General features: G+C 64.1%; 100 protein-coding genes and 2 pseudogenes (1 of these 102 cut by a window edge). 58 read left to right on the forward strand and 44 right to left on the reverse strand.

Going from position 1 to position 113,092, the window contains the following annotated elements; all coding sequences use genetic code 11:
* A pseudogene (locus tag ACIPZB_RS24075) lies at nucleotides 1-113 on the reverse strand (muconate cycloisomerase); the annotation flags it as partial.
* A 134-nt stretch (nucleotides 114-247) separates the two neighbouring features.
* Between ACIPZB_RS24075 and ACIPZB_RS24080 the strand changes: the two are divergent.
* The 3 genes from ACIPZB_RS24080 (at nucleotide 248) to dsdC (ending at nucleotide 3,496) form a co-directional block, all read left to right on the forward strand.
* On the forward strand, nucleotides 248-1,120 hold the full coding sequence (locus ACIPZB_RS24080) for a LysR family transcriptional regulator (protein WP_400643037.1): 873 nt from the start codon (nucleotides 248-250) through the stop codon (nucleotides 1,118-1,120).
* Between the two features lie 125 nt (nucleotides 1,121-1,245).
* Nucleotides 1,246-2,580 carry a D-serine ammonia-lyase gene (locus tag ACIPZB_RS24085; RefSeq protein WP_400643038.1) on the forward strand — a complete coding sequence of 445 codons (1,335 nt, stop codon included), beginning with the start codon at nucleotides 1,246-1,248 and terminating at the stop codon, nucleotides 2,578-2,580.
* 4 nt (nucleotides 2,581-2,584) lie between these two features.
* Nucleotides 2,585-3,496, forward strand: coding sequence for a DNA-binding transcriptional regulator DsdC (dsdC, locus tag ACIPZB_RS24090; RefSeq protein ID WP_400643039.1), 912 nt, complete (start codon nucleotides 2,585-2,587; stop codon nucleotides 3,494-3,496).
* 151 nt (nucleotides 3,497-3,647) lie between these two features.
* Here the strand turns inward: dsdC and ACIPZB_RS24095 are convergent, their stop codons facing one another.
* Entirely contained in the window at nucleotides 3,648-4,127 is a 480-nt protein-coding gene (locus ACIPZB_RS24095; RefSeq protein WP_400643040.1) for a VOC family protein, read from the reverse strand.
* Nucleotides 4,128-4,263: 136 nt separating this feature from the next.
* Between ACIPZB_RS24095 and ACIPZB_RS24100 the strand changes: the two genes are divergently transcribed.
* Nucleotides 4,264-5,655, forward strand: coding sequence for a hypothetical protein (locus tag ACIPZB_RS24100; RefSeq protein WP_400643041.1), 1,392 nt, complete (start codon nucleotides 4,264-4,266; stop codon nucleotides 5,653-5,655).
* A gap of 115 nt (nucleotides 5,656-5,770) precedes the next feature.
* The gene (locus ACIPZB_RS24105; RefSeq protein WP_400643042.1) at nucleotides 5,771-6,421 is read left to right on the forward strand and encodes a TIGR04211 family SH3 domain-containing protein; all 651 of its coding nucleotides are present in this window, start codon (nucleotides 5,771-5,773) and stop codon (nucleotides 6,419-6,421) included.
* A gap of 174 nt (nucleotides 6,422-6,595) precedes the next feature.
* Here ACIPZB_RS24105 and ACIPZB_RS24110 read toward each other — a convergent pair whose 3' ends face one another.
* Both ACIPZB_RS24110 and ACIPZB_RS24115 read right to left on the reverse strand, forming a co-directional pair.
* On the reverse strand, nucleotides 6,596-6,859 hold the full coding sequence (locus ACIPZB_RS24110) for a hypothetical protein (RefSeq protein WP_400643043.1): 264 nt from the start codon (nucleotides 6,857-6,859) through the stop codon (nucleotides 6,596-6,598).
* A 74-nt stretch (nucleotides 6,860-6,933) separates the two neighbouring features.
* Nucleotides 6,934-7,848: a LysR family transcriptional regulator gene (locus tag ACIPZB_RS24115; protein WP_400643044.1), complete on the reverse strand. Its 915-nt coding sequence runs from the start codon at nucleotides 7,846-7,848 to the stop codon at nucleotides 6,934-6,936.
* A gap of 124 nt (nucleotides 7,849-7,972) precedes the next feature.
* Here ACIPZB_RS24115 and ACIPZB_RS24120 point away from each other — a divergent pair, with 124 nt between their 5' ends.
* Both ACIPZB_RS24120 and ACIPZB_RS24125 read left to right on the forward strand, forming a co-directional pair.
* Entirely contained in the window at nucleotides 7,973-8,707 is a 735-nt protein-coding gene (locus ACIPZB_RS24120) for an SDR family NAD(P)-dependent oxidoreductase (RefSeq protein WP_400643045.1), read from the forward strand.
* 17 nt (nucleotides 8,708-8,724) lie between these two features.
* On the forward strand, nucleotides 8,725-8,931 hold the full coding sequence (locus ACIPZB_RS24125) for a 4-oxalocrotonate tautomerase family protein (protein WP_400643046.1): 207 nt from the start codon (nucleotides 8,725-8,727) through the stop codon (nucleotides 8,929-8,931).
* A gap of 153 nt (nucleotides 8,932-9,084) precedes the next feature.
* Here ACIPZB_RS24125 and ACIPZB_RS24130 read toward each other — a convergent pair whose 3' ends face one another.
* Complete coding sequence (locus ACIPZB_RS24130) at nucleotides 9,085-9,966, reverse strand: LysR family transcriptional regulator (RefSeq protein WP_008096002.1); 882 nt, start codon at nucleotides 9,964-9,966, stop codon at nucleotides 9,085-9,087.
* 122 nt (nucleotides 9,967-10,088) lie between these two features.
* Between ACIPZB_RS24130 and argC the strand changes: the two genes are divergently transcribed.
* Nucleotides 10,089-11,030: an N-acetyl-gamma-glutamyl-phosphate reductase gene (argC, locus tag ACIPZB_RS24135; RefSeq protein ID WP_400643047.1), complete on the forward strand. Its 942-nt coding sequence runs from the start codon at nucleotides 10,089-10,091 to the stop codon at nucleotides 11,028-11,030.
* An 80-nt stretch (nucleotides 11,031-11,110) separates the two neighbouring features.
* Nucleotides 11,111-11,797 carry a GNAT family N-acetyltransferase gene (locus tag ACIPZB_RS24140; protein WP_400643048.1) on the forward strand — a complete coding sequence of 229 codons (687 nt, stop codon included), beginning with the start codon at nucleotides 11,111-11,113 and terminating at the stop codon, nucleotides 11,795-11,797.
* Between the two features lie 119 nt (nucleotides 11,798-11,916).
* Here ACIPZB_RS24140 and ACIPZB_RS24145 read toward each other — a convergent pair whose 3' ends face one another.
* The 5 genes from ACIPZB_RS24145 to ACIPZB_RS24165 are packed head-to-tail and all read right to left on the reverse strand — an operon-like array spanning nucleotide 11,917 to nucleotide 16,354.
* On the reverse strand, nucleotides 11,917-12,672 hold the full coding sequence (locus ACIPZB_RS24145; protein WP_400643049.1) for an ABC transporter permease: 756 nt from the start codon (nucleotides 12,670-12,672) through the stop codon (nucleotides 11,917-11,919).
* Entirely contained in the window at nucleotides 12,672-13,877 is a 1,206-nt protein-coding gene (locus tag ACIPZB_RS24150) for an ABC transporter substrate-binding protein (RefSeq protein WP_400643050.1), read from the reverse strand. The genes ACIPZB_RS24145 and ACIPZB_RS24150 overlap by 1 nt, the downstream gene beginning before the upstream one ends.
* A complete protein-coding gene (locus ACIPZB_RS24155) occupies nucleotides 13,864-14,685 on the reverse strand; it encodes an ABC transporter ATP-binding protein (protein ID WP_400643051.1) in 822 nt (273 codons plus the stop codon). Before ACIPZB_RS24155 ends, ACIPZB_RS24150 begins: the two co-directional genes overlap by 14 nt.
* The gene (locus ACIPZB_RS24160; protein ID WP_400643052.1) at nucleotides 14,682-15,746 is read right to left on the reverse strand and encodes an acyl-CoA dehydrogenase family protein; all 1,065 of its coding nucleotides are present in this window, start codon (nucleotides 15,744-15,746) and stop codon (nucleotides 14,682-14,684) included. Before ACIPZB_RS24160 ends, ACIPZB_RS24155 begins: the two co-directional genes overlap by 4 nt.
* A 47-nt stretch (nucleotides 15,747-15,793) precedes the next feature.
* Nucleotides 15,794-16,354: a carboxymuconolactone decarboxylase family protein gene (locus tag ACIPZB_RS24165; RefSeq protein ID WP_400643053.1), complete on the reverse strand. Its 561-nt coding sequence runs from the start codon at nucleotides 16,352-16,354 to the stop codon at nucleotides 15,794-15,796.
* Between the two features lie 102 nt (nucleotides 16,355-16,456).
* Here ACIPZB_RS24165 and ACIPZB_RS24170 point away from each other — a divergent pair, with 102 nt between their 5' ends.
* The gene (locus ACIPZB_RS24170; RefSeq protein ID WP_008095985.1) at nucleotides 16,457-17,368 is read left to right on the forward strand and encodes an AraC family transcriptional regulator; all 912 of its coding nucleotides are present in this window, start codon (nucleotides 16,457-16,459) and stop codon (nucleotides 17,366-17,368) included.
* A gap of 129 nt (nucleotides 17,369-17,497) precedes the next feature.
* Here ACIPZB_RS24170 and ACIPZB_RS24175 read toward each other — a convergent pair whose 3' ends face one another.
* Together ACIPZB_RS24175 and ACIPZB_RS24180 are read right to left on the reverse strand one after the other, a co-directional pair.
* Nucleotides 17,498-18,016 carry an RrF2 family transcriptional regulator gene (locus tag ACIPZB_RS24175; RefSeq protein WP_400643054.1) on the reverse strand — a complete coding sequence of 173 codons (519 nt, stop codon included), beginning with the start codon at nucleotides 18,014-18,016 and terminating at the stop codon, nucleotides 17,498-17,500.
* A gap of 95 nt (nucleotides 18,017-18,111) precedes the next feature.
* Entirely contained in the window at nucleotides 18,112-19,491 is a 1,380-nt protein-coding gene (locus ACIPZB_RS24180; RefSeq protein ID WP_400643055.1) for an NAD(P)-binding domain-containing protein, read from the reverse strand.
* 541 nt (nucleotides 19,492-20,032) lie between these two features.
* Between ACIPZB_RS24180 and ACIPZB_RS24185 the strand changes: the two genes are divergently transcribed.
* The gene (locus ACIPZB_RS24185) at nucleotides 20,033-21,232 is read left to right on the forward strand and encodes an NAD(P)/FAD-dependent oxidoreductase (RefSeq protein WP_400643056.1); all 1,200 of its coding nucleotides are present in this window, start codon (nucleotides 20,033-20,035) and stop codon (nucleotides 21,230-21,232) included.
* Between the two features lie 229 nt (nucleotides 21,233-21,461).
* Nucleotides 21,462-23,072 carry a methyl-accepting chemotaxis protein gene (locus ACIPZB_RS24190; protein ID WP_400643115.1) on the forward strand — a complete coding sequence of 537 codons (1,611 nt, stop codon included), beginning with the start codon at nucleotides 21,462-21,464 and terminating at the stop codon, nucleotides 23,070-23,072.
* 134 nt (nucleotides 23,073-23,206) lie between these two features.
* Here ACIPZB_RS24190 and ACIPZB_RS24195 read toward each other — a convergent pair whose 3' ends face one another.
* Nucleotides 23,207-24,604: a purine-cytosine permease family protein gene (locus ACIPZB_RS24195; RefSeq protein WP_400643057.1), complete on the reverse strand. Its 1,398-nt coding sequence runs from the start codon at nucleotides 24,602-24,604 to the stop codon at nucleotides 23,207-23,209.
* Between the two features lie 318 nt (nucleotides 24,605-24,922).
* On the opposite strand from ACIPZB_RS24195, the gene ACIPZB_RS24200 reads away from it, so the two are divergent.
* From ACIPZB_RS24200 to ACIPZB_RS24245, 10 genes are all read left to right on the forward strand, one after another.
* Nucleotides 24,923-25,408, forward strand: coding sequence for a flavin reductase family protein (locus tag ACIPZB_RS24200; protein WP_012314149.1), 486 nt, complete (start codon nucleotides 24,923-24,925; stop codon nucleotides 25,406-25,408).
* A 66-nt stretch (nucleotides 25,409-25,474) separates the two neighbouring features.
* Entirely contained in the window at nucleotides 25,475-26,518 is a 1,044-nt protein-coding gene (locus tag ACIPZB_RS24205) for an LLM class flavin-dependent oxidoreductase (protein ID WP_400643058.1), read from the forward strand.
* Between the two features lie 317 nt (nucleotides 26,519-26,835).
* Nucleotides 26,836-27,432, forward strand: a complete 597-nt coding sequence (locus ACIPZB_RS24210) for an amino acid synthesis family protein (RefSeq protein ID WP_003256068.1) — start codon at nucleotides 26,836-26,838, stop codon at nucleotides 27,430-27,432.
* A gap of 66 nt (nucleotides 27,433-27,498) precedes the next feature.
* On the forward strand, nucleotides 27,499-28,332 hold the full coding sequence (locus tag ACIPZB_RS24215) for an alpha/beta fold hydrolase (RefSeq protein ID WP_400643059.1): 834 nt from the start codon (nucleotides 27,499-27,501) through the stop codon (nucleotides 28,330-28,332).
* Entirely contained in the window at nucleotides 28,329-29,810 is a 1,482-nt protein-coding gene (locus tag ACIPZB_RS24220) for an aldehyde dehydrogenase (RefSeq protein WP_400643060.1), read from the forward strand. The genes ACIPZB_RS24215 and ACIPZB_RS24220 overlap by 4 nt, the downstream gene beginning before the upstream one ends.
* Nucleotides 29,811-29,822: 12 nt before the next feature.
* A complete protein-coding gene (locus tag ACIPZB_RS24225; protein ID WP_008100861.1) occupies nucleotides 29,823-30,308 on the forward strand; it encodes a flavin reductase family protein in 486 nt (161 codons plus the stop codon).
* Nucleotides 30,309-30,510: 202 nt separating this feature from the next.
* Nucleotides 30,511-30,900: a carboxymuconolactone decarboxylase family protein gene (locus ACIPZB_RS24230; RefSeq protein ID WP_008100863.1), complete on the forward strand. Its 390-nt coding sequence runs from the start codon at nucleotides 30,511-30,513 to the stop codon at nucleotides 30,898-30,900.
* An 89-nt stretch (nucleotides 30,901-30,989) separates the two neighbouring features.
* Nucleotides 30,990-31,754, forward strand: coding sequence for a GntR family transcriptional regulator (locus tag ACIPZB_RS24235; protein ID WP_008100866.1), 765 nt, complete (start codon nucleotides 30,990-30,992; stop codon nucleotides 31,752-31,754).
* A gap of 2 nt (nucleotides 31,755-31,756) precedes the next feature.
* Entirely contained in the window at nucleotides 31,757-32,320 is a 564-nt protein-coding gene (locus tag ACIPZB_RS24240; protein WP_400643061.1) for an NUDIX hydrolase, read from the forward strand.
* 168 nt (nucleotides 32,321-32,488) lie between these two features.
* A complete protein-coding gene (locus tag ACIPZB_RS24245; RefSeq protein ID WP_400643062.1) occupies nucleotides 32,489-34,315 on the forward strand; it encodes an ATP-binding protein in 1,827 nt (608 codons plus the stop codon).
* Here the strand turns inward: ACIPZB_RS24245 and ACIPZB_RS24250 are convergent.
* From ACIPZB_RS24250 to ACIPZB_RS24260, 3 genes are all read right to left on the reverse strand, one after another.
* Complete coding sequence (locus tag ACIPZB_RS24250; RefSeq protein WP_400643063.1) at nucleotides 34,295-36,460, reverse strand: response regulator; 2,166 nt, start codon at nucleotides 36,458-36,460, stop codon at nucleotides 34,295-34,297. The two genes, ACIPZB_RS24245 and ACIPZB_RS24250, sit on opposite strands and share 21 nt — an antisense overlap.
* 88 nt (nucleotides 36,461-36,548) lie before the next feature.
* Nucleotides 36,549-37,181 carry a LysE family translocator gene (locus tag ACIPZB_RS24255; RefSeq protein ID WP_400643064.1) on the reverse strand — a complete coding sequence of 211 codons (633 nt, stop codon included), beginning with the start codon at nucleotides 37,179-37,181 and terminating at the stop codon, nucleotides 36,549-36,551.
* A gap of 146 nt (nucleotides 37,182-37,327) precedes the next feature.
* Entirely contained in the window at nucleotides 37,328-37,942 is a 615-nt protein-coding gene (locus tag ACIPZB_RS24260) for a LysE family translocator (RefSeq protein WP_400643065.1), read from the reverse strand.
* A gap of 110 nt (nucleotides 37,943-38,052) precedes the next feature.
* Here ACIPZB_RS24260 and ACIPZB_RS24265 point away from each other — a divergent pair, with 110 nt between their 5' ends.
* Complete coding sequence (locus ACIPZB_RS24265; protein ID WP_008093867.1) at nucleotides 38,053-38,505, forward strand: Lrp/AsnC family transcriptional regulator; 453 nt, start codon at nucleotides 38,053-38,055, stop codon at nucleotides 38,503-38,505.
* Between the two features lie 398 nt (nucleotides 38,506-38,903).
* Nucleotides 38,904-40,313, forward strand: a complete 1,410-nt coding sequence (locus ACIPZB_RS24270; RefSeq protein WP_400643066.1) for a purine-cytosine permease family protein — start codon at nucleotides 38,904-38,906, stop codon at nucleotides 40,311-40,313.
* 129 nt (nucleotides 40,314-40,442) lie between these two features.
* On the opposite strand, the gene ACIPZB_RS24275 is transcribed toward ACIPZB_RS24270, so the two are convergent.
* Nucleotides 40,443-41,330, reverse strand: coding sequence for a LysR family transcriptional regulator (locus ACIPZB_RS24275; RefSeq protein WP_400643067.1), 888 nt, complete (start codon nucleotides 41,328-41,330; stop codon nucleotides 40,443-40,445).
* A gap of 110 nt (nucleotides 41,331-41,440) precedes the next feature.
* On the opposite strand from ACIPZB_RS24275, the gene ACIPZB_RS24280 reads away from it, so the two are divergent.
* Together ACIPZB_RS24280 and ppnN are read left to right on the forward strand one after the other, a co-directional pair.
* Nucleotides 41,441-42,502, forward strand: coding sequence for a YeiH family protein (locus ACIPZB_RS24280; RefSeq protein ID WP_400643068.1), 1,062 nt, complete (start codon nucleotides 41,441-41,443; stop codon nucleotides 42,500-42,502).
* A gap of 50 nt (nucleotides 42,503-42,552) precedes the next feature.
* Nucleotides 42,553-43,926 carry a nucleotide 5'-monophosphate nucleosidase PpnN gene (gene ppnN, locus ACIPZB_RS24285; protein WP_400643069.1) on the forward strand — a complete coding sequence of 458 codons (1,374 nt, stop codon included), beginning with the start codon at nucleotides 42,553-42,555 and terminating at the stop codon, nucleotides 43,924-43,926.
* Between the two features lie 124 nt (nucleotides 43,927-44,050).
* Here the strand turns inward: ppnN and ACIPZB_RS24290 are convergent, their stop codons facing one another.
* Complete coding sequence (locus tag ACIPZB_RS24290) at nucleotides 44,051-45,217, reverse strand: GGDEF domain-containing protein (RefSeq protein ID WP_400643070.1); 1,167 nt, start codon at nucleotides 45,215-45,217, stop codon at nucleotides 44,051-44,053.
* An 83-nt stretch (nucleotides 45,218-45,300) separates the two neighbouring features.
* Nucleotides 45,301-46,614: a CDP-diacylglycerol--serine O-phosphatidyltransferase gene (gene pssA, locus ACIPZB_RS24295; protein ID WP_400643116.1), complete on the reverse strand. Its 1,314-nt coding sequence runs from the start codon at nucleotides 46,612-46,614 to the stop codon at nucleotides 45,301-45,303.
* A 173-nt stretch (nucleotides 46,615-46,787) separates the two neighbouring features.
* Between pssA and ACIPZB_RS24300 the strand changes: the two genes are divergently transcribed.
* Nucleotides 46,788-47,780, forward strand: a complete 993-nt coding sequence (locus ACIPZB_RS24300; protein ID WP_400643071.1) for a GlxA family transcriptional regulator — start codon at nucleotides 46,788-46,790, stop codon at nucleotides 47,778-47,780.
* 129 nt (nucleotides 47,781-47,909) lie between these two features.
* Here the strand turns inward: ACIPZB_RS24300 and ACIPZB_RS24305 are convergent, their stop codons facing one another.
* The 3 genes from ACIPZB_RS24305 to katG form a co-directional block, all read right to left on the reverse strand.
* Nucleotides 47,910-49,244 carry an MFS transporter gene (locus tag ACIPZB_RS24305; protein ID WP_400643072.1) on the reverse strand — a complete coding sequence of 445 codons (1,335 nt, stop codon included), beginning with the start codon at nucleotides 49,242-49,244 and terminating at the stop codon, nucleotides 47,910-47,912.
* A gap of 128 nt (nucleotides 49,245-49,372) precedes the next feature.
* Nucleotides 49,373-50,584, reverse strand: a complete 1,212-nt coding sequence (locus tag ACIPZB_RS24310; RefSeq protein ID WP_400643073.1) for a M24 family metallopeptidase — start codon at nucleotides 50,582-50,584, stop codon at nucleotides 49,373-49,375.
* A gap of 255 nt (nucleotides 50,585-50,839) precedes the next feature.
* Nucleotides 50,840-53,086: a catalase/peroxidase HPI gene (gene katG, locus ACIPZB_RS24315; RefSeq protein WP_400643074.1), complete on the reverse strand. Its 2,247-nt coding sequence runs from the start codon at nucleotides 53,084-53,086 to the stop codon at nucleotides 50,840-50,842.
* A 315-nt stretch (nucleotides 53,087-53,401) separates the two neighbouring features.
* On the opposite strand from katG, the gene ACIPZB_RS24320 reads away from it, so the two are divergent.
* Nucleotides 53,402-54,184: an NAD(P)-binding domain-containing protein gene (locus ACIPZB_RS24320; RefSeq protein WP_400643075.1), complete on the forward strand. Its 783-nt coding sequence runs from the start codon at nucleotides 53,402-53,404 to the stop codon at nucleotides 54,182-54,184.
* Between the two features lie 68 nt (nucleotides 54,185-54,252).
* Here ACIPZB_RS24320 and ACIPZB_RS24325 read toward each other — a convergent pair whose 3' ends face one another.
* On the reverse strand, nucleotides 54,253-55,317 hold the full coding sequence (locus ACIPZB_RS24325; protein ID WP_400643076.1) for a GlxA family transcriptional regulator: 1,065 nt from the start codon (nucleotides 55,315-55,317) through the stop codon (nucleotides 54,253-54,255).
* A 364-nt stretch (nucleotides 55,318-55,681) separates the two neighbouring features.
* Here ACIPZB_RS24325 and ACIPZB_RS24330 point away from each other — a divergent pair, with 364 nt between their 5' ends.
* The 3 genes from ACIPZB_RS24330 to ACIPZB_RS24340 all read left to right on the forward strand — a co-directional run bounded on the left by ACIPZB_RS24330 (nucleotide 55,682) and on the right by ACIPZB_RS24340 (nucleotide 58,422).
* Complete coding sequence (locus ACIPZB_RS24330; protein WP_400643077.1) at nucleotides 55,682-56,632, forward strand: NAD(P)-dependent oxidoreductase; 951 nt, start codon at nucleotides 55,682-55,684, stop codon at nucleotides 56,630-56,632.
* 104 nt (nucleotides 56,633-56,736) lie between these two features.
* Nucleotides 56,737-57,054: a DUF2388 domain-containing protein gene (locus ACIPZB_RS24335; RefSeq protein WP_400643078.1), complete on the forward strand. Its 318-nt coding sequence runs from the start codon at nucleotides 56,737-56,739 to the stop codon at nucleotides 57,052-57,054.
* Between the two features lie 135 nt (nucleotides 57,055-57,189).
* Nucleotides 57,190-58,422 carry a M20/M25/M40 family metallo-hydrolase gene (locus tag ACIPZB_RS24340; RefSeq protein WP_400643079.1) on the forward strand — a complete coding sequence of 411 codons (1,233 nt, stop codon included), beginning with the start codon at nucleotides 57,190-57,192 and terminating at the stop codon, nucleotides 58,420-58,422.
* A gap of 123 nt (nucleotides 58,423-58,545) precedes the next feature.
* Here the strand turns inward: ACIPZB_RS24340 and glcC are convergent, their stop codons facing one another.
* The gene (gene glcC / locus ACIPZB_RS24345) at nucleotides 58,546-59,310 is read right to left on the reverse strand and encodes a transcriptional regulator GlcC (RefSeq protein ID WP_400643080.1); all 765 of its coding nucleotides are present in this window, start codon (nucleotides 59,308-59,310) and stop codon (nucleotides 58,546-58,548) included.
* A gap of 179 nt (nucleotides 59,311-59,489) precedes the next feature.
* On the opposite strand from glcC, the gene glcD reads away from it, so the two are divergent.
* Genes glcD through ACIPZB_RS24370 form a run of 5 tightly spaced genes read left to right on the forward strand, consistent with a single transcriptional unit; the run spans nucleotide 59,490 to nucleotide 65,893 of the window.
* Complete coding sequence (gene glcD / locus ACIPZB_RS24350) at nucleotides 59,490-60,989, forward strand: glycolate oxidase subunit GlcD (protein WP_400643081.1); 1,500 nt, start codon at nucleotides 59,490-59,492, stop codon at nucleotides 60,987-60,989.
* On the forward strand, nucleotides 60,989-62,041 hold the full coding sequence (glcE, locus tag ACIPZB_RS24355; RefSeq protein WP_400643082.1) for a glycolate oxidase subunit GlcE: 1,053 nt from the start codon (nucleotides 60,989-60,991) through the stop codon (nucleotides 62,039-62,041). The genes glcD and glcE overlap by 1 nt, the downstream gene beginning before the upstream one ends.
* Nucleotides 62,042-62,050: 9 nt before the next feature.
* Complete coding sequence (gene glcF, locus ACIPZB_RS24360; RefSeq protein WP_400643083.1) at nucleotides 62,051-63,286, forward strand: glycolate oxidase subunit GlcF; 1,236 nt, start codon at nucleotides 62,051-62,053, stop codon at nucleotides 63,284-63,286.
* The gene (locus ACIPZB_RS24365) at nucleotides 63,279-63,677 is read left to right on the forward strand and encodes a heme-binding protein (RefSeq protein ID WP_400643084.1); all 399 of its coding nucleotides are present in this window, start codon (nucleotides 63,279-63,281) and stop codon (nucleotides 63,675-63,677) included. The genes glcF and ACIPZB_RS24365 overlap by 8 nt, the downstream gene beginning before the upstream one ends.
* A 32-nt stretch (nucleotides 63,678-63,709) precedes the next feature.
* Nucleotides 63,710-65,893, forward strand: a complete 2,184-nt coding sequence (locus ACIPZB_RS24370; RefSeq protein WP_400643085.1) for a malate synthase G — start codon at nucleotides 63,710-63,712, stop codon at nucleotides 65,891-65,893.
* 128 nt (nucleotides 65,894-66,021) lie between these two features.
* Here ACIPZB_RS24370 and ACIPZB_RS24375 read toward each other — a convergent pair whose 3' ends face one another.
* Nucleotides 66,022-66,603: a flavin reductase family protein gene (locus ACIPZB_RS24375; RefSeq protein ID WP_400643086.1), complete on the reverse strand. Its 582-nt coding sequence runs from the start codon at nucleotides 66,601-66,603 to the stop codon at nucleotides 66,022-66,024.
* Nucleotides 66,604-66,806: 203 nt separating this feature from the next.
* Between ACIPZB_RS24375 and ACIPZB_RS24380 the strand changes: the two genes are divergently transcribed.
* The gene (locus ACIPZB_RS24380) at nucleotides 66,807-67,145 is read left to right on the forward strand and encodes a hypothetical protein (RefSeq protein ID WP_008095875.1); all 339 of its coding nucleotides are present in this window, start codon (nucleotides 66,807-66,809) and stop codon (nucleotides 67,143-67,145) included.
* A gap of 27 nt (nucleotides 67,146-67,172) precedes the next feature.
* Here the strand turns inward: ACIPZB_RS24380 and ACIPZB_RS24385 are convergent, their stop codons facing one another.
* Nucleotides 67,173-68,093 (reverse strand): LysR substrate-binding domain-containing protein, encoded by a 921-nt coding sequence (locus ACIPZB_RS24385; RefSeq protein WP_400643087.1) that lies wholly within the window; start codon nucleotides 68,091-68,093, stop codon nucleotides 67,173-67,175.
* A gap of 161 nt (nucleotides 68,094-68,254) precedes the next feature.
* On the opposite strand from ACIPZB_RS24385, the gene ACIPZB_RS24390 reads away from it, so the two are divergent.
* The 7 genes from ACIPZB_RS24390 (at nucleotide 68,255) to ACIPZB_RS24420 (ending at nucleotide 73,553) form a co-directional block, all read left to right on the forward strand.
* Entirely contained in the window at nucleotides 68,255-69,037 is a 783-nt protein-coding gene (locus ACIPZB_RS24390) for a YqcI/YcgG family protein (RefSeq protein ID WP_400643088.1), read from the forward strand.
* 2 nt (nucleotides 69,038-69,039) lie between these two features.
* Entirely contained in the window at nucleotides 69,040-69,666 is a 627-nt protein-coding gene (locus ACIPZB_RS24395; RefSeq protein WP_008095866.1) for a LysE family translocator, read from the forward strand.
* 27 nt (nucleotides 69,667-69,693) lie between these two features.
* Nucleotides 69,694-70,788, forward strand: a complete 1,095-nt coding sequence (locus ACIPZB_RS24400; protein WP_400643089.1) for a hypothetical protein — start codon at nucleotides 69,694-69,696, stop codon at nucleotides 70,786-70,788.
* Nucleotides 70,789-70,876: 88 nt separating this feature from the next.
* Nucleotides 70,877-71,581, forward strand: a complete 705-nt coding sequence (locus ACIPZB_RS24405) for a sel1 repeat family protein (RefSeq protein ID WP_400643090.1) — start codon at nucleotides 70,877-70,879, stop codon at nucleotides 71,579-71,581.
* Nucleotides 71,582-71,695: 114 nt separating this feature from the next.
* A complete protein-coding gene (locus ACIPZB_RS24410) occupies nucleotides 71,696-72,397 on the forward strand; it encodes an AzlC family ABC transporter permease (RefSeq protein WP_400643091.1) in 702 nt (233 codons plus the stop codon).
* Complete coding sequence (locus tag ACIPZB_RS24415; RefSeq protein WP_008095856.1) at nucleotides 72,394-72,708, forward strand: AzlD domain-containing protein; 315 nt, start codon at nucleotides 72,394-72,396, stop codon at nucleotides 72,706-72,708. The genes ACIPZB_RS24410 and ACIPZB_RS24415 overlap by 4 nt, the downstream gene beginning before the upstream one ends.
* Nucleotides 72,705-73,553 (forward strand): AraC family ligand binding domain-containing protein, encoded by an 849-nt coding sequence (locus ACIPZB_RS24420; protein WP_400643092.1) that lies wholly within the window; start codon nucleotides 72,705-72,707, stop codon nucleotides 73,551-73,553. The genes ACIPZB_RS24415 and ACIPZB_RS24420 overlap by 4 nt, the downstream gene beginning before the upstream one ends.
* 1 nt (nucleotide 73,554) lies before the next feature.
* Here ACIPZB_RS24420 and ACIPZB_RS24425 read toward each other — a convergent pair.
* A pseudogene (locus tag ACIPZB_RS24425) lies at nucleotides 73,555-74,766 on the reverse strand (MFS transporter).
* A gap of 346 nt (nucleotides 74,767-75,112) precedes the next feature.
* Between ACIPZB_RS24425 and ACIPZB_RS24430 the strand changes: the two are divergent.
* Complete coding sequence (locus ACIPZB_RS24430; RefSeq protein WP_016393610.1) at nucleotides 75,113-75,340, forward strand: hypothetical protein; 228 nt, start codon at nucleotides 75,113-75,115, stop codon at nucleotides 75,338-75,340.
* A gap of 145 nt (nucleotides 75,341-75,485) precedes the next feature.
* On the opposite strand, the gene ACIPZB_RS24435 is transcribed toward ACIPZB_RS24430, so the two are convergent.
* The 5 genes from ACIPZB_RS24435 to ACIPZB_RS24455 all read right to left on the reverse strand — a co-directional run bounded on the left by ACIPZB_RS24435 (nucleotide 75,486) and on the right by ACIPZB_RS24455 (nucleotide 80,946).
* A complete protein-coding gene (locus tag ACIPZB_RS24435; protein WP_400643093.1) occupies nucleotides 75,486-75,965 on the reverse strand; it encodes a copper chaperone PCu(A)C in 480 nt (159 codons plus the stop codon).
* Nucleotides 75,966-76,574, reverse strand: coding sequence for an SCO family protein (locus ACIPZB_RS24440; RefSeq protein ID WP_008095847.1), 609 nt, complete (start codon nucleotides 76,572-76,574; stop codon nucleotides 75,966-75,968). It lies immediately after the preceding gene.
* A 198-nt stretch (nucleotides 76,575-76,772) separates the two neighbouring features.
* The gene (nfuA, locus tag ACIPZB_RS24445) at nucleotides 76,773-77,357 is read right to left on the reverse strand and encodes a Fe-S biogenesis protein NfuA (protein ID WP_008095845.1); all 585 of its coding nucleotides are present in this window, start codon (nucleotides 77,355-77,357) and stop codon (nucleotides 76,773-76,775) included.
* A 58-nt stretch (nucleotides 77,358-77,415) separates the two neighbouring features.
* Nucleotides 77,416-78,450 (reverse strand): acyltransferase family protein, encoded by a 1,035-nt coding sequence (locus ACIPZB_RS24450; RefSeq protein ID WP_400643094.1) that lies wholly within the window; start codon nucleotides 78,448-78,450, stop codon nucleotides 77,416-77,418.
* Between the two features lie 195 nt (nucleotides 78,451-78,645).
* A complete protein-coding gene (locus tag ACIPZB_RS24455; protein WP_400643095.1) occupies nucleotides 78,646-80,946 on the reverse strand; it encodes a fatty acid cis/trans isomerase in 2,301 nt (766 codons plus the stop codon).
* 166 nt (nucleotides 80,947-81,112) lie between these two features.
* Here ACIPZB_RS24455 and metH point away from each other — a divergent pair, with 166 nt between their 5' ends.
* Nucleotides 81,113-84,820, forward strand: a complete 3,708-nt coding sequence (metH, locus tag ACIPZB_RS24460) for a methionine synthase (protein WP_400643096.1) — start codon at nucleotides 81,113-81,115, stop codon at nucleotides 84,818-84,820.
* Between the two features lie 161 nt (nucleotides 84,821-84,981).
* Nucleotides 84,982-85,200: a DUF2970 domain-containing protein gene (locus ACIPZB_RS24465; RefSeq protein ID WP_008098865.1), complete on the forward strand. Its 219-nt coding sequence runs from the start codon at nucleotides 84,982-84,984 to the stop codon at nucleotides 85,198-85,200.
* A gap of 269 nt (nucleotides 85,201-85,469) precedes the next feature.
* Here ACIPZB_RS24465 and ACIPZB_RS24470 read toward each other — a convergent pair whose 3' ends face one another.
* Nucleotides 85,470-86,546, reverse strand: coding sequence for an ABC transporter substrate-binding protein (locus ACIPZB_RS24470; RefSeq protein WP_400643097.1), 1,077 nt, complete (start codon nucleotides 86,544-86,546; stop codon nucleotides 85,470-85,472).
* A 203-nt stretch (nucleotides 86,547-86,749) separates the two neighbouring features.
* On the opposite strand from ACIPZB_RS24470, the gene ACIPZB_RS24475 reads away from it, so the two are divergent.
* The 3 genes from ACIPZB_RS24475 to ACIPZB_RS24485 all read left to right on the forward strand — a co-directional run bounded on the left by ACIPZB_RS24475 (nucleotide 86,750) and on the right by ACIPZB_RS24485 (nucleotide 90,577).
* Nucleotides 86,750-88,402 (forward strand): nitrite/sulfite reductase, encoded by a 1,653-nt coding sequence (locus ACIPZB_RS24475; RefSeq protein WP_008098849.1) that lies wholly within the window; start codon nucleotides 86,750-86,752, stop codon nucleotides 88,400-88,402.
* On the forward strand, nucleotides 88,386-88,880 hold the full coding sequence (locus tag ACIPZB_RS24480) for a DUF934 domain-containing protein (RefSeq protein WP_008098847.1): 495 nt from the start codon (nucleotides 88,386-88,388) through the stop codon (nucleotides 88,878-88,880). Before ACIPZB_RS24475 ends, ACIPZB_RS24480 begins: the two co-directional genes overlap by 17 nt.
* 119 nt (nucleotides 88,881-88,999) lie before the next feature.
* Nucleotides 89,000-90,577, forward strand: coding sequence for a hypothetical protein (locus tag ACIPZB_RS24485; RefSeq protein WP_400643098.1), 1,578 nt, complete (start codon nucleotides 89,000-89,002; stop codon nucleotides 90,575-90,577).
* A gap of 42 nt (nucleotides 90,578-90,619) precedes the next feature.
* On the opposite strand, the gene ACIPZB_RS24490 is transcribed toward ACIPZB_RS24485, so the two are convergent.
* Entirely contained in the window at nucleotides 90,620-94,639 is a 4,020-nt protein-coding gene (locus tag ACIPZB_RS24490; RefSeq protein WP_400643099.1) for an NEL-type E3 ubiquitin ligase domain-containing protein, read from the reverse strand.
* Between the two features lie 222 nt (nucleotides 94,640-94,861).
* Between ACIPZB_RS24490 and dkgB the strand changes: the two genes are divergently transcribed.
* From dkgB to ACIPZB_RS24505, 3 genes are all read left to right on the forward strand, one after another.
* Nucleotides 94,862-95,665 (forward strand): 2,5-didehydrogluconate reductase DkgB, encoded by an 804-nt coding sequence (gene dkgB, locus ACIPZB_RS24495; protein WP_400643100.1) that lies wholly within the window; start codon nucleotides 94,862-94,864, stop codon nucleotides 95,663-95,665.
* A gap of 6 nt (nucleotides 95,666-95,671) precedes the next feature.
* Entirely contained in the window at nucleotides 95,672-96,853 is a 1,182-nt protein-coding gene (locus tag ACIPZB_RS24500) for an MFS transporter (protein WP_400643101.1), read from the forward strand.
* A gap of 165 nt (nucleotides 96,854-97,018) precedes the next feature.
* A complete protein-coding gene (locus tag ACIPZB_RS24505) occupies nucleotides 97,019-97,483 on the forward strand; it encodes a DUF1348 family protein (RefSeq protein ID WP_400643102.1) in 465 nt (154 codons plus the stop codon).
* Between the two features lie 6 nt (nucleotides 97,484-97,489).
* On the opposite strand, the gene ACIPZB_RS24510 is transcribed toward ACIPZB_RS24505, so the two are convergent.
* Together ACIPZB_RS24510 and ACIPZB_RS24515 are read right to left on the reverse strand one after the other, a co-directional pair.
* Nucleotides 97,490-98,839, reverse strand: coding sequence for an ATP-binding protein (locus ACIPZB_RS24510; protein ID WP_400643103.1), 1,350 nt, complete (start codon nucleotides 98,837-98,839; stop codon nucleotides 97,490-97,492).
* Nucleotides 98,836-99,546, reverse strand: coding sequence for a response regulator (locus ACIPZB_RS24515; RefSeq protein ID WP_400643104.1), 711 nt, complete (start codon nucleotides 99,544-99,546; stop codon nucleotides 98,836-98,838). The genes ACIPZB_RS24510 and ACIPZB_RS24515 overlap by 4 nt, the downstream gene beginning before the upstream one ends.
* A gap of 169 nt (nucleotides 99,547-99,715) precedes the next feature.
* On the opposite strand from ACIPZB_RS24515, the gene ACIPZB_RS24520 reads away from it, so the two are divergent.
* Complete coding sequence (locus tag ACIPZB_RS24520) at nucleotides 99,716-100,483, forward strand: VacJ family lipoprotein (RefSeq protein ID WP_400643105.1); 768 nt, start codon at nucleotides 99,716-99,718, stop codon at nucleotides 100,481-100,483.
* Nucleotides 100,476-100,712, forward strand: a complete 237-nt coding sequence (locus ACIPZB_RS24525) for a hypothetical protein (protein WP_400643106.1) — start codon at nucleotides 100,476-100,478, stop codon at nucleotides 100,710-100,712. Before ACIPZB_RS24520 ends, ACIPZB_RS24525 begins: the two co-directional genes overlap by 8 nt.
* Before the next feature lie 18 nt (nucleotides 100,713-100,730).
* On the opposite strand, the gene ACIPZB_RS24530 is transcribed toward ACIPZB_RS24525, so the two are convergent.
* Nucleotides 100,731-101,018, reverse strand: a complete 288-nt coding sequence (locus tag ACIPZB_RS24530) for a DUF3303 domain-containing protein (protein WP_008098825.1) — start codon at nucleotides 101,016-101,018, stop codon at nucleotides 100,731-100,733.
* A gap of 366 nt (nucleotides 101,019-101,384) precedes the next feature.
* Here ACIPZB_RS24530 and ACIPZB_RS24535 point away from each other — a divergent pair, with 366 nt between their 5' ends.
* The 3 genes from ACIPZB_RS24535 (at nucleotide 101,385) to ACIPZB_RS24545 (ending at nucleotide 105,482) form a co-directional block, all read left to right on the forward strand.
* Nucleotides 101,385-102,620: an MFS transporter gene (locus ACIPZB_RS24535; protein ID WP_400643107.1), complete on the forward strand. Its 1,236-nt coding sequence runs from the start codon at nucleotides 101,385-101,387 to the stop codon at nucleotides 102,618-102,620.
* A gap of 36 nt (nucleotides 102,621-102,656) precedes the next feature.
* On the forward strand, nucleotides 102,657-103,430 hold the full coding sequence (locus ACIPZB_RS24540) for an AraC family transcriptional regulator (RefSeq protein WP_400643108.1): 774 nt from the start codon (nucleotides 102,657-102,659) through the stop codon (nucleotides 103,428-103,430).
* Nucleotides 103,431-103,568: 138 nt separating this feature from the next.
* Nucleotides 103,569-105,482 (forward strand): tyrosine-protein phosphatase, encoded by a 1,914-nt coding sequence (locus tag ACIPZB_RS24545; protein ID WP_400643109.1) that lies wholly within the window; start codon nucleotides 103,569-103,571, stop codon nucleotides 105,480-105,482.
* A 128-nt stretch (nucleotides 105,483-105,610) separates the two neighbouring features.
* Here ACIPZB_RS24545 and ACIPZB_RS24550 read toward each other — a convergent pair whose 3' ends face one another.
* The 7 genes from ACIPZB_RS24550 to tssA all read right to left on the reverse strand — a co-directional run.
* Nucleotides 105,611-106,537 carry an AraC family transcriptional regulator gene (locus ACIPZB_RS24550; protein ID WP_400643117.1) on the reverse strand — a complete coding sequence of 309 codons (927 nt, stop codon included), beginning with the start codon at nucleotides 106,535-106,537 and terminating at the stop codon, nucleotides 105,611-105,613.
* A 129-nt stretch (nucleotides 106,538-106,666) separates the two neighbouring features.
* Nucleotides 106,667-107,803: an OmpA family protein gene (locus ACIPZB_RS24555; RefSeq protein WP_400643110.1), complete on the reverse strand. Its 1,137-nt coding sequence runs from the start codon at nucleotides 107,801-107,803 to the stop codon at nucleotides 106,667-106,669.
* Between the two features lie 16 nt (nucleotides 107,804-107,819).
* Entirely contained in the window at nucleotides 107,820-108,260 is a 441-nt protein-coding gene (gene tssE / locus ACIPZB_RS24560; protein WP_400643111.1) for a type VI secretion system baseplate subunit TssE, read from the reverse strand.
* Between the two features lie 3 nt (nucleotides 108,261-108,263).
* Nucleotides 108,264-108,800, reverse strand: coding sequence for a type VI secretion system lipoprotein TssJ (gene tssJ / locus ACIPZB_RS24565; protein ID WP_400643112.1), 537 nt, complete (start codon nucleotides 108,798-108,800; stop codon nucleotides 108,264-108,266).
* Nucleotides 108,781-109,878, reverse strand: a complete 1,098-nt coding sequence (gene tssG / locus ACIPZB_RS24570; RefSeq protein WP_400643113.1) for a type VI secretion system baseplate subunit TssG — start codon at nucleotides 109,876-109,878, stop codon at nucleotides 108,781-108,783. The genes tssJ and tssG overlap by 20 nt, the downstream gene beginning before the upstream one ends.
* On the reverse strand, nucleotides 109,842-111,608 hold the full coding sequence (tssF, locus tag ACIPZB_RS24575; RefSeq protein ID WP_400643118.1) for a type VI secretion system baseplate subunit TssF: 1,767 nt from the start codon (nucleotides 111,606-111,608) through the stop codon (nucleotides 109,842-109,844). Before tssF ends, tssG begins: the two co-directional genes overlap by 37 nt.
* 23 nt (nucleotides 111,609-111,631) lie before the next feature.
* Nucleotides 111,632-113,092 carry the 3' portion of a type VI secretion system protein TssA gene (tssA, locus tag ACIPZB_RS24580; protein WP_400643114.1) on the reverse strand. It continues 126 nt past the right edge of the window, so the window shows 1,461 of its 1,587 coding nt (coding positions 127-1,587); its start codon lies off the right edge, out of view — the gene reads right to left on this strand; the stop codon is at nucleotides 111,632-111,634.

A 113,092-nucleotide genomic window follows, 5' to 3' on the forward strand; every position in this document is an offset into this window, starting at 1 on the left:
CGCAGGATCACCAGGGTCTGCTGTTGCATGGTGTGCATCGCCAGCTTGTGCGGGCGGATGGTCGGCAGGTCGACGATGATCGCGTCGATACGCTCGATCAGGGCGTTTGTCATGGTTCCAGGGTCCCGTGAAATCGGGCTGCAGGGCGCAGATCCGATACTACATTTACTTGATTATTCAAGCATTGCGCGAGACCCTGAGGGCCGTCCAATATCAAATGAATCTCCCACCATACCCAGGAGGTCTGATGGAGCTGCGCCACCTTCGCTACTTCAAGGTCCTGGCGGAAACCTTGAACTTCACCCGCGCCGCCGAGCTGCTGCACATCGCCCAGCCACCGCTGAGCCGGCAGATCGGCCAGCTCGAGGAACAGCTCGGGACCTTGCTGGTGGTGCGTGAGCGGCCGCTACGCCTGACCGAAGCCGGGCGCTTCTTCTATGAGCAGACCTGCACCCTGCTGCAGCAGCTGGACAACATCAGCGACAACACCCGGCGTATCGGCCAGGGCCAGCGCCAGTGGCTGGGCATCGGCTTTGCCCCGTCGACCCTGTACACCGTGCTGCCGGAGCTGATCCGCGAGCTGCGCCAGGACAGTGAGCTGGAGCTGAGCCTGAGCGAGATGACCACCTTGCAACAGGTCGAAGCCCTGAAAAGCGGCCGCATCGACATCGCCTTCGGCCGCATCCGCATCGACGACCCGGCCATCGTGCAACAGGTGCTGCGCGAAGACCCGCTGGTGGCCGTACTGCCCAAGGGCCATGCCCTGGCCGGCGCGCCCCTGTCGCTATCGCAGCTGGCGCGGGAGGCCTTCATCCTCTACCCGGCCAACCCGCGGCCCAGCTATGCCGACCACATCCTGGCGCTGTTCGCCCACCACGGCATGAGCATCAAGGTCAGCCAATGGGCCAACGAATTGCAGACCGCCATCGGCCTGGTTGCCGTCGGCCTCGGTGTGACGCTGGTGCCGGACTCGGTACAGCGCCAGCACCGCACCGATATCGAGTACGCCAGGCTGCTCGACAGCAGCGCCGTCAGCCCGATCATCCTCAGCCGACGCAAAGGCGACATGAGCCCGATGGTGCAACGCTGCCTGGCGTTGATCGCGCAGCAGGCCGTTTGACCCTAGCGTTGGATTTCACATGACGTAGCATCATCCATGTCCTGACGAGCGATCGTTTGCCACGCCTCGGTCGCTGTTTTCTAATGCCTGCGAACTACCAGACAGCCCCCCAGGAAGCGCCTGCAATGATTCACGGAAAAACCCCAGCTCAATGGTGCGCCTCACACCCCTTGATCGAGGACCTGATGGCGCTGCGGGAAACCCAATGGTTCAACCCGGCTATCGCGCCTGCGGCCCAGGCCCTGGGCGACGTCGGCCTGACGGCGGCCGACGTGCAGGCCGCCAGTGCCCGACTGCAACGCTTCGCGCCGTACCTGGCGACGGTGTTCCCGGACACGGCGGCCAGTGCCGGGATCATCGAATCGCCGTTGCGGCCACTGCCCAACCTGCAGCGCAGCTTGCTGCAAGAGGCTGGCCTGGCGCCTAGCGGCGCGCTGTGGCTCAAGGCCGACAGCGAACTGCCGATTTCCGGTTCGATCAAGGCCCGTGGCGGTATCCATGAAGTCCTCAAGCATGCCGAGGACCTGGCCCTTGAAGCCGGCCTGATTACCCTGGAAAGCGATTACCGCACGCTGGCCGACGCACCGGCGCGGCAGTTCTTCAGCCAGTACAAGGTGGCGGTCGGTTCCACCGGCAACCTCGGCCTGTCGATCGGCATCATGAGTGCCAAGCTCGGTTTTCAGGCCACCGTGCACATGTCGGCCGATGCCCGACAGTGGAAGAAGGACAAGCTGCGCGCCAACGGCGTGACCGTGGTCGAGCATCAGTCGGACTACAGCGTGGCGGTGGAACAAGGGCGCCAGCAAGCCGCTGGCGACCCGCAGTGCTACTTCGTCGATGACGAGAACTCGCCGCACCTGTTCCTCGGTTACGCCGTGGCCGCCGAGCGGCTGGCACGGCAATTCGAGGACCAGGGTATCGCGGTGGATGCCGAGCACCCACTGTTCGTCTACCTGCCCTGCGGCGTTGGCGGCGGGCCTGGCGGTGTGGCGTTCGGCCTGAAGCTGGTGTTCGGTGACCATGTGCATTGCCTCTTCGCCGAGCCCACCCACTCGCCGTGCATGCTGCTGGGGGTCTACACCGGCCTGCATGATCAAGTGTGCGTCCAGGATTTTGGCATCGACAACGTCACCGCCGCCGACGGGCTGGCGGTGGGCCGCCCGTCCGGCTTCGTCGGCAAGGCCATGCAGCGTCTGCTCGACGGTTATTACACGGTGACCGACGAAGCACTCTACCGCCTGCTGGTGCTGGCCCACGACCAGGAGCAGGCGCGCCTGGAGCCCTCGGCGCTGGCCGGGGTACCGGGCATGGTGCGGGTGTTGCAGGCCGCCCCTTACCTTGACCGCATGGCGCTGTCACCGGCGCGCCTGGCCAATGCCACGCACCTGGTCTGGGGCACCGGCGGCAGCATGGTGCCTGCCGAGGAATACGCGGCCTACCTGGCCAAAGGCCGGAGCTGACGGCATGCGCGAGCTCAGCGGTGCCCACCTGGCCAACCTGCATACCTTCCTGGTCGCGGCGCGGCACCTGAGCTTTGCCCGGGCCGCCGATGAGCTGTGCCTGACCGCCAGTGCGGTCAGCCACCGCATCGCGCGACTGGAGGAGGAGCTGGCGCTGAAACTGTTCCAGCGCCTGCCGCGCAGGGTGGTGCTGACCGAGGACGGCGAGCGCGTCTATCGCACCATGCAGCAGGCCATGGACGCGCTGACCGAAGCGGTGCAGGAACGCTCGGACGAACAGGTGGCCGGGCAACTGACGTTCTATGTGCGCCCGTCGGTGGCACAGTGCTGGCTGGTGCCCAAGCTTGCCGACTTCACTGCCCGCTATCCGGATATCCAACTGGATATCCGCGTGGGCAATGAGCGTATCGACTACCGCACGCGGCAGGTCGACCTGCTGCTGTGCTATTCGGACGGCGAACATCCCGGGTTGGTCAGTACGCGCTTGATGCCCGAACGGATTGCCCCGGTCTGCTCGGCGCAGTACGCGCGGCAGCTGGGCCTTACGGATAGCCCGGATGCCTTGGGTGACAGTACCTTGCTGCACGATGTGGCGGCCTGGGACAACGCCGCCTTCGATGCCGAGTGGCAGTTGTGGATGCGTGCAGCAGGTTGGCACCGGGCGCTGCCGTCGCGCTTTCTGACCTTCGACCGCTCCGACCTGTGCAGCCTGGCGGCCATGCACCATGCGGGTATTGCCATGGGCCGCGAGCAGTTGGTGCGTGAGCGGGTGGCCAGGGGTGAGTTGGTGCTGCCGTTCGGGGATTTCCTGCAGGTGGGCAAGCATGGTTATTACCTGGTTCATCCGGGGCATGAGCCGATGCCACGGCGGTTGCAGGTGCTGATCCAGTGGCTCAAGGGCGTTGCCAGCCTTTGAGGTGGCTTGACTGGCCCTATCGCCGGCAAGCCGGCTCCCACAGGTCCTCCACAGTTCTTGAAGGCTGTGGGGTACCTGTGGGAGCCGGCTTGCCGGCGATAGGGCCACCACTGCCTGCAGTTCTCCTTCGTTTGATCAGGCGGTCGATCATTCAACCGCGCAACGCCGCCTCGATCGCCGCCACATCGATCTTGCCCATGGTCAACATCGCGTCGAAGGCCCGTTTGGCCGCGGCCTTGTCAGGGTTGCCAATCGCTTCGATGAGAATGCGTGGGCAGATCTGCCAGGAAATCCCCCACCTGTCCTTGCACCAGCCACAGACGCTCGCTTCACCGCCGTTGCTGATGATGGCCTCCCACAGGCGGTCGGTTTCCGCCTGGTCCTCGGTACTGACCTGGAACGAAAACGCCTCGCAATGCTTGAATGTCGGGCCGCCGTTGAGCCCAACGCAGGGAATGCCCATGACCGTGAACTCGACGGTAATCACATCGCCGGCCTTGCCCGACGGGTAGTCGCTCGGCGCCGGGTGCACGGCCAGTACACGGCTGTCGGGAATGGTGCTGGCGTAGAAGTTCGCGGCTTCTTCGGCGTCCTGGTCGAACCACAGGCAAATCGTGTTCTTGGCAGTCATGGTCGGACTCCAGGGAGTCAAGAATGAACCATTGAGTCTAGCCCTTGCGCCTGGGCTGGCGATGCCCAGGGCCTGCGTTTCGTCGCACGCGGCCTCTACGATTCACGTTCAGAACAATCCTGCGCATCTTAGTGAAATGCCCTACAAGCCACCCCCTTCACTGGACTGTCTGACAACCCCATCATCCCTGGCGAACCTAACAAGCGACTCTACGCAGGGAGAATCAGGTTTGTCCGACTTCGAAGCGAAGCTGCAGCACCTCACCGCCGAACAGGTCGAGGTGTTGTACAGCGAGTACATCAGCGGTGAAAAAATTGCCCTCTTGATCGAGCGCTACGGCATAGACGTGGCACCAAGCAGCCTGATCAAGGCCTTTCCTCCCGTGCCTTCTGCAACGCTGGCCTGCCCCTATTGCAAAGTCAGCCTGTACGAACGGCGCAAAAGCAGAACGACCCACCGTTGGAACGAGAGCATGGCGTTCTGCAAAACCTGCACACACCGCCATTACTATCCTGGCCGTTCCCGCTGGCGGCGCGACTGCACCTGCCAACCCTGCCTGCGCGCGCGCGAGCAGGCCAAACAGGCACAGGCCGTCGACCAGCGCAGGCGGATCAAGGGGCATTGGTCGCTGGCGAATCGAAAGCCGCTGGCCCTGCACAGGCTTTCGTTCACCCACAAGCTGCAGTTGCTGGCCATGCTCGAAGTGCGCATGGACGCCCAGCACAATTACCTGGCGCCGGCAGAACAGCTGCACCATGACGCCCGTGTCAGCCCTTCCACGGCCATGGATGCCACGATACTGCAGGCGCTGCACGAGGCGTCGATCCTGTTGGTAGACCCCGACTCGCCACTGGATGCCTTCAGCGACGACCTGACCCCCAAGGCATGGCGAGACAAAGTGCGCTGGGTCGCCAATGTCAGCCTGGACGGCCAGCAGCGGGCGGGACTGGCCCCCCTGTACCGGGTACTGTACAAGGAACTGTCCGGCGGCCCGTTGCCCCAATGGGGCGTACAGATCATCGCGATGATCGAGGCGCTGTCGAATGAAGAGGTGTGCGCCTACATCGCCGCCCGGTGCGCCGAACATGGGTTGCCCTTCGAAGCCCGGAAAAAGGCCGCCGAGATAGCCACGCAACTGCTTCAGGACCACCCCGTGCGCCACGTCTGTTCGCTGGCCAACAGCGCCATACGCGGAGCACTGTCGTACATTGCACGCGCCCACGTGACCAAGCTGCATGCCAGCAACACCATTCCCGCCAACATGCTGGCGATGGGCGAGCGGGGTATGACACCCACCCGCCGCGCTCCAGCCTCAACCAACTGCTGTTCGACGTGTTGCTGCAGCAGGATGACCATGGCCTGGAGCGCAAGATCGGCGACTACATTGCCCAGCTTCCCCTTCACCCCTCGTAGCCCTTTCGGGCGGGCAAGCCGGCGTCTGCAGATTTTTTGCGGACGGCTTGCCGGTGGAGGCGCTCTAGCCCGCCACTTGCAACATTCTGCAGACAATTCCTGCATTCAGCAGTGAACCTGCTGACAAAAATGCGGTCTTTGGCTGACGGTCTATTCACCGACCAGTTCGCCGGCCCCTTCCTGATCATGCGTCACCGGGCCTATTTTTCCTGTTGCAGCGAAGACCCCACATGCCTGAATCCCGCCCAGCCACCCTCGCCCTCCCAGCCCTGCGCGGCACCTTGCTCGCCGCCCTGGTGGCCCTCGCCGCCCCCGTGCATGCCGAAGAGCCGGCCAGCGATGCGCGTTGGGTCAGTGACAGTTTGAGCACCTACGTGCGCAGCGGCCCGACCGACGGCCACCGTATCGTCGGCACGCTCAAATCGGGGCAGAAACTCACCTTGATCGGCAGCCAGGGCAACTACAGCCAGGTACGCGGTCAGAGCGGCGACCTGGTGTGGATCCTCACCAGCGACCTGCAGTCGGTGCCGGGCCAGGGCGAGCGCCTGCCGCAGCTGGATGCTCAGGTGGCTGAGCTGTCCGGGCAGTTGAAGACCATCGACGACAGCTGGAAGAACCGGGTGCAGGGCATGCAGGAGACCCTGGATTCGCGCAAGCAATTGGTCGATGAACTGGAAGCGCGCAACAAGTCGCTCAACGAGCAGCTCGACCAGGCCCAGTCGAAGCTGCGCGACACCCAGGCGCAGCTGGGTGACGAGAATAAACAGGTGATGATGCGCTATATGGTCTATGGCGGCAGCATCGCTGGCGCGGGGTTGCTGATGGGGCTGATCCTGCCGGCGTTGACTCGCGGGCGGAAGAAGAACGACCGCTGGTTCTGAGGGGCTCGAAACCCGATAGCTTGCGCGATCCCCTGTGGAAGCGGGCTTGTCCCGCGAACACGGGCGAAGCCCGTGCCAGGCGCCTCCAGCGTCTGTGCCGGCCTTTTCGCCGGGCAAGCCCGCTCCCACAGAAACTTCACGCTCCGCGAAGCGTCTCGCGGGAGGCGCTCTCGCTCACTTGTTACGCGCCTTGTTGTAAATGGTCTTGGCCTGGTCAGCCGAGGCCTGGCACTGGGCCATGTCTCCTGCTTTCTGGGCATCCTTGGCATTTTGCAAATGCACCTTGTAGTCATGGGCCATGCCACCATGCAGTGCCTGACCACTGGTTTTGAAAATGTCTTCCAGCTCCTTGATCTTCGCCTCGCAATTGCTGGCAGGGTCGGCATGGGCCGCGAAACTCAACACAGAAGCAATCACCAGCAGTGTCATGGATTTCATGAAGCATCCTCCTGGGAAATCGGAAAATTCATCGAGATACAGTGGCTCGACGCAGCAAAAAGCATAGCCCCCACTCAGCCCCGATGCCCCTCGGCAACCAGAAAGTCGATGAACGCCCGCACCCGCAACGGCATGTGCCGCGCCTGAGGGTAGATCAGCATGAATGGCCGTGAGGTGCCGCCGTATTCGGCCAACACCTCCACCAGCTCGCCGTTGTCCAGCGCGTCCTGCACCGTAAAGCGGTAAGCCTGCATCAACCCGCCGCCATGGCGCACCAGGGTCGTGGTGGCCAGGAAGTCGCCCAGGCAGGTCAAACCGCCCTGCGTCTGCACCTCCAGCTCACGGCCATCCCGGCGAAAGATCCACGGTGGGCTCCGCCCACTGCTGGCCAGTTCGAACTGGATGCACTCATGCTGGGCGAGGTCTTCCGGCACCTTCGGCACCCCCTTGCGCGCCAGGTAGCTTGGGGTGGCCACCACCACCAGTTCGGCATCCTCCAGGCGCCTGGCCACCAGGCGTGAGTCGGCGGGCTCGCGACCACGAATGGCCAGGTCGAAGTGTTCTTCGGTGAAGTCGACGTTGCGAGTGCTGACATGCACGTCTACCTGCACATGCGGGTAGCGCTCACGAAACCAGGGCAGCAGTGGCAGCAAGCGATGGTGGGCATAGGGCGTCGCCGCACTGATACGCAAGCGGCCACTGGGCAGCACTTGACCCCCGGTCACCTGGCGTTGGGCCTCGACCAGTTGCCCGAGGGCCTGGCGACACTGCTGGTAGTACGCCTGCCCTGCCTCGGAAAGGCGCATCTGCCGCGTAGTGCGCACGAACAAGCGCACCCCCAGGCGTTCTTCCAGGCGCGCCACGCTGCGGCTTACCGCCGCTGGCGTGACACCTGCCTCGATAGCGGCGGCGGTGAAGCTGCCATGGTCGGCGGCCAGGCAGAACAACTCCAGGCTGCCCAGTTGAAGATCGTCGAAGTGGCGCGTCATGCTGGCTCGATTGATTACACGGTGTATCGATTGAAATGCCATCTGGCTTATTTTTCAAGCATGGGTTGCAACCTACAGTGGTCACCTCACCGAGCCACCGGCTCACCTACTGGAGAACGCACACATGACCCAGCCAAGAACCGTCATCATCACCGGAGCCTCCAGCGGCCTCGGTTTTGCCCTCGCCGAAGCCTTCCTCGCCCGTGGCGACAACGTCGTCGGCAATGCCCGCAGCCAGGCACGCCTGGACCAGGCCGCCGCGCGGCTCGGCCAGCCGCAACGCTTCGTCGGCGTGGCCGGCGACATCGCCCTGGCCGAGACGGCCCGGCGCTTGTTCGAAGTGGCCCTGGACACCTTCGGTGCAGTCGACATCCTGATCAACAACGCCGGGATTTTCATCTCCAAACCGATCGCCGACTACACCGAGGAAGACGTCGATACCCTGGTCGGCACCAACCTCAAGGGCTTCTTCTACCCGGCGCAGGCGGCGGCACGGATCATGGCCGAACAGGGTCACGGGCATATCGTGGCCATCACGGCGTCCATCGCGCAGCAGCCAGATACTCGGATACCTGCGCTGTTGCCGGTGCTGGTCAAGGGCGGCTTGAACCAGGCGGTCAAGGGGCTGGCCCTGGAGCTGGCGTCCAGCGGCGTGCAGGTCAATGCGGTGGCCCCCGGGGTCATCGACACACCGCTGCACAGCGGCAATGTCGAAGGCCTCGGTGCATTGTCGCCCAGTGGCCGGACCGGCTCGCCGCAGGATGTGGTGGATGCCGTGCTGTACCTGACCGATGCGCGCTTCGTCAGCGGCGTCATCCTGCCGGTAGACGGCGGCAGCACCGCCGGCACTTGGCACTGAACAGAGGAGTTGAAGCCATGCCTTATGTGCATATTCGCGTGACCGACGAAGGCGTCAGCGCCGACCACAAGCGCCAGTTGATCGAAGGCACGACCCAGTTGCTGCAACAGGTGCTGGGCAAGCCGCCGGCCAGTACCTTCGTGGTGATCGAGGAAGTGCCGACGGATAACTGGGGGGTGGGTGGGGAGACGGTGACCGCGGTGCGGCAGCGAGAGCGGGGTTGAGAACTGGGGCCGCTTTGCGGCCCAATCGCCGGCAAGCCGGCTCCCACAGGGATTGCGCCAGCTTTCAGATTTTGAGCAAAGCGCCCACAGGGAAACGCGGTGCTGTCTCTGTGGGAGCCGGCTTGCCGGCGATTGGGCTGCGCAGCAGCCCCCTTACTGGCGCAACCGCTCCAGGGCCTCCAGCACATAGCCGGTGGCCCTTTCCACCTCCCCTTCCCGGCAGGCAATCCCCAATTGCCGCCACAACCCCGGCCGCAGCGGCCGACGCACAATGCGTCGGTCCAGCTCCGGCGCCTCGCCTTCCTGGGGCAGCAAGGTGGCGCCATAACCGGCCCCCACCAGGCTCTTGATCGCATCGTTGTAGTTCAGCTCGATCCGCGGCTCGGGGTACAACCCGGCGGCGGCGAACCATTCACCGATCACCCGCGACAGCTGGGTGCTGCTGTCATTGAGAATCAACGCGCGCTGCCCCAGCCAGGCTGGGCTGACCCTGGCCGGCGGCTGCCAGTCGGCAGGCACGTAGGCCAGGATCGGGTCGCGCCGCCAAGGGGTGACCTTGACCCCCTTGCCCGCCACCTGCGGCAAGGCCACCAGGCCGATGTCCAGGGCGCCTTCGCGCAGCCGCGCCAGGGACGCCTGGGAGGTCAGCACCTGCACTTGCACGTCGATACCTGGGTGCGCCACCCGCAGGTGCTCCAGTGCCTTGGGCAACAGGTGGGCGATGGCACCGGTCGAAGCGCCCAGGCGCACCCGGCCGGTCAGGCCCTCGACTTGCCGGCGCACTTCGTCCAGCGCCAGGTCGGCGTCGGCCAGCAGGCGCCGGGCGCGGGCCAGCAGGGTGTCGCCGATGGCCGTCGGGCGGACCTGGTTGCGATTACGGGTCAGCAGCGGCGCACCGACCCGCGCCTCCAGCTCGGCGACGTGCAGGCTGATGGTCGGGGGCGCCAGGTTGAGCTGGCGGGCGGCTTCGGCAAACGAGCCGAGGTCGGCGATGACCACCAGGGTGCGCAGGCGGTCGAGGCTGATTTCGCGCATGGGGACGTTCCTGACAAGGCATAGCGTTCAGAAAAAATGAATGACAGCGTCATGATATTCAAATTTCCTTTACCAAGGCGACAGGCGAGCATAGGCCATCTTCTCCACACCGGACCCCGACCATGCGCACCCCTGTTGTCTTCATCGATGGCGACCAAGGCACCACCGGCCTGCAAATCCATGCCCGCCTGCACGGCCGCGACGACCTGCAACTGCTGACCCTGCCCGAAGCCGAGCGTAAAGACCCGCTGCGCCGCAGCGAAGCGATCAACAGCGCCGACATCGCCCTGCTCTGCCTGCCCGACGACGCCGCCCGCGAGGCCGTGGCCACGATCCGCAACCCGGCGGTGCGGGTGATCGATGCCAGCTCGGCGCACCGCACCACCCCAGGTTGGGTCTATGGCCTGCCGGAACTGGACGCGCAGCAGCCCGAGCGAATTGCCCAGGCCACCCGCGTCAGCAACCCCGGCTGCTACCCCACCGGCGCCATCGCCCTGCTGCGTCCGCTGGTCCAGGCCGGCCTGCTGCCGGCTGACTATCCGCTGAGCATCCACGCCATTTCGGGTTACTCCGGGGGTGGCCGGGCGGCGGTCGAGCGCCATGAACAGCAAGGCGATGCGTCGGCGCCTACCCTGCAGATGTATGGCCTGGATCTGGCGCACAAGCATGTGCCGGAAATCCAGCGGCACGCAGGCCTGTCGGCTCGACCGGTGTTCCTGCCGGGGTATGCCGCCTATCGCCAGGGCATCGTCCTGAGCATCCCGCTGCAGCTGCGTCTGCTGCCTGGCCAGGTGAGCGCCGAACAGCTGCAGGCTTGCCTTGAGCGGCACTATCAAGGTGCCCGCCATGTGCAGGTGATGCCCCTGCACCAGCACGGCCCGGCCACCGCGCTCGACCCCGAAGCCCTGAACGACAGCAACGACCTGCGTCTGGCCCTGTACGCAAACCCCGAGCACGGCCAGGTGCTGCTGACGGCGGTGTTCGACAACCTGGGCAAAGGCGCTTCGGGCGCAGCAGTGCAGAACCTCGATCTGATGCTCGCGGCGCTGCAGGCACGAGGCTGAACCGGTAAAAAGGGTTTAGACTGTGCACCCCGTGCCAACCCGGCGCGGGGTGATCCAACAGCCGCCGGAGCCCGTCCCCGATGTTCATCCTGAGCCGCCTCGACAGCGTGCCGCCCGAGTCCTTCCAGAACCAGATCCGCGAACTGGTGATCCACCATGTGGGCGAACTGAGCAGTGTCGCCATTCGTGCCGACAATCCGCTGTACCCGCTGTACCAGTACGGTGTCGGCATGGAGGTGCATCAATACCTGCAGGCCATGGACGGCACCCGCGGCCTGGCCGTGGCGCTGACCCTGGCGCTGGACGCCGAGGCGCCGGACCAGCTGCTTGGCTTCGCCCTGACCCTGCCTGCCCAGGACAACCCGCAGGCCTGTGCCCTGGCCTTTCTTGCCGTGGTGCCCGGGCATCGTCGCCAGGGCGTCGGCCGCGCCTTGCTGGACGATGTACAGAAGCGCTTCGCCAGCGTCGAGCTGAACGCCTTTGCGCACCAGGTGCCGTGGTTCGAGGCCATGGGCATGCAGGTGGTGGCGGCCAGCGGGCCGCAGGTATTGATGAGCAGTACCGGGCAGGCCAGCGGCGCGCTGATCGGGCGGCTGGACATTGCGCCGATCTACCAGACCACCGAGGTGCATCAGATTCATACCTACCTGCTCAATCAGCAGGGTGAGGATGCGATGATCGAGGCTGAACAGCAGCGTGATGAGTGGCTGGATGAGTTGGCCGTGCTGGCGCGTGAGTGTGTGAAGCAGCGCAAGACCGTGCATTGAGTTATTGGGGGCTGCTTTGCAGCCCTTTCGCGACACAAGGCCGCTCCTACAGGGACCGCGTGATTTTTGTAGGAGCGGCCTTGTGTCGCGAAAGGGCCGCAGAGCGGCCCCAGCAATCTTCAGCCATGCACCCAACGCCGATGCAGCCCCCGCGCCAGCGCATCGAGCATGAACCCCAGCACACCAATCAGCAGCACCATCGCCATCAGCTCCGAGTACGCCAGCCGGTCGCGGGTATCGAGAATGAAATACCCAAGCCCCGCACTCACCCCCAGCATCTCGCACGGCACCAGCACGATCCACAGGATGCCGATCGCCAGGCGCACGCCGGTCAGCACATGGCCGATCACCCCGGGGACGATCACCTTGCACAAGGTCTCCCAACGCGTGGCGCTGAGGCTGCGGCTCAATTGCAGCCAACGCGGGTCGAGCTGGCGCACGCCCGCCGCGGTATTGAGCAGGATCGGCCACAAGGCGGCAAAGGCCAGCAGGAAGTAGATCGGCTGGTCGCCCACCCCCATCAGCATCACCACCACCGGCATCCACGACAGCGGCGAGATCATCCGCAGGAACTGGAACGCCGGCGTGGTCGCGGCCTCCAGGTGCCGGTAGCTGCCCACCAGCAGGCCCAGCGGCACGCCGATCAGCAACGCCAGCAACAACCCAACCAGGATCCGTTTGAGGCTGACCCAGACATGCCCATAGACCTCGCCCTGTCCCAGCAGCTCGATCAGGCTGGCCAGGGTCGCCTGGGGCGAGAAGCGCGCCGACAGGCCGTCGGCCTCGCCAAACATCGCGACCCCGGCCCACCACAGCACCAGCAACCCCAGCAAACCCACCAGCCCCAGGCCGGCATGTACGACGTGCTTGCGCATCAGACCACGAACTCCTCGCTGCGCTCGAAGTTGTCGGCGATGCCGAACACCGATGGCCCACCGACGGCCGCGATGGCGTTGCGCACGAAGCGCTCGTCGACCAGGTCGCGGGCCGTCTGGGCCGGGTCCAGGCCGGCGAGGAAGGCGTTGTCGCCTTCGATCAGGGTGTGCTTGAGGCGCTTGACCAGTTCCTCGGTGTAGCTGGGGAACGGGTACGGCTGGAAGTCGATGCGCTTCTCGTCCCATTGCTGGTGGCGGATTGCGCCGCTGGCGATGTAGCCGGCACGGTCTTCGGCGGCCGGGGCCAGTACCTTGGTCAGCACCGCCGGCTCGTGCGGGGTGTACTTGTTGGGGCCGGCCTTGGACAGCAACGCGGCGGCTTCGGCGCGGTGGTCGCGGGTCCAGTGCTGGGCCTTGACGATGGCGTTGACCACCTTCTGCGACCACTCGGGACGGTTGTTCAGGTCATGTTCGTGCATGAACACCACGCAGCACGCGTGGTTGCGCCAGACGTCGCCGGTAAAGCGCTGCACCCGGCCGACCTTGAGGTTCTCGGCCAGGGCGTTGAACGGTTCGGCGACGATGTAGCCGGCAATGCGTTTGCTGGCCAGGGCCGGCGGCATGTCCGAGGGCGGCAGCACCAGCAGGTTGACCTCGTTGGCCGCCAGCGGCGCATTGGCCGGTTTCGACACCGGGGTCAGGCCGTTGTCGTTGAGCATCTGCTGCAGCACCACGTTGTGGATCGAATACCAGAACGGGATAGCCACCGTCTTGCCGCCCAGTTGCTGCATGTCGGTGATGTCGGGCGCCACGGTCAGGCCCGAGCCGCCGACGTGGTTCCACGCCACCACTTTGGCCGGCACCTTGCTGGCGTAACGCGCCCACACGGTCATCGGCGACAGCAGGTGAATGACGTTGACCTGGCCCGAGATGAACGCCTCGATCACCTGGGCCCAGCTGCGCAGCAGCACCGGGCGCTCGGCCTTGATGCCTTCGGCCTCGAACAGACCGTTATTGTGCGCGACCAGCAGTGGCGTGGCGTCGGTGATCGGCAGGTAGCCGATGCGAACCGGCGCATCCGGCTCTGCGGCGGCGCGCGCCTGCAGGCTCGAAAGCAAGGGCACGGCGCCGGCGGCGGTGAGCATGGCACTGAGCTTGAGGAAGTCGCGACGCGAGGTGGAGGAACAGCAGTCATCCATGCACATGGGCAGGCTCCGAAGGCAACGAGGGAGAGGAAGTTTCGTCTGAGCGGCTGGCCCGCCGAAGGGTTTTGAGTATCTCGATGCGCAGCGCGCCCAGCTCCTCAACCCGCTGTGCCCGGGGTTGCGGCAGGTCGATGGACCATTGGCCGAGGATGTGCGCCGGGTGGTTGCCCAGTAGCAGTACCCGGTCGGACAACAGCAGGGCTTCGTCGATATCGTGGGTAATCAGCACCGCGGCGGTGTTGTGGGTGCTGATCAGTTGCAGCAACAGTTTCTGCATGTCGGCGCGGGTGACTTCGTCAAGGGCACCGAAGGGTTCGTCGAGCAGCAGCACTTCGGGCTGGCGTGCCAGGCAGCGCGCCAGGGCGGTGCGCTGGGCCATGCCGCCGGACAGTTGCGCCGGGTACTGGTTGCGCGCATGGGCCAGGCCCACGGCGCAGATCGCATGGTCGATGCGCGCGCGGCGCTCGGCCGCAGCCAACTTGGGCTGGCGGGCGAAATCCAGGCCGAAGGCGACGTTCTTTTCCAGGCTCAGCCAAGGCAGCAGGCTCGGGTCCTGGAAGGCCACCGCCAGGCGTGGATGGGGGCCTTGCAGCGCCTGGCCGTGCAGGGTCACGCTGCCGCCGCGCGGCGGCTGCAAGCCCGCCAGCACCCGCAGCAGGCTGGACTTGCCGACCCCGCTGGGGCCGAGGATGGTCACCACCTCGCCTGGCGCCAGTTGCAGGTCGAAGCGCGCCAGCACCTCCTGCCAACCGCCCTCGCGCGGGTAGCCCAGGCTGATGGCGCGGGCTTCGAGTAACGCGTGGCTCATGCAGTGGCCGCCTGGCGGTGCAGTTCGGCGCGCAGTTGCACAAGGCTCGGGGTAACGATGGGCACGAACGCCGATTCACGCCAACGGCGTGCGAAGCCTGAGCCGAATTCGTCGAGGTAGGCCTTGCCGCCACTGGCCTGCAATTCGAGCTGCACGGCGTCGGCCGCGCTTTCGGCGAGGGTGATGCGCAGCTTGAACAGCGCCGCCGGCTGGCCTTGGAAACGCCCGTCGAGCAGGCCTTGCTTGAGCTCGGTCACGGTGTTCTCCAGGCGCTCCTTGAGGACCTGGCGGTGCTCTTCCAGGAACGACAGGCGACCATGCAGGTGCTCGTGCACTTCGTCCAACGAACGGCGCGCCAGGCCGATGGCCATGCCGCACTGCAGGGCGAGGAACGCCGGGCGCACCTTGGGCAGGAATTCGCGGGCGTTTTCGTGCAGCAGCCAGTCGCGGCCGAGCGCCACCTGGTGGAAGGCCAGGGCCGCCGTGTTGCTCGACTGCAGGCCCATCAGTTGCAGGTCGTCGGAGCGCTCCAGGCCCTGTGCCTGCGAAGGGATCGCCAGTACGAACGGTGCCCCGCCCGCATCGTCGTCGATGGCGGCAGCCACCACGAAGCCGCTCTTGCGCAGGTTGGTTACCCAGTGCAGACGGCCTTCGAGGGTCCAGCCGTCGGCCTCGGGGCGGCCACATACCTGCAGCGCCTCGATGCCGGATAGAAACTTCATGGCATTGGAAAGGCCCGTGGCACCGGCCAGCTCACCGGTCAGCAGGCTCGGCAGCAAGCGCTCGCGCAGTGCCTGGTTGGGGCTTTGCAGCAGGTATTCGATAAAGGCACGCTGGCCCCAGCAGACGAAGGCGGCTGCCAGCGAGCGACTGGCGATCGCGGCAATGGCTTCGATGGCGTCGGTCACCTCACCACCACTGCCCCCCAGCGCCGGGTCGACACCGATGCGCAGCAGTTGCGACTCGGCAATCTGCGCCAGCACCCGCTGCGGGTCGCACTGGCCCTGGTCGATGGCCTCGGCATTGGCATCCAGCCAGTTGGCAAATGCAGCATCAAGCATATCCCTACTCCTTTTGAAAACGCGGGCGCCACGGCGCCCCGCGCGGTTTATGCAGAAGGCTGCCAGCGGTACTTGCCGAGCTCGTCGTTGAGCGGCGTCTGGGCGAACACATTAGCAAAGTTGCACAGGGTTGCGAGGCTGACCCCGAGAATCACTTCCAGGGCATTGCCCTCGGTGAAACCGGCATCGCGCAAGGCCTGGTAGGTGGCCTCGCTGACATTGCCGCGGGTGGCGATGACTTCGCGGGCGAACGCGGCCAGGGTCTCGTAGCGCGCATCCGGCAGTTCGCCACGGGCGCGCAGGGCATCGACCACTTCCTGCGGCAGCTTGGCCTTGTTCAGCGCCACGGCGGTGTGGCCGGCCACGCAGAAGTCGCAGCCATGCTGGGTGGCGGCGATCAGCTGTACCACTTCGCGTTCGGCCAGGGTCAGTTCGGCCTTGCCGTTGAGGGCCGAGACGGTCACGTAGGTTTCCAGGGCCGCCGGGGCATTGGCGAGCACACCCAGCAGGTTGGGGATGAAGCCGGAATTCTTCTGGGCGTTCTCAAGGAACGGGCGGGCCGCTTCCGGGGCGCTCTGCAGAGTGTGTAGAGTAATGCGCGAGGACATGGAGTGGTCTCCTTCGGTGTGTGTCCATACAGTCTGTTGGTTATAAGAATCGCCCTCCATATTCATCAGTCGCCTTTCCTTGCTCCTGAGTCTTTACATTAGATGATTTCATCCAGCCCACTTGTCGATTGGTTATTAGAAGGCCTTGAGCTCGACGCCAGCCTGTTCCACGTCGGCCGCTACTGCGGCGGCTGGCATGCCAGTACCGAGGGCATGGGCCGGGCCAGTTTTCACCTGGTGGTGCAGGGCCATTGCTGGCTGCACATCGATGGCAAGGCCGAAGCCGTGCGCCTGGAAACCGGGGACGCGGTGTTTCTGCTGCGCGACCTGGGTTACCGCTTGTCCAGCGACCAGGACCCGCTGAACGCCTGCGCCCAGCCGCGCCAGGCCATGCAGGCGCTGGATGCCAACGCGGCGGACGGCGTGGGGCTGGTGTGCGGGTTCTTTCACTTTCGCCCTGGCTTGTCGTCACTGATCGTCGAGGGCCTGGCCGAGTGGATCCTGTTGCGTGCCGAGGAACCGAGCGGGCATGCGGCGCGGGCGTTGTTCGGGCTGATCCTGGACGAATGCCAGCGCCTGCCAGCACCCTCGCAGACCCTGCTGGAGCGGCTGACGCACTTGTTGTTCCTGTATGTGCTGCGCCAACAGGTGCATGCCGGGCAGCCACTCGGCGGCCTGGTCGCCCTTGCCCGGCAGCCGGCGTTTGCCGGCTTGCTGCAGCAGCTGATCGAACAGCCCGGGCAGGCCTGGACGCTGGAGAGCATGGCGGGGTGTACGGGGCTGTCGCGGTCGGCGTTCTTCAAGCGGTTCAACGAACTGGCCGGGCAGTCACCGGGGCAGGTGCTGCTGGCGTTGCGCATGCGCCATGCCTGCCAGTTGCTGCAGGCGGGCAATACCGTGGAGCAGGTGGGCGCGCAGGTGGGGTATCAGTCGGTGGCGGCGTTTACCCGGGCGTTTGCCAAGGCGGTGGGAGTGCAGCCTGGGGCGTATCGGCGGCAGCATGAGGGGCGCTGAGATTTTTGGTGTTTGCACGGGCCCTATCGCCGGCAAGCCGGCTCCCACAGGTACTCCACCGGTCTTGGGTTCAGTGGGCTACCTGTGGGAGCCGGCTTGCCGGCGATAGGGCCGGTGCAGGCAAACCCATCAAGCCTGACTCGCCGGGATCCGCCGCTCCCCCATCCACGCATTGACCTGCTGCCCGAACTCCGCCGGGGCCTTGCGCCCGAACCGGCGCGACAGGTCGAGAATGGTCTGCTGGGCCAGCGCCTCTTCCATGCGCTTCTGCGCACTCAGCATCACGGCATGGATCGCGCAGGTGCCTTCAGTCGCCCAGCCAGGTGGCGACCCCTCGAACAGCGTGCAACGTTCGCGAATCTCGCGGCAGTCAAAGATCTTCTTCGGCCCATCGATGGCATTGACGATGTCCAGCACGGTGATTTCGTCCGACGGCCGGGCCAGGCGGAAGCCACCGCGTACCCCTTCCGTGGCGACCACCAGCTTGGCGCGAGCCAGCTTGGTGAAGACCTTGGCCAGGTACTCCTGTGGCACGCCCTGCAGCTCTGCGAGGTCGCGCACGCTGGACTCGCGCGTGTCGCCGCGCTCGTCCACGAGGTATAGCAGGCAATGGATGCCGTATTCGACGCCAGCACTGTAGAGCGACATTTCAATCTCCGACCAACTTTGTCGCAAATCATACGCGGGTAGCGCCAGCACCGCAAAGCGGCTTGCCACTTCAGGTGCTGGCGCCCCTCCAATGCCTACCCGCGCAGCGCCTTCACCTCGCCTTTCTTGCCGTCCGTCTCGCGCAAGTACTCCTGCAGCGAGTCGTCCATCGCCTGCATCCAGCGAGTATGGTGGGGCACCGCCTTGGTGCCGGTGATCACCGAGCGGTACGACTTGTCGCGGTAGCCCATGATGTCGTGCTTCTTGTCCTGCTTCCATTGCAGGAAGATGCGGTTGACTGCATCGATATCGAAGCTCGGGTAATCGGTCTGCCCGATCAGGTGCTTGATGTATCGGCCCTGGAACTCATACATCGAGGCCGTGGTTTCCAGGCCCTCTTCATCCTCGCGCCAACGCTTGCTGTCCGCTTGCATGTCCGCCCGGCACGGCAGCTGGATGCGGCCCATCATGTAGTCGCGGGCAAACCACGCCTGTGCGTCGAAGAGGTTGAAGCTGTACCAGAGGTCCTGCATGCCCAGGTAGAGCAATTGCGGATTCTGCTCCCAGACCACACCCTGGTAGAGCCCCGCAGGCCACAGGCGGTTGTTTGTCTTGAGGGTCAGTTCATCGGGCAGGAACGGGAAGTGATGCTGGTAGCCCGTGCACAGGATGATGGCATCCACGCGCTTGTTCGACCCATCGGCGAAGAACGCCAGGTCGTTTTCGACCCGCACCAGTTGCGGGCGCTCTTCCCAGCCCTTGGGCCATTTGTAGCCCATCGGCTGCGTACGGTAGGCCGTGGTGATCGAGCGCGCGCCGTACTTGAAGCATTGCGAACCGATGTCTTCGGCGGAGTAGCTGCTGCCGACAATGAGCAGGTCCTGGCCGTGGAATTCCATGGCTTCGCGAAAATCGTGGGCGTGCAGGATACGCCCGGTGAAACGCTCGAAGCCTTCGAACTCCGGTACGTGCGGGGTGGAGAAGTGCCCGCTGGCCACCACCACATAATCGAACACCTGCTCGATACCAACCCCTGCACTGTAGTCATGGGCGCTTACGGTGAACGCGCGCGTGTGTTCATCGAAGCTGACGTTCTTGACCACGGTATTGAAGCGAATGTAGTCGCGCACCCCGGCCTTTTTCACGCGGCCTTGAATGTAGTCCCACAGCACCTCGCGCGGCGGGTACGAGGAGATCGGGCGCCCGAAGTGTTCATCGAAGCTGTAGTCGGCGAACTCCAGGCACTCCTTGGGGCCGTTGGACCACAGGTAGCGGTACATGCTGCCGTGCACCGGTTCGCCGTGCTGGTCGAGGCCGGTGCGCCAGGTGTAGTTCCACATACCGCCCCAGTCGGCCTGTTTTTCGAAGCAGACGATTTCCGGCATGGGGGCGCCCTGGGCATGGGCGGACTGGAACGCACGCAGTTGCGCAAGGCCGGACGGGCCGGCACCGATGATAGCTACACGAAGAGTCATAGTGATTCCTGAACAGTTGAACGCTGAAAAAAATGCAAAGGCTCCCCAACCCCGAACGGCAAAAGGCCGGGGGTGGAGCAATTCAGGCGTTACGGTGCAGGTGGAGGGACGGGGCGTTTGCGCATCTGGCGCAGCAGGATGTTGGCGGGCGGGATCGACAACACGTGAAACAGGCTTGAAAGCGGGGAGAGGTTCATGGGAGTGGGCCCGTATCCATCAGCGCAGGGCGCGAAATGGGGGCCTGAGGGGCGCAAGATACGTGTGATCTCGTACATGGGGGCTGCAATGGCCTCTTTTCTTTGTGGGTTTCCTTTTTATCTATAACGGATGGGGGTGGGGATATCAAGGTTTGCGCCCAACCGCCCGCCAGCCGCCTGGGTACAGGCCTTTCTACGCGTCGACCGATGAGCTGGCCCCCTCGTCGCGAAGAAAAAACTTGCAAACCTAAACTCCGACCAATACAGTCGCAGTTATTCGAGAGACACCTACCGTGTTGATCGAAGCCCTCTTCTTCCCTGTATGACCTTTGCGGAGCACCTGCATGAAATCCAACATCCTGATCATCGGTGCCGGTTTCGCCGGCGTATGGAGCGCCCTGAGCGCCGCCCGCCTGCTCGACCAGGCCAAACGCGACGACCTCAGCATCAGCGTGCTCGCACCGCAGCCGGAGCTGCGCATCCGCCCGCGCTTCTACGAAGCCAACGCACATACCTTGAAAGCCCCGGTGGGCGAACTGTTCGAGGCCGTGGGTGTGCGCTTCATCACGGGTAACGCCGAGGCCATCGACGCCGACGCCCGCAACGTCAGCTACACCGACAGCCACGGCCAGCGCCAGCAGATCGGCTACGACCGCCTGATCCTCGCCGCCGGCAGCCAGGTGGCACGCCCGGCTGTCCCAGGCCTGGCCGAACACACCTTCGATGTCGACCAGATCGAATCGGCCATGCACCTGGAGCAGCATCTGCAGCGCCTCGCCGCCCTGCCACCTTCGCCGGCACGCAACACCGTGGTGGTCTGCGGCGGGGGCTTCACCGGCATCGAAACCGCCACTGAAATGCCCGCACGCCTGCGTGCCTTGCTCGGTGACAGCGATGTGCGTGTCGTGCTGGTCGACCGTGGCGCCAGCATTGGCGCGGCACTGGGCGCGGGTATCAAACCGTCGATCGTCGCCGCGTCCGAGCAGGCTGGCGTCGAATGGCTGACCGGTACCACGGTGGTTGCCGTCGATGCCGGCGGCGTCACCCTCGACAATGGCGAATACATCGCCAGCAAGACCGTGATCTGGACCGTCGGCGTCAAGGCCAGCCCGCTGACCGCGCAGGTAGCCGGTGAACGAGACAACTTCGGCCGGCTCAAGGTCGACGACCACCTCAAGGTGATTGGCCAGCCGCATATCTATGCCACGGGCGATACCGCCTGGGCAGCCGTCGACGAAATCGGCAACCACGCCCTGATGACCTGCCAGCACGCCATCCCCATGGGCCGCCACAGTGGCAACAACGCCATGGCCGACCTGCTCGGTGTGCAGCCGGTGGTCTACCGCCAGCCCAAGTACGTCACCTGCCTCGACCTCGGTGAATGGGGCGCGGCGTACAGTGAAGGCTGGGAGCGCGAACTGAAACTGCACGGCCAGGAAGGCAAGGACCTCAAGCGCCAGATCAACTCGGTATGGATCTACCCACCTGCCGCAGACCGCGCCGTGGCACTGGCAGCCGCAGACCCGCAGATCGCAATCGTTTGACCGCATGATCCCGGCAGATCCGTCCAAAAAATGACGGATCTGCCTATGCATGGCACAAGGGTGGATGTCTGGCCAATGGTGGTGGCCATATGGCATCATCGAAATCAAAAAAGTATTCGAGAGGGTGAGGCACACACTTAAATCCGCAGCGCATCAAGATGCCTGGCATCCCCCGCTCTTGACGCTCTGCACGCCACCGTCAAGGAGCATTTCCATGCAGTTACGGAACATGAAGATCGGTATTCGCGCTGCCAGCGTATTCGCCCTGTTGGGCACCCTGGTCCTGTTCATGGGCCTGCTCGCACTCTACGAAACCCGGCAGATGGACAAGGCCACGGACCAGATCCGCGTCACCTGGATGCCTGCCGTGGTCGCCCTCAGTGACATCAGCAGCAACCTCGGCCGCGCCCGCGCGGTCACCCTGCGCGCCGCGCTGTCTGATAGCCCCACCGAACAGGCACGCAACGTCGAACTGCTCAAGAGCATCAATTCCCAGCTCGACGGTGACCTCAAGCACTATGAGAGCACCATCATCGCCGCCGACGACCGCGCCCTGTACAACGCCTTCTATGCCGCTCACCATCAGTACCGCGACCTTCAGGCGCGGGTACTGCAGGACATCCTCGCCGGGCGCATGACCGAAGCCAAGCAGCAGATCAACAGCTCGCTAAGCCAGCATGCGGACGCCATGATGAAGGCCATGGCCGCGCTGATCGTCTATAACGGCAGCGGCGCCGAACAGGCCTCGCAACGCAGCAGCGACGTGGCCGACCAGGCCTTCAACGCCATCATCGGCTCGCTGCTGGTGATCATCCTCGCCCTGACCACCATTGCTACCCTGCTCACCCGCAGCATCGTCGTACCGCTGGCCGATGCAGTGGCCGTGGCCGAACGTGTGGCCACCGGCGATCTGACCCAGGACATCCAGGTCACTGGCCGCGACGAACCCGCCATGCTGCTGCGGGCATTGGGCCGCATGCAGGCCAGCCTGCGTGACACCATCCGCAAGATCGCTGCCTCCTCCGACCAGTTGGCCTCGGCCTCGGAAGAGCTGCACACCGTCACCGAGGACACCAGCCGCGGCCTGCACCAGCAGAGCGCGGAAATCGACCAGGCGGCCACCGCCGTCAACCAGATGACCGTTGCCGTGGAAGAAGTGGCGAGCAACGCGGTGAGTACCGCCGACGCCTCCCAGGGCGCCGACCGCACCACCCGTGACGGGCGCGACCAGGTCAACCAGGCGCTGGCCTCGCTGCAGCACCTGGTGGCAGACGTGACCGGCACCTCTGCCGAGATCGAACAGCTGGCCACCAACGCCAACGAGATCAGCCGCGTGCTCGACGTGATCGGCGCGATTGCCGGGCAGACCAACCTGCTGGCACTCAACGCCGCCATCGAGGCCGCGCGTGCTGGCGAGGCGGGCCGTGGCTTTGCCGTGGTCGCCGACGAGGTGCGCGCCCTCGCCCACCGCACCCAGCAGTCCACGGCGGAGATCGAGCAGATGATCGCCGGGATCCAGAACGGCACCGGGCGTGCAGTGACAGCCATGCAAAGCAGCCAGGGGCGTGCCACCGGGACGCTGGCAGTGGCTGAGGGTGCGGGGCAGGCGCTGGAGGTGATTGCCGAGGCGATTGCCTCGATCAACCAGCGCAACCTGGTGATTGCCAGTGCTTCGGAGGAGCAGGCGCAGGTGGCGCGGGAGGTGGATCGCAACCTGGTGAATATCAGGGATCTGGCGATGCAGACGTCGGCGGGGGCCAATCAGACCAGTGCGGCGGCGCAGGATCTGTCGCGTTTGGCGGTGGATTTGAATGGCATGGTGGCGCAGTTCAAGGTTTGATCTGAAACAGCTGGGGCCGCGTTGCGGCCCATCGCCGGCAAGCCGGCTCCCACAGGTACAGCACAGACTTCAAGCACTGTGGAGTACTTGTGGGAGCCGGCTTGCCGGCGATGGGCTGCAAAGCAGCCCCTTCTTCAGATATTGGTCAGCACAACCTTCTCGGCACCCTTGCCCCGCGTCGCCAGGCAGTAATACAGCGGCACCGTCACGATCAAGCCGAACAGCCACGACAAGTCCGCCCCTTCGACAATGTTCGAATACGGCCCCACATACAGCGCCGTATTGGCAAACGGCAGCTGCACCAGGATCCCGCACGCATAGGCGATGATCGCGTGGTGGTTGAAGCGCCCATAGATGCCGCCATCCGCCTGGAAGATCGAGGCAATGTCGTACTGCCCCTTCTTGATCAGGTAGAAGTCGATCAGGTTGATCGAAGCCCACGGCACCAGCACCAGCAACAGCGCGAGGATCAGGCCGATGAACTGGCCGATGAAGTCCGCCGAAGCATTCAACGCCACCATGCCACAAGCCACCAGGATCACCGAGGCCAGGATCACCCGCACCTTGATGCTGGGCGTCCACTGGGCGACGAAGGTCTGGATCGCGGTGACGATCGACAGCACTGCACCGTACAGGTTGAGGGCGTTGTGGCTGATGATGTTGAGCAGGAACAGCACCATCAGGATCGGCCCCAGCCAGCCAGTGGCCTGCTTGACCGCGTCCATCGCATCGGTGCCTTCCGGTACGCACAGCACCGCTACCGCACCGAAGCTGAAGCACAGGATGGTACCCAGGGTGGCGCCGAAGTAGGTGGCCCAGAACGGCTTGGCGATGCCGACTTCCTTAGGCAGGTAGCGCGAGTAGTCGGAGGTGTACGGCGAGAAGCTGATCTGCCAGATGGTGCCCAGCGACACGGTGGCGATGAAGCCCGACAGGTTGAACGCGCCCCGGCTGAAGAAGTCGGCGGGCAGGTCCTGAACGAACATCATGATGAAGCCGGCCAACAACGCCGAGCCCATCACCCAGGTCCCGATGCGGTTGAGGATATGGATGAAGCGGTAACCGATCACACCAATGGCCGTGGCGCTCAGGGCACCGATGACGATAGCGCCCGGCATCGGCACGCTTGGCGCGATGCCATGGATGGTCTTGCCCGCCAGGACGATGTTGGAAATGAAGAAGCCGACGTAGATCAGCGCCGTGAAGAAAACAATCAGCAACGCGCCATAGCGGCCGAACTGGCCACGGCTCTGGACCATCTGCGGAATGCCCAGCTGCGGTCCCTGCGCAGAGGCCAGGGCGATGACCACGCCCCCCAGAAGATGACCCAGCACGATGGCGATCAGGCCCCACAACAGGTTCAGGTGGAACACCTGCACCACCATGGCGCCGGTGACAATGGGCAGTGGCGCAATGTTGGTACTGAACCAGAGGGTGAACAGGTCGCGCGCCTTCCCATGGCGCTCGGCAGGTGGAACGTAATCGACCGTGTGATTCTCGACAAACTGGTGTTGCAATGACGGTTGGGACATAGGATTCAGCTCGAAAGGTCGTTTTTATCTTTGTAAGGAAACCGCATCAAGGCGGCCTCTCAGCTGCGGACCATATTATGGTATTCCAAGCTTTTGACAACACTGCTGCGGTCTAAAAATCTGTAACTGATCCGGTTCAGCAGTCGGCGCCAAAGCCTTGCGCACTGGTCAAAGCCCCTGCTCATGCGGCTTTGCGCCATTCATCGTGAATCTGCGGCGTTGCGAAATTCCGCTTGCAAATCGAGTATTACGGTATACCATCAGACACATCAACGATAAAAAACCGCGGACCACCGCAGCCCTTTCGAGGTACTCGCCATGATCGACGCAACCGTCTACAAGAACGTCCTGGGTTCCTTCCCGTCGGGCGTCACCGTCATCACTACCCTGGACGACGACGGCTCGATCGTCGGCCTCACTGCCAGCGCCTTTTCCTCCCTGTCGATGGACCCGCCGCTGGTGCTGTTCTGCCCCAACTACAGCTCCGACTCCTACCCGGTGCTGATCAAGAACAAGCGCTTCGCCATCCACCTGCTGTCTGGCGAGCAACAGGCCGAAGCCTATGCCTTCGCGAAAAAAGGCAAGGACAAGGCGGCCGGCATCGAGTGGACCCTGAGCGAACTGGGCAATCCTGTCCTGGCCGGCGCCACTGCCGTGATCGAATGCGAACTGTGGCGCGAGTATGAAGGTGGCGACCACGCCATCATGGTCGGCAAGGTGCACAACCTGATCGTCCCCGAGCAAGCGCCACGGCCGATGGTGTACTGCCGCGGCAAGATGGCCAGCCTGCCCGCCTTCGCCTGAGACGCCTATCGTTATTACTGACGCCTGGCGCGCCAGGCGAGACTTTCAAGCTCCGAGGAAAGCCCCATGAAATTTTCGTTGTTCGTGCACATGGAACGTTGGGATGAACAGGTCAGCCATCGCCAGCTGTTCGAAGACCTGACCGAACTGACCCTGATGGCCGAGAACGGCGGTTTCAGCACCGTGTGGATCGGCGAACACCACGCCATGGAATACACCATTTCGCCAAGCCCGATGCCGCTGCTGGCCTACCTGGCCGCCCGCACCGAGAAGATCCGCCTGGGCGCCGGCACCATCATCGCGCCGTTCTGGAACCCGATCCGCGTGGCCGGCGAATGCGCCCTGCTCGACGTGATCAGCAACGGCCGCATGGAAGTGGGCCTGGCCCGCGGCGCCTACCAGTTCGAGTTCGACCGCATGGCCAATGGCATGCCGGCCACCGACGGCGGCAAGGCCCTGCGCGAGATGGTCCCGGCGGTGCGCGAGCTGTGGCAAGGCGACTACGCCCACGAAGGCGAAGTCTACAAGTTCCCGACCTCCACCAGCGTGCCGAAACCGGTGCAAAAAGGCATGCCACCGATGTGGATCGCCGCCCGTGACCCGGACTCGCACAACTTCGCGGTCAAGAACGGCTGCAACGTCATGGTCACCCCGCTGATGAAGGGTGATGAGGAAGTGCTGGACCTGAAGAACAAGTTCCAGGCTGCCCTGGACAACAACCCCGAGGTGCCACGCCCGCAACTGATGGTGCTGCGCCACACCCACGTGCATAGCCCGGCCGATCCGGAAGGCTGGAAAGTCGGTGCCCAGGCCATCTCGCGTTTCTACCGCACCTTCGACGCCTGGTTCGGCAACAAGACCACGCCGGTCAATGGTTTCCTGGAGCCAAGCCCGGAATCCAAGTTCGCCGAGGTGCCGGCCTTCGCGCTTGAGAACATCCGCAAGAACACCATGATCGGCACCCCCGAAGAGATCATCGCGCGCATCAAGTACTACCAGGAACTGGGCGTCGACGAGTTCAGCTTCTGGTGCGACAACAGCCTGCCCCACGCCGAGAAGAAGAAGTCGCTGGAGCTGTTCATCAAGGAAGTGGTGCCGGCGTTCGCCTGAATTCCCATTGCCTGAAGTAGTTGTGGGATCAGCCCGCTCCCGGGGCCCTTGTGGCCTTCGCGAGCGGGCATTTTTTTGAGAGGTGCTTAGGCAGTACCGGCCCTATCGCCGGCAAGCCGGCTCCCACAGGTACTCCACTGCACTCCTGTGGGAGCCGGCTTGCCGGCGATAGGGCCCGTACAGACAGCCCATGAATCAAGGCATCAGCCCACCTTTCGTCCCCCCCGCCCGAGAAATTTCAAAGCACCTCTTGCACAACAAATATTATGGTATACCATCAGACAACAAGAGCTGATAACCCTCACCAGGAGCCCCCCATGAGTTTCGAAATCCGCAAGATCGTCACCTACTCCGAAGAGACCCGCATCGAAGGCGGCAAGGCCACCGACAAGCCGGTGACCATGGTCGGCCTGGCCGTCGTGATCAAGAACCCATGGGCCGGTCGCGGTTTCGTTGAAGATCTGAAGCCGGAAATCCGTGCCAACTGTTCCGAACTGGGTGCCCTGATGGTCGAGCGCCTGACCGCCGCCATCGGCGGTGCCGACAAGATCGAAGCCTATGGCAAGGCCGCCGTGGTCGGTGCCGACGGTGAGATCGAGCACGCTTCCGCCGTGATCCACACCCTGCGCTTCGGCAACCACTACCGCGAAGCGGTACAAGCCAAGAGCTACCTGAGCTTCACCAACAAGCGCGGCGGCCCAGGCACCTCAATCCAGATCCCGATGATGCAGAAGGACGACGAAGGCCTGCGTTCGCACTACATCACCCTGGAAATGCAGATCGAAGACGCCCCGCGTGCCGACGAGATCGTCGTGGTCCTCGGTGCCGCCGACGGCGGCCGCCTGCACCCGCGCATCGGCAACCGCTACATCGACCTGGAAGAACTGGCTGCCGAAAAAGCCAACGCTCAATAACAACAAACCAGACGGGCCGGGGCGTGGCGTGCATGCGCCACGCCCGACCTTCAAGGAGCGCCCTCCATGATTCAGCCTGTCGCTGAACGTACACCGGCCGGCACCAGTTACCTGGTCCAAGGCCAGGGCCAACCCGTGGTGCTGATCCACGGCGTGGGCCTGAACAAGGAAATGTGGGGCGGGCAGTTCGTGGGCCTGGCCAACGACTACCGCGTCATCGCCTACGACATGCTCGGCCACGGCCAGAGCGCCCTGCCCCCGGCCGAGATCGGCCTGGAAGGCTATGCCGCCCAACTGGCGGAACTGCTCGACCACCTGCAGATCCCCCAGGCCACTGTGATCGGCTTCTCCATGGGGGGCCTGGTCGCCCGCGCCTTTGCCCTGGAATACCCGCAGCGCCTGTCTGCGCTGGTGGTGCTCAACAGCGTGTTCAACCGCACCCCCGAGCAGAGCGCCGGGGTCATCGCCCGCGCCGCCCAGGCCGCGCAACTGGGCCCCGACGCCAACGTCGATGCCGCGCTCGACCGCTGGTTCAGCCGTGAATACAAGGCCGCCAACCCGGCGCAGGTCGCCGCGATTCGCCAGGTGCTGGCGAGCAATGACCCGCAGGGCTATCACACCACCTACTCACTGTTCGCCACCCAGGACATGTACCGCGCAGCCGACCTGGGCAGCATCCAGGTGCCGACGCTGATCGCCACCGGCGAACTCGACGCAGGCTCTACCCCGGCCATGACCCGCCAGCTCGCCACCAGCATTCCAGGCGCGCAAAGCGTGGTCCTCGCCGAGCAACGGCATATGATGCCGGTAGAGGCACCACGGGAAGTCAACAAGATGCTCCTGGACTTCCTCAGCCAAGCCCGCACCCTCACCGAATCCGCCAAGGGGATTGTTGCATGACCCTCGTTCGTTTCCAGATGTGCATCGACGGCCAATGGCGCGATGCCCAGAGCGGCAAGACCTTCGACAGCCTCAACCCGGCCACCGCCCAGGCCTGGGCGCAACTGCCCGACGCCGACGAAGCCGATGTCGAGCTGGCCGTGCAGGCCGCCCAGCGCGCCTTCGACAGCAAAGAATGGCGCAGCATCACCGCCACCGCGCGCGGCAAGCTGCTGCGCCGCCTGGGTGACCTGATCGCCGAGAACAAGGAACACCTGGCCCAGCTGGAAAGCCGCGACAACGGCAAGCTGATCCGCGAAACCCGCGGTCAGGTCGGCTACCTGCCGGAGTTCTTCCACTACACAGCGGGCCTGGCCGACAAGCTCGAAGGCGGCACCCTGCCGCTGGACAAGCCCGACCTGTTCGCCTACACCGTGCACGAGCCGATCGGCGTGGTGGCCGGGATCATCCCGTGGAACAGCCCGCTGTACCTGACCGCGATCAAGCTGGCCCCGGCTTTGGCGGCGGGCAACACCATCGTGCTCAAGCCTTCCGAGCATGCCTCGGCGACCATCCTCGAACTGGCCCGCCTGGCTCATGAAGCCGGCTTCCCGCCGGGCGTGGTCAACGTGGTCACCGGGTATGGCCCAAGCACGGGCGCGGCGCTGACCCGCCACCCGCTGGTGCGCAAGATCGCCTTTACCGGCGGCGCCGCCACTGCCCGCCATGTAGTGCGCAGCAGTGCCGAGAACTTCGCCAAGCTGTCGCTGGAGCTGGGTGGCAAGTCGCCGAACATCATCTTCGCCGACGCCGACCTGGACAGCGCCATCAACGGCGCCGTGGCCGGCATCTATGCCGCCTCCGGCCAGAGCTGCGTGGCCGGTTCGCGGCTGCTGGTGCAGGACGAGATCTTCGACGAATTCGTCGAGCGCCTGATCGCCCGTGCCAAACGCATCCGCATCGGCAGCCCGCAGGATGACGCCAGCGAAATGGGCCCTATGGCCACCGCGCAACAGCTGGCCGTGGTCGAAGGCCTGGTGGCGGCGGCCAAGGCCGAAGGCGCCAAGCTGCACATGGGCGGCAAGCGTGCCGAGGTCGAGGGTGATGGCTGGTTCTACGAGCCGACCCTGTTCGAGTGCGACAGCAACTCGATGACCATCATGCAGGAAGAGGTATTCGGCCCGGTCGCCGCGGTGATCCGCTTCAAGACCGAGGAAGAGGCCCTGGCCATCGCCAACGACTCGCAGTTCGGTCTGGCGGCCGGCATCTGGACCCGCGACCTGGGCCGTGCCCACCGTCTGGCCCGCGACGTGCGTTCGGGGATCATCTGGGTCAACACCTACCGTGCGGTGTCGGCCATGGCGCCGATCGGCGGCTTCAAGAACAGCGGCTACGGCCGTGAAAGTGGCATCGATTCGGTGCTGGCCTATACCGAGCTGAAGACCGTGTGGATCAACCTGTCCACCGCGCCGATGCCCGACCCGTTCGTGATGCGCTAGGAGGAAAACTCGATGATCGAACCCGGCATCTACAAAGACGTGATGGGCTCCTTCCCGTCCGGCGTCACGGTGGTCACCACCCTGGACGCCGACGGCGGCATCGTCGGTATCACTGCCAGCGCGTTCAGCGCGCTGTCGATCGACCCGGCGCTGGTGCTGTTCTGCCCCAACTACGCCTCCGACACCTACCCGATCCTGCGCGACAGCAAGCAGTTCGCCATCCACCTGCTGTCCGCCGACCAGACCGCCGAGGCCTATGCCTTTGCTGGCAAGGGTAAGGACAAGGCCAAGGGCATCGACTGGCACCTGAGCGAGCTGGGTAACCCATTGCTGGCCAAGGCCACGGCGATCATCGAGTGCGAACTGTGGCGCGAGTACGACGGCGGTGACCACGCGATCATCGTTGGCGCGGTGATGAACCTGGTGCTGCCGGAGCAGGCGGTGACGCCGATGGTCTACCACAAGGGCAAACTGGGCGCGTTGCCGCCCTTGGGTTGATGTTGAGAGGGGCTGCTTTGCAGCCCAATCGCCGGCAAGCCGGCTCCCACAGGCGCCCCACATACCTTGGGCCCTGCGCTGTACCTGTGGGAGCCGGCTTGCCGGCGATTGGGCCGCGAAGCGGTCCCGTACACCCCTTTTTAGGGGCCGCGCTATCCCTCACCACTCGGTTGCGGCCCCTGTTTTCATTCGGAGCGAAGCAATGAGCAACGAAAAGTACGAGAAAGGCCTGCAGATCCGCACCCAGGTGCTGGGCGAGGACTATGTCAACCGCTCCATCCAGAACGCCGACGACTTCACCAAGCCCCTGCAGGAGCTGGTCACCGAGTACTGCTGGGGCCACGTCTGGGGCCGCGAAGGCTTGTCGCTCAAAGAGCGCAGCATGATAAACTTGGCCATGATTTCCGCGCTCAACCGGCCCCACGAGCTCAAGCTGCACATACGCGGCGCATTGCGCAATGGCCTGAGCCGTGAACAGATTCGCGAGATCCTGCTCCAAGTCGGCATTTATTGCGGCGTGCCCGCGGCGGTGGACAGTTTCCGCCTGGCCCGCGAAGCGTTCGCCGAAGCCGATGCGGAGTCAACCCGTTAACAACGGGCTGTTCGAACCACTGCAAGGAGTGCCTCGGTTCGGGGTGCTCCGTGATGTTGGCGCAACAGCCTCTTAAAAGAGCGCACCTGATGAAACGCCAGCCACTCGACGACAGCTTCAAGGTCAACCGCAACCCCGTTACCCTGCGTGAAATCGTGCTCGACAAGCTGCGTGGCGCGATCATGAACTTCCACCTGCTCCCGGGCGACCGCCTGGTCGAGCGCGACCTCTGCGACCGCCTCGGGGTCAGCCGCACCTCGGTGCGCGAAGCCCTGCGCCACCTGGAGTCCGAAGGGTTGGTGGAATTCGCCGACGCCAAGGGCCCGCGCGTGGCCATCATCACCCTGGAAGATGCCCGCGACATCTACGAGCTGCGCTGCGTGCTCGAAGGCCTGATCGTGCAGCTGTTCACCCTCAACGCCAAGGCCAAGGACATCCGCGCCCTGGAGCGGGCGCTGGAGGTCAACCGCGAGGCGCTCGAGGAAGGCGAACTGCAACAGGTGCTGGATTCGGTGCAAGGCTTCTACGACGTGCTCCTGGAAGGCTCCGGCAACCAAGTGGCAGCGCAGCAGCTGCGCCAGCTGCAGGCACGCATCAGCTACCTGCGCGCCACCTCCGTGTCACAGGAAAACCGCCGCGGCGCCAGCAACCGTGAAATGGAAAAGATCGTCGAGGCGATCAAGGGCGGCGACCCGCTGGCCGCTCACCAGGCCTCGGTCGATCACGTCCGCGCTGCCGCCAAGGTGGCCCTGGACTACCTGCGACAGAAGCAGGACGACAACACCAAGGTGCGCGACATCGTCGAGCCCCTGGCCCTCAAGGAGCCACGCATACAACCCCGCACAGGCCGCTGACCATGCCCACCGCCCCGCGCTACTGCCCGCACTGCACCACGGAACTGGCCCGGGGCGTTCCCACAGGCGACACCCACGAACGCCTGCACTGCACCAGCTGCGGCTACGTCCACTACATCAACCCGAAGATCATCGCTGGCTGCATCATCGAACGCGATGGCAAGTACCTGTTGTGCCAGCGTGCGATCCCGCCGCGCCCCGGCACCTGGACCTTGCCGGCCGGGTTCATGGAGGCCGGCGAGACCACCGAGCAGGCGGCATTGCGCGAGGTGTGGGAAGAGAGTGGCGTGCGTGGCGAAATCGTCTCGCCGTATTCGATCTTCAGCGTGCCTACAATCTCCGAGGTGTACATCATCTTCCGCGCCATCGCTACCGAAGAGACCGGGCAGTATGGGCCGGAGACGCTGGCCTACAAGTTCTTCGAGCCGGACGAGATTCCCTGGGAAGAGATCTACTACCCGGCCATCCGGCAGATTCTCGAGCGCTACATCCTTGAGCGCCAGGCGGGGGTTTACGGGATCTACATGGGCAATGACGATACCGGCAAGGTGCATTTCATTCGCTGAGCCTGCAGCGGACCCATCGCCGGCAAGCCGGCTCCCACACGGGGCGGTGGTGACTCTGTGGGAGCCGGCTTGCCGGCGATGGGGCCGCTGCAAGCGACACAATACCCTCGCCAACTTGCCATTCTCGGTGCACCCTTATCATCCCAGGCAAATGGAAAGGCAGAGCACATGGCGAAATGGCTAGACGGCGGCGGGCTGATGGCCGAACGCATCCGCCACCACGAATGGACCACCACCTCCCTGGGCCCGATCGACACCTGGCCCGACGTGCTCAAGACCACTGTGGCCCTGTGCCTGGCCTCGCGCTTCCCCCAAGCCGTGCTCTGGGGGCAGGACCTGCTGACCCTGCACAACGACGCCTTCGCGCAAATCCTCGGTAAGAAACCACAAGCCCTGGGCAAACCTTTTCGCGAGGTCTGGCAGGAAGCCTGGGCCGACATCGCGGCCATGGCCGACCGTGCCTTGGCCGGCGAGGCCGTGTACATCGAGGACTTCCCGCTGACCATCGAGCGCAATGGCGGCCCGGAACGCGCCTACTTCACCTTCTGCTACAGCCCCATACGCGACCAGAATGGCGCTGTGCTGGGCATGCTCGACACCGTCACCGAAACCACCAACAGCGTGGTCGCCAACCAGCGCCTGGCGTTCCTCGACAACCTCGGGCGTGCCATGGCCGACGCCACCGACCCGGACCGGGTGCTGGCCATCACCACCGGCATGCTGGTGATGCATCTGCAACTGTCCAGCTGCGCCTATGCCGTGATGGACGCCGACGAAGACGGTTTCACTATCTGTGGCGACTCGGTGGCAGCGGGCTCGCCCCGGCTGGTGGGCCAGTACCGCCTGGCCGACTTTGGCCGCCTGGCGGTCAGCCGCCTACGCAGCGGCCTGCCCCTGGTGATCAACGACAACCTCAGCGAGCTGGCCAGCGAGGAAGCCGCGACCTTCCAGGCCATCGGCATTACCGCGACCATCTGCATGCCGCTGATCAAGAAGGGCCGTCTGACGGCACTGATGGCCATCCACGACAACGCGCCACGGCAGTGGACCGATTACGAACAAGCGCTGATCCGCGAAGTGACCGAGCGCTGCTGGTCCCATATCCAGCGGATCCAGGCCCACGCTGAAGTGAGCGAGGCGATGGCGGCCCTGGAAGCGCTCAACGCAACCCTGGAACAGCGCGTCGAAGAACGCACCCGCCAGCTGCTGCACACCGAAGCCGTATTGCGCCAGACGCAGAAACTCGAAGCTATCGGCCAACTGACCGGTGGCGTGGCCCATGACTTCAACAACCTGCTGACCATCATCCGCTCGTCGCTGCACTTCCTGCAGCGCCCCAACCTCGACGAAAGCCGCCGCGAACGTTACCTGAAGACCATGGCCGACACCGTCGACCGCGGCACCAAGTTGACCGGCCAGCTGCTCGCCTTCGCCCGCAGGCAGGCCTTGAGCCCGCAAGTGTTCGAGGCCGGGCCGCGCCTGCAGGCCATGGCCGATATGCTCGATACCGCCACCGGGGCGAGGATCCAGGTTGAACTGGAGCTGCCACAAATGCCTTGCCATATCCGCGCCGACCTCAGCCAGCTCGAGACTGCGGTGATCAACCTGATGCTCAATGGCCGCGATGCCATGGCCGGCGAAGGCACCTTGCGCCTGCGCCTGCTGGCCGACCAGCGCATGCCTGGCCTGCGCGGCCTGCCTGCGCAAGCCGGGGCGTTCGCGGCCATTTCGGTGGTGGACAACGGTGTTGGCATCGCCGCCGAGCTGCTCGAACGCATCTTCGACCCGTTCTTCACCACCAAGGCGCCCGGTGAGGGGACCGGGCTGGGCCTTTCCCAGGTGTTCGGTTTCGCCAAGCAGTCCGGGGGCGATGTCGAGGTGACCAGCGTCGACGGTCAGGGCACGACCTTTACCTTGTACCTGCCGCAAGCAGCGCCGTCTGCCGAACTCGCCGAGGCCACGAATGAACCGCCGCTAACGCTGGGCGGCCAGTAACCGCGCCACACTCTGCGCCAGCTCGGAGCGCCGGTACGGTTTGCGCAGCACCTCGAAGCCCTTGAGTTCCTTGGGCGTCAGGTTGGCGTAGCCGGTGATGATCAGCACCGGCAGGTCGGCCTGGCGCTCGCGCAGCTGCTGGGCAAAACGCACCCCGGTCATATCGGCCATGACGTGATCGGTCACCAAAACATCGGGCATCCAACCCTGCTCCAGCAGCCGCAACGCTGCCGCAGCGCTGGCGGCTTCGGTCACTTCGTAGCCCAGGTCGTTCAACTGCAAGGCCGTGGCATGTCGCACGATTTCCTCATCGTCCACCAGCAGCACCCGGGCCGCACGGGCAGCCAAAGGCACGTCGATGATCTCACTGTCTCGGCCAACCGCCGCGACATCGCTGATCGGCAGCCATAACGTGGCTACCGTCCCCTCCCCCTGTCGCGAGCGAATTTCGAAGCCCCCACCCGATTGCACCGCCAGCCCCTGGACCATCGGCAGGCCAAGGCCCGTGCCCTTGCCCACGCCCTTGGTGGAATAGAACGGCTCGATGCAACGGCGCAGCTGCTCTTCGCTCATGCCGCTGCCACTGTCGCGGACCTGCAACCAGACCAGCTGTGCGCCAGCCCCCCCCGCAGGCCTCTGCGGGTCATCGGGATCGAGCCCGGCGGCGATGCTGAGGACACCGCCGTCGAGCATGGCGTCGCGGGCATTGACCACCAGGTTGAGCAGGGCCAGCTCCAGCTGATGCGGATCGACCACCACCGCTGGCAGTGTCGGGTCGATCTGCACCTGCACGGCGATGGTCGGCCCCAGCGAGCGGGCCATCAGCTCGCGCATGTCCTCCACCAGCTCGGCCAGCGACACGGCCTGCGGCTTGAGGGTCTGCCGGCGGGCGAAACTGAGCAAGCGTCCGACCAGGTTGCGCGCCCGCTCCGCGGCCTGCAGACCGCCGTCGATCAAGCGCGGAGCCCGCTCGGACTGCGGGTGCCGACGCATCAGCTCGAAGGAGGCGATGATCGGCGTGAGCATGTTGTTGAGGTCATGGGCAATGCCACCGGTCAATTGCCCGATCATTTCCAGCTTGTGCGCTTCGTGCAGCTGCAGCATCGCCGCCTCGCGCTCTGCCAGCACCGCCGCGACGCGCTCTTCCAGGCTTTCGTTGAGCAGGTGCAGGGCACGTTCTGCGCGGGCATGGATAATGGCCGCCCAGGCTTGCTTGGCGGCGTCTTCCACCAGCTGACATTCGTCTTCGAAGCAGTGCCGTGGGTTGCGAAAGTGCACGCCAAGCACCGCCTCCAGGCGACCGCCACGTAGCACCGGGACATGCAGCATGGTGAACTGGCCGCTCAGCGGCGTCGACACGCTGTCATACGCCTGTTGCATCACCCGGCCCGCCACCAGTTGCTCGCGCAACGTTGCGCCGAACGTCGCGTAGCGGTGCTGGCCGACCAACGATGGCACGCCGTCGGCCCAGTCATGGGCGACCTTGAAGCCTGCGCCATCGCCTTTGTCTTCGCCGAAATAGACCTGCGCCGCCCCCAGGTGTTGGCCCAGGCGACTGACGACATAGGCCTCGATACGCTCTGCCTCGCCCAGCCCCGCCAAGCTCCGGCTCAGCTCCAGCAGAAACGCCTGACGCTGCTGGAAGCGCACCCGCTCGGTGGTCTCGGTGACCAGGCACAGCACCCCGCCGACGCTGCCATCGGCCTCGCGCACGGCGGAGTAGGACACGTCGAAGTACACGGTTTCGCCCAGGCCGCGGCGTTCTATATAGAAGGGCCGATCCTTGGCCGAAAAGGTCTGGCCGGTTTCCCGCACCCCGCGCAGCAGGGGTTCGAGGTCATCCCACAGCTCACGCCAGTTTTCTTCACCGGGCCGCCCCAATGCCTGGGGGTGCTTGGTGCCGATGGTCGGTGCATAGGCGTCGTTGTAGAGCGCGGCGTACGACGCACCCCAGAACAGCACGAATTGCGCCTGGGCCGGCAGCAGCGTGGCCATCACTGCCTGCAAGTGCGGTGACCACGTCTCTGGCGGGCCAAGTGGGGAATCGCTCCAGTCCATCGACTGCAGCAGACTGCCGATGCCCCCACCGTTGAGCAGGAAGTGCAGTGGCGGGTTCTGGGTGTCGTGTTGCTGAAGCACTTTCATGTCTCGGAAGTCCCAGGCACATTGCCATCCATCTGATGGATAGGAGATGAGCGCTCGACGGTTCGTTCCCGAGTTTTTTACCGAATGATCAACGGCGCCCTTCGGCCAGCATGCGCAGAGCCAGGCCGGCCAGCACGGTGCCCATCAGCCAGCGCTGAACCTGCTGCCACAGCGGCCGCCCGGCGAGGAACACGGCGATCGAGCCGGCCATGGTCGCGATCAGTGCATTGACCGTGACGCTGATGGCGATCTGCGTCGAACCCAGCACCAGTGACTGGGTCAGTACGCTGCCATGGTCCGGCTGAATGAACTGCGGCATCAGCGACAGGTACATGACCGCAATCTTGGGGTTGAGCAGGCTAGTGGCCAGCCCCATGCCGAAAAGCCGTCGTGGGCTGTCGGCGGGCAGATCGCGGACCTGGAAAGGCGAACGGCCACCGGGGCGCAGTGCCTGCCAGGCCAGGTACAGCAGATACAGCGCGCCACCGATGCGCAGCACGTCGTAGGCAAAGGGCACTGCCATCATCAGCGCGGTGATGCCAAGCGCGGCGCTGCACATGTAGATGACGAAGCCCAGGGCCACGCCGCCGAGGGAAATCAGCCCGGCCTGGCGGCCCTGGCAGATCGAGCGGGAGATCAGGTAGATCATGTTGGGGCCGGGGGTCAGGACCATGCCCAGGCAGATCAGGGCGAAGGTCAGCAACTGCGCGGTGTCGGGCATGGGGGCGTCCTGCTGGGCGATTAGGTGAGGCGAGTGTATCCGAGGGGTTGGCTGGCGTCTGTAGCGGCCCTATCGCCGGCAAGCCGGCTCCCACAGGGACACCACCGTCTGTGGGAGCCGGCTTGCCGGCGATAGGGCCAGTGACTTCAGCCCAGTTGCCCGATGATCAACCCCATGCCCACCAGAATCATCGCCAACCCCGACACCCTGCCCACCCTCTTCGCCGCCTCCGGCCGGGTGCTCAACACCGCCTTGGCGCCATACCCCACCAGCGAATAGATCACCAGCGAACTGCACAGGTGCACCAGCCCCAGCAGCACGATCTGCAGCGGCACCGGCCAACTCGACTGCGGATCGGTGAACTGCGGCAGCAAGGCCAGGATCAGCAGAAACACCTTGGGATTGAGCCCGCTGACACAAAAGCCCTTGAACGCCCAGCGCGAACCGGATTCTTCGGCATCGCCCTGCCCCGCTTCGGGCACCGAAGGTTTGAGCAGCAGATTGCCGCCCAGCCACAGGAGGTAGACGGAGCCGGCCAACGTCAGCAGCGTCAACGCCAACGGGTGACCGGCCAGCAGGCTGCCCACCCCCGCCGCCACCACCAGGGTGGCGAGAAAATGCCCCGACAACATGCCCACCACCGCCGGCATGACCCAGCGCCCGCGCATGCCCGCCGAGATGGCGTAGGCCCAGTCGGCCCCAGGGGTAATCACGAACAACAACGACACGGCCCAGAACGCCGTCAGCACACTGATTGCCACTTTGAGTCTTCCTTCACAGGTTGGCGGTGAAGAAAGCGTAAAGATTTCGTCGGAGGATTTTCTTCCGTATATTTCCCGAATACGCACGATTACTGGAAGATTCTCCCTCCATGGACCGCACAGACCGAAAAATCCTTGCCGAGCTGCAAAAAGACGGTCGCCTCTCGGTGACCGAACTGGCCGACCGCGTGGGCCTCAGCCTGTCGCCCTGCCATCGGCGGCTCAAGGCGCTGGAAGAGAGCGGCGCCATCCTCGGCTACCACGCGCGCCTGGCGCCGAGCGCGTTGGGGCTGAATTTTGCCGCACTGGTGTTCGTCACCCTGCGTGAAGTGACCCGCCAACCGGTGGCAGACTTCGAAGCGGCAGTCAGCGAGATACCGCAGATCGTCGAGGCGCAGCGGCTGTTTGGCGATCCCGATTACTTGCTGCATGTGGTGGCCAAGGACTTGCCGGCGTTTCAGAAGCTGTATGACGAGCAGTTGACCAGCATTCCCAATGTGAAGCGGTTGAGCTCGACGCTGGTGATGAAGGAAGTGATTCAGGATCGGATACTGCCGATGTAGAGGGGTTGTCTGTACCGGCCTCATCGCCGGCAAGCCGGCTCCCACATGGGGGGCGGTGGTGACCCTGTGGGAGCCGGCTTGCCGGCGATAGGGCCGGTAAAGGCGCCCCATTCACCTGCACTGCAAACGAGCACCCCGCACCAACCCGACACACCCGTTTGACCACGCTCCCCCTCCAACACCCCAAGCCCGGGCCCTCCAGCCCGGTGGCCCGCTTGTTGCTACCACTCGTCCCTTAACCTTTTGTCAGCCTTAGGTTTTTTAACGTTTATGGGCACATATTTACTAATTTCTCCTTGCCCCCGCACCCCGCATCATCGCTCCAACAAGAACGCGTCGCCCTTCGCCGGCACGTACCCGGGCAGCCCCCGTTGCCCAACCTTGCCTTGGAGTCAGTCATGACCAGTGCAGCCAACTCGGCACCCCTCATAGAAAAACACACGATCGGCTACGTGCCCCCGCAAGACCGCCATGGAAAGGTAAGGGATCTGTTCACACTGTGGTTCGGCGGCAACATCGCGCCGCTGCCCATCGTCACCGGCGCGCTGGGCGTGCAGCTGTTTCACCTGAACCTGGTATGGGGCATCGTCGCCATCCTGGTCGGACACCTGGTCGGCGGCGTGCTGATGGCACTGCACTCGGCCCAGGGCCCGCAGATGGGCATCCCGCAGATGATCCAGAGCCGCGCCCAGTTCGGCTCGCTCGGCGCATTGCTGGTGGTGGTGATCGCCGGGGTGATGTACATCGGCTTCTTCGCGTCCAACATCGTGCTGGCCGGCAAATCGCTGCATGGCGTGGTCGATACCGTGCCGGTGCCCGTCGGCATCGTCATCGGCGCGCTGGGTTCGGGGATCATCGGCATCATCGGCTACCGCTTCATCCACGTGCTCAACCGCATCGGCACCTGGGTGCTGGGTATCGGCATCGTGGTCGGCTTCGGCTACATCTTCACCCACGTGCAGAGCGATGACTTCCTGACCCGCGGCGGCTTCAACCTGGCCGGCTGGCTGGCCACCGTGTCGCTGGCGGCGCTGTGGCAGATCGCCTTCGCCCCCTATGTGTCGGACTACTCGCGCTACCTGCCGGCCGACGTAAAAGTCTCCTCGACCTTCTGGACCACCTACCTGGGCTCGGCCCTGGGTTCGAGCCTGTCGTTCATCTTCGGCGCGGTGGCGGTGCTGGCGATTCCCGCCGGCATGGACACCATGGATGCGGTCAAGCTGGCCACCGGCACCCTGGGCCCGATCATGCTGGTGCTGTTCCTGCTCAGCGTGATCAGCCACAACGCCCTCAACCTGTATGGCGCCGTGCTGTCGATCATCACCCTGATCCAGACCTTCGCCTACCGCTGGATCCCCACCGCGAAGAGCCGTGCGGTGCTGTCGCTGATCGTGCTGGCGGCCTGCTGCGTGGTGGCGGTGTTCGCTTCGGCGGACTTCATCGGCCACTTCGTCGACATGGTGCTGGTGCTGCTGGTGGTACTGGTGCCGTGGACGGCGATCAACCTGATCGACTTCTATGTGATCCACAAGGGTGACTACGACATCCAGTCGATCTTCAAGGTCGATGGCGGTATCTACGGGCGCTACAACCCGCAGGCGCTGCTTGCCTATGCGGTGGGCATCGTGGTGCAGATCCCGTTCATGAACACGCCGCTGTACGTTGGGCCGATTTCCGAGCACATCAACGGTGCCGACCTGTCGTGGCTGGTGGGGCTGGTCATCACCTCGCCGCTGTACTGGTGGCTGGCGAGCCGTGACAGTGCCTATCGTCGTCGGCAGATGAGTGCCAAGGTAGCTGCTGCTTAAGTAGCTTTGCCTGCACGGGCCCTATCGCCGGCAAGCCGGCTCCCACAGGTACGGCGTGCTGCCTTACATGTGGGAGCCGGCTTGCTCAATTTCTAGAAGCTGCCACAGGGTAAATAGCAGCCTTCAGCGTCAAACCAGGTAGGTCGGCGCCTGGCACAGCTCCAGAAACCGCGCTGCCGCCCGCGATGGCGTGGCAGCATGGGGCAGCAAAATCGAAAAACGCCGTACCAGCGGCTGCGGCGCAATGCGCACCTGCCGCAACACCCCATCCTCATGGCGAATCGACATCGCCGACACGAAGCCGATCCCCATCCCTGCCCGCACGGCCTCCTTCACCCCTTCCACCCCGGCGATCTCGATCGCCACGCGCATCGCCACGCCGCTGCGGGCGAACGCTCGCTCGACCACTTGCCTGACCCCGGAACCGCTCTCACGCAACACCAACGGGTAACGGCCAAGCGCCTCCAGGGCGTGCTGCTCCTCGTCGGCCAACGGGTGGCCGCTGGGCACCACGGCCACGATCTCGTCCTCCCGCCAAGGTGTCACCGCCGTGCCCAAGGGCAGTTCCTGCCCAGGCGGCCCCTCGATCAGGGCGATATCGACGCTGCCCAGGTCGGCGACAATTTCTGCCGTGTTGCCGTGGGAAGTGCTCACCACCACGTCCGGGTAGCGGGCATGGAAATCGGCGATCAGGTAGGGCAGCAGGTAACTGGCCGGCGTCGTACTGGCGCCGATGCGCAAGGTGCCGCGCTCCAGCCCGCGCATGGCCTCGCGCAGTGCCTGAGCCTGGCGGAAGGTACCGCGCAGGCGCTCGGCATGGGCCAGCAACTGTTCGCCTGCAGCGGTAAGGCGCACGCCCCGGCCGGCACGCTGGTACAGCGGCTCGCCGAACGCCTCCTGCAGCAGCTTGAGCTGGCCGGAGACCGCCGGCTGGGAAAGATGCAGGGCCAGGGCCGCATGACTGATGTTGCCGTGCTCGGCAACGGTGGCGAAAGTTATCAGCTGTTCAGGGGTCATGAATCCAAAGTATCAGTGAAACGGATATTTCACATCCTGAATTACGATTTTTTATAAGCTTATAACCAGATTAACGTAAGCCATGTCAAAAAATGTCCCGGAGGACTCACATGGCCACGGCTCCGTCCAACCCCGCTTTTGCGCCCACCCTCTCTACCCGAGGGCAGCTCAATGGCATCCTGTTCGTCGCGTTGTTTGCCGTTGCCGTCACGCAACTGGCGGCAATACCTGCCATCGCTAATCTGGGCATCAGCCCATTGATCGTCGGCATCGTCGCTGGCGCCCTGTACGGTAACGCCTTGCGTGATGGCGTGCCGGCCAGTTGGGCGGCGGGTATCAACTTCTCCGCACGCAAACTGCTGCGCATCGCCGTGGCCTTCTTCGGCCTGCGGGTCAGCCTGCAGGAAATTGCCGAAGTCGGCTGGTCGGGCCTGACGGTGTCGCTGCTGGTAGTGGTCAGCACCCTGCTGATCGGCCTGTGGGTAGGCATGAAGCTGTTCAAGCTGGACCGCGACACCGCGCTGCTGACCGCTGCCGGCAGTGCCATCTGCGGTGCCGCCGCTGTGCTGGCCTTCGAATCGGCGCTGCGCAGTGCACCGCACAAGAGCGCCATGGCGGTGGGCAGCGTGGTGCTGTTCGGTACCCTGTCGATGTTCATCTTCCCACTGGCGATCAATGCCGGCTGGCTGCCGCTGGACACCATGAGCGCCGGCCTGTTCCTCGGCGGCACTGTCCATGAGGTTGCCCAGGTGGTGGGTGCGGCCAGCAATATCAGCCCTGAGGCCACGCACATCGCCACCATCGTCAAGATGACCCGGGTGATGCTGCTGGTACCGGTGCTGCTGGTGGTGGGCGTGTGGATCAACCGTGCTCGCCAGGCGAACCACGCTCACGGCAAAGGCCGCATCGCCCTGCCCTGGTTCGCCTTCGGCTTCCTCGGCCTGGTGCTGGTGAACTCGCTGCAGATCCTGCCGGGCAACGTGACCCACGTCATCAACGACCTCGACACCTTCGCCCTGACCATGGCCATGACCGCGCTGGGCATGGAGACCCGCTACAGCCAGATCCGCCAGGCCGGGCCGCGTGCGCTGGCTACCGGGGCGATTCTCAACCTGTGGCTGCTGGGGGGTGGGATCGCGATCACGCTGGGTGTGCAAAAGCTCTTCGCATGACATAAGGTGGTGGCAGAGAAGGATGTTTTACCTGCACAGGAAAGACTTAGATGCCCCAACGCCATGTCATCAATGCATCCGTCAGCCCCAAAGGCAGCCTGGAGACGCTGTCGCAACGTGAAGTCCAGCAACTGAGCGAAGTCGGTACCGGTAGTCTCTACACCCTGTTCCGCCAATGCGCCCTTGCCATCCTCAACACCGGCGCCCATGTCGACAATGCCAAGACCATCCTCGAAGCCTACAAAGACTTCGAGGTGCGCATCCACCAACAAGACCGAGGTGTTCGCCTGGAGCTGCTGAATGCTCCGGGCGACGCTTTCGTCGATGGCGAAATGATCGCCAGCACCCGTGAAATGCTGTTCAGCGCCCTGCGCGACATCGTCTACACCGAGAGCGAGCTGGCCAGCCAGCGCATCGACCTGGAAAGCTCCCAGGGCATCACCGACTACGTCTTCCACCTGCTGCGCAACGCCCGCACCCTGCGCCCGGGCGTGGAGCCGAAGATGGTGGTGTGCTGGGGCGGCCATTCGATCAGCACCGAGGAGTACCAGTACACCAAGAAGGTCGGCCACGAACTGGGCCTGCGCAAGCTGGACGTCTGCACCGGCTGCGGACCCGGCGTCATGAAAGGCCCGATGAAAGGCGCAACCATCGCCCACGCCAAGCAGCGCATGCACGGCAGCCGCTACCTGGGGCTGACCGAGCCGGGCATCATCGCCGCCGAGGCGCCCAACCCGATCGTCAACGAACTGGTGATCCTGCCGGACATCGAGAAGCGCCTGGAAGCCTTCGTCCGTGTCGGCCATGGCATCATCATCTTCCCCGGTGGCGCCGGTACCGCCGAGGAGTTCCTCTACCTGCTCGGCATCCTCATGCACCCGGACAACCAGGACCTGCCCTTCCCTGTCGTACTGACCGGGCCGCGCAGTGCCGAGCCGTTCCTGATGCAGCTGCATGCCTTCGTCGGCGCAACCCTGGGCGAAGCCGCCCAGCGGCACTACCAGATCATCATCGACGACCCGGCCGAAGTGGCCCGGCACATGGTCGAGGGGCTCAAGGACGTCAAGCAGTTCCGCCGCGAGCGCAACGACGCCTTCCACTTCAACTGGCTGTTGAAGATCGACGAGGGCTTCCAGCGCCCGTTCGACCCGACCCATGCCAACATGGCCGAACTGGGCCTGCGCCGCGAGCTGCCGCCGCATGAACTGGCAGCGAACCTGCGCCGGGCGTTTTCCGGGATCGTCGCGGGTAACGTCAAAGACAAGGGCATCCGCCTGATCGAAGAGCACGGGCCGTACCAGATCCGGGGTGACAGTGCGGTGCTGGAGCCGTTGGGGCGCCTGTTGCAGGCGTTCGTCGACCAGCATCGGATGAAATTGCCGGGTGGGGCGGCGTATGTGCCGTGCTATCAGGTTGTGACCTGAGGACATTGGGGCTGCTGCGCAGCCCTTTCGCGACACAAGGCCGCTCCTACAGGGCGCCGCGATCTTCTGTAGGAGCGGCCTTGTGTCGCGAAAGGGCCGCACAGCGGCCCCAGTTTCATGATCACTACCTGACCGGGCTCTCCACTGTCCGATCAACCAGCTGAATACTGTCCCGCCCTCCCCGCTTGGACTGGTACAACGCCACATCCCCCTGCTCGATCAACGCCGCCAGGCTCGCCGGCGGCTGGTCGAACACATTGGCACCGATGCTCAAGGTCACCGCCTGCGGTGTGGGCATGGCCTGTTCGGCAAAGGCCTGGAACTGCGTGCGCAACTGCCCGCCCAACGCCACCACCCGCTCGCTGCTGCCATCGCTGAGCAGAATGACGAACTCATCGCCACCCAGACGCGCCGCCAGCGAGCGCTCCGGCAGCACCGCACGAATCATTTCGCTGAGCGCCACCAGCAACCGGTCGCCAGCGGCATGACCATGCAGGTCGTTGACCAGCTTGAAGTTGTCGATGTCGATCAGCAGCAATGCGCCTGGCCGCGCCGGGCTGACATGCTTGAACAGGTGCGTGGCACGCACCTCCAGGGCACGGCGGTTGTACAGCGCGGTCAGCGGATCGCGCGCGGCCAGCTGGGCGATGCGCTCCTCGCGGCGATAGCGCACGGTGCCGGTCATCGACAGGGCGATCAGCATGATCGCCATCGCACCCTCGACCAGGGAAATCTGGATGATCAGGCCACCGAAGGTCGCCAGGTCGATCAACGTGCCGGGGGTGATCGCGATGATCGCCTTGGCCAGGTAGAACAGGCCGTGAATGAGCAGCACATAGCGCAACTGCACCGCGCCTACGCTCAGCGACTTGCCGTGCGGTCGCAGCAGGAAGCTGGCCTTGAGCGTGAGCAGTGCCACCAGCAGCGAGTTGACCATCAGCATGACCTTGGACCACTGCGGCCCCACCGGCAGCAGCAGCAAGCCGCACCACACCACCACGATCAGCAGCCAGGCCCGCGACACCCGGGCCTGGGTAAAGCGCAACACGCCCATCAGGAAGAGTGCGTGGGCCACCACCAGCAGGCCATTGGCGAACCAGATGCCGATCAGCAGCAGGCCGATGCCGCGCAACAGCGCCAGGGTCGAGCCGACCGTGATGGTGGCAAACCCCGCGCTCCAGAACAGTAATGAAGGTTCGCGGACACTGCGCCATTCGATCGCCAGGTACAAGGCAGCGGCGGCTGCCAAGGCGATCGAGATGGTCAACATCGTGGGCGGATCGAGCGCCATGAAGGAATTGGCCTATCTGGTTAACGTGGAAAACGCCAGATTGTAGCCGTTTGCCATGACTTTTCAGAGAGGGGGACGACGGCTCAAAGCACCCGTTTGATCAACGGTTCAAGACGGCTGAAACGTAACCGGCGCAAGAACTTGCGCACTTCCTTGGGATGCTCCGCCTTCACCCCCAGGTCTTGCGCCGAGGCAATCTTCGGCGCATGCCGGCGAATGCCCTCCAGCTCCGCTTCCCGGGGTGCTAGCCACTGCCCTTGCGGGTCATCGATCAGCAGCCCGTTTTCCAGGTCCAGGTTGAAGCCGCGCGGGTTGAGGTTGTTACCGGTCAGCAGCGAATAACGCTGGTCGACCCACACCCCTTTGGCATGGAAGGTATGCCCAGGGTCGTTCCAGATCCGCACCACCAGCTGGCCGCTGGCGATGGCGGCGTGGCGACGGCGGGCGAAGGCGCGCAGGTTGTCCTCGTACAGGTACGGCAAGGCGCCGCTGGCACTGAACGGTTCGCCCGGGGCGATGTAGAAGTCGTTGGCGGTGCGGTGGCCGACGATCAGCTCGACCCGCACGCCGCGATCCAGGGCGTGGTCCAGCTCGCGCATCACCACCCGCGGCGGGTTGAAGTACGGCGTGCTGATGATCATCTGCGAACGTGCCGCCGCCAGCAGCGCGCACAGCGCACGGTTGAGCGGGTTGCCACGGCCAACGCCAAGCAACGGCACCACCCGCAGGCCCTGCTCCGGCTCGGCCGCCGGTACGTCATAGGCCATGCGCCGCAGGCGTGCGCGCAAGCGGCGGATATCGCCACGCAGGTTGCGCGTCGGCGCGGGCGCCGGCAGGTCCAGGCGCGGCGTGGCGGTGTCGTGCAACAGGCGCTTGACCAGGTCGACCATGGCGTCGGCCAGCGCCGCTGACTGGAACAGGTGGTAGCGGTCAAGGCGATAGCGGTCGAAACGGTGCAGGTAGACGTTGTTCAGGCTGGCACCGGTGTAGATCACGCAGTCGTCGATGACACTGCCCTTGAGGTGCAGCACGCCGAACAGCTCGCGGGTCTGCACCGGCACCCCATGGATCACCACGTCCAGCCCGCGCAACTGGCGCTGGGCCTGGTACCAGGCGGCGTTGCCCGGCTGCCGCCCGGCCCCCAGCAGACCACGGCGGGCGCGGAACCAGTCGACCACGATGACGATCTCCAGGCTCGGCCGAGCGGCCTTGGCCTGGTACAAGGCATCGAGCACTTCCTGCCCGGCCTCGTCTTCCTGCAGGTACAACGCGACGATGACGATGCGCCGGGTAGCGGCGGCAATCCGCTCGAGCAGGCAGGTTCGGTAGGCTGCGGCGTCGGGCAACACCTGGATCGCGTCTGCAGCGATGGCGAAACCTGGCAGCGCCGCCAGCATGGAATCGGGGTTCACGTAGGTCACCTTCTGTCTGCAATCAGGTCCATTCCTGGCCGCTGCGTGCGGGGTGTAAGATCGACCCTGCAACGACCCATAACAACAAGAAACGTGCGAGGCCTGTTTTTCTCACTGCCCCTGACGAACTATGCCTCAGCTTGCACAGGAAGATCGCAATGGTCCACCCCGCTTCTGCCATCCTAACTCCTCCCCGCGCCAAGACCTTCGGTTTTCTGGTCCTGCCCAACTTCACCACCATTGGCCTGGCCTCGGCGGTGGAGACCTTGCGCATGGCCAACCTGGCCGCCCACCGTAGCCTGTACCGCAGCGTGCTGATCGCCGCCAGCCAGGCGCCGGTGATGGCCAGCAACGGCATGCGCATCCTGCCCGACCACAGCATCACCGACGCACCATCGCTGGACGCCTTGTTCGTGGTGGGCGCCAACCCGATCGACCGTGGCCGCGGCAATCGGCCACTGACCGACTGGCTACGCCAACTGGCGCGCCAGCATGTGCCGCTGGGCGGCATCTGCACCGGCAGTTACCTGCTGGCCAAGGCCGACCTGCTCAAGGGGTACCGCTGCACCATTCACTGGGAGGACATCCAGGCCCTGCAGGAGCACTTCCCCGGCATCGTCATCTCCAGCCAGTTGTTCGAACTGGACCGCGACCGCTACACCTGTTCCGGCGGCGTGGCGGCCATGGACATGATGCTGCAGCTGGTCGCCCGGGAGGACGGCGGCCAGGAGATTGCCGCCAAGGCCGCCGAACTGCTGCTATGCGACCGCATGCGCGGCGAGCGCGAGCGCCAGCGGGTACCGCTGCGCACCCTGCTGGGCAGCGCTCAACCCAAGTTGAGCCAGGTGGTGGCGATCATGGAGGCCAACCTGGAGGAGCCTCTGGGGCTGGAGGAGCTGGCCAGCCTCAACGAAGTGACCGTGCGCCAGCTAGAGCGCCTGTTTCACAAGTACCTGCAGCGTACGCCCAGCCAGTATTACCTGGAGCTGCGTCTGTCGCGGGCACGGGAGTTGCTGCTGCGCAGCGATGTGCAGGTGCGCGAGGTGGCGCTGGCGTGCGGGTTCAGCTCGCCGGCGCATTTTTCCAAGAGTTACAGCCGGTTCTTTGGGTTGTCGCCGTTGGGGGAGCGGCGGCAGGCTTCGTTGCACTGATTGGGTCCTTTAGTGACTGCACCGGCCCTATCGCCGGCAAGCCGGCTCCCACAGGATCATCACAGTCTTCAAGCCCTGCGCAGTACCTGTGGGAGCCGGCTTGCCGGCGATAGGGCCAGCACTGCCAACTCAGTCCTTCAGTTCCCCATACGCGGTCTCCCGGCACATCAACATCGCCACCAAGGCCACCAAAGCCGCCGCCAGCAGGTACCCAGCCGGCGCCAGCTTGCTGCCAGTGGCCTGGATCAGCCAGGTGGCAATGAACGGCGCAGTCCCACCAAACAGCGCGTTGGCCAGGTTGAAACTCAAGGCAAAGCCACTGAAGCGCACCCGGGTCGGAAAGATCTCCGCCAGCAGGCAAGGCAGCGTGCCATCGTTCATCGCCAGCATCGCGCCGAACAGGATCTGGATCGCCAGAATCACCAGCAACGGCTGGCCGTCGAGCAGCTTGAACAACGGCACCGTGAGCCCGAGAAACAACAGCGAAGCAACCACCAGCATGGTCTTGCGCCCGAAATGGTCCGACAGCCGCCCCATCAGGAAGATCAGGCCAATGTAGGTGGCCAGGGACACCGTCGAGGCGACGAACGAATCGCGCTCGCTCATGCCCATCTCGCTCGACAGGTAGGTGGGCATGTAGCTGAGCAGCAGGTAGAACGCCACCGCATTCAGGCAGGTGACACCGATGCCGATGGCCAGGCTGCGGCGGTGCAGAGTGAGCAGTTCACGGATCGGTGCCGGGGTCATGCACGCCTTGCTCTCCAGGCGTTGTTCCATTTCCAGGAACTTCGGCGTGTCCTGCAGGCTCATGCGGATGTAGCGACCCACCAGGCCGAACGGCGCGGCCAGCAGGAACGGCAGGCGCCAGCCCCAGCTGTGCAGGTCCTCGGTGCTGAGCAGCTCGTGCAGAACGGCGACGAATGCCGCGCCGAACAACAGCCCGGCCGCCGTGCTGGCCGGCACGATGCTGGTGTAGAGCCCGCGCCGGCCAGGTGGCGCGTATTCGGCGAGGAAGGCGGAAGCGCCGGCATATTCGCCCGAGGCGGAAAAGCCCTGCACCAGGCGGATCAGCAACAACAGGCACGGCGCCCACAGGCCGATCTGCGCGTGGCTGGGCAACAGGCCGATGCAGAAGGTCGAGATCGACATGATCAGGATCGACAGCGACAACGCGTTGCGCCGGCCGTGGCGATCGCCGAAGTGCCCCCAGACCACGCCCCCCAGAGGGCGCACCAGGAACGACAGGGCGAACACCGCGAAGGTGGCCAGCAGGCCGGTGGTCTTGTCGGTTTGCGGGAAGAACGTGGCGGCGATGATGGTGGCGAGGTAGCCGTAGGCGGCGTAGTCGAACCATTCGACGAAGTTGCCCATGAAACTGGCCCGGGCGGCCTTGCGCAAGGCTTGGCGTTCGGCGCTCTGGGCGGCGCCGTCGAGGGTGGGAGCGTTAAGGGTGGTGCTGGACATGACGGGTACCCTCTGATTCTTCTAATTGGAGGCAGGGTCTGGGGGTCATTCGATTCTTGTTTTTATCTGTGCCGACCTCTTCGCAGGACAAGCCCGCTCCCACAAAGAGACCGGCACGGGCACCGGGCTTATTTGCGGATGATGTTGTGTTCCGGGCCGTACGGGAACTGGGTGATGTTCTCGGCACCCGTTTCGTTGACGATCAGGATGTCATGTTCGCGGTAACCGCCCGCCCCTGGCCGCCCTTCGGGCAGCATGATCATCGGCTCGATCGACACCACCATGCCCGGCTCCAGCACCGTGTCGATGTCCTCGCGCAGCTCCAGCCCCGCCTCGCGGCCGTAGTAGTGGCTGAGGGTGCCGAACGAGTGGCCGTAGCCGAAGGTGCGGTACTGCAGCAGGTCATGGCGCAGGAAGATCTCGTTCAGCTCACGGGCGATGTCGCAGCAGCGCATGCCAGGGCGCACCAGCTTCAGCCCCGCTTCGTGCACCTCGACGTTGGCCTGCCACAGGCGCAGGTGGTCGTCCGGACAATGATCGAGGAACAGCGTGCGCTCCAGGGCGGTGTAGTAGCCAGCGATCATCGGGAAGCAGTTGAGGCTGAGAATGTCGCCCTTGTTGACCTTGCGGCTGGTGACCGGGTTGTGCGCACCGTCGGTGTTGAGGCCGGACTGGAACCAGGTCCAGGTGTCCATCAGCTCGCCGTCGGGGAAGCTGCGGGCGATTTCGCGGACCATCGCCTGGGTGGCATGCAGCGCCACTTCATATTCCGGCACCTGGTCTCGCAGCGCCTCGACCACCGCCGCGCCGCCGATATCGGCAACGCGTGCTCCATGACGGATTAGCGCCTGTTCTTCGGCGGACTTGATCATGCGCATACGCATGCACGGCGCGCCGATGTCCAGCAGTTCTGCCCTGGGGTAGCAGGCGGCAAGCTTGGCGTGGTTCTGCAGGTTGAGATGGTCGTATTCGACGCCGATGCGCGAAGCCAGCGGCAGCGCCTGCTGGATGGCGACGAAGTAGTTGTCGCGCTGCCAGTCGGTGTAGACGATGTTGTCGGTACCGACCGTGCGCCGCCAGGGCTGGCCACCGTCGATGTTGGCGCTTATCGACACCACCTTGTCCTGGGTCACCACCAGGGCGTAGGGACGGCCGAACGAGCAGTAGAGGAAGTCGCTGTAGTAGTTGACGTTGTGGTACGAGGTAAAGATGGCCGCCTCGATGTCCTGCTCGGCCATGTAGGCCCGCAGGCGGGCATGGCGGGCGGCGTACTCCTGCGCGGAGAAGGTCGGCTTGACCTTGTCGCCGTTGCGGATGTTCAGGGTCTGGGGCATTTGCATGGTCGGTGTTCCTTGTCGTTGTGAGCACGCTGTTCAGGCCGGCCGCCTGAGAAGCATTGCAACAGAACCGACGAGGACGCTTTTGTATCTATCCGACCTGGAATTGGCGGGATGGCACCGGATGTGGGGCAGCTGCGCTGCCCAATCGCCGGCAAGCCGGCTCCCACAGGGTCTCCACAATGCTCAAGGGCTGTGGTGCACCTGTGGGAGCCGGCTTGCCGGCGATTGGGCTGCAAAGCAGCCCCTGTTACACAGTTATTTCAGATCAAACCGATCCAGTTCCATGACCTTCACCCAAGCCGCAACGAAGTCCCTGACAAACTTGTCCTTGCCATCGCTGCTGCCATACACCTCGCTCAGCGCCCGCAACTGCGCATGCGAGCCGAACACCAGGTCAACGCGGCTGCCGGTCCACTTCACCTGCCCGGTCTTGCGGTCGCGGCCCTCGAAGGTTTCGTTGTCGTCCGAGGTCGGCTTCCACTCCACGCCCATGTCCAGCAGGTTGCGGAAGAAGTCGTTGCTCAAGGTGCCCGGCTTGTCGGTGAACACGCCGTGCTTGCTGCCGCCATGGTTGGCGCCCAGCACCCGCAGGCCACCGATCAGCACGGTCAGCTCCGGCGCGGTCAGGGTCAGCAACTGGGCCTTGTCCAGCAGCAGCTTCTCGGCCTTGACGCTGTAGCGGGCCTTGCTGAAGTTACGGAAGCCATCGGCCAGCGGCTCCAGCACGGCGAACGACTCGACATCGGTCTGCGCCTGGGAGGCATCGACGCGGCCTGGGCGGAACCCCACGCTGCCACTGTAGCCGGCATCCTTGGCAGCCTTTTCCACGGCGGCGGTACCGCCCAGCACGATCAGGTCGGCCAGGGAGACCTTGTTGCCGGACTCGGCCCGGATTTTCTCCAGCGCCGCCAGCACCTTGTCGGTCCCCTGGTTGGCCGCCCAGCCGTTCTGCGGTGCCAGGCGCAGGCGGGCACCATTGGCGCCACCGCGCTTGTCAGAGCCCCGGAAGGTCGAGGCGGCAGCCCAGGCAGTGGAAACCAGCTCGCCAACACTCAGGCCCGAGGCCAGGATCTTGCTCTTGAGTGCAGCGATATCCTGCTCACCCAGCACCGACTGTTCGGCTTTGGGCAACGGGTCTTGCCACAGCAGTTCCTCGTTGGGCATCTCAGGCCCCAGGTAGCGCGCCAGCGGGCCCATGTCGCGGTGGATCAGCTTGTACCAGGCACGGGCGAAGGCGTCCGCCAGCTGGTCGGGGTTGTCCTTGAAGCGCCGGGCGATCGGCTCGTAGATCGGGTCGAAACGCAGCGCCAGGTCGGAGGTCAGCATGGACGGTGCATGTTTTTTGCTCGGGTCGTGGGCATCCGGCACGCTACCTGCGCCCTTGCCCTCTTTCGGCCGCCACTGGTTGGCGCCGGCTGGGCTCTTGGTCAGTTCCCAGTCGAAGTTGAACAGGTTGTTGAGGTACTCGTTGTCCCAGCGGGTCGGGTTCGAGGTCCAGGTCACTTCCAGGCCGCTGGTGATGGTGTCGCCACCTTTGCCGGTGCCGAACTTGTTGGCCCAGCCCAGGCCCTGCATCTCCAGGCCTGCAGCCTCTGGTTCGGCGCCGACGTTATCCGCCGGGCCGGCGCCGTGGGTCTTGCCGAAGGCGTGGCCACCGGCGATCAAGGCCACGGTTTCTTCGTCGTTCATGGCCATGCGCCCGAAGGTCTCGCGGATGTCGATGCCCGACCTCACGGGGTCGGGCTCACCTTCCGGGCCTTCCGGGTTGACGTAGATCAGCCCCATCTGCACGGCAGCCAGTGGATTTTCCAGGTTGCGCTCGGCCTGCAGGTTGCGGTTCTGTTCTTCGCCATGCTTGGCGGGCTCGGCCACCAGGTCACCCTGGCCGGGTGGCTGGGCCTTGAGTTGCTCCTTGCCGTAGCGGGTATCACCGCCCAGCCAGACCTTTTCCGAGCCCCAGTACACGTCTTCGTCCGGCTCCCACACGTCGGCGCGCCCGCCAGAGAAGCCGAAGGTCTTGAAGCCCATGGACTCCAGGGCGACGTTGCCGGTTAGCACGATCAGGTCGGCCCAGGAGATCTTGTTGCCGTACTTCTGCTTGATTGGCCACAACAGGCGCCGGGCCTTGTCCAGGCTGACGTTGTCGGGCCAGCTGTTGAGCGGGGCGAAGCGCTGCTGGCCGGAACCTGCACCGCCGCGGCCGTCACCGATGCGATAGGTGCCGGCGCTGTGCCAGGCCATGCGGATGAACAGTGGGCCGTAATGGCCGAAGTCGGCCGGCCACCACTCCTGGGAGTCGGTCATCAGGGCCGTCAGGTCGCGCTTCAGGGCCTGGAAGTCGAGGCTCTTGAATGCCTTGGCGTAGTCGAAGTCCGGGTCGGGACTGGACTTGCTGGAATGCTGGTGGAGGATCCTGAGATTGAGCTGGTCAGGCCACCAGTCTCGGTTGGTGGTGCCGCCACCTGCGGTTTGATGGAACGGGCATTTCGATTCGTTCGACATCTGCTTTTACCTTTGGGTCGGTTATCCAGATTTCCGGTCTATGCCAGGTGTTCTTTCCAGCCGAGCACATGGGCTCATGCCTACCCCTTATCAGGCCTGGTCGGTCACGTTCCGACACGGGGCTCCCTCGCAATTCGCGGGGCCAGGGGAAAGACTAGTCGAGCTTGGGCAGACTTCTAATAGAGTGGCTATTGGGGGGTGATAGGTTGGCTCTGTCAGGGTTTGCCGGGCGAAACGTCCCAAGACCCGTCCCATCCGTTATATGTCCCGTTGCGGCCCCCATGCGACAGTGAAGAAAACAGCGCGGGAGGCGACATGCATAGCCTAGGTATTCTCGGGGTCGGCGAGCTGACCGAAAAAGTGGTGATCGGCCTGCGCCGCAGTGGCTTCGACGGCAGGTTGCTGCTGTCGCCACGCAATGCCCAGCGTGCCCAGGCCTTGGCCGTCGAGCAGGGTTGCGAGGTGCTGGCGAGCAATCAGGCGGTGGTCGACCAGGCCGACCTGGTGATCCTAGGCTTGCGCCCGGAATCGCTGGCACAGCTGGCGCGCGAGGTGCGCTTGCGCCCCGGCCAGCGCCTGGTGTCGCTGGCGGCAGGCATTGGCCTGGATCAGTTGGCCGCGGGCTTTCCCGGCGCCCACTGCGTGCGGGTGATGCTGTCGTATGCGGCGCAGTACAACCAGTCCACCGTGGTGGTTTGCCCAGCGGATGCGCTGACCGAGCAGTGCCTGGGGCCGTTGGGGAATCTGGTGGTCCTGCAGGATGAGCCGGCATTCGAGCTGGCCACGGTGGCGGCGTGCATGAATGGCTGGTTCTACTTCCTGTTGCACGATTTGCAGCACTGGCTAAGCGACAAAGGCCTGCCGCCTGCCCAGGCGCGCGACCTGGTGCTGGGCAACCTGCAGGACTGCCTGAGCAGTGCCCGGCAGCAGCCGGAGTACAGCCTGAAGGCGCTGGGGCAGGCGATTGCCACGCCGGGGACCTTTACCGCAGACGGGCTGGCGGTATTGATGCACCAGCCGGCCAGTGCCAGCTGGGGGGCGGCGTGCGAGGTGGTGCTCGATGGTTTGCTGAACCGGTCGGGGCTGCCTGGGCGCTAGGCTTTTTCTGTTCCGGCCCTATCGCCGGCAAGCCGGCTCCCACAGGGACCGTACAAGGCACAAGTGGTTTACAAATCCGGGTCCAGGCCTACCTTGTCGCCATGCCAGTCAAAGCGCTCCACCTCATGCCGGCGCTTGCGGAAGCTGTAGGGTGTCTCGCCATACTGCTTGCGGAACCACAAGATGAAGTGCGACGCATCGGAAAACCCGCACGCCAGGGCAATGGTGGTGATGTTCTGGCTGGTATTGACCAGCAGCCGCCGGGCGTGGTCCAGGCGCAGCTTGCGCCAGTAGTTGGCCGGCGGCTCCTGGGTGTTGGCGACGAACTCTCGGTGCAACTGCCGCGGGTGGGTACCCACCGCTTCAGCGACCGTTTTGAGGGTCATCGACGCATCCAGGTTGGCGCGCATGAAGGCAATCGCCCGTTGTACCCGGTCATTCTGGTAGACGCTGTCGCCGGCGGCCTGCTGTGCTTCGCCTTCGGCCCAGTCGTCCACCAGCAAGTACTCCAGGCCCTTCTGCGCCCGCACCGCGCCGCAATGGCGGCGAATCAGGTTGGCGGCCAGGTCGATCGCCGTGCCGCCTGGGCAGGTGATGATGCCGCGGTCATCCACGTAGCTCTTGTCGATCACCATGGTCGACAACGGGAAGCGTTCGCGAAATTCCTCACGCAAGGTGAAGTGCACTGCACAGCGCCGCCCATCGAGCAGGCCGGCCTTGCCGAGCACGAACGAACCCGAGCACAGGGCGATGATCGGGATGTTCGCCGCGTACACGTCACGCAAGGCATCGAGCAACCAGTCAGGTGGGTTGCGTGTTTCGCCAAGCAAGCCGCCGGCCAGCACGATGTAGTCGTACTGGGCGAACAGATCGAGGGGCTTGGTCGGCGAGATCGGCATGCCGCAGCTGGCCGTGATCGGCTGGTCGTCGAGGGTCATCCAGTCCCATTGGCAGTACACCTGCTGGCTGCGAAACGACTTGTCGGCGGCGAAGCGCAGCGAGTCGACCAGGCCTGCCACCGGTACCAGGGTGAACTGGTTCATCAGCACGAAACCGACACGCAGCTCGGGTTTGATCTGTGCGGGCGGTTCAGGGGATTGCTGCTGTTGTAGTTGTTCTTGTTGGGCAACCATGGACGTCGGCCTCATGACCTGCTGGATGGCGCCATTGTAGGGCGCGCCTGGCGTCTGACATATCACATGGCGCAGGACAAATAGTAGCCCCATGACAAAAGGCGCCACCGTTCTATCAATTGTCATGCCTGTAATATCGGCCCGCCTGCCGCGCTGAGCATCATGTAGCCACAACAAGATGCTCAGAGGCCCCCCTCATGTACCGTGGATTCTGGTATGCCTAGGCGCTGGACCTGGACAGCGACCTCGCCCCCGCCCCCGCCCCCGCCCTGCAGGACTCGATTCAAGCCGACGTGTGCATTGTCGGCGGAGGCTTTCTTGGCCTGTGGTCGGCTACCCGTACAAAAACGCTAAGGAGCGCAGCATGAGCGAACACATCGTACTGATCGACGACGAAGGCCTGGCGCCCTCCACCCGGCTGAAGCGGCCGGACTGCGAGCACACCTGGAAGCAGTTTGCCTACACCTACCCGGAGCAGATGGTGGAACACCTGCAGGACGCCACCATCGCCTTCACCTGCAGCGTGCCGCTGCGTGAAGAGCACCTGCGCCAGCTGCCGAAGCTGAAGATGATCTCGCTGGCCCTGACCGGGCGCGACATCGTCGACGTCGACTACTGCAACGCCCATGGCATCGAAGTCGCCAGCGTACCGGGCTATGCCGCCAACACCGTGGCCGAGCATAGCCTGGCGATGATCCTGGAGCTGTTCCGCCGACCGGCCGCCTTCACCCGCCTCATGCGCCAGGTGCACGCCGGCGACAAGCCCTACCAGAACGTCTATTTCAACCACCGCATCCGCGATGTGCGTGGCAAGCGACTGGCGATCATCGGCAGCGGCCCGATCGCCCTGCGCCTGGCTCACCTGGCCAGGGCCTTCGGCATGCAGGTGCTGTTCGAGGACCGCGGGGGCAAGCGCCAAGACCCTGACGCTCGGCCGCTGGACGAACTGCTCCGCTGGTGCGACGTGCTGTCGATCAACTGCCCGCTTACCGCAGAAACCGTCAATCTGATCGACGCCGACAAGCTGGCCTTGATGAAGCCCGATGCCCTGGTGATCAACACGGGCCGCGGCGGGATCGCCAATGAGGCGGCGCTGATCGACGCCTTGCAACGCGACCGCCTGGGTGGTGTGGCGCTGGATGTGGTGGAAGTCGAGCCCCTGCACCCGAGCAACCCGCTGTTCCAGCTCATCGATCGCGACGACTTCCTGCTCAACCCGCACATCGCCTGGAGCAGCGAAGACGCCATGCAGCAACTGATGGACAGCGCCGTGGACAACATCAGCGCCTTCGTCGCCCGCCGCATGACCGCCTGAGCCAGCACGCTGCGGTACAGCCAAGGGAACTACCACCACTGTCCCGTTTTCTTAAACACTGAGTGGTAATTTCCTTGGGCTTACAAGCTACTGGAGAACACGACATGCGCCACCTGATCATCGCCCCTGCGCTGCTGCTCCTGCTGCCTGCCGGAGCTGCTCTGGCCGACGTCGATGTGGAAGACGTCGCTACCTCGGCCGGTATCTCCGCCTCGTTGTACTCAACCTTCAAGGACGACAAACGGATCATTCCGGCCCGTGACGAGCTGTCCGCCTTCGTCGCCAGTGACGGGGCGATCCGTGGCGCCTATGTGGAGTCGGCGCTGGAGCAGGTCCGCAAGGAGCATCCTGGCCTGCAGGCCAATGACGAAGACATTGCCATGGCCATCCTGTCCCAGGATGACTCGGTGGCCAATCATTAAGGACAGTAGCGGCCCTATCGCCGGCAAGCCGGCTCCCACAGGTACTGCACAGGCCTTGGAAACGGTGCAATCCCTGTGGGAGCCGGCTTGCCGGCGATGGGGCCACCATTGCATCGAAAAACAAGGAAGCTGCCAATGCCATTGCCTCGCCCTCCCCACGCCATCGCCCTGGCGCTGTTGATCGCCTGTACCCAGGCAACCGCTGCCGATTCCGCCCCTCAGGCCTTGCTGAAACAGGCCCAAGGCGAACAGTCAGCTTATCTGGACACCCTCAAGGCGCTGGTCTCGGTCGATACCGGCACCGGGACCGAACCTGGCCTGACGCAAGTCAGTGCTGAGCTGGTCAAACGCCTCAAGGCCTTGGGCGCCGAGGTGCAGACCCACGCCGCCAAGCCTTCGGTGGGCGACAACATCGTCGGCACCTTCAAAGGCACCGGCAGCAAGGACTTCCTGCTGATGGTGCACTATGACACCGTGTTCGTCCCCGGCACCGTGGCCAAACGGCCTTTCCGGGTCGACGGGCCGCGCGCCTATGGCCCGGGCGTTGCCGACGCAAAGGGTGGCGTAGCGATGATCCTGCATGCGGTGAAATTGCTGCAGGACCAACAGTTCAAGGGTTACCGCACGCTGACCGTGCTGTTCAACCCGGACGAAGAAATGGGCTCGGCCGGCTCCCGGCAGATCATCGCCGAACTGGCCCGCAAACATGACTACGTGTTCTCCTACGAGCCGCCGGACAAGGACGCGGTGACGGTCGCGACCAACGGCATCAACCGCCTCAAGCTCGAGGTCAAGGGCCGAGCCTCCCACGCCGGGTCCGCGCCCGAGGAAGGCCGCAACGCCCTGACCGAGCTGGCCCACCAGATTCTCCAGCTCAAGGACCTGGGCGATGCGAGCAAAGGCACCACGGTGAACTGGACCCTGGCCAAGGCCGGCGAAAAGGCCAATATCATTCCGGCGCTGGCCACGGCCGAAGCCGATATGCGCTATTCGGACCTGAGCGAAACCGACCGGGTGCAGGCTGACGCCCAGCGCATCGTGAAAAAACAGTTGGTGGCCGATACCCAAGCCACGGTCACTGTCGAAAAGGGTCGGCCGCCGCTGGCGCGCAACGAAGCCTCGGCGAAGCTGGCGCAAACGGCGCAGCAACTGTATGGCGAGGTTGGCCACAAGATCGAGCCGATTGCCATGCGATTCGGTACCGATGCTGGTTATGCCTATGTGCCCGGCAGCGACAAGCCGGCGGTGCTGGAGACCATGGGGGTGGTGGGGGCTGGCTTGCATGGGGACGATGAGTACATCGAGTTGGCCAGCATTGCGCCGCGGTTGTATCTGACGGTGGCGATGATCAAGCACCTGGCCGAGTGATGGATTGCCTGTACCGGCCCTATCGCCGGCAAGCCGGCTCCCACGGGGATTGCACCGCTCTTAAGGCCTGCGCACTACCTGTGGGAGCCGGCTTGCCGGCGATAGGGCCGGTACAGGCAAACCTCACCCCCAGCCATCCATGCGCATCGTCGCCCGCACCAACCGCTGCTCCTCCTGCTCGATCTCGCGCAAGCTGTCACGAATCCCATTGATATGCTCGCGCGCCGCGCGCTGGGCCTGCTCCGGCAGCTGCTCCATCACCGCGTGATACAACCGCGCATGCTGGCGGTCGATCTGGCGCTTCTGCGCCGGGCGGCAGTACAGGTTGTTCACCGAGGCGAACACCGTGCTCAAGGTCAGGTCGCTGAGCGACTGCAGGGTATGCACCAGCACCGGGTTGTGCGAGGCCTCGCTGATGGCTCGGTGGAAGGCGTGGTCGCGCCGGGCATGTTCCCGGGGGTCAAGGGTTTCGCCCGCGGCATGTGCAGCGAGCATGTCTTCATAACGGCGGCGGATCAGCAGGCGGTCGACGTCGGTGGCGCGCAACGCCGCCAGGCGCGCCGATTCGGCTTCAAGCAGTGCGCGCACTTCGAGCAGGTCGAACAGCGTGCGCGGCTGCGAGCTGAACAAATGCATCAGTGGCGTGACGCCCGGTTGACCGGTTAAGTCCGCGACGAACGAGCCACGCCCTTGCTCCGTGTCGATGATGCCGCGCCCCCGCAGGATGCGCAGGCCCTCGCGCAACGCCGAACGCGAACAGCCGAGCTTTTCCACCAGGCGCCGCTCCGAGGGCAAGGCCTGGCCCACCTTGAGCACGCCTTCGACGATCAACCGCTCGACCCGCTCGGCTACCTGATCGGCGACCTTGGCCTTGCCTTCTGCACCCATGGACATCCTCCAACTGGTAGGACCACTGCTCTTGTGCTCTCCAATCTAGCCGGTCAAAGCCGGCAATGAACAGTGCCGTAGCGAAAAACTGGTAGGACCAGTTTCCAGTGTGCTCGACCTGAAGGCCGCTGCGGCGCACGCTGACCTGAGGCAAACAACAAAAACAATCGAGTAAGCCCATGAACATTCTGTACGACGAACGCGTCGATGGTGTGTTGCCCGCCGTAGACCTGCCAGGTTTGCTGCAGGCGCTGCATGATGCCCTGCCCGACCTTGAGGTGCTGCACCGCGCAGAAGACCTCAAGCCCTATGAGTGCGACGGCCTCTCGGCCTACCGCACGGTGCCGCTGCTGGTGGTGCTGCCCGAGCGCCTGGAGCAAGTGCAGACCTTGCTCAAGCTCTGCCACCAGCGGGGTGTGCCGGTGGTGGCCCGCGGCGCTGGCACCGGCCTGTCCGGCGGTGCACTGCCGCTGGCCAAGGGCATTCTGCTGGTGATGGCGCGCTTCAACCGCATTCTAGAGGTCAACCCACAGGGCCGTTTCGCCCGCGTACAGCCAGGTGTGCGCAACCTGGCGATCTCCCAGGCAGCCGCGCCCTACGGCTTGTACTACGCACCCGACCCCTCCTCGCAGATCGCCTGCTCCATTGGTGGCAACGTCGCCGAGAATGCCGGCGGCGTGCATTGCCTGAAGTACGGCCTGACCGTGCACAACCTGCTCAAGGTCGAGATCCTCACCGTCGAAGGCGAACGCCTGACCTTGGGCAGCGATGCCCTGGACAGCCCAGGTTTCGACCTGCTGGCGCTGTTCACCGGCTCCGAGGGCATGCTCGGCATCGTCACCGAAGTCACCGTGAAACTGCTGCCCAAGCCACAAGTCGCCCGGGTGCTGCTGGCCAGTTTCGACAGCGTCGAGGACGCCGGCCGGGCGGTGGCCGAGATCATCGCTGCCGGCATCATTCCCGGCGGCCTGGAAATGATGGACAACCTGGCGATTCGCGCCGCCGAAGACTTCATCCACGCCGGCTACCCGGTGGACGCCGCGGCGATCCTGCTGTGCGAGCTCGATGGCGTCGAGGCCGATGTGCAGGACGACTGCGAGCGGGTGGAGGCGGTGCTGCGCGAGGCCGGTGCCCGCGAGGTGCGCCTGGCCTGTGACGAGGCCGAGCGCGTGCGCTTCTGGGCCGGGCGCAAGAATGCCTTTCCGGCGGTGGGGCGGATTTCGCCGGACTACTACTGCATGGACGGCACCATCCCCCGCCGCGAGCTGCCACGGGTGCTCAAGGGCATCAGCGAACTGTCCACGGAATACGGCCTGCGCGTGGCCAATGTGTTCCACGCCGGCGACGGCAACATGCACCCGCTGATCCTGTTCGATGCCAACCTGCCCGGTGAGCTGGAGCGCGCCGAAGCCATCGGCGGGCGCATCCTCGAACTGTGCGTGGCGGTGGGCGGCAGCATCACCGGCGAGCACGGTGTGGGGCGGGAGAAGATCAACCAGATGTGCGCCCAGTTCAACAGCGACGAAATCTCCCTGTTCCATGCCGTGAAGGCGGCCTTCGACCCGCAGGGATTGCTCAACCCCGGCAAGAACATCCCCACCCTGCACCGCTGCGCCGAGTTCGGCGCCCTGCATGTGCACCATGGCCAACTGCCCTTTCCCGACCTGGAGCGCTTCTGATGAACCTGGACCGCGACATGAGCCAGGACCTGCTGGAGCAGGTCAACCAGGCCTTGAACCTGGGCACCGCACTGCGCATCCAGGGCGGCAACAGCAAAGCCATGCTTGGCCGCCCGGTAGCCGGGGAGATCGTCGATACCCGCAACCACCGCGGCATCGTCAGCTACGACCCCACCGAGCTGGTGCTCACCGCACGCGCCGGCACACCCTTGCTGGAGATCGAGGCGGCGCTGCACGAAGCCGGGCAGATGCTGCCCTGCGAACCCCCGCACCTGGGCCCCGAGGCGACCCTCGGCGGCATGGTCGCGGCCGGGCTGTCCGGGCCACGCCGGCCCTGGGCCGGGTCGGTGCGCGACTACGTGCTGGGCACGCGGGTCATCACCGGCCACGGCAAGCTGCTGCGCTTTGGTGGCGAGGTGATGAAGAACGTCGCCGGCTACGACGTGTCGCGGCTGATGGCCGGCAGCTTCGGTTGCCTGGGCTTGCTGACCGAGGTGTCGCTGAAAGTGCTGCCGCGCCCGCGCCAATGCCTGAGCCTGCGCCTGGCGCTGGACCGCCACCAGGCCTTGGCCGAACTGGCCGAGTGGGGCCAGCAGCCGTTGCCGATCAGCGCCGCCTGCCATGACGGCGAAGCCCTCTACCTGCGCCTGGAAGGCGGCGAAGGCTCGGTGCAATCGGCCCGCCAACGCCTGGGCGGCGAGGTACTCGACAGCCGTTTCTGGAGCGATCTGCGCGAGCAGCGCCTGGCGTTTTTCGACGAACCGGCCCCGCTGTGGCGCCTGTCGCTGCCCACCGCCACGGCCGAGCTGGACCTGCCTGGGCAGCTATTGATCGATTGGGGCGGCGCGCAGCGCTGGCTCAAGTCGAGCGCGCCGGCGCAGCAGATCCGTGAACAGGTGGCCAAGGTCGGCGGCCATGTCACCGGCTACACCCCCGGCGACGACAGCAGTGCACCGCTGCCGGCCGCGCTGATGCGTTACCACCGCGCCCTCAAGCAGCAACTCGACCCCCAGGGCCTGTTCAACCCTGGCCGTCTGTACCCAGACCTGTGAGGCCACGCCATGCAAACCAACCTGAGCGAAAGCGCCAAGCGCCTGGCCCGCGGCGAAGAGGCCGAAAGCATCCTGCGCACCTGCGTGCACTGTGGCTTCTGCACCGCCACCTGCCCCACCTACCAGCTGCTCGGCGATGAACTGGACGGGCCACGCGGGCGCATCTACCTGATCAAGCAGGTGCTCGAAGGCGAGCCGGTCAGCGCCAGTACGCAACTGCACCTGGACCGCTGCCTGACCTGCCGCAACTGCGAAACCACCTGCCCGTCAGGGGTGAAATACCATGACCTGCTGGACATCGGCCGCGCCGTGGTCGAGCAGCAGGTACCGCGCCCACTCGGCCAGCGCCTGCTGCGCCAGGGCCTGCGCGCGGTGGTACCTCGCCCGGCCCTGTTCAAGGCCCTGACCCGCACCGGCCAGGCCCTGCGCCCGGTGCTGCCGGCCGCCCTGAAGAACAAGCTGCCAGCCCAGGTGGCCCCGGCCGGCGAACGCCCGGCACCGCGCCATGCCCGCCGGATACTGCTGCTCGAAGGCTGCGTGCAACCGGCCCTGTCGCCCAATACCAATGCTGCCGCGGCGCGCCTGCTGGACCGGCTGGGCATCAGCGTCGAGCCTGCGCCCGAGGCTGGCTGCTGTGGTGCGGTGGACTACCACCTCAACGCCCAGGAACAAGGCCTGCAGCGCGCCCGACGCAATATCGATGCCTGGTGGCCGGCTGTCGAGGCCGGTGCCGAGGCCATCGTGCAGACCGCCAGCGGCTGCGGCGCCTTCGTCCGGGAGTATGGCCACCTCTTGGAAAAGGACCCGCACTACGCCGCCAAGGCGGCACGGATCAGCGCACTGTCACGCGACCTGGTGGAAGTGCTGCGTGACGAGCCAGTCGAGCAGCTGGGCCTGTGCGCCGAACAACGCCTGGCCTTCCACTGCCCCTGCACCCTGCAGCACGCCCTGAAGCTTGGCGGTCAGGTCGAAAGTCTGCTGACCCGCTTGGGTTTCACCCTCACGCCCGTGCCGGACGGGCATTTGTGCTGCGGCTCTGCCGGCACCTATTCGCTCACCCAGCCGGTCTTGTCCAGGCAGTTGCGCGACAACCGCCTGAACGCCTTGGAAAGTGGCAAACCGCAGGTCATCGCCACCGCCAACATCGGCTGCCAGACCCACCTGGACGGTGCTGGTCGGACCCCGGTGCGGCACTGGATCGAAATCGTCGAAGCAGCCCTGAACCAGGAGAACCGCCATGCATAGCAAGTCCGTGATCGGCCAGGCCGAGGTGACCCGCCTGCTCGCCGCCGCCCGCCAGGAGGCCGAAGCGCAACAGTGGAGCGTGACCATCGCCGTCGTCGACGACGGCGGCCACCCGCTGGGCCTGGAGCGCCTGGACGGCTGCGCACCGGCCAGCGCCTACATCGCCCTGGAAAAGGCCCGCAGCGCAGCCCTTGGGCGCAAGGACACGCGTGACTACGAGCAGATGGTCAATGGCGGACGCATCGCGTTCGTCACCGCGCCCTTGCTCACCAGCCTGGAAGGCGGCGTGCCGTTGCGGGTCGACGGCCAGGTGGTGGGCGCCATCGGCGTGTCCGGGGTCAAGCCCGAACAGGATGCCCAGGTCGCCAAGGCCGGGGCCGCGGCGTTGTGATCGGCAGTACCGGCCCTCTCATTTGAATGAACATGAACAGTGAGACAAACATGAATCCACTCAAGGTCGCCCCCCTCCTGCAGCGCTTCATCGAAGATGAAGTGCTGCCCGGCACTGCCCTCGACGCCGCCAGCTTCTGGCAAGGCTTCAGCAGCCTGGTCCACGACCTTGCCCCACGCAATCGCCAACTGCTGGCCGAACGCGACCGCCTGCAGGGCGAACTGGACCGCTGGCACCGCCAGCACCCTGGGCCGATCGCCGACATGGCGGCCTACCAGGCCTTCTTGCGCAGCATCGGCTACCTGGTCGATACCCCCGAGCAGGTACGGATCAGCACCCGCAACGTCGACCGCGAGATCGCCGAGCAAGCCGGCCCGCAGTTGGTGGTGCCGCTGAGCAATGCCCGCTATGCGCTCAACGCGGCCAACGCCCGCTGGGGTTCGCTGTACGACGCGCTGTACGGCACCGATGCCATCGCCGACAGCGACGGCGCCGCACGCGGCCAAGGCTACAACCCCGCCCGTGGGGCCAAGGTGATCGCCTTCGGCCGACGTTTCCTCGACCAGGCCGCGCCGCTCGCCGGTGCCTCCCATGCCGATGCCACGGCGTATGCCATCGAGCAAGGGGCGCTGCGCGTGACCCTCAAGGATGGCCGTCAGGTCGGCCTTGAAGACGCGGGGCAATTGCAGGGTTACCAGGGCGAGCGGACCTCGCCCACCGCCATCGTGCTGCAACACCATCGCCTGCATTTCGAAATCCAGATCGACGCCAGCAGCGCCATCGGCCAGGCCGACCTGGCCGGGGTCAAGGACATCCTCATGGAGGCCGCGCTGACCACCATCATCGACTGCGAAGACTCGGTGGCCGCGGTGGATGCCGAGGACAAGGTCAATGTCTACCGCAACTGGCTGGGCTTGATGAAAGGCGACTTGAGCGAGCAGGTCAGCAAGGGCGGCAAGACCTTCACCCGGGCATTGGCCGAAGATCGCCAGTACCAGGGCGCGAATGGCCAGCCATTGACCTTGCCGGGCCGTTCGCTGCTGTTCATCCGCAACGTCGGCCACCTGATGACCAACCCGGCGATCCATGATGGCGACGGCCACGAGATTCCCGAAGGCATCCTCGACGCGGTGGTCACCAGCCTGATCGGCCTGCACGACCTCAAGCGCCGCGGCAACTCCCGCGAGGGCAGCCTGTATATCGTCAAGCCGAAGATGCACGGGCCGGACGAGGTCGCCTTCGCCGACCAGTTGTTCAGCCGCGTAGAAGACCTCCTGGGCCTGCCTCGGCATACCCTGAAAATGGGCATCATGGACGAAGAGCGGCGCACCAGTGTCAATCTTCAGGCCTGCATCGCCAGCGCAGCGGCGCGGGTAGTGTTCATCAACACGGGCTTTCTCGACCGCACCGGTGACGAGATGCACACGGCCATGCAAGCCGGCGCCATGCTGCGCAAGGGCGACATGAAGCACAGTGCCTGGATCCAGGCCTACGAGCGCAGCAACGTGGTGGTGGGCCTGGCCTGCGGCCTGCGCGGCAAGGCGCAGATCGGCAAAGGTATGTGGGCCATGCCCGACCTGATGGCGGCCATGCTGGAACAGAAAGTCGCCCAGCCCAAGGCCGGTGCCAACACGGCCTGGGTGCCCTCGCCCACGGCGGCGACCCTGCATGCGTTGCACTATCACCAGGTCGATGTGGCAGCGGTGCAGCAGGCGCTGGAAAACGCCGACCTGGCCGCCGAGCGCGAACCGTTGCTGCACGGCCTGCTGAGCATTCCGGTCAGCCCGGACCGGCCCTGGAGCGCACAGGACATCCAGGCCGAACTGGACAACAACTGCCAGGGCATCCTTGGCTACGTGGTGCGCTGGGTGGAACAAGGGGTCGGCTGCTCCAAGGTGCCCGACATCCATGACGTCGGCCTGATGGAAGACCGCGCGACCCTGCGCATCTCGGCCCAGCACATCGCCAACTGGCTGCACCATGGTGTGGTGGGGGCCGAGCAGGTGGAGGCGACGCTGCAGCGGATGGCTAAAGTGGTCGATCAGCAGAATGCCGGCGATCCCGTCTACCGGCCGATGGCAGGCAACTTTGCCGGGTCACATGCCTACCGTGCGGCGCAGGCGCTGGTATTCGAGGGGCTTGAGCAGCCCAGTGGGTATACCGAGCCGTTGCTGCATGGCTGGCGGTTGCGTTTCAAGCAGGAGGTTGGGGGGTAAGGGGCCGCTGCGCGGCCCAATCGCCGCGGTTCGTCGCCACGACAAGCCGGCTCCCACAGGATCTCGCAGTTCTCAAGCCCAGCGGGGTACCTGTGGGAGCCGGCTTGCCGGCGATAGGGCCGGTAAGTTCAACCCTGCGGATCGACGATCACCGCCTCGCCAATCGCATAAAAATGCCCACCCGCCACATAGTGCAAGCTGCGCCACTGCGGGTCGGCATGCTCATAGGCCCAGTGCCCGTCCTTGAACACCCGGTCATCCGCCCAGGCCGCCACCACCTCGCCAATGAACAGGTCATAAGTGTTCTGGTTGTGCGGCTCGTCGATCACCCGGCACATCAGCCAGGCCGAGCAGCCTTCGACCAGCGGCGCCGCATGCCCCTCTACCCGCGCCAGCTCGACGCCGATGCGGGCCAGCTTGTCGGGCTGGTCGAACAGGCTGCGGGTACCAACCTGATGGGTCAGCTGCGCCTGGGCAGCCGTGGGCACCTGGATCACGAACCAGCCACTGCCTTCGACCAGTTGCCGGGTGCGAGCGCTCTTGTCCAGCACCACGGTGACCTTGGGCGGGTCGAAGTCCAGCGCACAGGCCCAGGCCGCGGCCATGACGTTGTCCACGCCCTCATGGCTGGCCGACACCAGCACGGTCGGGCCGTGGTTGAGCAGGCGGTAGGCCTTTTTCAGGTCGACGGCTTGAAAATGGCTGTTCATCGGTGTCCTCGGTCGGTGTGCACGTAGGCGCGCAATTGTGCCGCATCGACAGGGCTGAAGCATCCGTTCAGCGCCATCAGAAAATTCCTACGCTAAGCTCAGAATCATCTTACTTGTCGTCGTCACCTACTGAAAACAACATCAGCCCCTGGACGGTATCGGCCTCAGCCCGGCACCAGCGCTCGACCCAGAGGAGGCTCCGCATGCATTCGCACCTCAGCACCACCGCCGAACTGCGCAAGACCCTGCGTGAATTGATGGCCCACGACGTCAGTAACCCCGACGATGACCCACACTTCTCGGGTGTGTTGTTTTTCTGCGCAACCGATGAGCGCACGCGGCAGCTGGTCGAGCGTATCGAGCTGCTGGCCAGCGAAGCGTTCTTCGATGTCTGCGGCCGCGCCGTCGCGCAGCAGATGCGGGCGGCGGCAATCGAGGGGGTGTGCATCAAGCAGAAGCGCAAGGCGTGCGTCGATGAAACGACTATCCGCATTGCCCTGCTCGACAAAGGCTACATCACCGTGAGCACCGCGCGCCTGTGAGCGGTGCGGCCTGGCTTCCCGGGCGCGTCAGCCGTACAGGTAATCGATGTCCTTGTAGGCCAGCGCTGGCACCTGGCCGAGCAGGAAGTCGCGCAACTTGTGCATCTGCCGCGCCTTGGGGCTGGATTTGAGCCAGGTCATGTAATAACCATCGCCGGTGGCAACGGCATGCTTGAACGGCGTGACCAGGCGCCCGGCGCCGAGGTCAGCGGTGGCCAGCACCAGGTCGACCACCGAAATCCCCAGGCCTTGCTGGGCCGCCGAGATGCCCTGGTCGAGGGTATCGAACACCTGGCCCTGGTCGATGTTGATCTCCAACGCATCCATGCGTGCCAGCCAACGGCGCCAGTCACGGCGGTCCGGGGACGGGTGCAGGATCTCGCACTGACGCAGGTCAGCCAGCTCCGGTTGGGCCCGCTCCATGTAGTCGGGGTGGCAGACCGGAATCAGCCATTCGTCGAACAGCTTGAAGCTCTCGACATCGGCGGGAAAGCGCCCGTTGGCCAGGAGGATGGCGCAGTCGTAGGGCTCGGAATAGAAATCCACCGTGTCGATGTCCATCCACACGCTCGACAGCTGCACGCTGCACGCGTCGTCGGCCTTCTTGAAAGCATCCAGCGCCCTGAGCAGCCAGCGCACGGTAAGGGTCGAGGGCGCTTTGAGGCGCACGCCGTAGCGGTCCTGGCGCAACAGCGCACAGGCGTTTTCGATGATCTTGAAACCGACCTTGAGCTCCTGGGCCAGCAGGCGCCCGTGCTCGGTCAGGCTCAGCTTGGGGCCACGGCGTTCGAACAGGTCGCAGCCGAACATGGATTCCAAGGTCTTGATGTGATGGCTGACGGCGCCCTGGGTCAGCGCCAGCTCTTCGGCTGCGCGGGTAAACGACCCATAACGCGAGGCAACCTCGAAGGCACGCAGTGCGTGCAAAGCCTGGATCCGTTCCGACATGAAGCCCCCAAAAGCATGAGTAAGACTAATAGTAGGTCATAGTTCCACGCGTTTTACAACGTTAAGTGCGTCTCAGAAAATGCAGGTAAATAACAAAGATAAGCCAATAACCTGCCTGCATATCACTCGAACTTTCCGTTCATTAAACGCCTGGGGAAATCATGTTTACGGGTTATGGAAATTGCTATCGCCTGGATGCGCTAGAGCTGACCGCTGAACCTGTGCGGAACACGCGCCACTGGACATACCAGACACTACAACACTTTCGCGACGTGCTCGCCAACCCCGAATTTCCATGCCTGTTCGGGCGCAAGGCGGTGAACGGCGCAACGTGCCATATCCTATTCGCCCGTGCCGAACAATTGGCCGATGACATCGCCCAGGGCCTGGCCGACTACGTTCGCGACATCGCACCGGTACCGGTCAAGCAACGCATCGGCAGCCCGCTGGTGGTGTTTCTCGAAACCGCCGCCGACTGCACCCTCGCCGAGCAACAGGCGCTGGCCTGGAAAGTCCTGCGCGGCGTCCATGCGCGTGATCCGCACCCCTGGCCTTCTTCGGTCCCCACCGACCCGGACGACACCGGCTGGTCGTTCTGCTACGCCGGCATGCCGCTGTTCATCAACATGAACTTCCCCGGCCACCAGCAGATGAAGAGCCGTAACCTGGGCAAGCACATCACCTTCGTCATCAACCCGCGGGAAAACTTCGACGAAGTGGCCAACGCCAGTACCGAGAGCGGCCAGCGCATCCGCGCGCGCATTCGCGACCGTGTACGCCACTACAACGATGGCGTCATGCCAGACAGCCTGGGCTTCTTTGGCCAGGACGACAACTACGAATGGAAACAATACCAACTGCAGGAAGCAGGCTCGCTCAACCCGTCGCGCTGCCCCTTCCATGCCCACGTCCACGCGACACCCGACACATTGACCGAGAACTGACCGTGAATACCGCACTGACTGCTACGTACGCACTGACTGTCCTGCTGCTGATCGCCACGCCTGGTCCTGTGGTGGCCCTGATCGTCAACACTGCTGCAGCATCCGGCTCCCGAAAGGCCATGTTCACCGCCGTCGGCACCAACTGGGCGTCGCTGGTGCTGATCGGCGCCGCGGCCTGGATCATCCTGACCAGCGCGGCCATCGACAAGGCCTGGCTCAGCGGCATGAGCTTGCTGGGATGCCTGTTCATCGGCTACATCGCCGTGGGCACCTTGCGCGAGTGCCTGCAGGCACCGGCCAGCGAAACCGTCGAGCAAGCGCCGAAAGCCGGCCGCGGCGGTCTCTGGCAGGGCTTCATGGTGGGGATCTCCAACCCGAAGGACATCATTTTCTTCATCGCCTTCTTCCCGCAGTTCATCCAGATCACCGAGTCGTTCGGCAAGAGCATGGTGGTGCTGTCGCTGCTGTGGGTGTTCATCGATTTCGCCGTGCTCAGCCTGTACATCTTCGCCATCGGCAAGCTCGCCTCGCCGCGCAGCAATCGCTTCATTTCCCTGGCCTCCGGCGTTGCCCTGCTGCTGATCGCCGTCGGCGGCCTGGCCTACAACCTCAAGGAGCTGGCGGGCTGAGGCCACGCCAGAACCAAGGAAGCGCTGATGACGACCCTCGACACCGCCGCCTACGGCCAAGGCCTGCGCGCATTGCTGCAGCAGGACTACCAGCGCTTTCTGCAACTGGGTAGCCGCCGCGCGCCCCATAACCTGCATGTTCACGAAAGCGGCTACCGCTCCGGCACCATCAACACCGACGCCCTCGGGCTGCGCTACAGCCATTGCGCCGGGAAACGCTACTCGGCCGCCGAGCGCGGAAGCGCGGCGCGCATCAACCTGCTGGTGGGTGGTTCTACCGCCATGGGCATCGGTGCCAGCACCGACGAGCATACGGTGGCTTCGCACCTGTCGATGCTGACCGGGGAGGTCTGGCTGAGCCTGGCGGGCTGCGGGCTCAATGCCAGCCAGGAACTGCTGCTGTTCCTCACCCATCAGCACCGCCTGGGCGAGGTTGGCCATGTGGTGTTGCTCAGCGGGCTCAATACCCTGGCCCATGAAGCCCTGGGCGAAGTGCTGGCCGGCCCGCACGACCCGCACCACGCCAAGGCCCACCAGGCCTACCTCGGCAGCTTCAACGAAGGCATGCCGCCGGTCGGCCCAACCCGGCCGTCGTCCCTGTTGCGGCGCCTGGGGCAGGCGCTCCTGCCCCCTCGCCCGGAGCCTCTGCCGGACTGGTTGCTCTGCGCCCCGGAAAAGCGCCTGACACGCGCCGCCGATACGGTAGGCCGCACCCTGCGCCAATGGGACCGCATGCTGGCCGACAGCCACGCCACCCTTACCTTCATCCTGCAACCGCTGCTGCCCTGGTGCCGTGAGATCCTGCCGGCGGGCGAAGAGGCGATGCTGACGAACCTGGAACGGCACCCGAGCAACTTCGACCGCCTGCTGCAAGGCACCTTCGACAGCCAGCTGCACATGGATTTCTTCCGGCGCATCAAGAGCCAGGCCGATCCAGTGCCTTGCTACGACATGAACAGCATGCTCAGCAGCTCTCCGGTGTTCGGCGCCGACCTTTTCATCGACCGTCTGCACCTGAACGACCTGGGCAACAATGCCTTGGCCAAGGTGATCACCGCCAAGCTTGGTCTGGCCCAGGAAAAGCACGCCCAGCGCAAAGTCACGCCGATCAAGCTCGTCTGACAATTGCACGCCGGCCTTTCGGTAAGGCTGCTGGCTTGGCTAGAATACCGCGTCGTTCCGATACGCCCGAGGCGCATTTGCATTCCTCATGAAACACCATGCCGTCCTTCCGTACCTGGCTGCGCTGCTCATCACACTGGCGCCGCAGGCTGCGCGCGCGCTCGATGTCCGCATCGACCCGCATGCCGACCTGCTCTATCGCCAGGCCCTGCCGCTGCTGGAAAAGGCCGACAACCAGGACGACAGCGACATCCCCATCCGCACTGCCATTGGCGGCGACCCCGAACTCAACCGCCAGGGCCAGGCCCTGGCCCGCACCCTGCCAACGGCGGTGGCACTGCTGAAAAAGTCGGTGGAACTTGGCCATCCGGTGGCTCAGTATCGCCTGGCGTTGTACTACACGACCTATCTGCCTGCGGCGCAAATCCCCGATGCCGCCTGCCCGCTGCTGGAAGCGAGCCTGAAGCAGGGGTTCGCCCCGCCGGCGACGGCGATCGCCACCTGGTGCCCACCGTATAACGCCAGCCGTGCCTACCGTGAGGCACTGGAAGCGATACCGAGCATGGCGACACTGTATGCAGCGTATTATCCGCAGCCAGCTACCCGCCTGGCGTGCAGCCGCAGCCAGCCGCAGGGGCTGGAAATGCAGTGGGGCCGGCAGCGTGATTACCAGGCCGAGGTGTACCGGCTGCTGGGCGATCTCGACCCGCAACACCGCCAGACGCTGCTGCAAAAGGCCGTGGAGATCAACGGATGCGTGGCGGCCCAGCAGCGTTTGACCAGTCATCGCTGATCGTTCGGCCCTAGCCGACGCCCCAAGGTTCGGCCACAAACGAGCAAGATCGTTCAAGCCAGCCGCACCGTCCTCTGGCAAGCTGCCCTACCGAGTAACCGTGTCGCAGCCATCATGTCCAGCAATCCCCCCATCGCTCGCCAAGCCTTCCTTCACGGCGCCATCGCCATCCTTCCGCTGTCGCTTGCGGTCGCCCCCTGGGGCCTGCTGGCCGGCTCCATGGCCATCGAGGCCAACCTCAGCCCCTGGGAAGGCCAGGGCCTGTCGGCGATCGTCTTCGCGGGCGCCGCACAGCTGGTGGCCATCGGCATGCTCAAGGGCGGCGCCAGCCTGCTGTCGATCCTGTTGACCACCCTGCTGCTGACTTCGCAGCACTTGCTCTATGGCTTGTCGATGCGCCCTGTGCTGTCCAACCAGCCACTGCGCTGGCGGCTGGGGCTGGGCTTTCTGCTGACCGACGAATTTTTCGCACTGACCAGCCACTACGACCAACAGCAATTCAACCGCTGGTATGCCCTCGGCGTCGGGCTGACCTTCTACGTGGCCTGGAACCTGTTTACCCTGGCCGGCATCGTGCTGGGCCAGAACATCCCGCACCTTGACCAACTGGGCCTGGACTTTTCCATCGTCGCCACCTTCGTCGCGCTGATCGCGCCGCTGGTGCGCAACCTCGCCACAGTGGTCTGTGTAGCGGTGTCGCTGTTCTGCTCCGTGCTGTTCAGCTACTGGCACTGGGAAACCGCCTTGGTGGTCGCCGGCCTGCTGGGCATGTCGGCTGGCTTTATCTGTCAGAAGTTTTCCGGAGCTCGCGCATGACCTGGCTACTGATCTTCGCCATGGGCGCCGTGGTGTTCCTCAACCGCTATGCCTTCCTCGAGCCGCGCCTGCCGCTGCGCCTGAGCTCCAATGCGCGCCAGTTCCTCGGCTTTGCCGTGCCCGGCATGCTGACGGCCATCTGCGGGCCGATCATCTTCCTGCCCGGTCACCAGCTGGACCTGAGTCTGCTCAACCCGTACCTGCTCGGTGCCCTGGTCGCCGTCGGCCTGGTGCTGTTGACCCGCAGCGTATTGCTGAGCATGCTGGCGAGCATGTTGATCTTCTTCCTGCTGCGCAGCTGGCTGGCATGACCCCGCCCCTGCGCGAACAGACCCACCTTTGGCAAGCGCCCGCCCTGGGCGATGTCGAGATGCTGCACGCGCGCTACTTCCAGCAGCGCTTCGCGCCCCATGTGCATGAAGGCTACGTGTTCACCGTGATCGAGTCCGGCGCCCAGCGCTTCTGGCACCGGGGCAGCGAGCATCTGGCCCCGGTCGGCAGCATGGTGCTGATCAACCCGGACGAACTGCACACGGGCGCCACCGCCCATGAGGCCGGTTGGCGCTACCGTGGCTTCTACCCCGAGCATGAGCGGGTCACCCGCGTACTGGACGAACTGGAACTGGGCCGCCATGGCATGCCCCACTTCAAGGCCAGCGTGATCCAGGACCCGGCCCTGGCCTCGGCCTTCAGCCAGTTGCACCAGCTGTCGGAGTCAGGCGCCAGCGCCCTCGAGCAGCAGACCGCCTGGCGCCAGGCGGTGCTGGCACTGGTGCAGCGCCACGGCCATTGTCCTGAACCCACGGCCCCCGGCAACGAGCCTGTGGCGGTTGCCCGCGCCCGCGAGTTGCTGGAAAGCCAACTGGCGGACCCGCCCTCGCTGGAGGCGTTGGCAGCGGCGGTGAACCTGTCACCCTTCCATTTCGCCCGGGTGTTCCGCCAGGCCACAGGTTTGCCGCCGCATGCCTGGTTGAAGCAGCGTCGTCTGGCCCATGCCCGGGATCTACTGAAGAGAGGCCAGGCGGCCTCGGAAGTGGCGTTTGCTTTAGGCTTTGCCGACCAGAGCCATCTGAGCCGGCAATTCAAGCAAGCCTATGGCGTGACGCCGGGGGCCTATCGGCAGGCATGCGTTCACCCGTCATTTCCTGCCAAGTAGATTATTTATTCGTGTCACGGGCGCGCCCACCGCTGTTCCAATGTATCGGCGCGATCAACAGCATGAAGGTCATCCAGATAAAAGTCGTTGGCCCCGCAAGCAGAAAGATCAGACTGGCTACCACCCCTGAAACCGCATCACCGATGACGGCGGTAAAGTATTAGAGAGAAAAGTTTCTGCCGACTTCATGCTCTTCTGACAGGCACTGAATATTGGTGACAATGGCGATATCGACGAAAGCACCAATGAAACCAACTGCGAACAGAATCGAAAGAAATAGCCACTTGTTGTACTGGAGCGCAACGGCCGCAAGAAAAAACAGCGCACCGTATAACGCCCAGCAACGCAGCACCAACCGTGCAGTCGTGACCTTATTGAAGCGGGTGTAGAGCACACCACCCATCACGGTACCTGCCGCAAGCAGCGATAAAACATAGCCAACCGCGGCCTCGGAAGCGAAATGTTCCAGCACCGAAGCAGGTAGGATGAAGCGAATCACGGAGGTGGCGAACATTGCACAGAACGTCGTGCAACAAATAACTGCAAACAGCGGAGCGTTGCTGGTCTTGAGCTGGCCCACGCTGCGCATCGCATCGCGGATCATCACTCGCCCGTCGAAGGCCTGTCCCGCGTTCGAGCTGGAAGGGCCCAACCTAGCGATACAAAGAGCCGACGAACCCAGGCAAACCGCGAAAAACAAGAAGCTTGCCTCACGAGACAGCATCAGCACGCATGCCGAAAAAATCAACGGCCCGACAATCGATGCTGCATCTTCTATCACCTGGATCACACTATTGACCGATGCCAGGCTCTCCTTTTCGACAATGTCGGGAAAATAAGCACGAAAGGTCGGCACATAAAGGCATTCAAGCGCTGTCATGATCATCGCCAACCCTGTGAGCGCAGGCAATGCAAACATGGACGAGCTATAAAGGGCGAAAAAGGCCAGCGCCAAAATACTCTTGACTGTTTCCACCCACAACAAGGTGCGCTTCTTGTTGCCGTTATCCGCCAGCCAACCACCCCAGGGTGAAAATAGCAAACTTGGTATGTAGCGGAAGAAATACACCACGCCTATGAGAAACAGATCGGCATCTGTCATGGATACTACGGCTACCGCAAAGGCGGTTTCAAATGCAAACTCACCACACTTTGATAAGCAGCAAGAGATTACAAGAGGTCGTGTTCTGCGATTAACACTCAAGGCGAGCATGTCAGGTATCCATTGCGGGGGAAAAGCAACCTAAGACGCTCGTTGAAAGTACGCAACAGGCAACGTGTAACAGAACCGCCACAACGAATGAGGAAGAAGAACTTTCTTACACTCATCACCGGAGTTCGTAACCTGAAAGCAAGTAAAGTGGCTCTAGAATGCACCCTAAAATGCTTCACCACATTTCACACTTCCGGCACTGAATCAAATTTAAACATTTTGCGTAATTTTTTCGAAAGGTAACAGGCTTGCGCTTGCCCCCATTCTTATAGCGAAGTTTCAGAGAGGTCCGAAGCCAGGCAGAAACCCTCTGCTACACTGACAGGGCTAAACGGAGGATCCTGCCATGTCCGAAAGAGAGCTCACCACCCTCCTGTCGCTGATGACCCAGCGCCAAGCCTGCCTGAGCAGTGCCTGCAAGGAGATTGCCGACTGGATCGACCGGCAGGGCGATGTGCCCGCCGCCGGCAAGATCCGCGCTAGCCTGAAGGCGCTGGAGGCCGACGAAGCCCAGGTCCGCAAGACCTTGACCTCGCTGACGCTCGACCGGCCTTTGCCACGGTTTCGTAGCTGAAAAATGAACGGGGCCGCTTCGCGCCCCTATCGCCGGCAAGCCGGCTCCCACAGGTACAGCGCAAGCCTTGAGCGCTGTGAAGAACCTGTGGGAGCCGGCTTGCCGGCGATAGGGGCGCGAAGCGGCCCCGGGTGAATCAGTTGAATCAGTGGTTCATGTGCATGTGGTCATGCCCGCCCGCGCCCGCAGTCAGGGCTCGAACTTCTGCCTGCACGTCCAGCGTTTCCTTAGCGCCCTTGGCATCTTCGATGGTCAGGGTCAGCGGCACTTTCTCGCCTTCCTTCACCTGCTGGGTCAGGCCCATCAGCATCACGTGGTAGCCATTGGGATCCAGGCTCACCGGCTTGCCCGCCGGCAGCTCGACCGCCTTCACTTCCTTCATGCCCATCACGTCACCGTTCATGGTCATTTCGTGCACCTGCACGGTCTTGGCCACCGGCGAAGCCACGCCGACCAGCTTGCTGTCGCTGCTGGCGGTCAAGGTCATGAAGGCACCGGTGGACTGCTGGTGCGGCACGCTGGCGCGTACCCAGGCATCGCTCACGGTGGTCTGGGCCAGGGCCGGCAGGGCCAGGCCCATCAAGGCCAGAACGGCCAGGCCGCGCTTGATTGGTTGCATCGACATTCAGCAGATCTCCATCAGGGTGCGCAGGTCTTCAGCACATTCCTGGGCGTTCAGGGAATGGCCCAGGCTCAGGCGCAAGGTGCCACGCGTGTCATAGACGTAGCTGGTGGACGAATGGGAAATGGTATAGGTGTCGCCGGCCGGGACCTTCTCGTAGAACACCTTGAACTCCTTGGCCACCTCGGCGATTTCCTCGGGGGTGCCAGTGAGCGCGGTGAACGTCGGGTCGAAGGCCTTGAGGTAGGCATCGAGCACTTCGGGGGTGTCGCGTTCCGGGTCCAGGGTGATGAACACCACCTGGAACAGATCGCGGTCGCGGCCCTTGAGCAGCTTCTTGATTTGCGCCGCGCGCGCCAGCGCAGTCGGGCAGACCGCCGGGCACTGGGTGAAACCGAAGAAGATCATCGGCATGCTGCCGTAGAAGCTCGACAGGGTACGCTCGTTACCCTGGGGATCCTTGAGGCGGAACTTGCGCCCGAGGATCTCGTTGCTCATGTTCTTGCCATACTTGAAATCAAGCCCCCGGGCCGGGTTGCAGCCTGCCAGCAGGCCGAGCCCGAGAACGCCCATCCCGGCGACTACTGCGCGCCGGGTCAACAGATCATTCATGAAACCATCCTTTTCAGGGAAGGTGCCGACCCCTAAAGCGGGCCGGCCGAAAAAACCGGGGCATTCTTGCATGACACCCAGAGGGGTTCTACCCGACCAAGGCGGAGAAGGCCCGCAGCCCTTTAAACACGGGCTGCGGCCAGTTGTCGCAGGGGTTGAAACCGTAACAGTTTGTTGCTAGCAACCATCAAACACCCATCAGTAGTAGGCGTTTTCTTTCTGGCTGTGGTCAGTCACGTCACGCACGCCTTTGAGCTCGGGGATACGCTCGAGCAAGGTGCGCTCGATGCCTTCCTTCAAGGTCACATCGGCCTGGCCACAGCCCTGGCAACCACCACCGAACTGCAGCACCGCTACGCCATCGTCGACCACGTCGACCAGGCTCACCTGACCGCCGTGGCTGGCCAGCCCCGGGTTGATCTCGGTCTGCAGGTAATAGTTGATGCGCTCGTTGATCGGGCTGTCTTCGTTGACCATCGGCACCTTGGCGTTGGGCGCCTTGATGGTCAGCTGACCACCCATGCGGTCGGTGGCGTAGTCGACCAGTGCATCTTCCAGGAACGGCAGGCTGACCGCGTCGAGGTAGGCAGTGAAGCTCTTCAGGCCCACCGGCTCGTCGTCGGGTTTTTCTTCGCCCGGCTTGCAGTAGGCGATGCAGGTTTCGGCGTACTGGGTGCCCGGCTGGGTAATGAAAATGCGGATGCCGATGCCAGGCGTGTTCTGCTTGGAAAGCAGATCGGCCAGGTAATCATGGGCGGCGTCGGTAATGGTTATAGCGCTCATGGAAGTTCCTCACAGTCTTGCGGCCAAGTGTACGCCAACCTGGCCCTTGAACAAAGTCCTAGCATTTGACTCGGGAAAGCGCGAACACCGGGTTTTGCTCCCGTGGCGCCGCCAGCCAGGCCTGCATCCGCCGGTACAGGCCACGCTCCAGCCATTGATAGCTGAACCACGACATTAGTCCAATGGACGGCACGCACAGGGCGAACACCAGGTAAGGGTTCAAGTGCAGGCGCTGGCAGGCGAACCAGCCGGCATACAGCACCAGTACGTGGACCAGGTACACCGAGTACGAGCAGTCGCCCAGCGCCTTGAGCACGCGATTGCCCTGGAAGTACGGCTCCAGGGCGATGAAGGCCAGCACCACCAGCGCGCTGGGCAGGCCCCAGTGCAGCAGACGCTGGGAAGCGTCGAGGTGGTAGAGCGCATAACCCGCCACCGCCAGCAGCGCCAACGGCAGCCACAGGCCTTCGCGCACCAGCCCTCGGCGATACAGCACGCCCAGGCCGATACCCAGCAGGAATTCGTAGATGATGTCGTTGCTGTAGAAGCGGCTGAGCACGCCAAGGCGGCCCAGCACCTCGCTGACCAGCAGCAACGCGGCCGTCACCAGCAACAGGTGGTGGCGCTGGCGAACCAGGAATGCCAGGCCGAACAGCAGGTAGAAGAACACCTCGAAGTTCAGCGTCCAGCCCACGTTCAGGGTCGGGTACAAACCGTAGCCTCCGGGGTTCTCCGCAGGGATGAAGAACAGCGACAGGAACAGGTGGCGCCAGGCGAATTCCTGATGTGGCATCCATTGGCTGAAGGCCAGCAGCAGCGCCGCCATCAGTGCGGTGTAGAACCAGTAGGCAGGGACGATCCGCAGGGCCCGGTTGAGCAGGAACTGACGCGGTTGGATGGCTTTGTCACGGGTCGAGAGGTAGATCACCAGCCCGCTGATGACGAAAAAGATGTCCACGCCCACCGCGCCGCGGTCGCTGAGCAGCTGGCCGATGGGGCCGGTGGCGTGGAAGTCGAAGAAGATCTGCATGAAGTGGTGGCAGACCACCACCCAGGCGGCGAACGCCCGCAGTGCCTGAAGCGAATACAGCATGAAATACCCTGCGATTGCCGGTGCATTGAGGCCCGGCGAGCGCTTCGCGCTCGTTCGCCGGCAAGCTGGCTCCCACACAGATCATGCTGTACATGGCCTTGTGGGAGCCGGCTTGCCGGCGATTGGGCTGCAAAGCAGCCCCGGACCACCCACCGTTTCCGACCGCAGTGCTTTCGCAAAGGTCAGCCGAACCGATCAGAGGTTCTCGTAGCGGTTCATGTCCAGCACGCCCGCCTCTACCGGCGTGGTCTCCTTGATGTAGGTGTTCAGGTCATGGAAGTAGCGCCAGAACTCCGGATGGCTGCGGCGCACGCCCCAGCGCATGACGATACGCTCGAACTTGTCGGCATCGTCGCGCGCGTACTCCATGTCCTCGACGAACTCAGGCACATCCTTGACCGGAATGTTGAACATGAAGTTCGGATAGCTGCTCAGCACCCCTGGGTACAAGGTCAAGGTATCCAGCCCCGGCAGGTAGCGACGGGCCTCGCCCAGCAGGAAGGCCACGTTGCTGTGCGCCCGGTTGCGCAACAGGCTGTAGACCTGGCGCTGGCCACCCTCGCCTTCGATGCGCAGCATGGTCGCCTCGGGCAGCTGGTTGATCACCTTCAGTCCCGCCGCCGGGCGCGACACCAGACGGCTGAGCGACTGTTCGGCATTGCGGAACGCTTCGCTCATCTGCGGCCGCGAGCAGTAAGCGCCCTGGCAGCGGTTGATCGGGTCGGGCGCAGCATTCAGGCTGCCGGTGCGCTGCAACAGCTTGAGACCGAAGTCACGCTTGGGGTCGCGCGGGTCGAGCTTGATGCCGCTCGGCGTATCGGTGTCGATGTCTTCATAGTCGAGCCACATCTTCACCTTGCCGCTGTTCTGGTACCAGTCGCTGAGGATCGCGCCGCGCTGGCCCGCCGGCATCAGGCGCAGGAAGTTGATCTCGGCGCCGTTGCGGATCAGGTCGAAGTACAGGCGTGTCTGCAACTGGTGCGAGACATTGCCGAACACATCGAAGTTGACCGCCAGCTGGTAATAGGTACGCTCGAACAGCGGGTAGTCGAACAACCACACGGTCAGCGGCACGTCACCGATCAGGCCCTTGGTTACCGAGGCGCTGTCGAAGTGGCGGAAAATGCTCAGCATGGCGTTGTCGTTGCCGGCCCACAGGGTCGCCCAGCCCGGCTCCGGCATATCGGCATAGGCTTCGCGGCGCAGCTTCTCGTACTCGTTGCGCTTGTCGCGGTAGGCGTGCCACAGCGAAAGCACGCTGCCCACGTCATCGATCTGGCCCGGCATGGCCAGCAAAGGCGTGGCCTGGCCACGGTACTTGGCATCGGTGATGTAACGGTCGTGGGCCGGTTCCTGGAACAGCGCCCAGAAGTTGTCGCGAATCACGTCGGTGGCGATCTGCCCCCGGCACACCGGGCCGCGGATGAAGGTGCGCACGAAGTACTCGGCGTTGTCGAGCATGAACTGGTAGCGCGCCACCGCCGGGATCGCCTCGAAGGTCTCGAACGGGTTGGCCCGGTGGCGCGGGCCGTAGCCCGGCAGCGCCGAGGCGTGCCAGTCGCCGGCATAGAACAGCTGCTTGACCCGCTTGAGCTTCTGCGGCCCCATCGGGTAGGTGATGTGGGTCTTGTGCACGATCACGCCCTGCACCGGAATCAGCCGATAGTAGAAATCGGTGCCCGGTGGGTCGTTGGGGCGCCGGGTGGCGATCAGGTCGACCGGCTGACCGCTAGGTGTGCGCGAACGCACCCACTGGAAGAAGTGACCCTGATCGCCGCCGACGAAGTAGATGTGCGCCAGGAACAGGTGTTCGTAGAGCCAGCGGCCCACCAGTGCCTCGGTCGAGCCTGGGCGATTGAGCAGTTCCTCCCAGTCGGCGATCTGCTTGGCTTCCACCTCGCTGGGCTTGATTGGCTGGTACTCGACCGGCGCGCCCGCTGCCAGCCAGTGCTGCATGGTCTGGTATTCCTGGTCGGTCAGGCCGGTGACCGCCAATGGCATGCCCTCTTTCGGGTGGGCGCCGGCATAGGCGTCGAACTCGTGGGGCAAGGGGCACATGTTGTTGCGGTTCAGCCCCAGAACGATGTCCTCGGGCAACTTGGCATTGGGGGTCAGTGGCGTCTTGTGCCCCAGCTCGAGCATGCGCGCCATCAGCGCCGCCTGGCTGCCCTGGTTGTCGAGCACCGAATAGAAGCCCTTGCTGCGCCACTGTTCTTCAGTGTGGGCATCGTAGAACAGCCGCGTGGTGGGCACCGCCTTGCTGCGTTCACCCTGGTACACCGGTACCTTGGTGGCGCCGCGCACCGCCCCTTCGGGGCTTTCCAGCTTGAGCTGGCAAGCGGCGTCGTTGCAGGCGTGGCAGGCCACGCACTTCTCGGTGAAGATCGGCTGGATATCCCGGGTGTAGGAAATTGCCGGGCTCGATTGGGGGGGCTGCCCGAACGCCATGCTGCTGGTCAGCAAGGCAAGGGCGGCAGCCATAAGGCGATGCACCATGTGCCGTAAGTCCTGGTTCTTGAAAGCCATCACGATTGTCTGGTCGTCCTTGGGTGCTTGTGGCTCAACATGAACAAAATTCATGCAAATGGCCGATGCGCCTAAAAACCGCGCAGCTTTGTTATGATTCCGCACCTTCTGATATTTGCCCGACCAGGTAGTTCCTATGTCCGACCGCAGCGCTCGTCTCCAAGCACTCCAGAACGCACTCAAAGAGCGCATCCTGATCCTCGACGGCGGCATGGGTACTATGATCCAAAGCTATCGCCTCGAGGAACACGACTATCGTGGCACGCGCTTCGCCGATTGGCCAAGCGACGTCAAAGGCAACAACGACCTGCTGCTGCTCAGCCGCCCGGACGTGATCGCCGCCATCGAGAAAGCCTACCTCGACGCCGGTGCCGATATCCTCGAAACCAACACCTTCAACGCCACGCAGATTTCCCAGGCCGACTACGGCATGGAGTCGCTGGTCTACGAGCTGAACGTCGAGGGCGCGCGCATCGCCCGCCAGGTGGCCGATGCCAAGACCCTGGAAACCCCCGACAAGCCGCGCTTCGTCGCCGGCGTGCTCGGCCCGACCAGCCGTACCTGCTCGATCTCCCCGGACGTCAACGACCCCGGCTACCGCAACGTCACCTTCGACGAGCTGGTAACCAACTACATCGAGGCCACCCGCGGCCTGATCGAAGGCGGCGCCGACCTGATCCTGATCGAAACCATCTTCGACACCCTCAACGCCAAGGCGGCGATCTTCGCCGTGCAGCAGGTGTTCGAGGACGACTGCATCGAACTGCCGATCATGATCTCCGGGACCATCACCGATGCCTCCGGCCGTACCCTGTCCGGCCAGACCACCGAAGCGTTCTGGAACTCGGTGCGCCATGCCAAGCCGATTTCCGTGGGCCTGAACTGCGCCCTCGGCGCCAAGGACCTGCGTCCGTACCTGGAAGAGCTGTCGACCAAGGCCGACACCCACGTCTCGGCCCACCCCAACGCCGGCTTGCCGAACGCTTTCGGTGAATACGACGAAACCCCGGCCGAGATGGCTGCGGTGGTCGAAGAGTTCGCCGCCAGCGGTTTCCTCAACATCATCGGCGGTTGCTGCGGCACCACGCCGGGCCATATCCAGGCCATTGCCGAAGCCGTGGCCAAGTACAAGCCACGTGAAATTCCGGAAATCGCCAAGGCTTGCCGCCTGTCGGGACTGGAACCGTTCACCATCGATCGCCAGTCGCTGTTCGTCAACGTCGGCGAGCGCACCAACATCACCGGTTCCGCCAAGTTCGCCCGACTGATCCGTGAAGAGAACTACACCGAGGCCCTGGAAGTCGCCCTGCAGCAGGTCGAGGCCGGCGCCCAGGTGATCGACATCAACATGGACGAAGGGATGCTCGACTCCCAGGCCGCCATGGTCCGCTTCCTCAACCTGATTGCCTGCGAACCGGACATCTCGCGCGTGCCGATCATGATCGACTCGTCGAAGTGGGAAGTGATCGAAGCGGGCCTCAAATGCATCCAGGGCAAGGGCATCGTCAACTCGATTTCCATGAAGGAAGGCGTCGAGCAGTTCAAGCACCACGCCCGCCTGTGCAAGCGCTACGGCGCCGCCGTGGTGGTGATGGCCTTCGACGAGGTCGGCCAGGCCGACACCGCCGCACGCAAGAAGGAAATCTGCCAGCGCAGCTACGACATCCTGGTCAACGAAGTGGGCTTTCCACCAGAAGACATCATCTTCGACCCGAACATCTTCGCCGTCGCCACCGGCATCGAAGAGCACAACAACTACGCCGTCGACTTCATCGAAGCCTGTGCCTTCATCCGTGACCACCTGCCCCATGCGCTGAGCTCCGGCGGTGTGTCCAACGTGTCGTTCTCGTTCCGCGGCAACAACCCGGTGCGCGAAGCGATCCACTCGGTGTTCCTCTATCACGCCATTCGCAACGGCCTGACCATGGGTATCGTCAACGCCGGCCAGCTGGAGATCTACGACGAGATCCCGGCCGCGTTGCGCGAGAAGGTCGAGGACGTGGTGCTCAACCGCACCCCGCATGGCACCGACGCGCTGCTGGCCATTGCCGACGACTTCAAGGGCGGCGGCGCAGCCAAGGAAGTGGAAAACGAAGAGTGGCGTTCGCTGCCGGTGCAAAAGCGCCTGGAGCACGCGCTGGTGAAGGGCATCACGGCGTTCATCGTCGAAGATACCGAAGAATGCCGCCAGCAATGCGCACGCCCCATCGAGGTCATCGAAGGCCCGCTGATGAGTGGCATGAACGTGGTCGGTGACCTGTTCGGCGCCGGCAAGATGTTCCTGCCGCAGGTGGTGAAGTCCGCTCGCGTGATGAAGCAGGCGGTGGCCCACCTGATTCCGTTCATCGAAGCCGAGAAAGGCGACAAGCCCGAGGCCAAGGGCAAGATCCTCATGGCCACGGTCAAGGGCGACGTGCATGACATCGGCAAGAACATCGTCGGCGTGGTACTGGGCTGCAACGGTTACGACATCGTCGACCTCGGCGTGATGGTGCCGGCCGAGAAGATCCTGCAGACCGCCCGCGACGAAAAGTGCGACATCATTGGCCTGTCCGGCCTGATCACCCCGTCGCTGGACGAGATGGTCCACGTCGCCCGCGAAATGCAGCGCCAGGGCTTCAACCTGCCGCTGATGATCGGTGGCGCCACCACCTCCAAGGCGCACACAGCGGTCAAGATCGAGCCCAAGTACAGCAATGACGCGGTCATCTACGTCACCGACGCCTCGCGCGCGGTGGGCGTGGCAACCCAATTGCTGTCCAAGGAACTCAAACCCGGTTTTGTCGAGAAGACCCGCCAGGACTACGTCGAAGTCCGCGAGCGCACCGCCAACCGCAGCGCCCGCACCGAGCGCCTGAGCTATGCCCAGGCGGTGGCGACCAAGCCACAGTACGACTGGGCCAGCTACCAGCCGGCGGTCCCCTCCTTCACCGGCGTCAAGGTGCTGGAAAACATCGACCTGCGCACCCTGGCCGAGTACATCGACTGGACACCGTTCTTCATCTCGTGGGACCTGGCCGGCAAGTTCCCGCGCATCCTCACCGATGAAGTGGTCGGCGAAGCCGCCACGGCACTGTACAAGGACGCCCGTGAGATGCTCGACAAACTGATCGACGAGAAGCTGATCAGTGCCCGTGCCGTGTTCGGCTTCTGGCCGGCCAACCAGGTGGCCGATGACGACATCGAAGTGTATGGCGAAGACGGCCAGACCTTGGCTACCCTGCACCACCTGCGCCAGCAGACCATCAAGCCCGAAGGCAAGGCCAACCTCTCCCTGGCCGACTTCGTTGCCCCCAAGGGCTGCGGCGTCACCGACTATGTGGGCGGTTTCATCACGACCGCCGGCATCGGTGCCGAGGAAGTGGCCAAGGCCTACCAGGACAAGGGCGACGACTACAGCTCGATCATGGTCAAGGCCCTGGCCGACCGCCTGGCCGAAGCCTGCGCCGAATGGCTGCACGAACAGGTGCGTAAAGAGCATTGGGGTTATGCCCGTGACGAGCACCTGGACAACGAGGCGCTGATCAAGGAGCAGTACAGCGGCATCCGCCCTGCCCCGGGCTACCCGGCCTGCCCGGACCACACCGAGAAGGAAACGCTGTTCCGTCTGCTCGATGGCACCGCGATCGGTGAGACCGGGGCCAGTGGTGTGTTCCTGACCGAGCACTTTGCGATGTTCCCGGCAGCGGCGGTCAGTGGCTGGTACTTTGCCCACCCGCAGGCGCAGTACTTCGCCGTGGGCAAGGTGGACAAGGACCAGATCGACAGCTACAGCGCGCGCAAGGGGCAGGATGTGAGCGTGAGCGAGCGCTGGCTGGCGCCTAACCTTGGGTATGACAGCTGAGATCGCTGGGGCCGCTTTGCGGCCCTTTCGCGACACAAGGCCGCTCCTACAGGATCACGCGACGCCCTGTAGGAGCGGCCTTGTGTCGCGAAAGGGCTGCGCAGCAGCCCCTAGCCCACCTACACTGTCCCTGATTGCCTCCGATTTCCTCAGGAGCCCCCATGGACGATTCCAGCCAAGGCAAGCCGCCCACCTTCTGGCAGATGCTGCACAGCATCCTCGCCGCCGCCTTCGGCGTGCAAAGCGGCAAGAACCGCGCGCGCGACTTCACCCACGGCAAAGCCAGCCATTTCATCGCGCTGGGCACGCTGTTCACCCTGGTATTCATCCTGGTACTGATCGGCCTGGTGCAGCTGGCCCTGCACCTCACCGCCCGCTAGAACGCAATCCGCCCGCGAAATTCCCTTCCGCGGGCGGCTCAGGTTGCATCACGGTCTAAAAAACAAGGTGCTACTGGTGGCTGACCCAATACACGGCAGTGACCACCACCAGAACGATCAGGCAGAGGATCGCCCAGGCATCGACACTGCTGTCAGCTTTGCGGACCTTGGTAGAGTTTCCCATTGCATTGCCTCTTGTAGTGGTTATGGGAATGCACTTCACCACCAGCAGTTAAGACGAGCCATGCCCTTTGCTCAAGCAGGGTCTTTCAATAGTCGACGGGTGACGCAATAAAAGGATATTGGTAGTTCGCCGGCCGCCCTTCGGCACTGTAACGCTGAAAATCGACACCGTAGTCGTCCTTTTCCAGCAACTTGAGCCAGCGCCGGGCCTTGGCCTGGTCGATCGACTGCAACACCGGCAGCACATGCTCGGACCGACCGTCACGGTTGATCTGCACCCCCTGCGCGTGGTCATGCAGCATGACCATGGCCCAGCCGCCGACACTGAAATGCCCGGCCATCAGCACCCCCAGCCGGCCGTCGATCCGCGCGCGCAGCGCTTCGGGCGAGCTGTTGACCGCACTGAACACTACGTCGCGCCCCGGCTTGCGCCCCACCGCTTCGAACGCCTGCATGGCGCCAAAGGCCATCTCGTCATTGGCCGACCACACCAGCTTTGTATCCGGGTAGCGCTGCAGCAACTGCTGCGCCTGCTCGAAGGCACGTTGCCGGTTCCAACCGCCGTACACCACCTGGCGCAAGCGCACCTGTGGGAAATCGGCCAGGGCCCGGCGCATGCCTTGCTCGCGCAACTGCGAGGCCGGTGTGGTCTTGACCCCGGCAAACGCCACCAGGTCGATCGGTTCGTTGCTGCGCGGCAGCAACGCCACCATCTGGTGCAGCATCTGGTAACCGGCCTGTTCGTCATTGCTCGTCAGCGTGCCCAACAGCTGCGCGTATCGGCCAGGTTGCGCCTCGATGCTGTGCGCCTGGCCTGCGGTCAGGCCATTGTTGACCAGAAACAGCTTGACCCCGGTACCCTGGGACAACCGGATGATCTCCGGCGCCACGTACTGCTCGTTGACCAGCACCAGGTAATCCGGCCGCTGCGGCCCTTCGAGAGCGGCCCGCGCCTGGGTCAGCGCGCGCTCGGCATTGCGCTCGCTGTACTCCACCCGCAGGGTCATGCCCAGGTCATCGGCAGCCGCCTGCATGAAGCGCGAGTAGCTGAGCCAGAAGGTTTCAGTGGGTTGCCCGGGGTTGAGGAACACCACCGAAGCAGCCTGCGCCGTGGCTGCCATTGGCAAGCTCAGGCACAAGCATTGGCATAGCGCCTTGAGCATGCGGTCAACCCCTTGTAAAAAACGCGGGATTATAAGCGCCGACGAACAAATGCCAGTCAGTCTCAGTTAGTTCGTTTGGTTCTTTTCATATGCAAAAACATCACTTTAGCGCATAACCCCAACCTGATATCGTTCCTCGGCTCCGAACTGGAGTGCGCGGCCGTGCGCGCGAATTGCTGCATGCAGCCTGAGACAGGACTTTTATGTACGTATACGACGAGTACGATCAGCGGATCATCGAGGACCGCGTCAAGCAGTTCCGTGATCAGACCCGCCGCTACCTGGCCGGTGAGCTGAGCGAAGAAGAATTCCGCCCTCTGCGCCTGCAGAACGGCCTCTATATCCAACGTTTCGCGCCGATGCTGCGCGTCGCTGTGCCCTATGGCCAGCTGAACGCCCACCAGGTCCGCACACTGGCCAAGATCGCTCGCGACTACGACAAGGGTTACGCCCACATTTCCACCCGCCAGAACGTGCAGTACAACTGGCCGGCCCTGGAAGACATCCCGGACATTCTTGCCGAGCTGGCCACCGTGCAGATGCACGCGATCCAGACCAGCGGCAACTGCCTGCGCAACACCACCACCGACCAGTTCGCCGGTGTGGCCGCAGACGAGATCGTCGACCCGCGCCCATGGTGTGAGATCGTCCGCCAGTGGACTACCTTCCACCCGGAATTCGCCTACCTGCCGCGCAAGTTCAAGATCGCCATCAACGGTTCCAAAGAAGACCGCGCCGCGATCGAGGTGCACGACATCGGCCTGGAGCCGGTGCGCAACGCCGCTGGCGAGCTGGGCTTCCGCGTGTTGGTCGGCGGTGGCCTGGGCCGTACCCCGGTGGTCGGTTCGTTCATCAACGAGTTCCTGCCGTGGCAGGACCTGATCAGCTACCTGGATGCCATCCTGCGCGTGTACAACCGTTACGGTCGCCGTGACAACAAGTACAAGGCGCGGATCAAGATCCTGGTCAAGGCACTGACGCCGGAAGTGTTCGCCGAGAAGGTCGAGGCCGAAATGGCCCACCTGCGCGGCGGCAGCAGCACCCTGACCGAAGAAGAAGTGCAGCGCGTCTCGCGCCACTTCGTCGACCCTGAGTACCTGGCCCTCGACAACGTCGACTACAGCGCCCAGGACGCCGAAAACCCAGGTTTCGCCCGCTGGCGCTCGCGCAACACCCGCGCCCACAAGCGCCCTGGCTATGTCGCCGTGACCCTGTCGCTCAAGCCGACCGGCGTTGCCCCAGGCGACCTGACCGACAAGCAGCTGGACGCCGTGGCAGACCTGGCCGAGCGCTACAGCTTCGGTTTCCTGCGCACCTCGCACGAGCAGAACATCATCCTCGCCGACGTCGAGCAGCGCCAGCTGCACGCCCTGTGGCTGGAGCTGCGCGAGTCGGGCTTCGCCACGCCGAACATCGGCCTGCTGACCGACATCATCTGCTGCCCGGGCGGTGACTACTGCTCGCTGGCCAACGCCAAGTCGATCCCGATCGCCGAATCCATCCAGCGCCGTTTCGACGACCTGGACTACCTGTTCGACATCGGCGAAATCGACCTGAACATCTCCGGCTGCATGAACGCCTGTGGCCACCACCACGTCGGCCACATCGGCATCCTCGGGGTGGACAAGAAGGGTGAAGAGTTCTACCAGGTGTCCCTGGGCGGCAACGCCGCGCGCGACGCGAGCCTGGGCAAGATCCTCGGCCCGTCCTTCGCCCAGGACGCCATGGCCGACGTGATCGAAAAGCTGATCGCCGTGTACGTGGAACAGCGTACCGAGGAAGAGCGCTTCATCGACACCTACCAGCGTATCGGCATCGACCCCTTCAAGGAACGCGTCTATGCAGCGAATCATTAAGAACAATCAGATCGTCGACGAAACCTGGCACCTGCTGCCCAAGGAAACCACCCTCGACGAGCTGACCAACTGCGACGACTACATCGTCCCGCTGCACCTGTGGCGTGACCATGCCCACGTGCTCAAGGCCCGCGACGGCGGCCTGGGCGTGTGGCTGGACAGCGACGAAGAAGCCGAAGAGATCGGTGACGACGTGCAGCACTTCCAGGTCATCGCCCTGAACTTCCCGGCCTTCACCGACGGGCGCAACTACTCCAATGCGCGCCTGCTGCGTGACCGCTACCAGTTCAAGGGTGAGCTGCGCGCCATTGGCGACGTGCTGCGAGACCAGCTGTTCTTCATGGCCCGCTGCGGTTTCGATGCGTTCGCCATCCGTGCCGACAAGGACCCGGAAGACGCACTGCAAAGCCTGAAAGACTTCTCGGTGACCTATCAGGCCGCCACTGACGAACCGCTGCCGCTGTTCCGCCGCCGCTGATCGTTGTGCTACATGGCCCACCCTTTGGTGGGCCATGTGCTTTCTGTTGCAGCATTCAGGTTTGTTGCCGGCCTGCCGATATCAAGGTTTAGCCTTGATGATCAGTAAGGATGCTGGCGATGACCCTCATCACCTCCGCGGTACGCCTGACACCCGTCGTTCAAATCGCCTCACGCGCCCCCCAGGTCGCCAGCACCCACTGGCCCCAGGCATTGACCGTGCGCCCCAGCACCGTGGTCAGCCTTGGCCAACAGCCCACCAGCGTCGAACCCCGGACCTACACCGCCAAAGGCACGCTCCAGGCGGTGCAGGGCCAGTACGTATGGGAGCAGAACGGCCTCGACAAGCTCAGCATGTACATGCACAGCGCGGTTCAGTCGACTTCCCCTGCAGGACGCTTCCAGGGCCTTGGCGCCGCCCTGCTCGAACAATTGGCGGCCAACGGTGGGCAACGGATTACCCAGTCGGGCCTGGCGGTCAATGACGGCACGGCCACCGAGCCCTTGCTGCTGGGCATGCAACAAGCCAGGCTGCGCGAGCATGCCACCAACAGTGTGACCTTCCAGCTCACCAGCGCATCGGGCGCCACCATTTCCCTGGGCCTGTACAGCAGCGACGCGGGCCTCGCGGTCGACGCCGACGTACAGGGCGGCACATTGACCCGCGAAGAGCTCAAAGGTCTGGCAGCCTTGGCAGACAGCTTCCAGTCCGCAATCAACGGTCTGACCCGGGAGCCCCCTCAGCTGCAACTGGGCGCGCTGGTCAAGCTCGACCCAAGCCTGTTCACTGGCCTGCAGATGAACGCCAAGCTGGACACCGCCAGCGGAACCCAGCAGACCTTTGACCTGCACCTGGACGAACACACCCGCAGCCTGAAGCTGCAAGGCCCGAGCGGCGAGGTGAAGATGAACCTCGATACCCAGGGCGGTACCCTGATCGGCAGCCAGGCACAGCGCCAGGCGGCGGTGGCCAACTACCTGACCCAGTTCGATACCGCCCAGCAGCGCGGCCAAGGTGATGAGCAGTTGATGGCCCTGTTCAAGGATGCCTTCAGCCAGCTCAACCGTGTGGACGACGCCAGCCCACGCCCATCCGGGCATGACACGGCGCAGAACAAGGTCAGCCGCACGCTGTTGAGCGGCCTGGCCGACTTCGATGCCTCGATCACGCAAACCGTGCAGAAGACCAACCCGATGCGGCCTGAGGAAGCGGATCACTTCGACTACAAGGTCTCGCAGTCCACCCGCCGCAAAGGCAATGCTGCAAACCTGACCGTGCAGCAGGATCAGCAAGCCAGCCTGAAGGCGGCCTGGCACAAGGGCCTCAACCCGCTGGTGGACTTGATGCTTACCCGTGACAGCAAATCGCAGAACTACCGCTATCACGAGGTCGAGGACGTTTCGCGCAGCACCACCCGCCTGGCGTTCGCCAACAACTCGCTGGTGGAAGCCAGCACGTCCCAGGAGGCCAGCCAGCAAGAGCGTGTGCGCACCTATCAGGACGGGGTACTGAAAACGGATGACACCAGCCGCGCTTCGGCGGATCGATCACGCGACTTGCTGAACATGCTTGAAAAGCTGCTCGACCAGGACCAGGCCGCGCGGCGCACCGGGGCGGCTTCAACGCTGGAAGACCAGCTGGCCGGGCTGCGCCACCTGTGGCTGTTGCAGTCCGTACCGGGGCAGATAGGCGCATGACGCCCAGCCCGCCATTTGGCGGGCTGGTTCCTTTCTCCCGCATTAACCGATCTGCCAGCCCTGACGCAGCACCGCCTCGCGGCTCAACTCAACGATGAGGTTGCGCTCCGCCGCCTCACGCTCCACGACGATTTGCTCCACCTGCTGCAGATAAGCTTGATCGGCCATCGTCGGCGCCTGCTCCGTCAATGCATCCAAACGCTCGTGAAAGGGCACGTTCATCTGTTCGAAGCGCAGGGCATGCTGCGCGTGCAGATGCTCCACCCAGAACTCCCGGTCAGCCAGTGCCTCGGCCAATGCCTGGGTGGTTTCCTCCCTCAGCACCTCGGCCCGGGCGGCCCCGAGGTCCGCCGCAGTTATTCCACTGAAAGGCTGATACGCCAGGTCACTCGGCTGGGCAGGTAGATCCAGGCTGTCCGCCAGCCTGACGCGATACGTCAGGTAAACTTCCACCGGGTCGTTCGCCCCCAGTACGGCCACCTGCCGGGCGGCGATGGCATTCACCCGGTCCAGCCGGTACAGCGAGCGTCCCAGGCTTACCAGCGCCTGCTCAGTGTGAAGCCCCGCGCTCTGTGCATTGGCTCTGGCGACCAGTGCACCGACTTCCAGCTCGCTGAGTGTCATCAGAAACTGATCGCTGCAGGTTCGTGGCCCGCTCACTTGTTCGAACAGCCGGGTGCGCACCTCGGCATGCTGTTCGCAGGCCTCGATGATATGCCATACCCGCGCCTGCACATCGCGGGGTTGGTTGTGGTACTCGCGGGTATCGAGCAGGTCCGAGAAGAACCGCATCAAGTCCCCGGATCGCCGCTCGCGCTGGACACGCTGCCATTGCGCCAGCCGCTGTTCACGCTGAGTCGGTGTGAATCCGCGCAGCCATGATTCGTGGGGGGAGCCGTCGCTTTGCGAATGAACGAAGCCAGCCGACATACCTGCATCGGCACTGGCACGCGCGCGCTGTAAACGTAGCGCGCTTTCCTCGGTGAGCGGGTTGTCATGCAGATGCAGGCGGCGCAACAAACGCGGCGAGTAACCCGAAAGATCGTTCGGCAACTCACTGATCCGGTTGTCACGCAGGTCCAGGGCTTGCAAGTTGGCATGGACGGTCACATCTGCCGGCAACTCGCGCACATTGGTCCGGCGCAAGGACAAGCGACGCAACTGCGTAAAAGACGCCAGGGAGGGCGACATGCCAATGGGGTTGTCATTCAGATCCAGGCGCCGCAGATCACGGAGCTGGCTCAAACGCAGGTTGTCCTCGGCGGTGAGCACGATGCGGTTGTTGCCCAGGAGCAGGCTTCTCAGCCCGCTCATCTGTTCGATCCCAGCAGGCAGACGAGACAACTGATTGTCCCTCAGGTCCAGATTGCGAACGCCTGAGAACCGCGCGAACAGGGAAGCATCGATGGCGTCCAGATGCATGTCGCGCAGGGTCAGGTGGCTTATGTGGCTGAAGTCCACATCTGCGGGCACTGTCGGTAGCCCTCCCACATGATCGCCATTGATGATCAAATGAAAGTCGCCCTCCACCGTGCCCGGGTACATGCGCCGCCAACTGCCGAGGATACGCCTGGCCACCCAGGCGCGGCGCAGGCGGCGGATTAGGCCTTGGCTTGGCTCATTACGCCAGGCATGCAAGGCTTGCTGCAGGCTTTCTCGGGCCCGGCGCAACTGGCTGAAGTGCTGCCAAGGGTCCACCTGACGCTGTACCAAACCCTCCAGGTAACGCGCCAACTGGGCATCGTCAAGCAGCGGGAACAGTTGCCCCAAACCCTGCAGAAGTGCCTGGCGGCTACCTTGGCCGCGACCGCTGAGCGGATAACCCAGGCGCCCGTCCAGCAAGCGCTGCGGTGGGCGTATACCCTGCCCGACAGGCGCCAGGCCGATCTGCTTTGCCAGCGCTTCCCGGTCTAGCTCAACACCCTCGGCGATCGTCCCCTCTTTGTACAAGGCGGCGCACGCGCGGTCCAGCCGGCTGTCGCGTACGGCCCAGCGTACCTGCTCAGCCAGGCTCAAGGGCACACGTTGCGCGTTCAGCAGGCTGTCCAGTTCGACACTGTTGGCCTGCTCGACGATTTCCCGGGCACAGCGCGGTGTAAGGCCGGTAAAGTCGCGCATCAACACTTGGTCGGCAGGCTGCGGATGGACCTGGCGGTTGTTGAAGATCTCTTCGAACGCGTCCCCTTGCACTTGCGGATAACGCGCGTGCAACTGCTGACGTTCGATAGCATCCAGCAGCCGTGCGGGCGGCGGGGCGTTCTCCAGGTGCAGGCGACGCAGGCGATTGGTATCGAAGCCCGTGCTGCGCAGCGCGCTCTGCGCCTCTTCTTCACTGATCGCAGCCGTGCGGCTGGCCAAACGCCGCACCAGATACACAGGGTCATCCCAGTAGCGCGGGCGTTCCAACTCATGCCGCCACTCCCCCGCATCGTTGTGTTCCAGGCGTGGTGAATAGGCATCGGGCTGGGTAGGGTGGCGGATTTGCCAGTCGCCGCCGGCCGAATCCTGTGCCACCACATACACACCTTCGTGCAGGCGCCTGTGCTGTCGAATACCCTGGTGAACGGTCTGGCCCACATCCAATGCCTGCTCGCCCTCTTCCACCGCATAACCCGGCAGGCCAGGGTCACACAGGCGCAGTCGGCCATCGGCAAGGGCCACCGGCAGCAGGCCGTCGACTTTGCTCACCCGCTGGGCAAGCTTGCCCAGGCCATGGGCAGCGCCGGCAGTGATGCCAACCAGCGCGACGGTTTCGGCGACATTGAACAGATGCCCCAAAGCAGCATCCCGGTCTCCCAGTTGCCAATCTTCATAGCCCTCATAAACATCGCTGGCGATCTGCACCGCGATGACGCCGAGCATCACTTCGCCTAGCCCCGGCACAAAGAACGCCGCCAGCCCCAACAAGTCCAGCCCCAACTCCAGGTAGGCATGCAAACGGGCGCGGCGGTCCTCGCTGTCTTCGTCTCCGGTTGGCACTGCCAGCACCCGAGCGTCATCCAGCATCTTGTCGAGCTGCTCCCGACGCAGGCTGGCAAACACGTTACCTTCGATTGCGAAATGCCGGCCATCGACCTCCATTGGCACATCGTTGCCGCCCGTGGCCAGGCGCGCCCTGAGTACGGTGTTGAAACCGACCCGATCACGCTCGGCGATCAGGCGCTGGATGTAAATGCGGTAACTACTACTGCGTAGGCGCACGCCCAGGGTCAGGTACAGCGAAGGCCAGCTGGCGTGCCAGCTCAGAGGGGCATAAGGGTCATCCGGTAGCCAGGCGACCACACCGAGCAGCTTACCTGCCTGGCGCAGTTCCATGGCCAGCGCGCCGATCAGCCGCTTGCCCAGCAAACGCACGCTGTGGCAGTGCAGCGTCGCAGCGGCGAGCGGGTTTGCCGGTTGCTCGGCAAGCATGTTCAGGATGGGCTGGAGCGTAGCCTGGTCGATCTCGTTGCGGACCCTGGCAACCACAGCGGACACTTCAAGGTTGATGCGCAAGGCTTGCTCCATGGCCGCCGCGACAGCTTGCCCTGTTGCACCGTCTTGAAGCTGCGACTTCAGATGGTTTTGATATTGCGTGCCAAGGTCCAGGGTGCGACAGAGCTCGGCGAAGCGCTCAGGGGCCATGGCCAGCGGCTGGCCGTTCGCATCCAGCAGGCCTGAGCCAGGGGCGAAACCTGCGCTTGTGGTCTCGCGCTGGTGGAAATTATGCAGCGCGGCCGCGAGTAGTGTCCGGCGCTGCTCGGTGCTTTCGTAGTGAAGAGGCAAGCTTGGGGAAATCGGTGGCTTCAGCCGCAGATACTTTATTTTCAGCTGAGCACTGCGCGGATTTACCTCGGCTAACCCTGCATTGGCCAAGGCTTGCCTGAGCAGCGGCTCGGCGAAGCTGTCCAAGGGTTCGACAGCACCCAGCAAAGGTTTCAGTTGGGCCTGGACCTGTTGCTGGCGGGTTGCACAGATACGCAACTGCGCCAGCAGTTCAGGTGCTGCGCCGGTCAGCCAGCTCGGCAGCTGTCGGGCGATCAGGGCATCGATGGAATCCTTGGCAATCGGGGAATCGGTCATGGCGCGCGGGTCCGTTCTGAAAGGAGAACGGCAGCTGACCTGACAAGGACTGTTCCCAGGCCATATCTATGTACCTTTTGCACGACCGCTACGCTAATTCGTGACCACGGCGCAAATGACCTTGGCCGACGGGCCCCTTAATCATCACGCCCCAAAGCCGCACACTGCCTGTCACTCGACACATCGACCGGGCCACGGCCCGCTGAATTCAGGAGCAGCCCCATGAGCATCCCATCCTTCGGCCTCGGCACCTTCCGCCTCACTGGCCAAGCCGTCATCGATTCGGTCAAGTCCGCACTGGAACTGGGCTACCGGGTCATCGACACCGCGCAGATCTACAAGAACGAAGCCGAAGTCGGCCAAGCCATCGCCGAAAGCGGCGTACCGCGCAGCGAGCTGTTCATCACCACCAAGATCTGGGTCGAGAACTACGCCGCCGACAAACTGATCCCCAGCTTGCGCGAGAGCCTGACCAAGCTGCGCACCGACCACGTCGACCTGCTGCTGATCCACTGGCCGGCGCCTGGCAACGGCGTTGAATTGCCCGAATACATGGGCGCACTGGCCGAGGCGAAAAAGCTTGGGCTGACGCGGCAGATCGGTGTCTCCAACTTCAACATCGCGCTAACCCGCCAGGCCATCGACGTGGTGGGCGCAGGTGAGATCGCCACCAACCAGATCGAACTCAGCCCCTACCTGCAGAACAGCAAGCTGGCCGGCTTCCTCAAGCAGCAGGGCATCACCGTCACCTCCTACATGACCCTGGCCTACGGTAAGGTGCTGAAAGACCCGGTGCTGGCCGAGATTGCCGCCAAGCACAAGTCCACCGTTGCCCAGGTGGCCCTGGCCTGGGCCCTGCAACTGGGTTACGCGGTCATTCCTTCGTCCACCAAACGCGAGAACCTGGCGAGCAACCTGCTTGCCCGCGACCTGCACCTGGACGCGGATGACATGGCCCGAATCGCCGCGCTCGAACGCGGTGGCCGTGAAGTCAGCCCGGATGGACTGGCACCGGAGTGGGACTGACCAGCAATGAGCACACTTTCGCCTAAACGGGTCTTGTTGGCCCTGGCCATCGGCGCCTTCGGCATCGGCACTACCGAGTTCACACCGATGGGCCTGCTGCCGGTCATTGCCGAAGGCGTGGATGTCAGCATTCCCAGCGCGGGGATGCTGATTACCGCTTACGCCATCGGGGTCATGGTCGGCGCGCCGATCATGACGCTGCTGTTCAGCCGCTTCGGCAAACGTGCCGCGCTGATGGCGCTGATGGCCATCTTCACCCTCGGCAACCTGTTGTCGGCACTCTCGCCGGACTACTACACCCTGCTCGCCTCGCGCCTGGTCACCAGCCTCAACCACGGGGCCTTCTTCGGCCTCGGCGCGGTGGTGGCCGCCAGCGTGGTGCCCAAGGACAAGCAGGCCAGCGCCGTGGCGACCATGTTCATGGGCCTGACCATCGCCAATATCGGCGGCGTGCCGGCCGCCACCTGGATTGGCCAGCAGGTCGGCTGGCGCATGGCGTTCGCGGGTACTGCGGTGCTTGGCCTGCTGGCCATGGCCGCCCTGTGGTATGCCTTGCCCAAGGGTGAGCGCGGCAGCGTGCCCCACGTGCGCAAGGAACTGGCCGTGATCGCTCGTCCCAACGTCCTGCTGGCGATGGCCACCACCGTGCTCGGCGCCGGCGCCATGTTCACCCTGTACACCTACGTGGCGCCGGTGCTGGCCGAACTGACCGGTGCCTCGGACAGCTTCGTCACCCTTGGCCTGGTACTGATCGGGGTCGGCTTCACCCTGGGCAACAGCCTGGGAGGTCGCCTGGCCGACTGGTCGCTGGACGGCGCGGCGCGCATTTTCCTCGGCGCCCTGGCGCTGATCATGCTGCTGATGCCGCTGGTGCTCGGCAGCCACCTCGGTGCCGCCGTCGCCTTGCTGGTGTGGGGCGTGTTCACCTTCGCCGTGGTTCCGCCGCTGCAGATGCGGGTGATGACCGCAGCCGCCGAGGCACCTGGGCTGGCATCGTCGATCAACGTCGGCGCATTCAACCTGGGCAATGCCGTGGGCGCGGCCCTGGGCGGCGCGGTGATCAGCTTGGACCTGGGCTATGCGGCGGTACCGATGGCGGGTGGCATGCTGGCGGCTGCCGGCTTGTTGCTGGTGTGGCTGGGCGGGCGCGACAAAGTGGCTGACAAGGCCCTGAGCGGCATGGCCTGATCGACAACCTCCCGAGGCTGCGCCGCAGCCTCGGGCCCTTCGGTTCGGGCAAGACAGCACAAGCATTGCACTTGCCGAAATTATCAAATGTCGCGAGCGCCCATTCTCGGGCGCTCCTCCCGGTACTACGCTCCTACCTGCGAAATCAATTCGAGGAGCTCACCGATGTCCCGCCCCCCATTGCCCCCTTTCACCCGCGACAGCGCCATCGAAAAAGTCCGCTTGGCCGAAGACGGCTGGAACAGCCGCGACGCCGCCAAGGTGGCGCTTGCCTATACGCTCGATACCGTCTGGCGCAACCGAGTGGAGTTTCCCCGTGGTCGTGTGCAAGTGGAGGCTTTTCTGGTACGCAAGTGGAACCACGAGCTGGACTATCGCCTGATCAAGGAGCTTTGGGCCTTCACCGGTAACCGCATCGCCGTGCGCTATGCGTATGAGTACCACGACGACAGCGGCCAGTGGTTCCGCGCCTATGGCAACGAGAACTGGGAATTTGCCGACGATGGCCTGATGCAGCATCGTCATTCGAGCATCAACGAACACCCGATCGCTGAATCGGAACGCAAATTCCACTGGCCCCTGGGTCGACGGCCGGACGATCACCCCGGCCTCAGCGACCTCGGGCTCTGATGGCCGTCAGCCGACCGGTAGCGTGACCTTGACTTCGAGCCCGCCAACCGGGCGATTGCTCAGGGTCATGCTACCGCCCTGCTCGAGCACGATGGCGCGGGCTGCAGGCAAGCCGAGGCCAACGCCGCCAGTATCCTTGTTGCGCGAGCCTTCGATGCGAAAGTACGGCTCGAACACACGCTCCTGCAGATGCGTCGCAATGCCCGGACCACGGTCGAGCACGCGGATGACGATCTGCTCGGCATCGACCGTCAGCTGGACCGCAGGCTCGCAGGCGTACTTCGCAGCGTTGTCGAGCAGGTTGACCACCACCCGTTTGATCCCGATTGGCCGGCCAACGTACACGCAGCGCTGCGGCCCGCTGTAGGTGATATCCACGCCCGCATCCTTGAAATCGTCGACCGCCGTCAGCAGCAACCCGCCCAGGTCGAAGGCGGTGACCTGCTCCAGCCGCGCATCATCGCGGAAGAACTGCAGTGCGGCGTCGACCATCGCCTGCATCTCGTCCACGTCCTTGAACATTTTCGCCTGCAGTTCGGCATCCTCGATGAACTCGCCGCGCAAGCGCATGCGCGTCAGCGGCGCGCGCAAGTCATGTGAGATCGCCGCCAGCATCTGCGTGCGGTCATCGATGAAATGCTTGAGCTGGGCCTGGGTGGCATTGAACGCGAGGATGGCCTGACGCAGGTCGTGGGGGCCGACCACCGGAATCGGCGGTGCGTTGAAATCCTTGCCAAAGCGCCGTGCGCCTTCGGTAAAGCGCTCAAGCGGATCGGCCAGATAACGCGCGGCGAACCAGGCCACGGCAAGGCTGGAGACCATCATCAGCGCCAGGATGATCAGGTTGCGCGGCAGCTCATCCAAACCCCAGCTGCGATCGTTGACATGAAACTGCACCCACGACTGGTCCGAGAGCTGGACCAGCAGGGCATAACCGCGCTGCGATGCCGGCAGGTTCTTGGGCCCGAACACCTCGATCTGCACATTCGGGCGCTGCAACAGGTCGCTCAGTATCATCGCGCCTTTGTGGACGTCGCGCTCGCCCTGCAGCGGCAAGTCGGACTCGTCACGCCGCCGCAGCCATTGCACGCTGTAAGATCCATCGCCAGCGGCACTGGCGATGGTCGCGCGCTGCGCCATGGCGGCGGCATCGATCATGCGGGTGACGGTGGCGATCTTTTCGATGACACCGCTTTCCAGCAACGGCGGTTGTGTCCAGACGCCCAGCACCAGGCTGAACAGCCACTTGAGCAGCAGCAGGCTCAGCATGGCCGCCAGGGTGGTCAGCGCGATCCAGCGGGCAATGGTGATACGTGGCCGGGGCATGGCCTTGCGTGCCCAGGCAAGCCAGCTCATCGCTTGTTCACATGAGCGGTGAACAGATAACCGACATTGCGCAAGGTGCGGATCAGCGGCTCGCTGTCGCCATCGGTTTCAAGCTTGCGGCGCAGCCGGCTCACTTGCACGTCGATGCTACGGTCGCAGGCGTCGTGTGCCTCGCCCCGCGCCAGGTCCAGCAACTGCTGGCGACTGAGTACGCGCCGGGGGTGCTCGGCGAACACCAGCAGCAGTTCGAACTCACCGTTGGACAAGGGAATCAGGACGTTCTCCGGCGAGCGCAGTTCACGCCGCATCACATCCAGCTGCCAGCCCGAAAACTCGAGGAATGTCCGGGGGTTGGCCGGCGCCTTGCTGGTACTTTCGCTCGCCCGGCGCAGCACCGCGCGCACCCTGGCCAGCAGCTCCCGGGCGGCGAACGGTTTGGTCAGGTAGTCGTCCGCACCCAGCTCCAGCCCGACCACCCGATCACTCAACTCACCCATGGCGGTGAGCATGATCACGCCGACCTTGTATTCGGCGCGCAGGCGTTGGCACAGCACCAGGCCACTGTCGCCCGGGAGCATCACATCGAGAATGACCAGGTCTGGCACGCGCCGCTCAAGCGCCTGCCAGAGCCCCTTGCCATCACAGGCAACATCGACTTCATAACCCTGCTGACGAAGGAACTTCTGGAGCAGGTCGAGCACTTCGACATCATCGTCGACAATTAGCAAATAACTCACGCCGGGGCACCGCGAACAAAGTCAAATAAGACGTACTGTAATGCCATCATCCGGCATCCGTCATATATTTCTACGCTGCAATAAAGTGTCAGCAACGAGATAAAGCGGACATTCCCAGGCAATCAAACATCGGCAGCATTGGCACCAGTTCTTGACTGGAATCTGCCCCATGCCCAAGTCTTCTTCAGCCTACAAAACGGTTCTCGCCCTGACCCTGCTCGCCGCCGGTGGCTGCAGCAATCGCCCGCCTGCCAGTGCCTGCGGACACATGGCCTATCAGGTCAGCGACCCGGCCGAACCGGCCAACCGAGCCGTGTTTGCCTTCAACCGAAGTGTCGATGACTACGCGCTGGCCCCCATCGCTCGCGGCTACAAGCACTTGCCCGACTTCACCCGCCAAGGCGTACACAACTTCACGACCAACTTCGGCGAGCCGAAAGTCTTCGTCAACGACGTACTGCAAGGTAATGGCGAACGGGCGATGACCAGCCTGTCGCGCTTCATGTTCAACACCACCCTGGGCGTGGCCGGCCTGTTCGATGTGTCTGGCAAGATGGGGCTGGACCGCCACACCTCGGACTTCGGCCAGACCTTCGCCGTATGGGACATGGCCGATGGCCCGATCGTCGAACTGCCAGTGCTGGGTTCGCACAACCTGCGTGATGCGACCGGCACGGTGCTGGGCCTGGCGCTCAACCCATTTGGCGACAGCAGCGACACGGTCAGTACGATGACCAGCGTGGCGTCGGCCGGCGGCCTGGTGGACGGTCGCGCGGCAGCACTGCCGGTGACCGACATGTTGCGCCTGCAGCCCGATTACTACAGCGCATTGCGTAACTACACGGCGCAGCAGCGCGCCGACCGAGTGGCCGAAGCCGAGATTGGCGCGCCGGGCAAACGCCCGTCGAGCTGCCAGGAGATGAACAGCGATGAATGATGTAGTCCAGTCCCCAGTGCTGCTGTTCCGCCGCCTGGAGAGTGACGCCAGGCAGGGGCTGCTGCACGAGCTTGAGGCGCGGGTGTCCGACGATGGTCGAGACCTGATCGTGAGCCGCTATCGCGAGCGGTATGGCAACGGCAATGCACTGCAACGTCATGAAGTACACCGCCGCGTGCCGATTGCCACGCTGCTGAAGTGGATGGCCAGGGAAGGCATGCCGCTCTAGCCATCCTCTGGCCAGGGTTCAGAGCGCCATCTTGTTGACGGCCGCGACCAGCAGCGGCCCGAGCTGCTCGTCGGTCATCGCCGGGCAGACGTGCATCTGCATCAGGTCGCTCCAATCCAGCGTCCATTGCAATACCGGGGCGAGTTCATCGCTTTCGACCACGGCAAACCCCAACAGCTGCCCCACGGCATACCAGCGGCCCAGTACCTTCAGGCTGGCAGGTGCCACCCCGCCCGTCTCGGCGAAGCGGGCCATGGCGGCATTGCGGTTTTCCGGGGCGATGGTCCAGTGGATGATGAACAACATGTGGCACCTCCCAGTTGCTCGGCACCTGTGCGTTACGCCCGCCCTGGGGCACCGTGGCCAGGGGCAAGTGAATGCGCCAAGGTTAGGCATAGCAGCGCTGGCGCCATTTGCACGGTTGGCCGTCGGCGGGCCGCGGATTGATCGGTTGTCGGTAATGGCCCTATCGCCGGCAAGCCGGCTCCCACAGGGATTGCACCTATCCGAAGAGCGCCGCAGTACCTGTGGGAGCCGGCTTGCCGGCGATGAGGCCCAAGGTAATGTCCGAAACGCGCTAGTGAATGCCCGTTCGACGTGAGACAGACAAAAGCAGCGCTGGCTATCCTCCAGCGGCAATGCCTTGCCCTCACTCGAAAAAGAGCCACGCCCATGACCACTTCCGCCGCCACTACGGCCTCGCCCTCCGTGCCCAGCGATCAACCCCAGGGGTTCCTGGTAAGCATCGTTGGCGCCGCCGCCTTCGCGCACCTGCTCAATGACCTGATCCAGGCCGTGCTGCCCTCGATCTACCCCATGCTCAAGAGCGACTTCTCGCTGAGCTTCGCCCAGATCGGCTGGATCGCCCTGATCTACCAGGTGACCGCCTCGCTGCTGCAACCCTGGGTGGGCATGTACACCGACAAGCACCCGCAACCCTACCTGCTGCCCGCCGGCATGCTGGTGACCCTGGTCGGCATTGCCCTGCTCGCCTTCGCCGACAGCTACACCCTGCTGCTGGTGGCGGCGGCGGTGGTCGGTGTCGGCTCGGCTACCTTCCACCCCGAAGCCTCGCGGGTGGCGCGCATGGCCTCAGGCGGGCGCTTCGGCACCGCGCAATCGACCTTCCAGGTCGGCGGCAATACCGGCTCGGCCATCGGCCCCTTGCTGACCGCCGCCATCATCATCCCTTACGGCCAATCGGCCATCGCCTGGTTCATGCTGGCCGCCGCGCTGGCGGTGTGCGTGCTGCTGCGGGTCACCGGCTGGACCGTGCGCCACGGCCAGACCCGGCTCAAGACCTTCTCCGGCCAGCAGGCCCCCGGGCTGTCCAAGGGCGCCATGTGGCGCGCCGTCGGGGTGATCGCGGTACTGATGTTCGCCAAGTTCGTGTACATCGCTTCCTTCACCAACTACTTCACCTTCTACCTGATCGAACATTTCGGCCTGAGCGTGCAGCAAAGCCAGCTGTACCTGTTCGTGTTCCTCGCCGCCGTGGCCCTGGGCACCTTCGCCGGCGGACCGGTGGGCGACCGCATCGGGCGCAAGGCGGTGATCTGGGTCTCGTTCCTGGGCGTTGCCCCCTTCGCCCTCGCCCTGCCCCACGCCAACCTGGCCTGGACGGCGGTGCTGGCGGTGGCCATCGGCCTGGTGATGTCCTCGGCGTTCGCCGCCTTGGTGGTGTATGCCCAGGAAGCCGTACCGGGCCGGGTCGGCATGGTGTCCGGGGTGATGTTCGGCCTGATGTTCGGCATCAGCGGCGTTGGCGCTGCCGGGCTCGGCGTGCTGGCCGACCGGCACGGCATCGAGTGGGTGTATGAGGCGATCGCGTTCCTGCCATTGCTGGGGCTTGCCACCGCACTGCTGCCGGCAACCCGCAGCAAAGCGCGGCCGGCCACCTGCTGCTAAGCTGGCCGCGCGGCAATGCGGCTGTACGGGAGCGCCATGGTCAAGCCCTTGAAAGACATGCTGGTGGAGGTGGATGAATGGTCCTGGGAAGTGGGCAGCCGTGCCACCGACTACCCGCCGGACTGGTACATCGCCCCGCATTCCCATGCCAAGCACCAGCTGATCTACGCCATCAAGGGCCTGATGATCGTGGAGTCGCAGGCCGAACGCTGGACCGTGCCGCCGAGTCGCGGCATCTGGATGCCCTGCGGGCAGGTACACGCCATCCGCTGCATCGGTGACGTGAAGATGCGCAGTGTGTTCGTACGCCCCGACACGGCCGCGCAGTTGCCACCCCAGAGCAAGGCCATCAGCATCTCGCCGCTGCTCAGCGAATTGATCAAGGCCTCGGTGGACTTCAGCGGGCCCTTCGCCGAAGACTCGCGCGAGGCACGCATCATGCGCCTGATCCTCGACGAGATCAGCGTACTGCCGACCCTGCCGCTGATGCTGCTGCAACCCAGCGACACGCGCCTGCGGGCGATTTGCGCGGCGCTGCAGCAAAAGCCGGACGACCCCTCGACGGTGGCCGACTGGGGCCTGCATCTGGGTATCGGCGAAAAGACCATCCAACGCCTGTTCCGCAAGGAAACCGGCATGACCTTCGGCCAGTGGCGCCAGCAGGCGCGGCTGATGCAGGCGCTGGAGCGCATTGCGCTGGGCGAGCGCATCATCGACGTGGCGGGCACGCTGGGTTATGACAGCCCGAGTGCGTTTGCCAGCATGTTCAAGCGCCAGTTCGGGATCAGTCCGAGTCAGTTTTTCAAGTAGTGGCGGAGGGTGCAGACAGAAAACGCACGCTCTGGACACATCGCGCAGCCTTTTGCATCGGCCTGCGCTTTGTAACATTCAGTTTCATCTCAGCCCCGGAGAGTGGCCATCCCAAGCTCCCCTCTCGAGGCCACTTCCGTGTTGCAACGTCTGTTCTGCTCCCTGTCCCTGCTCACCCTCGCCCTCTCTGCCGCCCACGCCGCCGATACGCTCGACACCCCGCGCCTGGCCGGCATGGACAACTTCCGCGACGTGGCCGGCACCACCACTGCCTACGGCACAAGCCATGATGGCGTGATGCGTGCAGGCGTGTTCTACCGCGCCAACGCCCTGACCCCGACCGCCGCCGACCTGGCCATCCTCAACGGCCTGGGTATCAGCGATGTGTTCGACCTGCGCACCCCTAGTGAAATCGCCGCAACGCCCGACACCCTCCCTGCCGGCGCCCATTACACCAACATTGACATCATCGGCAGCACCACCTCAGGCTCGAACATCACCAACATCTCATTCTCCAGCGCCGCCGAAGCCCGGGCGATGATGCAGCAGACCAACCGTGCCTTTGTCAGCGACGCCGGCATGCGCGGGCAGTTCACACAGCTGTTCAATGAACTGGCCAGTGCCGACGGCGCCGCGCTGTTCCACTGCACCGCCGGCAAGGACCGTACCGGCTGGACGGCGGCGGTGCTGCAGAGCATTGCGGGGGTCGATGACGCCACGATCATGAGCAACTACCTGGCCACCAACGACTACACCGCCGCCCGCGTGGCAGCGACCCTGGCGCACATGCCGGCTAGCATGGCCGAAGTCTACGCGCCGCTGCTCGGCGTCGAGGCCAGCTACCTGCAGGCCGGTCTGGACGAAGTGACAGCCGAGTACGGCAGCATGGACAACTACCTGAAGCAAGGTCTGGGCCTTAGCCAGGAAACGCTCTACGTGCTGCGCGGCAAGATGGTGCGCTACGCCACCCTGCCCGGCGAGGCCGGCCTGCAGGGCAATGCCGCCGCCGGGGCGCGCTTGCTCGGGCAATTGCAGGACACGGCGCTGTCCGGCACGTTCAGCGCCTACAACTATTACCTGCAATCGGCCATCGACGCCGGCACTCTCGGTGGCGTGGAGTCGACTGTCGGCGGTCAGGTACATGCCGACGCTGCCAGCTACTTGCTGCGCCAGGCGGCCATGATCGACCGTGCGGCGGCCCCGTTTGCCGATGGCAGCGACCTCAAGGTCGGCCAGTCGCGCCTGTGGAGCACCGCCCTGGCCGGTTACCTGGGCACCGATGGCTCGGCCCACGCCGCCAGCAGCAACGAGCACAGCCAAGGCTTGATGGTCGGCATGACCCAGCGTTTCTCCGAACAGCTCAGCGCCCATGCCGGGATCGGCTACAGCCAAGGCAACGTGGGCGGTGCCGGTGGCGAAGCGGACACCGACCTGACCTTCCTGCGCCTCGGCGCCCGCTTTGCGCCAGGCAGCCTGGAGCAAGGCCTGTTCATCGACGCCAATGCCAGCGCCGGTTACCTCGACTACTCCAGCAAGCGCGAACTGGGTGGCGGCCTGGGCACGGCCAAAGGCGACAGCCATGGCACCCTGGCCGGAGGCAGCCTGGCGCTGGGCTATCGCCTCAACGCCAGTGGCGTGGTGCTGGAGCCGAGCCTGGGCATGCGAGTAAGCCGAGTGGACCTGGCAGGGTTCACCGAGAAAGGCAGCGAGTTGGCGTTGCAGGTGGACGACTTGAAAGAGACCCGGCGCAGTGCGTTCACCCACCTGAAGGCATCGCTCGCCCCGATGGCCATGGGCAGCTGGCAGCTGGTGCCGGGGATCGAAGTGGGCTACGACCACGCTCTCGGCGACCAACAGGTCGACAGCGAAGGCCACCTGCTGGGGCTGGATATCGAGCAGCGCGCGGCCTTCGACAACCGTGACCAGTTCAGCGCTGGCCTGAACCTGATGGCCAACCTGGGGGCAATGAGTGTCGGCGCCGAGGTGGCGGCCCTGGGCGGCGGAGACAGCCATGGGGTCAGTGGCAGCCTCAAGGCCAGCTACGCCTTCTGACCATTAGCGGGCCGTGCCCAGACATTCACCACATGCCTTGAAAGCAGTGATTTCCCTGTGGGAGCCGGCTTGCCGGCTCCCACAGGGATCGCGAAAGTGTGCACGTTTGGCGTGCGGCAGGTTCTCGACTAGTTCAGCCGACGCCTGACCTGCGCCGGGCTCACCCCGAACGCCTGCTGAAAGTATTGGCTAAACCGCCCGGCATTGGTGAACCCATGCTGCAAGGCCACTTGCGCCACCGAACCACCCTCCTCGCTCGCCAACACCTGGCGCGCCTGCTCCAGGCGCACCTGGCGCTGATAGCCGACGATCGAGGTACCGGTAAATCGGCGGAAACCTTCCTGCAGCGCCCGCAAGCTGACATTGGCCAAGCCCGCCAGCTCGCTGCCACTGACCAGGTTGGTGGGATGTTCACGGATGTACGCCATGGCCAGCTTCACGTGGCGCGGCGCGAGCGAGGGCGTGGGGCTGTGCAACGCCTCGCTGTAGTTGTGCGGCCAGGCTTCCAGCAGGGCGTCGACCAGCATTTCCTGCAAGCGCAGCGGCATCAGCACGCCGCTGTTGATCAGTGGATCGAACTCGGTGCCGGTGGCCAGTTCGAGCAAGGCGCGAATGCCCTGGAAGGCCGCCACCTTGAGGTCCACCACCGGGGCGAAACGAACAGGCACGGCCAATGGCCGCTCCAGCAGCGTCGAAAGCCGCTCGGCAAACAGCCCACGGCGAAGCGACATGCCGCACTGGGCGTGGCTCTCGGCAAAGCGCACGGAACGGATGTCGAGCTTGTCGACCGCCAGCCCCACCTGGGCACCGCCAATCGACTCGCCGCGGTGATCGAAAATGATCTTGCCCGCCGTGGGCAGCACGAAGGTGATTTCATCCTGGGGCGTGGGCAGGACGAGGGTGAAATCACCCTGGTAATGCATGCGCCGCACGCTCATGTCCTCGAAACGACCATAGACACCGCCGACGGCGATGCCCTCCGGCAGGCGTGGCATGTCGGCGTAGAGGGTGCCGTGCAGTTGGGTGAACAGCGCAGCGAAATCGTCGCTGCGCATGTTGCTGGAGCGAAGCATGAACTGCTTGCGGGGCGTGCCGGGGGACACCGTGTCGTACACCTTGGGCCGGAAAGGGAAGCGCACGCTATCAGCTGGGCATTACAAGTGCGTGACGCTTCGCCCATGCCGTTATCGCGACGCTTGATCGACCTCGCCACACGCCCCCGATGCAGGCAACAAACGAATATCTACCCGACGGTTTGCGGCCCTCCCTGACGTCGTCTCATTGCTGGTAAGCGGCTGGTTCGCCGCGGCACCACGGACTGCAAAGCAGCTGTCCGGGATATCCCCCATCTGCTGCAGCCAATCCCTCACTGCGCTGGCGCGCGCACGTGACAACTCTAGATTCGCGCTGACCTCGCCGCTGGCATCGGCATGCCCGGAGATCATGATCAACCAACCCGGTCTCGCTTTGATTTCGACCAGTGCGCTCATCAAAGACTTGGTGGAATCGGGCTTGAACTGCGCACTGCCTGGCGCGAAGAGGCTCAGGCTCTCCAGCTGGACCGGCTCTGGCGTGAGCACCTGACTGGCATGGTAAGCCCGCCAATACTGCCATCCGCCCACGCCCGACAGGGCAATCACCAGCCCCATCACCAATAGCCACGGCAGGTAACCGCGCTTCTTGGCTTGAGGTTCGATAACCAGCCGATAGGTGTTTTGTAATGGCGGCAGCAACGCAGCTGGCGCCATGAAGGCCGATACAGGGCTGTTCGCCCACGGCTGTACCGGCACAGCCTGGATGCGCTGCTCGGACATCCGTTGCCTGAACAGATCGACCAGGCTGCGCAGGCTCTGAAGTGGGGCCGCAGTGACTGGCGCGACCTCGAACAGCCGGGATTCCAATTGGGCCAGCTCAACCGCCAGGTAATCGAGCGCGGACAATCTGTCCGGCCCCCAGTGCATCGCGCGCAACATACGTTGCAGTTGAGCGAACAGCCCTCCAAGCAGATCACTGCGCACGGACGCCTGAATTGGCCACAGACGCGGCCACTCGTCGATCAACCTTGCCAGTAACGCCAGACCTTCACCCATTCCCGCAAGGCCCGCGCGATGACTGCGCGCCATGACAAAGGCCACAGCAGTCTGCAACTCCGCCCCATGCTGTTCAAAGATGTCGAGGCATGCCCTTTCGATTTTCACCCAATCCACATCCGGGCAAGCCGGATGATTCAATTTGGCCAACTCCTGCTGGATGGCCTTGAACTGCTCCAGGGCGCGCGGATCACCCCCCATTCGAATACGCACTTCAAACAACGGCGACATCAGTTTCCTCCGGTCCCTACGAATTCGACAGGTAACCCTGCTGCTTGAGGTGGCGCACCAGCACTTTTCCCTCGGGCGCAAGGGTCGTCCCGAATGTCATGCGCTCACCATTTTTCAGTTGTACGTCCAGGGTGTACTCAAGGTGGCCAGCCCGTGTCTGCGGCAGCATGTCTATGTCGACTGCGGCCAAGCGCGGCTCGTACTTGAGCAAGGTGCCGACCAGGGTCGTCATCATCACGTGCGCGGTGGCAGGTAACCCCTGCAAGATGGTCCCCATGTCAGGCAGCCCGTAGTCCGGCAAGTGGGACAGGGCCCCGGCGCGGCTGTTGAGAATGCGCTGAAGATTGTCCAGCACAGAGAGCGTCTGCTGGTTCTCTGCATCGACACGATAAAGCTCCAGGTCGCCAGCAAAATTCTGCAGCAACAACTCGTACAGCGAGGGCGTCGTTTCAGGCATCACCTACTCCTTCGACCGGGGTCGCAACGCCAGGCGATTGTCCCCAAGCTCAACTACCCGCGCCTGATCCGGATCCAGATCGTCGCGACTGAGCTTCAAGCGCCAGGTGTTGGATTGGCTGTCGGGTGCCCGAAGCAGGGCCACCACGGCGACGACACGGGTGTCTTCCTCCATGGGCATGCTCAACGATGCAGCCCCGTCAGGTTTGATGACCAGGGTTCGTTCGCTGAGCAGGTCATCACGCAGCATTCGATCTGCATTGCTCAGCCAGTCGTCGTAGGTGAGACGCTCCAATGCCTTGCCGTCGCGCAGCTGATAAACCCTGACCAGGGTCGGGACCGACAATCCCCTCCCGTCGGCGACATCCGTGTTGATCGCCGCACGGCCAACGACGTCCAGGTGGAGCGTTTTCACCTGCTTGTAAAAGATTGCCTTGGTGACGGCGGAACTGGTATCCGCCACCGTTTGCGTCAGCCCGCAGCCACTGAGCCCTCCTGCCGTCGCCATGACCGTTAGCACGTTAAAAACGGTACGCCACATGCTGTACCTCCCTGATACATGGGTTCAAATGCAGGCCTTGGTAGTGGCCCAGATGAAGGGTGACAAGGCTTCGCCCAGCGGCGGCCTGAGTGGCATCGGTCAACCCCAGCACCGCAGTCATGCCGAGCATCGCCCTGGCCTTGCCGAGTACCGGCGCAGGAAGGATGCGCACAGGGAGTGACAACTGGAGCTTGGCGGTGCAACGCCAACCGAGGTACACCTGCAACAACACCAGCAGATCGAGATGCAACTGACCTCCCGGCAACCAGCCAAGCGCTTCGCCTGGGTCTTCGGTGAAAAGGGCCAGGTGCAACTGGCTGTTGCCATCGACGCTGAAAGCGCCAAGCGGCGTACCTTGGCCGAGCTTCACCGGCCTGCTGGCAGCCAGCCGCGCGGGCTGCTCAAGCGGTACTTTTCTCGGCCAGTGACCGGTGATCGTTGCTCGTGTATCCGGCGCGAGCAGCTTTACCAGCGCGACAATCCCCTCGGCGTTGCGCGTCGGCAGGCGCATCACGCTGAGCAAGGCCAGGAAGCGCGACATCGGGGTAGCTATTTGCCCAGCAGTACCGGGTATGCCAAGGCCGATCAAGCCGAGCAGGCATTGTGAAGTCGCGTCGCCGCCACCTGCCTCGAACGTCGCCGGGTACGAATACTTGCGCCAGATTCGGTAGAACTGGGTGAAGATTCGGTGATTGAAGATATCCAGGAAGGCCTCTACCGCCTCGTGCCCTTCGCGGCGCTGGGCGATGTCATCCAGGTAGGCCGTAGGCAGCGGGGAATCGACGCCGTACAGACCAAGCAGACGAGTCCGCAGCGTGGCTGGCCTATCTGGATTCGCCTCATCGATCTCGATAGCGCGCAGTTCGCTGGCAGGAAACCCCATGCCAGGGTCCGGACGAAAACGGATGACGTCATGCCTTGGGTAGGCCGTGCTGCCCAGCACAGGCTGCCCAGGCATCGCCTGTTCCAGCACCTGGCAAACACGAAAGAGGTCGGCCTCGGTCAAACGCCCTTGTAATGCTTGCAGCAAACCCGTGGCCTTCAGCCGGGCATACGCTGACTGTGATGTTCGTTCCATCGCAGGTACTTTCCAGTGGGTTGAAGGATCAGCGTCAGTTGCGTGCACAGATGAATATCGGCATACAACGCGAAGAAGCGGTTGAGCATCTCGCCAAACAGGCTGATATCGCCCTCCCCTGAAAAACCATTGGCATCCAGAGTCACTTCGATATCCACGCCGCGGAGCAAGAAGCCCTTTTCAAAACGCTGGATCAGGTGGTGTTTGACATCGACGATCGCCTCCAGACGGCGTCGATTCATCTCGCTGTCCGTCCAGTCATAGAGCGCCAACGTGCCGCGTAATACCTCGGCACTGGCAAGCATCGGCAGGAAGTTGGAGCCCAGGTGGCTGAGCACCCGCCAGTGAAAGCGGTCACGGTTCGGCGGGTAGCATGGCAAGGTCGGTGCACACAGGTTGCGCACCCTCAGGCCTGCCTGGGCGGATTGGGCGACGGTATCGAGCAGTGTGCTCTGCAGGGCTTTGCGGGGAAGCTGCCCATTGGTCCCGGTCAGGCGCAATGACAGGCTTTCACGCGGGTGCAAGGCATCCTTGTCGAAGCGCTCCCCACCCAGTATCAGCCACGTATCATGCAGGCCATTGGCGCCCCGACGCAGGCGGGTATGGAAGTAGCGTTCCGGTGCCTCGTCACGCAGCATTCCCCCTTTGTGGCGAAAGCTGGTGAAGGGTACATAATCATGCCGCGTCTCGTTTTTCGAGCCGGTGACGCGGTCGACCGAGTAGATTTCCGTGTGGCCATCCTGCAAGCGCATGGGGCGCAGCAAGTAATCGCTCTGCAATGGATCGACCGTCAGCGGATCGGCTTCCAGTGGGAACAGGTTGATGACGGGCACCGCGTGCAAGCGAATATGCTCGGCGCTCGGGGTGAACGGGTGCGGCCAGGACGCATCGAGCACCACGTCCAGCTCGAACCAGGGCGTACCGGCATCCAGCTCAAGCTGCTCCAGGCCTCGCAGCGTCACGAACATGAACTTTTCACGGAACGTGAAATATTCCAGCAGTAGTTGATAGCCACTGAACGCACTATCGCCCTTGGGCCAGAGTCGGTCCTCTTCAGCAAAACCCTTGGGTGCGAAATGGCCATCCAGTGGTCGGCGATTCCCGTCCGGCACTCGCACGTACACCTGATCCACGTGCAAGGTCAGCGCCTGGTGCAAAGCACTGGTCAGCGCTGCATCGCCATGAAGATAGAGAGCCAGATCGGCAAGATCGACTTCGGCCCAGTCCGCCAGCACGCCGCATGAAAAGCGCAAGCGTAGCAGCGCACGCCCATCGAGCTCATGGTCGAGGCGAACAGCGCTTAGCGTCAGCGGCTGAAGGGTAGTGGCGCAGGTCGTGGAATAGCGACAGCGGGTTCGGGCCGGCCCAATCGGTTGCGAAAGGACCTGAAAACCCTGCTCGACCACCGCACTGCCTTTCATCTGTTCGACATCGGGCATCAGTTCGATGACCGAGAGCGATGGGATGGTACGCAGATAATGTGGCCACAAAAGGCTTACCAGCCCTTCGGTCAATTCTGGCAGGTCGTCGTCCAGCTTCTCGCGAAGTCGCCCCATCAAGAATGCAAACCCTTCGAAAAGGCGCTCTACATAGGGGTCATCGGCACCGGGCTTGTCGAGGTTCAACTGCGCCGCGCGGTCCGGGAAGGCTTGCGCGAACTCTTTGCCGGCTTCACGCAGGTAGCGCATCTCGGCATCGAAATAGCGAAGTGTGGGGTTGTCCGTATTCAAGAAACCATTCCTGTTAGAAAGCGCTAGCCGCACAGCACCGCAGCGCGCACGGGATCCATTGAAACGAGCGCAGCCAGCTGCGCCTCCATCTGTCGAGCCAGGCCTGACTTGTCGGCATCGTTGCGTTGGGCTTTCAAGCGCAGCAATTTGAGCAGCCGCGCCTTCACTTCGAAATACAGCTCTGGCTCCCATTGCGAGAGTCCATGCCGTTGGGCGCTGGTATCGAGCTCGGCCAGCAGGTGCAATGCCAACTCACCTTTCCCGTGCTGCTCGGCCACCCGTGCCATCACCAGCCGCAGCAGCCAGCGTTGTCGCCCGCTCTCCAGGTCAGGGCGCGCCGTCAGCCATGTCAGTGCGTGCTCGATTCCATCGCTGTCAGCCTGCGCCAGCGCTTCGGCTTCCAGGCTCAGCACGTCGTGCGCGTCCTGGGCGGACACTGTCGAGGCAGTGGGTAACCATTGATGCGCTTGGTTGCCGCTGACGTGCTGGTTGATCCAGTCGCGGGTCGCTTCATCCGCGAAGGGGGTGCCATCGCTCCAGCACAGCAGCTCAATACCCGGCATGCGTTCCAGAAACATGCCCAGGTCACGCTTGACGATGCCCGCCCAGCTACTGGGGTGCGCCGCCGATTGGCTCAGCGCCTGGTACAGGTACCATTGCAGGTCCAGCCAGAAATGGTTCACCCCTTCGGCGTACATCCGCTCGACCTGGTCGAGCAGCTCGCTCCACCCCTGCTGCAAATACAGACGTTTGAGCTGGGCACGGTACTCACCCCGGGGAGCGGCCAGGCGTGTAACGCCATTGGCGTCCTGGGGCGGAACCTGGTTCAGCGTGTCCCACCGCAGGCTTTTCATCAGGCGATGGGCGGCCAGCCAGCCGTCGGGTTGATCACGCAGGTAGCTTGCCAGACTCCGACCGCTGTCCAGCAGATCGCGACCTGACTTGATGGGCATTGCATCGGGCCTAGGGGCTTTATTGATAGACGCCTGTTCGCTACTGGTCTGAGGAACGATTGCATCGACGCCACCGGACTGTGCCAGGCGATTGGACAGGGCGCCGACCAAGGGTGAAAGGTTTGGCTGGTGCTCCTCAGGCCACCGGCTCAGGCCGCTCTGCAGCCATGCGAGTGCGGCCACCGTTCGCTGAGCCTCCGCTTTGACCACTTGCGGATACAGCGACAGGCTGTCCAGTACCTTGCTGCTGGCAAGCCAGTCCATGGCCAGCTTGCGACTGTTGGCACGTGCAGGCAAAAGGTCGGTGGCGTAACGCTCCACCAGCGCTGCCAGAAGATTCAGCCCGTCCGCCAACCCCGTCTCCCCTTCCTTGTGCAGGCGCGCCCACAGGTAATAGGTAGCGATACGCAAGTCCTTGCTGATTTGCTTTAGAAGCCGCTCTGCCAGCGAGACCACCTGATCGACATCCGCACCGGAAAGCTTGTTGACCTCCTCGCGCATGCGCTGGAAGTCGTCTTCGTAAGCCGGATC

The organism is Pseudomonas sp. NPDC089396, assembly GCF_044749545.1.
GTDB lineage: Bacteria > Pseudomonadota > Gammaproteobacteria > Pseudomonadales > Pseudomonadaceae > Aquipseudomonas.

Coding starts and splice junctions, on each gene's coding strand:
- ACIPZB_RS24080 (WP_400643037.1), top strand. CDS start 248: ATGGAGCTGCGCCACCTTCGCTACTTCAAGGTCCTGGCGGAAACCTTG.
- ACIPZB_RS24085 (WP_400643038.1), top strand. CDS start 1,246: ATGATTCACGGAAAAACCCCAGCTCAATGGTGCGCCTCACACCCCTTG.
- dsdC (WP_400643039.1), top strand. CDS start 2,585: ATGCGCGAGCTCAGCGGTGCCCACCTGGCCAACCTGCATACCTTCCTG.
- ACIPZB_RS24095 (WP_400643040.1), bottom strand. CDS start 4,127: ATGACTGCCAAGAACACGATTTGCCTGTGGTTCGACCAGGACGCCGAA.
- ACIPZB_RS24100 (WP_400643041.1), top strand. CDS start 4,264: ATGCCCTACAAGCCACCCCCTTCACTGGACTGTCTGACAACCCCATCA.
- ACIPZB_RS24105 (WP_400643042.1), top strand. CDS start 5,771: ATGCCTGAATCCCGCCCAGCCACCCTCGCCCTCCCAGCCCTGCGCGGC.
- ACIPZB_RS24110 (WP_400643043.1), bottom strand. CDS start 6,859: ATGAAATCCATGACACTGCTGGTGATTGCTTCTGTGTTGAGTTTCGCG.
- ACIPZB_RS24115 (WP_400643044.1), bottom strand. CDS start 7,848: ATGACGCGCCACTTCGACGATCTTCAACTGGGCAGCCTGGAGTTGTTC.
- ACIPZB_RS24120 (WP_400643045.1), top strand. CDS start 7,973: ATGACCCAGCCAAGAACCGTCATCATCACCGGAGCCTCCAGCGGCCTC.
- ACIPZB_RS24125 (WP_400643046.1), top strand. CDS start 8,725: ATGCCTTATGTGCATATTCGCGTGACCGACGAAGGCGTCAGCGCCGAC.
- ACIPZB_RS24130 (WP_008096002.1), bottom strand. CDS start 9,966: ATGCGCGAAATCAGCCTCGACCGCCTGCGCACCCTGGTGGTCATCGCC.
- argC (WP_400643047.1), top strand. CDS start 10,089: ATGCGCACCCCTGTTGTCTTCATCGATGGCGACCAAGGCACCACCGGC.
- ACIPZB_RS24140 (WP_400643048.1), top strand. CDS start 11,111: ATGTTCATCCTGAGCCGCCTCGACAGCGTGCCGCCCGAGTCCTTCCAG.
- ACIPZB_RS24145 (WP_400643049.1), bottom strand. CDS start 12,672: ATGCGCAAGCACGTCGTACATGCCGGCCTGGGGCTGGTGGGTTTGCTG.
- ACIPZB_RS24150 (WP_400643050.1), bottom strand. CDS start 13,877: ATGTGCATGGATGACTGCTGTTCCTCCACCTCGCGTCGCGACTTCCTC.
- ACIPZB_RS24155 (WP_400643051.1), bottom strand. CDS start 14,685: ATGAGCCACGCGTTACTCGAAGCCCGCGCCATCAGCCTGGGCTACCCG.
- ACIPZB_RS24160 (WP_400643052.1), bottom strand. CDS start 15,746: ATGCTTGATGCTGCATTTGCCAACTGGCTGGATGCCAATGCCGAGGCC.
- ACIPZB_RS24165 (WP_400643053.1), bottom strand. CDS start 16,354: ATGTCCTCGCGCATTACTCTACACACTCTGCAGAGCGCCCCGGAAGCG.
- ACIPZB_RS24170 (WP_008095985.1), top strand. CDS start 16,457: ATGATTTCATCCAGCCCACTTGTCGATTGGTTATTAGAAGGCCTTGAG.
- ACIPZB_RS24175 (WP_400643054.1), bottom strand. CDS start 18,016: ATGTCGCTCTACAGTGCTGGCGTCGAATACGGCATCCATTGCCTGCTA.
- ACIPZB_RS24180 (WP_400643055.1), bottom strand. CDS start 19,491: ATGACTCTTCGTGTAGCTATCATCGGTGCCGGCCCGTCCGGCCTTGCG.
- ACIPZB_RS24185 (WP_400643056.1), top strand. CDS start 20,033: ATGAAATCCAACATCCTGATCATCGGTGCCGGTTTCGCCGGCGTATGG.
- ACIPZB_RS24190 (WP_400643115.1), top strand. CDS start 21,462: ATGAAGATCGGTATTCGCGCTGCCAGCGTATTCGCCCTGTTGGGCACC.
- ACIPZB_RS24195 (WP_400643057.1), bottom strand. CDS start 24,604: ATGTCCCAACCGTCATTGCAACACCAGTTTGTCGAGAATCACACGGTC.
- ACIPZB_RS24200 (WP_012314149.1), top strand. CDS start 24,923: ATGATCGACGCAACCGTCTACAAGAACGTCCTGGGTTCCTTCCCGTCG.
- ACIPZB_RS24205 (WP_400643058.1), top strand. CDS start 25,475: ATGAAATTTTCGTTGTTCGTGCACATGGAACGTTGGGATGAACAGGTC.
- ACIPZB_RS24210 (WP_003256068.1), top strand. CDS start 26,836: ATGAGTTTCGAAATCCGCAAGATCGTCACCTACTCCGAAGAGACCCGC.
- ACIPZB_RS24215 (WP_400643059.1), top strand. CDS start 27,499: ATGATTCAGCCTGTCGCTGAACGTACACCGGCCGGCACCAGTTACCTG.
- ACIPZB_RS24220 (WP_400643060.1), top strand. CDS start 28,329: ATGACCCTCGTTCGTTTCCAGATGTGCATCGACGGCCAATGGCGCGAT.
- ACIPZB_RS24225 (WP_008100861.1), top strand. CDS start 29,823: ATGATCGAACCCGGCATCTACAAAGACGTGATGGGCTCCTTCCCGTCC.
- ACIPZB_RS24230 (WP_008100863.1), top strand. CDS start 30,511: ATGAGCAACGAAAAGTACGAGAAAGGCCTGCAGATCCGCACCCAGGTG.
- ACIPZB_RS24235 (WP_008100866.1), top strand. CDS start 30,990: ATGAAACGCCAGCCACTCGACGACAGCTTCAAGGTCAACCGCAACCCC.
- ACIPZB_RS24240 (WP_400643061.1), top strand. CDS start 31,757: ATGCCCACCGCCCCGCGCTACTGCCCGCACTGCACCACGGAACTGGCC.
- ACIPZB_RS24245 (WP_400643062.1), top strand. CDS start 32,489: ATGGCGAAATGGCTAGACGGCGGCGGGCTGATGGCCGAACGCATCCGC.
- ACIPZB_RS24250 (WP_400643063.1), bottom strand. CDS start 36,460: ATGAAAGTGCTTCAGCAACACGACACCCAGAACCCGCCACTGCACTTC.
- ACIPZB_RS24255 (WP_400643064.1), bottom strand. CDS start 37,181: ATGCCCGACACCGCGCAGTTGCTGACCTTCGCCCTGATCTGCCTGGGC.
- ACIPZB_RS24265 (WP_008093867.1), top strand. CDS start 38,053: ATGGACCGCACAGACCGAAAAATCCTTGCCGAGCTGCAAAAAGACGGT.
- ACIPZB_RS24270 (WP_400643066.1), top strand. CDS start 38,904: ATGACCAGTGCAGCCAACTCGGCACCCCTCATAGAAAAACACACGATC.
- ACIPZB_RS24275 (WP_400643067.1), bottom strand. CDS start 41,330: ATGACCCCTGAACAGCTGATAACTTTCGCCACCGTTGCCGAGCACGGC.
- ACIPZB_RS24280 (WP_400643068.1), top strand. CDS start 41,441: ATGGCCACGGCTCCGTCCAACCCCGCTTTTGCGCCCACCCTCTCTACC.
- ppnN (WP_400643069.1), top strand. CDS start 42,553: ATGCCCCAACGCCATGTCATCAATGCATCCGTCAGCCCCAAAGGCAGC.
- ACIPZB_RS24290 (WP_400643070.1), bottom strand. CDS start 45,217: ATGGCGCTCGATCCGCCCACGATGTTGACCATCTCGATCGCCTTGGCA.
- pssA (WP_400643116.1), bottom strand. CDS start 46,614: ATGCTGGCGGCGCTGCCAGGTTTCGCCATCGCTGCAGACGCGATCCAG.
- ACIPZB_RS24300 (WP_400643071.1), top strand. CDS start 46,788: ATGGTCCACCCCGCTTCTGCCATCCTAACTCCTCCCCGCGCCAAGACC.
- ACIPZB_RS24305 (WP_400643072.1), bottom strand. CDS start 49,244: ATGTCCAGCACCACCCTTAACGCTCCCACCCTCGACGGCGCCGCCCAG.
- ACIPZB_RS24310 (WP_400643073.1), bottom strand. CDS start 50,584: ATGCAAATGCCCCAGACCCTGAACATCCGCAACGGCGACAAGGTCAAG.
- katG (WP_400643074.1), bottom strand. CDS start 53,086: ATGTCGAACGAATCGAAATGCCCGTTCCATCAAACCGCAGGTGGCGGC.
- ACIPZB_RS24320 (WP_400643075.1), top strand. CDS start 53,402: ATGCATAGCCTAGGTATTCTCGGGGTCGGCGAGCTGACCGAAAAAGTG.
- ACIPZB_RS24325 (WP_400643076.1), bottom strand. CDS start 55,317: ATGGTTGCCCAACAAGAACAACTACAACAGCAGCAATCCCCTGAACCG.
- ACIPZB_RS24330 (WP_400643077.1), top strand. CDS start 55,682: ATGAGCGAACACATCGTACTGATCGACGACGAAGGCCTGGCGCCCTCC.
- ACIPZB_RS24335 (WP_400643078.1), top strand. CDS start 56,737: ATGCGCCACCTGATCATCGCCCCTGCGCTGCTGCTCCTGCTGCCTGCC.
- ACIPZB_RS24340 (WP_400643079.1), top strand. CDS start 57,190: ATGCCATTGCCTCGCCCTCCCCACGCCATCGCCCTGGCGCTGTTGATC.
- glcC (WP_400643080.1), bottom strand. CDS start 59,310: ATGGGTGCAGAAGGCAAGGCCAAGGTCGCCGATCAGGTAGCCGAGCGG.
- glcD (WP_400643081.1), top strand. CDS start 59,490: ATGAACATTCTGTACGACGAACGCGTCGATGGTGTGTTGCCCGCCGTA.
- glcE (WP_400643082.1), top strand. CDS start 60,989: ATGAACCTGGACCGCGACATGAGCCAGGACCTGCTGGAGCAGGTCAAC.
- glcF (WP_400643083.1), top strand. CDS start 62,051: ATGCAAACCAACCTGAGCGAAAGCGCCAAGCGCCTGGCCCGCGGCGAA.
- ACIPZB_RS24365 (WP_400643084.1), top strand. CDS start 63,279: ATGCATAGCAAGTCCGTGATCGGCCAGGCCGAGGTGACCCGCCTGCTC.
- ACIPZB_RS24370 (WP_400643085.1), top strand. CDS start 63,710: ATGAACAGTGAGACAAACATGAATCCACTCAAGGTCGCCCCCCTCCTG.
- ACIPZB_RS24375 (WP_400643086.1), bottom strand. CDS start 66,603: ATGAACAGCCATTTTCAAGCCGTCGACCTGAAAAAGGCCTACCGCCTG.
- ACIPZB_RS24380 (WP_008095875.1), top strand. CDS start 66,807: ATGCATTCGCACCTCAGCACCACCGCCGAACTGCGCAAGACCCTGCGT.
- ACIPZB_RS24385 (WP_400643087.1), bottom strand. CDS start 68,093: ATGTCGGAACGGATCCAGGCTTTGCACGCACTGCGTGCCTTCGAGGTT.
- ACIPZB_RS24390 (WP_400643088.1), top strand. CDS start 68,255: ATGTTTACGGGTTATGGAAATTGCTATCGCCTGGATGCGCTAGAGCTG.
- ACIPZB_RS24400 (WP_400643089.1), top strand. CDS start 69,694: ATGACGACCCTCGACACCGCCGCCTACGGCCAAGGCCTGCGCGCATTG.
- ACIPZB_RS24405 (WP_400643090.1), top strand. CDS start 70,877: ATGAAACACCATGCCGTCCTTCCGTACCTGGCTGCGCTGCTCATCACA.
- ACIPZB_RS24410 (WP_400643091.1), top strand. CDS start 71,696: ATGTCCAGCAATCCCCCCATCGCTCGCCAAGCCTTCCTTCACGGCGCC.
- ACIPZB_RS24415 (WP_008095856.1), top strand. CDS start 72,394: ATGACCTGGCTACTGATCTTCGCCATGGGCGCCGTGGTGTTCCTCAAC.
- ACIPZB_RS24420 (WP_400643092.1), top strand. CDS start 72,705: ATGACCCCGCCCCTGCGCGAACAGACCCACCTTTGGCAAGCGCCCGCC.
- ACIPZB_RS24430 (WP_016393610.1), top strand. CDS start 75,113: ATGTCCGAAAGAGAGCTCACCACCCTCCTGTCGCTGATGACCCAGCGC.
- ACIPZB_RS24435 (WP_400643093.1), bottom strand. CDS start 75,965: ATGTCGATGCAACCAATCAAGCGCGGCCTGGCCGTTCTGGCCTTGATG.
- ACIPZB_RS24440 (WP_008095847.1), bottom strand. CDS start 76,574: ATGAATGATCTGTTGACCCGGCGCGCAGTAGTCGCCGGGATGGGCGTT.
- nfuA (WP_008095845.1), bottom strand. CDS start 77,357: ATGAGCGCTATAACCATTACCGACGCCGCCCATGATTACCTGGCCGAT.
- ACIPZB_RS24450 (WP_400643094.1), bottom strand. CDS start 78,450: ATGCTGTATTCGCTTCAGGCACTGCGGGCGTTCGCCGCCTGGGTGGTG.
- ACIPZB_RS24455 (WP_400643095.1), bottom strand. CDS start 80,946: ATGGTGCATCGCCTTATGGCTGCCGCCCTTGCCTTGCTGACCAGCAGC.
- metH (WP_400643096.1), top strand. CDS start 81,113: ATGTCCGACCGCAGCGCTCGTCTCCAAGCACTCCAGAACGCACTCAAA.
- ACIPZB_RS24465 (WP_008098865.1), top strand. CDS start 84,982: ATGGACGATTCCAGCCAAGGCAAGCCGCCCACCTTCTGGCAGATGCTG.
- ACIPZB_RS24470 (WP_400643097.1), bottom strand. CDS start 86,546: ATGCTCAAGGCGCTATGCCAATGCTTGTGCCTGAGCTTGCCAATGGCA.
- ACIPZB_RS24475 (WP_008098849.1), top strand. CDS start 86,750: ATGTACGTATACGACGAGTACGATCAGCGGATCATCGAGGACCGCGTC.
- ACIPZB_RS24480 (WP_008098847.1), top strand. CDS start 88,386: ATGCAGCGAATCATTAAGAACAATCAGATCGTCGACGAAACCTGGCAC.
- ACIPZB_RS24485 (WP_400643098.1), top strand. CDS start 89,000: ATGACCCTCATCACCTCCGCGGTACGCCTGACACCCGTCGTTCAAATC.
- ACIPZB_RS24490 (WP_400643099.1), bottom strand. CDS start 94,639: ATGACCGATTCCCCGATTGCCAAGGATTCCATCGATGCCCTGATCGCC.
- dkgB (WP_400643100.1), top strand. CDS start 94,862: ATGAGCATCCCATCCTTCGGCCTCGGCACCTTCCGCCTCACTGGCCAA.
- ACIPZB_RS24500 (WP_400643101.1), top strand. CDS start 95,672: ATGAGCACACTTTCGCCTAAACGGGTCTTGTTGGCCCTGGCCATCGGC.
- ACIPZB_RS24505 (WP_400643102.1), top strand. CDS start 97,019: ATGTCCCGCCCCCCATTGCCCCCTTTCACCCGCGACAGCGCCATCGAA.
- ACIPZB_RS24510 (WP_400643103.1), bottom strand. CDS start 98,839: ATGAGCTGGCTTGCCTGGGCACGCAAGGCCATGCCCCGGCCACGTATC.
- ACIPZB_RS24520 (WP_400643105.1), top strand. CDS start 99,716: ATGCCCAAGTCTTCTTCAGCCTACAAAACGGTTCTCGCCCTGACCCTG.
- ACIPZB_RS24525 (WP_400643106.1), top strand. CDS start 100,476: ATGAATGATGTAGTCCAGTCCCCAGTGCTGCTGTTCCGCCGCCTGGAG.
- ACIPZB_RS24530 (WP_008098825.1), bottom strand. CDS start 101,018: ATGTTGTTCATCATCCACTGGACCATCGCCCCGGAAAACCGCAATGCC.
- ACIPZB_RS24535 (WP_400643107.1), top strand. CDS start 101,385: ATGACCACTTCCGCCGCCACTACGGCCTCGCCCTCCGTGCCCAGCGAT.
- ACIPZB_RS24540 (WP_400643108.1), top strand. CDS start 102,657: ATGGTCAAGCCCTTGAAAGACATGCTGGTGGAGGTGGATGAATGGTCC.
- ACIPZB_RS24550 (WP_400643117.1), bottom strand. CDS start 106,537: ATGCGCAGCGACGATTTCGCTGCGCTGTTCACCCAACTGCACGGCACC.
- ACIPZB_RS24555 (WP_400643110.1), bottom strand. CDS start 107,803: ATGTCGCCGTTGTTTGAAGTGCGTATTCGAATGGGGGGTGATCCGCGC.
- tssE (WP_400643111.1), bottom strand. CDS start 108,260: ATGCCTGAAACGACGCCCTCGCTGTACGAGTTGTTGCTGCAGAATTTT.
- tssJ (WP_400643112.1), bottom strand. CDS start 108,800: ATGTGGCGTACCGTTTTTAACGTGCTAACGGTCATGGCGACGGCAGGA.
- tssG (WP_400643113.1), bottom strand. CDS start 109,878: ATGGAACGAACATCACAGTCAGCGTATGCCCGGCTGAAGGCCACGGGT.